This window comes from Bradyrhizobium sp. AZCC 1719 (assembly GCF_036924525.1).
Lineage (GTDB): Bacteria > Pseudomonadota > Alphaproteobacteria > Rhizobiales > Xanthobacteraceae > Bradyrhizobium.
In genome coordinates, this window is record NZ_JAZHRU010000001.1 from 5170949 (window position 1) to 5286291 (window position 115343).

The window sequence follows — 115343 nt, forward strand, 5'->3', positions numbered from 1 at the left end:
CAGTGCCTCCGCTCGCGAAGGAGAGGGTGGTGACCGGCGTCACATCGCCGAGCACGTGCTGCCAGGCGGCGGAGAGGCGCGGCGCCAGCGTCATTCCCCCGACCGCGACGCTGGTGGCGAGCCGCGCGCCAAGCGTCGCGAAGCCCGCCTCTTCGCGGTCGCACGCACCCGTGAGCGCCGCGACGCCGCCCTTCTCCGTGAAACCGCTTGTCCTCGCCTGCACCCAGGCAGCTCCTGCGAACGGCTCGAGCGCGACCGGGCCGAGCCCGAAACCGTAGCCGATCTCGCCAAACACCTGAGTGGTGCCGCCATGATAGGCGGCCGACGCGCGATCGACAAAGCCCGGAAACGCGATGGTGCGGGTGGTGTCGATCTGGTGGTACGAATAGGCCATGCCGGCGCGCGCGCTCCACGCGCCGGCGCTGCCCGCGCCGTAGAACGCCGCGTGGCCGCTCTCGACCGAGGCCGAGCTCGCGCGCGCGTCCACGCCGACCGCGGAGTCCGAATAGCCCGCCGCGAAGCCGAAGCGCCAGTCATCAACAGCGGCGTCGAGCCCCGCGACGGCGCCAGCGTGGCGGCGAGCGACCGTTGCCGCATTGCCATCGCCGTCAATGCGACCGCGCGCACCGAGTCCCTGCGCCCAGAAGGTCAGGCGGGACGAGTCCGTCTTCGGCTCCGGCACGGTCCCCGGAAGGGCCGCGCGCGCCGCCGTCCCGCCTACCGCGTTGTCGAAGGACGCCTGGCGCAGGCGGCCGAGCACCGCGTCGCGCAGATCGCGCGATTCGTCGACGAGCACGCCCGCCGTACTCGCATGCAACTCGCCCGAGAGTGCATCGAACGCCTGCCGCGCCTGCGCGGCTGTGCCGTAGAGCACCGTATTGAAGATGGGATTGCCGAAGCCCAGCGAATCGACGCCGGTGCCGGTGGCAATCTGGTTGCGCGTCCAGCCGACGCTCGCGAATGCCGTGCGTGCGAGGGTGAAGAATACGTGGTCGGCATTATAGGACACGGTCGGCGTTATGAAGGCGGACGAGGTGAGATTGGAAGTCACGCTGTCGAACGTGCCGGCGATGCCGCCAGTCGCCGTGAGAATCGTGTAGGTGGTGCCCGGCGCGTAGGTCCCGGGCGCTGCGACCACACGCAAGGCACCGCCGAGCTGCGCCGCGCCCGTGACATCGGTGCGATCGGCGCTCGTCGGCGCGATCTCGACCAGGTAGGTCGAGGCCGCCGACAGCACGAGATTGCCCTGCACCGTGATGGTGCCGATCGAGTTGCCGGGCGAGAGCGTGCCGGCGCCGATAGTCGTTGCGCCAAGACGACCAGTGCCCCCGACAAGACCGCCGCCATCCACCGTCAGTGGTGACGAGGCGATCGAGCCGTTCACGATGAGCGTGGCGCCGTTGACGGTCGTGGGACCCGTGTAGCTGTTGGCAGCCGTCAGGATGGTGGTGCCGGACAGCACATTGACGCTGCCGTTGCCGGTCATCGTCGACCCAAACACGTAGTTGGCGGCCGTATGATTGAAGTTGATCGTGCCAATGCCAGCGCCGAACGCGACGCTTGCCGTGTCGAGCGTGCCGGCGGCCGCCGCCGGACTGCCTGCCGCCGCGCCGATGTTCAGCGTGCCACGCGAGCCGGCCTGGCTTGCCACATGCACGGTGCCGGCGTGCACCGTCGCACCCGCCGCGACGGTGAGCGTACCGGTGCCGGAGAATCCGACATTGAGGTCTCCGGAATTGGTCCATGTCGAGCCGGCGCCCGTCACCGCCACGGTTCCTTGCGAGCCGATGGCCGATCCGATGATGGCGGACGCGCTGCTCACAGATCCACCGCTGTCGATGGCGAGCACGCCGGTGCCGCTGACGCCAATTGTGAGGGAGGCACTGGAGTTCAAGGCCGAGCCCGGACCCGTCACTGTCACCGTGCCTTGCGAGCCGGTGTCGTGAGCGACGTAGCCGTTCGCATTGCTCACCGTGCCGCCGTTCGAGACCGCGAGCGAACCCGTACCGGCGTTGCCGACGTAAAGGTCCAGGGAATTAACCCAGGCAGAGCCGGCGCCAGCGACCGTGGCCGTGCCCTGCGCGCCGGCAAACTCGCCGAGGATCCCATATGTGCTGCTGACCTTCCCCCCGCTTGCGACAGCGAGCAACCCGACGCCGAAGTAGCCGATCGAGAGCTGTGAGGAATTGGTCCAGGTGGTGCCAACGCCCGTCACCGTCACGCTCCCTTGCGAGCCGCTGGTCGACCCGACAATTGCGGAGGTGTTGCTCACGGCTCCGCCATTCTCAATGGCGAGTACCCCCGTGCCGCCGCCGCCGATCGTGAGGGAGGAGCTGTTGCTCCAGGCCGAGCCGGCGCCTGTCACCGTCATGGACCCCTGCGAACCGGCGACGAAACCGACGAGACCGATCGCGTTGCTCGCCCGGCCGCCGTCCGCGATAGTGAGCGCGCCCGTGCCGGCGTTGCCGACGAAGAGGTTTCCGCTGTTGGCCAAGGCGGAGCCCGCGCCGGTCACCGTCACCGTGCCGTGGGAGCCGGCGTCGTTGCCGACGATGCCGATTGCGCCGCTCACCCCGCCGCCGGCCGCGATGGTCAGCACGCCTGTGCCGGCATCGCCGATGACGAGATTTCCGCTGTTGGTCCAGGCCGAGCCGGCGCCGGTCACCGTCGCCGTGCCCTGAGAGAGAGCGCTGCGGCCGAGATAGCCGTCCGTATTGCTCACCGTTGCGCCATTCGCGATGGCGAGCGTGCCTGTGCCTGTGCCGGCATCCCCGACGAAGAGATTGCCGGAATTGGTCCAGGTAGATCCCGCGCCGGTCACCGTTGTGTTTCCGCGCGCGCTACCGAGGGCGCCGACATAGCCGTTCACGCTGCTCACCGTTGCGCCGTCCGCGATGGTGAGCGTGCCCGTGCCGGCGCTGGCGACGAAGAGATTTCCGGAATTGATCCAGGTGGAGCCGTTGCCGGTCACCGTCACCGTGCCAGAAGAGAAACCGCTGCGGCCGACATAGCCGTCCGTATTGCTCACCGTTCCGCCGTTCGCGATGGCAAGCGTGCCTGTGCTGACTTCCCCGACGGAGAGATTTCCGGAATTGGCCCACGTGGATCCCGCGCCGGTCACCGTTATGGTACCGCTTGCGCTATCGGAGTCTCCGACATAGCCGTTCACGCTGCTCACCGTTGCGCCGTCCGCGATGGTGAGCGTGCCCCTTCCGCCCCTGCCAGCGAAAAGATCTCCGCTGTTGGTCCAGGTGGAGCCGGCGCCGGTCACCGTCACCGTGCCCTCGGCGCCGGGAGCCGTGCCGAGATAGCCGTTCACGCTGCTCACCGTCCCACCGCCCTCGATGGTGAGCGTCCCTGTGCCGAAGAAGCCGACGTCCAGGGTCTGGGAATTGCTCCAGTTGGATCCGGGACCGGTCACCGTCACCGTGCCATTAGACAAGGGGTAGCCGATATGGCCATCGACACTGCTCAGCGTACCGCCTCCCGTAATGGTGAGCGCGCCCACGGCGGTGATGCCGACCGCAATGATTTCCGCGGCAGCACCGGGCGCATTCACCACTGGAGCATTGGGTGTAGTCGCGTCGATCCTTGCCGTTCCCCCGCCAGCGACCGGAACGCCGTTCGTCCAGTTGCTTGCGTCGAACCAATTGCTGGATGCGGCACCGGTCCAGGTGGATTGCGCCGCGGCCGGCAACGACGCCGCCGCGAGACAGACGCCGCCAAGGACGGCCGAGCACAACCAAGAGTTGCGCAACCAGGAGTGCAGGCGTGGCCATATCGACAACTGACCCGCCTCCCTCTCACGCCCGCCGCTCGATCCATGTCGCGAGCCGCGTCACATCGCTCCGAATGCACGCCGTACTTACCTCCAAAACAGCGCGGCATGTCAATCGAGGCAGGTACCACCAGAGGTGATAATTTCCCCGCATGTTGCGCCGCAATCACAGGCGTCCGGAAATTGAATCGTTATCCGACCTGAACAGAAACGTCGCGATCGAGAAGAAGCAGTCCGCATCAAGCGGAGGCGTCAGCGCCGCGTTGATAGTTCTTCAAGCTATCGTGAGAGCTCCGGAAACGCACCGTGGATATGATTGGCAAGTCGGCTAGCGCAGCGACGGCAAGGCAACAAATGCATATGTGAGGTGTCATATGTCTGCACCCTGCAAGTTCGAGCTAAGTATTCTGAATCACGATGAGAAAGCGCTCGTACAGACTTCCCATCACCCCGAAATTGGTGACGCAGATCGCGCGACACTTGAAAACCTGAAATCATCGCTCAGAAAACTCCGGGACAAGGAGCGTACGCTCGCCTTCCAGCGGCGTCGGATCAGCAAAGGCACCGCCCAGCCGCGGGGCCAAAGCGTTTCGGGGACTGCCGAGCATTCTCTCCATCGTAAGCAGGTTTTCGTGGCCGCCCTGAAGCGGGTGAACAAGGAGCTCGCACGCCTTCAAAAATTTGAGGCGAGGAGGGAGCTGGGAGAAGCGGCCCGGCGAGCGCTTTCTCTTCGTAGAGCACAGCAATTCTCCCGCCCGACAAACGAGCCAACTTCCCATGACGGCATGAAGCCGATTCCGAGTCGCCGACGAAGTATCAAGCTCCCGCGCTCAACAATTGGGCGGGTGTCACAGGCGAACAAGAGAGCCCAGGCCGCAAGAGATTCCCGCCGCTAACGGAGCTTATCCAATTCGGCTGCACGGCAAATGAATTTTTGCAATTACGCAATTACGGTGGCAGTTACGGTGCCAGTCACCGTAATTCCCGCTCCCGCCCAGCGCCGCTCTGATCTCGGCATCAATCTCGGCAAAATCATGCGCCGTCAGATGCGGCTTGATCTCGGCAAGGTTCGCTTGCGCGGCGGCGAGCCTGCCACGTTCCATCGTGGCCTTTTTCAGCGGTGCCGCTCTGGCGGATAGTCTGGTCATGTTGCTTCTCCACCGGATTACTGCGGATAGACCCGGCGACCATTTTCCTCTTCAGGTTAACCTCATTTCATTCCAAGCCATACTAGCGATTAGCCGGCGGTCCGGGGCCGGGTTTCTTACGCGGCTCCGGCGCGTTCGGATCGTTGCATTTGGCTCCTGTGGTCCATCGATTGAACGGTTGAAGGAAACCAGATGGAAAAGACCAAGGCCAACTCGCCCAAGTACAAGATACCTATTCGAACAGCACCGCAGGAAATCATTATGACCGGCGACGACTTCCGCGCGGCGATCGAAAAGATCGGCGTATCGCAGGAGGGTTTTGGTCGCTTGATCGGCGTGCGGGGCCGCACCGTACGAAGCTGGATTGCCGAGGAATTCCCCGTTCCCAAAGTGGTCGCGCTGTTCGCGCGCTTGATGCTCAAAACCAAAACCAATCCGGAGGACTTGCTATGAGTCCAAACCGACCTCTTGCTCTTGGCATGCAAATGAAGCGCTCCGCGCTTATCTGACGATCGCAACGCCAGCGCTTGCTGCGTTGTCGGAGAAGGCCCGGATCGCGGCGGCACGGTTTGTATTACGGTGCACACAAATTGCAACGGTGGCCGCGTCACAAACTGGGATGGCGGGCAAATCAATTCGGATTTTCAGAAATCGTGTCAAGCCCCGGAATCAAAAATATTCCGCTTTCGCCGTCGGGCAAATCACCGCTACAAACTCGCCCATCCACCCCGGCAAGAGGGGCGTATCGCGATCGTCACGGACGCGGGGTTGGATGCGGTGGACGCGGCAGCGTCGGGTGCGCAAGATGTTCGCAGGGCGGTTATCCGTGAGTGAACACAGCGCGCAGGACGTACGGCGCTTAAACGCCTCCGCCAGAATTTTGGCCGGCAAGCACTTGGCTGGTTGAAGTCTCTGGCAGAGGAAGCTGCGTACGGCAAAACCGTGTGGTCCTGGCACCCGTGGCTGGTGTTAAGCCGGCGGAGGTTCTTCGAAACCCGACCGGGTTCGATGAACCGCTAATCTGTCGGCGATGGAGGCAAGAGGAATTCGTCTCCAGGGAGAGCGCGGCATAAGCCGTCGAACCATCGCGCAGGGAATGCCGGGCTGCTCCGGCTGTACCTGTATGCTCGTGTGCGCATTTCCTAAGTGCATTTGCACACGAGACCGCGGGTGCAGCAAGCACCCGGCATTCCCTGCGCCCTCTCACTCTTTGGGGGCGAACGATTTGCAAAAGCTCGGGCGCATCGTGTCGCGAGAACGCTAACACATATTCGTCTGTCATCGCCCGGCTTGACCGGGCGACCCAGTATCCAGAGACAGCGATGATAGAACCGAGAGGCCGCAGCGTACTGGATCCCCGCCTTCGCGGGGATGACGATGGTGTTTTGTGTTGCTATCTCCGCGTCATTGCAGCGTCGTAAAACTACGCCGTCCGCGCAACCGACTTGCGCTTAGGTGGCCGGCTCGGCGCCGCGTCGGGACCTTGCCGATCCGTCAGCAACAGCGGCCTGATCTCCGTCGCCGGCTTCGGCGCGCTGAACAGGTAACCCTGCATTTCCGAACAGCCGAGTTCGCGCAACAAGTCGCGCTGCTGTTCGGTCTCGACGCCTTCGGCCGTCGTCGTCATATGGCGTTCGGCGGCGATGTTCACCACCGCCTCCACGATGCAGGACGAGCCTTCCGGCTCGGCGATATCGGTGATGAAGCAGCGGTCGATCTTGATCTTGTCGAACGGAAAACGCTGCAGATAGCTCAGCGAGGAGTAGCCGGTGCCGAAATCGTCGAGCGCGATGCGAACCCCGATGGCGCGGAGGTCGTGCAGGATGGCGAGCGCGGCCTCGTCATCTCTGATCAGCACGGCTTCGGTGATCTCGAGCTCCAGCCGGCTCGCCGCGAGGCCCGATGCGGCGAGCGCCGCCATCACCTTCAGCGCCAGCGTGCCGCTCCTGAATTGAATCGGCGAGACGTTGACCGCGAGCCTGACATTGCCGGGCCAGGTCGCGGCCTCCTTGCAGGCCGCGGTCAGCACCCATTCGCCGAGTTGGTTGATCAGGCCGGTGTCCTCTGCGAGCGGCACGAACTCGGCGGGCGAAATCATGCCGCGCTGCGGATGGCGCCAGCGCACCAGCGCCTCGCAGCCGGTGATCGCGTTGGTCTGCAGGCTCAGACATGGCTGGTAATAGACCTCGAAGCCGCCGTCGACGAGCGCCTGGCGCAGGTCCATTTCCAGGCTGCGGCGGGCGCGGACCTCGGCTTCCATGTCCGGTTCGAAGAAGCGATAGGTGCGGCGGCCGGCGGCCTTGGCGGCGTACATCGCCAGATCCGCGTTCTTCAGGATCTGGTCGATATCGGAGCCGTCTTGCGGCGCGAGCGCAATGCCGATGCTGGCGTCGGTGGTGACCTGATGGCCCAGGCATTGGTAGGGCGAGCGGATCGCCTCGAAGATGCGGCTGACGAGCTTCATCACGTCGTCGATATCATCGATCCCGGTCTGCACGATGGCGAACTCGTCGCCGCCGAGCCGGGCGACGAAATCGGATCTCCGCGTGCAGGCGGCGAGGCTGGCCGCGACCGATTTCAGGAGCTCGTCGCCGATCATGTGGCCCAGCGAATCGTTGACGCTCTTGAATTCGTCGATGTCGATATAGAGCACCGCCAGTGGCCGGTTCGGCGCGACGTAAGACAATTCGCGCTTGAGCCGTTCGTGGAACAGGGTGCGGTTCGGCAGGTCGGTCAACGCGTCGTAATGGGCGAGGTGGGTGATGCGCTCCTCGGCGCGCCGCCGCTCGGTGATGTCTTCGTGCGTTGCCAGCCATCCGCCGTCGGCGACCGGTTCGTTGACGACCTGGATCGAACGTCCGTCGGGTGTGGATATAACCATGGCGTTACGGTGCGCGATGTCGCGCAGCACCATCTCGACGTAGTGATCGATGTCGCCGACGAACGAGCCGGTCTCCTTGCGATGGGCGATCACCTCGCGGAAGCTGCAACCCGGCTTCACGACCTCGGCCGACAAGCCGTACATTTCGAGGTATCGCCTGTTGCAGATGATGAGCTGCTGCTTTGCATCGAACAGCAACAGGCCCTGCGTCATGTTGTTGACGGCGGTGTCGAGCCGCTGCTTTTCCAGCGTCAGCCGCTGCTTCGATGCGCGGTGCTGATAGGAAAGCTTGCGGACGACGAGAAACAGCAGAGCGGCGATCGCGAGCACGGAAAACCCGGTGACGGCGATCAGGATTCCGATCTGCTCGCGCCAGTCGGCCAACGCGGCCGATGTGGTGATCGAGGCGACCATTACGATCGGAAAATTGGAGAGCGCACGGGACGCGATCAGCCGGTCCTCGCCGTCGATCGGGCTGGTGAGGCGCGAGGTGCTGCGGGGCAGCTCGAAGACTTGCCGCTGCGCGGCCGGACCGGTCCTGAAGTTCTTGCCGACCAGCTCCGCCACATGTGGATAGCGGGCCAGCAGCGTGCCGTCGCTGTGGTGCATGGCGATGGAGGCGCCGGGGCCGAGGGCAACAGTTGCGAAGAACTTTTCGAAATGGACGGGTTCGATGCCCCGGCCGATGACGCCGAGCAATTCGCCTTTCGGCCCGGTGATCTTGCGCGCGATCACGGTGGTCCAGGCGCCGGTGATGCGGCTGTAGACCGGCTCGACCAGCATCTCCGGCGATTGCGGGCCGGACCTGAATGTTCTGAAGAAAGCGCGGTCCGCCGAGTTGACTGGCGGCGGCGGCCAGGCGGCCGACGCATTGATCAGATTGCCTTCGGCGTCGAAGATGTTGATGCCGCCGACATAGGACAGCGCGTCGATCTTGGATTTCAGGATGAGATGGATGTCATGGCCGGACATCCGGCGCTTGTAGTTTTCGAGCGTGGCGATCCCGCTGGAACGCATGAACGCGATCAGGTCCTTCTGAACGACCTGAAAATCTTCGAGCTGCTGGTCGAAATGGCGGGCGAGCAGCAGCACGGTGTTTTCCAGCTCGCGTTCGCTATTGCGCAGCGCGCGCTCGCGGAAATTGCCGGCCATGATGGTCGCGCCGATCGCGATGGTGGCGATCAAAAGCGTGCCGCCCAGGATCAACCAGCGGATCGGGCCGCCGCGAAAGGCGAACGCGATCCTCAACGAATTGGTGCCGGTTGAAACCATGGAACGCGATCGCGGCCGGGACATGAACTGCCGGAAGCGGCGTTCTCCCAAACCCGGCCCATAAATTCGATACCGCGCCGAGATGGAGTTGACGTTAGGAAGTCTGGTTAACGAATGGTTACCTCGGTGGCGAGTGTGGGCTGTGACAACCACAGGGGAGGGTCGGGTTCCGGCCATCCCCAGGCGTCCGGGTCATGACGACGATAATCGCTGCAAGGATGTTGGCGGCAACGCCGGCCAGAATCGGCAGCGTATAGTCGTGGGTGAGATCGAACGCGAAGCCGGCAGCGCTGGGACCGATCAGGGTACCGAAGGCGACGCTGGTGTAGAGAATGCCGATGATGCCGCTGACGTTGCGGCCGCCGAAATAATCCATCACGACGGCCGGAAGCACGGCGACCCAGGCGCCGTAAATCATGCCGTAGACGAATGCAAAAATGGCAAGCGGCCAGAATGTCGTTGAGATCGTCCAGATCGCCAACGCGATCGCCATGCCCGCGAAGAGCAGGAGCAGGGCGGATTGGCGGCCGATACGGTCGGCGACACCGCCGAGGAAAAACCGGCCGGCCGTGCTGCCGATGCCGATGATGCCGAGCAGCAGCACGGCGGATGTCGCCGGGACGCCGTGGTCCCCGGCATAGGGAACGAGATGCACGAACGGCACGAACAGGCCGAACGAGCAGATCAGGCACGCGGCGTATAGCGAGATGAAGCGTCGCGACCGGATCGCCTCGCGCATCGACGCACCTTCGGCCCGCGTCAACATGGCTCCCTGCTGGAGTGGATCGCCATCGGGATTGAGGCCCCGGTCGTGCGGATCGTTCTCGAGGAGGAGCGCCATCCCCCCGCCGACAATCGCGGCGAATGCGCCGAGCGCAAGATAGGCCCCGCGCCATCCGAGCATCTCGATCAGGAACGTTGCCTGCGCCGGCATCACCAGCGTGCCAACCCCGATCCCGCTCACGGCGAGACCAGAGGCAAAGCCCCGCCGCCGCACGAACCAGCGCTGCACCGCGCCGACCGCCGGGACATAGGCGCAGCCGACGCCAAGTCCGACGCCCAGCCCGTAGGCTGCATACACCTCGACCAGATTGCGCGCGGCACTTGCCGCGGCAAGCCCGAGGCCGATCAGCAGCATGCCCGCCAGCGCGAGACGGCGCGAGCCATAGCGGTCGGCGAGGGGACCGCTGACGATGCCGAGGCCGAAATAGAGAAAGCCGGCCAACGAAAATACCAGCGAGACCGAACCGCGCGAGGCGCCGAAATCACGCTGCAGCGAGTCGAGAAACGCGCTGAACGTATAGGCGCAGCCGAAGCCGACAAAGGTCACGACAAAAGCGGCAGCCACCACAAACCAACCATAGAAGATGCGGGAATTGGGCAACGCTGACTGGACACTCAATGTTGCCTCCATGGGCTCAGCGACGGATGGCGGCGATGCCAGGATGTGGCCCTCTGGAATGCTGCGCCAGCGCGTACCAGCGTGGCTTCTTCCAGATCGGCGGCCACAAGCTGAAACGCGATCGGCATTCCGGTTGCGGAAAAACCGCCGGGCAGCGTGATCGTGGGATGACCGGTCATGTTGAAGGGGCAGGTGTATTCCTGCAATCTGGCGATCAGGTCCGGCCGCTCGCCGAGCGTTCGTATCATGGCGAGCGTCAAGGGTGGGAATGGGTGAACCGGAATGAGCAGCAGATCGATTGTCTCGAACAGCGATGCGATCCGGCCGCGCAATTCCAACCGCCGCAGCAGGATTCTCTGATAGTCGCGAGCAGATAGCGCACGGCCCGCCTCGATGACGGCGGCGAGGATCGGACCATATTCATCTTTGCGTGCGGGGTAGGTTGCATCGTGTGCGACCGCTGCCTCCACCGCGCAATTCGGAACCCAGTCGGCGACGGCCTGCTTCACGTCGGGAAACCGCACATCGACGATGTCAGCGCCAAGCGCACGTAACGTCTTGATCGCCTCGCCCTGCACCTGTTGGGTCGTAACGTCTACGCCGTCGCTGCTCCACTTCGCGTCGAAGCCAATGCGAAGGCCTCTTACGTCCAGTTCCGCTGCAGCCAGATAGTTGGGCACAGGGTCGAGGACGGCTGTCGGATCGGCATGATCGCGTCCGGCGATGACGCCAAGCATTGCGCCGGCATCCGTCGCGCTCCGGGCAATGATCCCGACATGGTCCAATGTCGCTGCCAGTTCGAACACGCCGTGGCGGCTGACGCGTCCCCAGCTTGGCTTCAAGCCGGTAAGACCGTTGGCGGCGCATGGCCAGCGAATCGAACCGCCGGTATCGGATGCGATCGAGCCATAGCAGAGCCCCGCCGCAGTCGCGGCCGCCGAGCCACTTGATGAAATGCCCGGCCAATAGTCCGGATTCCACGGATTCTTCGGCGGCGTTACAGATGGATGGTGATCGGAATAAGCGCCTTCCGTGAGCTGGAGCTTCCCCAGCACGACCGCACCGGCTTCATTCAAGCGGTGCACCACAGTTGCGTTTTCATCCGGCAGGAAATCGCCGTGGACGAGGGTGCCGGCAGCGGTTGGAACATTCCTTGTCCAGAATAGATCCTTCACCGCAATCGGAACACCGTGCAGCGGTCCGCGATACCGGCCTGCTGCGATTTCGGCGTGCGCTGCTTCGGCTTGCGCCATCGCAGCATCGGCCATCACACGGACGTAGCTGCCGAGTTCGCCATCTAAAGCGGCGATGCGATCGAGTTGCGCGCGCGTTGCTTCCACCGGAGAAATTTTGCGGGCCCTGATGCATGCCGCAAGCTCCGTGAGTTCAAGGTAGTGCAGATCGTCGGTGCCAATATCCATTCTGTCTCCGTCAGTGATGCGGCGCCTGGAATCTTCTGGCGAAGGACCAATTGTCGCTCAACACCGCTATAAACGTTATACCGGTGTCTCTTGATGTCAACCGGTAAATATGCTTTACCGGTGTTGCAATGTCGAAATTGTCCAGACAGTTCAAGGTTCCCGACGAGTTGGCCAATCTCTACGATTTCGCCAATACGCTCGACGTCAGGCATTTCACGCATCATGGCGTGCAGCATCCGCAAGGTGATGAACTGGCAAACGCTAGGGAATTCGCAGTGTGGATGCGGCAACGTGGGCTGTTGCTCGTCGATGCGAGGGTTTCGCCGGCGATGCTCGCAACCGCGCTTGAACTCAGGAGCTTGATCCGCGACTATCTGCAGCGTGATCCGTCTGAACGAAGCAAAAACAGGGACTCGGTCCGCGCGCTGAACAAAGTGCTCAAACTGTTTCCGCTGCTCGCGACGGCAGGGGATGATGGCGGCATGGTGCTTAAGGCCGCGCGAGACGATGCGCTGGCGGGGCTCTCATCGGTCGTTGCGGAGCTCTATGACGGCTCCAGAAATGGAAAGCTTGATCGGCTGAAAATGTGCGCTTCCGACGAATGCCGCCGCGTGTTCTTCGATCGTTCGAAGCCCGCCACCCGGCGATGGTGCATGTCGTCATTGTGCGGGAATCGCATGAAGACGAGGAATTATCGCGAGCGCCAGCGCAACGCTGAATAGATCATCTTGCGCGGATGGCTTCGCAAAAACTGCACGAAGCGCATTCCGTACCGCAATGGTCACAGGTAGTGACAATTGCGGGGCCGTCGCCGGTTCAGCGCTCCGCGCGATAATGGCCGGACTTGCCGCCGCTCTTCTCGACGAGATGGATGGCTTCGATGCGAACGCCGCGCTCGACCGCCTTGATCATGTCGTAGATCGTCAGGCACGCGACCGACACCGCCGTCAGCGCTTCCATCTCGACGCCCGTCGGGCCGGTGACCTTGACGGTGGCGCGGACGATGCACCCCGGCAATTTTTTGTCAGGCGTGATGTCGAGCGTCACCTTGGACAGCGCCAGCGGATGGCACAGCGGGATCAATTCCGACGTGCGCTTTGCCGCCATAATGCCGGCGATGCGGGCCGTGCCCAGCACGTCGCCCTTCTTGGCATTGCCGGAGACAATCAGGTCGAGCGTCGCCTTGGCCATGACGACACGCCCCTCGGCGATGGCGGTGCGCTCGGTCGCTGCCTTCGCAGAGACGTCAACCATCCGCGCTTCGCCGGCGGCATCGATATGGGTGAGGGCGGCGCCGCCTTTGGAAGCCTTCCGCGCCATCTGCTAGCCGGTCCCGGTGGGGCGGGCCGTATCAGAACGCGCCAGCAATGCGCGCGTTGCCGCGGTCACATCGGCCTGCCGCATCAGGCTTTCGCCGACCAGGAAGGTCGACATGCCAACGCGCTCGAGGCGGGCGAGATCATCAGGCGTAAAGATACCGCTTTCGCCGACCATCAGGCGATCACGCGGGATCAGCGGCGCCAGCGCCTCGCTGGTCGCAAGCGTGGTCTCGAAGGTCCGTAAGTTACGGTTGTTGACGCCGATCATCGGCGAACGAAGCTTTAGCGCGCGGTCGAGCTCAGTGCGGTCGTGGATTTCGATCAGCACGTCGATGCCGAGCGCAATCGCCGCGTCCTCGATATCCCTCGCGGCGGCATCGTCGAGCGCAGCCATGATGATCAGGATGCAATCCGCGCCATAGGCGCGGGCTTCCACCACCTGATAGGTGTCGAACAGGAAGTCCTTGCGCAGCACCGGCAGATTGGCTGCGGCGCGCGCCGCCACCATGAAATCGAGATGGCCCTGGAACGAGGGTGCGTCCGTCAGTACCGATAGGCACGCCGCGCCGCCGGCCTCGTAAGCCTTGGCCAGCGCCGGCGGATCAAAATCGGCGCGGATCAGCCCCTTGGACGGCGAGGCCTTCTTCACCTCGGCGATCAGCGCGTAGTCGCCACGGGCGAGTTTTTCCCTGACAGCGCGGACGAAGCCGCGCGGTGGCTGGGCCGCTTTGGCGCGAGCCTCGACCTCGGCAAGCGGATGCGCGCGCTTGGCCGCAGCGATCTCTTCGCGCTTGTAGGCCTCGATCTTGCTCAGGATATCGGACATCTCTGGCACCCCTTTGGACTCAGCCGCGCGAAACCGCGATCAGGTGCTTCAGCCGTGCCGCCGCCGCGCCGCTATCGAGCGATTTCGCGCCGATCGCGACGCCTTCCTTCAGATCCCTGGCACGGCCGGCCACGATCAGCGCCGCCGCCGCGTTGAGGAGCGCGACGTCGCGATAGGGGCTGGGCTTGCCGTTGAGCACGCCTTGCAGCGCCAGCGCATTGGCGTCCGCATCACCACCCCTAAGCGCGTCGACATTGCAGCAGGTGAGGCCCGCCTCCTCCGGCGTCACCTCGAAGGTGGTGATCTTGCCGTTGTCGAGGCTGGCGACAAAGCTCGGGCCAGTGAGGGTGATTTCATCGAGCCCGTCGGAGCCGTGGACGACCCAGACGGATTCGGAGCCGAGGTTTTTCAAGACCTGCGCCAGTGGCTGCACCCAGTGCCTGGAGAACACGCCGACCATCTGGCGCTTGACGCCGGCCGGATTGGAGAGCGGCCCGAGCAGGTTGAAGATCGTGCGGGTGGCGAGCTCGACGCGGGTCGGGCCGACATTCTTCATCGCGGGGTGATGTGCGGGCGCGAACATGAAGCCGATGCCGGCCTCCTGCACACAGCGGCCGACCTGGTCGGGCGTGAGGTCGATCTTGACGCCGAGGGAGGCCAGCACGTCGGCAGCCCCCGAACGCGACGACAGCGCGCGGTTGCCATGCTTGGCGACGGGCACGCCGGCGCCTGCGACGATGAAGGCCGCGCAGGTCGAGACGTTGACCGAACCGGAGCCGTCGCCACCGGTGCCGACCACGTCGACCGCGTCCGCAGGCGCCTTGACCCGCAGCATCTTGCCGCGCATCGCCGCCACCGCGCCGGTGATCTCGTCGACGGTCTCGCCGCGAACCCTGAGCGCCATCAACAGCCCGCCCATCTGCGAGGGCGTGGCCTCGCCGGACATCATGGCATCGAAGGCGGAGGCTGCCTCGTCACGCGACAGTGTCGCGCCGGTGGCTACTTTTCCGATGATAGATTTGAGGTCGTCCATCGCTTGGCTTTCAAAATCGGCCCGGCTCTCATCCTTCGAGACGCGGCCAGGTGGCCGCTCCTCAGGATGAGGTGAGTTATTATGCTCAATTGTTCGCGCCCGTCACCTGCGCGAAGGCGGCCGCGTTGATGGAGGTGCCGATCTGGGATTCGATCTTGGTCACATATTGCGCGATCTGTTCGTCGGTCAGGCCGCGCTGCAACGTCTCCTTCAACTTCTTCAGCTCATCGGAGGCCATGTCGACCGGCGGCACCGTCACGTCGGTGACGCGCAACACGATCCACTCGCTGCCACCGGTGCCCGGCGTCTGCGTGACGCCGTCCTTGGGCGTCCGGAATGCGGCCGTGATGGCGGCGGAGGGCACGCCTGAAAGCGAGGCGTCGCGGCGGAAACCGGTCGCGGTCTCGACCTTCGCTCCGACTGCGGCCGCTTCGGCGGCGAGCGTGCCGCCTTGCTCGACCTTCTGCACCATCTCGGTTGCCTTCGCGCGCAACCTGCTCGAAATCTGGTCTTCGCGCCATTTTGCCTCGACCTGGCTGCGCACCTCGTCGAGCGGGCGGTCGCGCGATGGCGTAATGCCAAGCACGTCGTACCAGACATAGCCGCCGGCAAACTGGATCGGTTCGTTGTCGACGCCGATATCGCTGTTAAAGGCCTGCGAAACCACGTCGAGGCCGCGCGGAATATTCGCCACCGGCTGGCCGTCGGGCGTGCGGCCGGAGCGATCGACGGCCTCGATCGTGACAGCGGTGAGGCCGAGCTTCTGCGAAGCCTCGACCACATTGGCGCCGCCGCTGCGCTCATCTTCCATCTTGTTCTGGATTTCGTTGACCTTGGCGCGCGCGCGTTCGGTCGCGATTTCCTTCTTCACCTGCGCTGCGATGCTTTCATAGGTCGGCGTCACACCTGGCTCGATCTTGCCGACCTTGACCAGCGCCACGCCGAAGCGGCCCTGCAGTGGCTGGCTGACTTCGCCTGACTGCAGCGAGAACGCCGCATCCGCAATCGCCGGGTCGATGATCGCGTTCTTTGCGATCAGGCCGAGATCGACGTCGGCCAGATTGAGGTTGCGCTCCTTGGCGACGTCGTCGAACGACGTTCCCGACGTGATGCGGCTGCGCGCGGCCTGCGCTTCGCCTTCGTTCGGAAAAAACATCTGCGACACTTCGCGCTTTTCCGGCGTTCCGAGCTGGTCGCGGCGCTGCTCGAAGGCCTTCTTCGCATCCTCGTCGGAGACCTCGGTCCACTTGCCGATCTCTTCGGGGCTGATCACGACAAAGGACAGTTTGCGATACTCGGGCGCGCGGAACTGGGTTTTGTGATCCTCGAAATAGGCGGCCAGCGCCTCGGGCGACGGCGGATCGATCGTGCCGGCCTGCGCCGCGTCGAGCCTGACGAATTCCATCGAGCGCTGCTCGTTCTGGAAGCGGGCGAGCGCCTCGATCAGGACCTTCGGCGGCTCAGCCCCGGCCGAGACGGCGCCGACGATCTGGCGCCGCAGCCCGACCCGCCGGCGTTCCGCCAGATAACGTTGCTCGGTATAGCCGAACTGCCTGATCGTGGCCTGGAAGCGAGCGGGATCGAATTTGCCGCCCAATCCCGCAAAATTCGGATCGCTGTAGATCTGCCGCATGGCTTCGTCCTGCGACTGGGCAAGCCCCATGCGCCGGGCTTCCTCATCCAGCGCAGCTTCGGCGATGGTCTGTTGCAACACCTGCCGATCGAGCCCGAAGGCGCGGGCCTGTTCAGGGGTCAGCGGACGGCCGAAACTGCGGCCGAGCTGCTGCAGCTTTTCCGTGTAGATCTGGCGGAATTGCTCCGTCGAAATCTCGGTCTTGCCAATCGTGGCGAGCGACGACTGGCCAAATCCCTTGAAGATGTCGGCAATACCCCAAACTGCGAAACTGACAATCAAAACGCCCATCACGACGGCCATGACAACCTTGCCGAGCCAGTTTGATGAGGCTTTCCGAATTCCTCGAAGCATGGGTCCAACTTGTTTTTAAAGGAGAGGGGGAACCGGGTCGTGCCCAAGGGAATTCGATCCGGGACCGAATTCCGCAACAAGGCGTCACCGAGTTGAAAACGCATCATAAAGTGGCCGCGCCCCCCTCGCAACCTCACCCATGCGGGCTATTTGAAGCGGTTAATGGCCGCGGGGATCGCCCGACCGGTATCTGGAACTGGCGGCGTGGCTCTGCTAGCGCATCTGGAACGCTGATATTTGCGGGACAATCGACATGACCGATGCCATCCGGCCGCTGATCGCCGGCAACTGGAAAATGAACGGCCTGAAATCTTCCTTAGGTGAATTCGAAGCCATGATCGCCGGTGCCGGTGCGTTGGCCGGCAAGGCCGATCTGCTGGTCTGCCCTCCGGCCACCCTGATCGGCGGCTTTGCCGACAGGGCGCTCGGTTCAAAACTCACCGTCGGGGCGCAGGATTGCCATACCAAGGCATCGGGCGCCCATACCGGCGATCTCTCGGCGGAAATGCTGGCGGATGCCGGCGCCAGTGCCATCATCGTTGGGCATTCGGAGCGGCGCGCCGACCATGCCGAGACCGACGCATTGGTCCGGCAGAAGGCGGAAGCGGCTTGGCGGGCGGGCCTGGTGGCGATCGTTTGCATCGGCGAGACCCAGAAGCAACGCGATGCCGGCCAGACGCTGGATGTCTGCGGCGGGCAACTCGCCGGTTCGTTGCCGGACGGCGCGACGTCAGCCAATCTGGTGGTGGCCTATGAGCCGGTCTGGGCGATCGGCACCGGTCTGACGCCGACACCAAAAGATGTCGAACAAGTTCATCGCTTTATCCGCGATGTTCTCACCAGCCGATTTAAGACGGAAGGCAGCAAGATCCGGATTCTCTATGGCGGATCGGTCAAGCCCTCGAACGCGGCCGAACTGATGGCGGTTGCCGATGTAAATGGAGCACTGGTCGGCGGCGCCAGCCTGAAAGCTGTGGACTTTCTGGCGATTGCGGAGGCGTGCTAACTCAGGCGGGCGCGCCTTCCTGCAACCGCTTCCAGTAGATCAGCGTGCCCGTCAGCCCGCCATGGGGTTTGAACGCGTAGTCCGGAATCACGCCGGTTAGCTTGAATCCCATCCGCTCGTAGAGTCCTGCCGCGCCTTCGTCCTCGGCGGTGTCGAGCACCAACAACCAGCGCCCGCGCGCGATCGCCAGTCGCTCGGCCTCGCGTAGCAGCGCTGTGGCGACGCCGCGATGGCGGTGGCTGACGCGCGTCATCATCTTCGCGATCTCGGCGCGATGCGGCTGGTTCGGCGGAAGGTCGAGCAACAGCGTGACCGTCCCGATCAGCCCGTCCCCGTCAAAAGCGCCAAGGATGATCCGCTCGCCGCGACCAGCCGCGATGAGCGAGTTGGACCAGAACGCCTCGGCCGCCTTCTGTGACAGCGGATGCATGAAACTGACCGAGCCGCCGTTCGCCACGGTTTCGATCAGCAAATCACCGAGCATGGCGCAAATTTCGGGCGACGGGTTCAAGGCTTTGATCAGGATGTCCGACATCAGGATGAATTTCCGCAAGGTTCAGCTTCGAGGATTGGCGGCGCGCCGCGAGCGCGCCCGCTTGATCTCTGCAATCCGCTCGACATCCTCGACCTGCAGATGTCGCCCGCGTTCGAGAATTTCCAGCGTGTATTCTTCGTAGGTGAGGCCCAGCCGCTCGGCTTTCCGGATGCGGAACGCGACAATGCCGGGCGAGGGGTTGTGCCAGGCCGCGCGGTGCGCCGCCTTCCAGTAGAAGTAATTGCCGATGCCGCCGTCGCCCCATTCAGGCCGGTGCTCATCCTCGAGCGGCGGCCCGCCATTGTGGCCGGCCGGAATCGGGTCGTTGGTGCTTGCAGGCTGGGTCGCGGCGTTGTTGCAAGCGATCTCCAGCATCGGCGTCAGCTCCGGGCAAGGGCAACGACGTAAGTGCAGGGTGCGGTGGTCTCGTTGGCGAACGTCACTTCCGCCGGCGGACCGAATCCGAGGCAGTCGCCGGGTCCAAGTTCGTGGCGTTCGCCGCCATCGATGAGCACGAGGGAGCCCGACAACACCCAGAGGACCTGGCGGATGTGGGCGTAGGATGAGGCGGGCAGCGTTACGCGCTGCTTCGCCGGCATCTCGACCTTGATAATCTCAATGGGATGATCGGGCCGGTTGAACACCTGCCGGCGCAAATAGCCGGTCTCGGGATCGCGCCACACCGGCTGCTCGGCGGCGCGCGAAAGACGCCCGCCCTGGCCTTCGGCGCGCAGCATCAGGCCGGCGAGGGTGAGGTCGAAGGCGCTGGCGAGCCGAACCAGCACCACCGCGGTCGGGCTGACTTCGGCGCGTTCGATCTTGCTGATGGTGGCTTTTGATACCCCGGAGCGTTCGGCGAGATCCGCCAGCGACCAGCCACGGCTATCGCGTTCGAGTCGCAGGCGGTGGGCGAGCCGGGCGCTGAGATCGTCTACTAAAGTATCCATTCGTCTATTATAGGAGAAATTGTTGCGATCTCAAGTCCCGGATGCAAGCATCGGGCGGGAGGCGCGGGCAGCCTTGCCATGGCGGCTGCGGCAATTATCTCCACGGCGGCGGTTGGGGGTGACAATGCCCCGTCCGATCGTGTAACACCGCGCAACTTCAGGAAAACCCGCAAGCTCTTGGTGCAGCCGAAGCCCGGCGCTCTTCGCTTGTGACGGAAGGTTTTGAGATGCAGACCGTCATTATCGTCGTTCACCTCATGATCGTCGCCGTGCTGATCGGCGCCGTGCTGCTGCAGAAATCCGAAGGCGGCGGGCTCGGCATGGGCGGCGGCGCCGGCTTCATGTCGAGCCGCGGTACCGCCAATCTCCTGACGCGGACGACCGCCATTCTGGCGGGGCTTTTCTTCGTGACCAGCATGGCGCTGGCCTGGCTCGCCGGCGTCGACCGCAAGCCTGCTTCGATCCTCGGCACACCGACGACGCAGTCCCAACCGGGTGGCGCAACGCCGGTCGCTCCGCCGACCTCCGGCGGCGTGCTCGATACGCTTAAGAAGGTGGATGAGCAGCAGGGCCAGTCCGGCCCGCAGGCGCCGCGTTCGCAATAAAGCAGGGTGGCTATGCAGGGCGGCCCTCTACCGTCCTGCATCAGATATCCCCATTAATGCTCTGAAATCGCTTTAAAATTCACGTCACCCACAGCCCGGCAAAATGTTTGCCCGCGCATGCGATTCGTTTTGGAGAATCGGGGCAGTGGCCTTAAAGGTAGAATCCCATGGCGCGGTACATATTCATCACCGGCGGCGTGGTTTCTTCGCTCGGAAAGGGTCTGGCTTCGGCGGCACTCGGTGCCCTGCTGCAGGCTCGCGGGTACAAGGTCCGTCTCCGCAAACTCGACCCCTATCTCAACCTCGATCCCGGAACGATGTCGCCGTATCAGCACGGCGAAGTGTTCGTGACCGATGACGGCGCCGAGACCGATCTCGATCTCGGCCACTACGAGCGCTTTACCGGGCGTCCGGCCACCAAGGCCGACAACATCACCACCGGGCGCATCTACCAGGACATCATCACCAAGGAACGCCGCGGCGACTATCTCGGCGCCACCATCCAGGTCGTCCCGCACGTCACCAACGCGATCAAGGAATTCGTTCTCTCCGGCAACGACGAGTACGACTTCGTGCTGGTCGAGATCGGCGGCACCGTCGGCGACATCGAGGGCTTGCCGTTCTTCGAGGCGATCCGTCAGCTCAAGAACGAACTGCCGCGCGATCACGCCGTCTACATTCATTTGACGCTGCTGCCCTACATTCCGAGCGCCGGCGAGTTGAAGACAAAACCGACCCAGCACTCGGTGAAGGAGCTGCGTTCGATCGGTATCCAGCCGGATATCCTGCTCTGCCGTACCGACCGCGAAATCCCGAAGGAAGAGCGGCGCAAGCTCGGCCTGTTCTGCAACGTGCGCGAAAGCGCCGTCATCGAGGCGAGGGACGTCGACAACATCTATGCCGTCCCTGAGGCCTATCACGCCGCCGGCCTCGACGACGAGGTGCTGGCCGCGTTCGGCATCGCGCCAAAGATTCCGCCGGCGCTGCAAAGCTGGAACGTCATCAACGAGCGCGTGCGTAACCCGGAAGGCGCGGTGACCATTGCCATCGTTGGCAAGTACACCGGCATGAAGGACGCCTACAAATCGCTGACCGAGGCGCTCTCCCATGGCGGCATCGCCAACAAGGTGAAGGTCAATCTCGACTGGATCGAGAGCGAGGTGTTCGAGAACGAAGACCCAACGCCGTTCCTCGAACATGTCAACGGCATTTTGGTGCCCGGCGGCTTCGGCCAGCGCGGCGCCGAGGGCAAGATCCGCGCCGCACAGTTCGCGCGCGAGCGCGACGTGCCGTATTTCGGCATCTGCTTCGGCATGCAGATGGCCGTCATCGAAGCCGCCCGCAATCTCGTAGGCATCGAGGAAGCCAACTCCACCGAGTTCGGCCCGACCAAAGAGCCGCTGGTCGGCCTGATGACGGAATGGCTGCGTGGCAACGAGTTGGAGAAGCGCTCGCAGTCGGGCGATCTCGGCGGCACGATGCGGCTGGGCGCTTACCCCGCGACGCTCAAGCGCGGCAGCCGCGTCTCGGCCGTTTATGGCGGCGCCACCGAGATTTCCGAGCGCCACCGCCACCGCTACGAGGTCAACACGGCGTACAAAGACCGCCTCGAACAGCACGGCCTGCGTTTCTCAGGCCTATCGCCCGACGGCGTGCTGCCTGAAATCGTCGAATACGAGGACCATCCCTGGTTCATCGGCGTGCAATTCCATCCCGAACTGAAGTCACGGCCGTTTGAGCCGCATCCCCTGTTTGCGTCGTTCATTCAGGCGGCGGTGGTGCAGAGCCGGTTGGTGTAGACTCGCACCGGAATTGTAGGGTGGGCAAAGGGGCGAAGCGCCGTGCCCACCATTCTATCCAAATATGCGCCGTGAAATGGTGGGCACGCTTCGCTTTGCCCACCCTACACTTTGACGAACGCGTCAATTATTGCGACAAACCGCTCCCGTTACCTGCAAGAACAATAACCTTGGGAGCAAAGCCGATGATCATGGAAATGCGCGTCTATCGCTGTCTGCCCGGCCGCCTGCCGGCGCTGATGAAGCGCTTTGATACGCTGACGCTGAAGCTATGGGACAAGCACGGCATCAAGCAGGCCGGCTTCTACACCACGCTGATCGGCACCTCCAATCAGGAACTGACCTACTTCATCGCCTGGGAGTCGCTCGCCGAACGCGAGAAGAAATGGACGGCATTCCAGAGCGATCCGGATTGGATCGCGGGCCGCGCCAGAAGCGAGGAGGACGGCCAGATCATCGACAACATCGTCAGCCAGCTCTTGGTGCCGACGCCGTTCTCCGCGGTAAAATAGCCGCTCATGCAACCCTGATATTCAGGGGTTAAACGGGGTTGATCCTGAAGTCGCGGACCGGCATGGTCCGCGCCAGCAGAAGGAAAATCCCTTGAACGCCAAACTCGATGCAGCCCCGGTCGTTTCGGTCGGCCCGGTCAAATTCGGCAACGACCTGCCGATTTCGATCATTGCCGGTCCCTGCCAGCTTGAGAGCCGCACGCATGCGCTCGAAGTGGCTTCGGCGCTGAAGGAGATCGCAGGGCGTCTCGGAATTGGCCTTGTCTACAAGACCTCCTTCGATAAGGCCAACCGCACCAGCGGCTCGGCCGCGCGCGGCATTGGCCTGGCGCAGGCCTTGCCGATCTTCGCCGAGATACGATCTTCGGTCGGATTGCCAGTACTGACCGATGTGCACGAGGCCGCCCAATGCGCCGAGGTGGCGCAGGCAGTGGACGTGCTGCAGATACCGGCGTTCTTGTGCCGGCAGACCGACCTGCTGCTTGCGGCGGCCAAGACTGGCAAGGTCGTCAATGTCAAGAAGGGGCAGTTCCTCGCGCCGTGGGACATGGCCAATGTCGTCGGCAAAATCACCGGCGGCGGCAATCCAAATGTGCTGCTGACGGAACGCGGCGCCTCGTTTGGATACAACACGCTGGTCTCCGACATGCGTGCGCTGCCGATTATGGCGCAGACGACGGGTGCGCCCGTCATTTTCGACGCCACCCATTCGGTGCAGCAGCCGGGCGGGAAGGGCAGCTCGTCCGGCGGCCAGCGGGAATTCGTTCCGGTGCTGGCGCGCGCCGCGGTCGCCGTCGGCGTCGCCGGTGTGTTCATCGAGACCCATCCCGATCCGGACCGCGCGCCGTCGGACGGACCCAATATGGTGCCGCTGCGCGAGTTCGAAGCCTTGGTGAAGACGCTGATGGGTTTTGACACGCTGGCCAAGAACGCCTCGTCGTGACCGCCGCCAGCGGCATGCCGCCGGCGCTCAACATCATTGCGCTCGCGACCTTTTCGGCAGCCCTGTCTGCCCGCGCGCTCGATCCGGTGTTGCCGCATGTGGCCGAGGATTTTTCGGTCAGCATCGCCACAGCCGCGAGTTTCGCCGCCGCCTTCGCCTTCACCTTTGCCATCATCCAGCCGGTGCTTGGCGCCTTTGCCGACATTTTCGGCAAGGCGAGGTTGATGATCGTCTGCCTGGCGTTGCTCGGCTTCGCCAACATTCTTGGCGCGATGGCGACCTCGTTCCCGCTGTTGTTTGCGAGCCGAATTCTGGCCGGCATCGGTTCGGGCGGCGTGTTTCCGATCGCGCTGGGGCTGACCAGCGATCTCGTTGGTGCCGAGAAGCGTCAGGTCGCGATCGGGCGTACGCTGGCTGGCGCCATGACCGGCAATCTTCTGGGCGCTACGGTGTCCGGCCTGATCGGCGATTTCCTCGGCTGGCGCGGCGTACTGGCTGTGCTCGGTGGGATCGTCGTGCTGGCCTCGATCGTGGTTGCGATCGGATTCCGCGGCGCGGCGCTGACACATCCGCCCCGGACCAGCCTGTCAGCCCTCAAACAGGGCTATCGCACGATTTTCACCAACCCGAACGCGCGCATCTGCTATTCGGCCGTCTTCATCGAAGGCTGCTGCGTGCTCGGCCTGTTTCCGTTCATTGCGTCGTTCCTGTTCGAGCTCGGACAAACCTCGCTGTCGATCGCGGGTGTCGTCATCGCGGGCTTTGCGGTCGGCGGCCTGTTCTACACCATGACCGTGTCGCGGCTTCTGCCGAAGATTGGTGTGAATGGAATGATGATCGGAGGAGCGACGCTGGTCGGTGTCCAGCTCATCGCGGTCGCGATGGGGCCGGAATGGAAGTTGCAAACGCTCAGCCTGATCTTCATGGGCTGGGGTTTCTACATGATCCACGGCAGTCTGCAGGTATTCGCCAGCGAATTGTCGGCGGAGGCGCGCGCGACCGCGCTGTCGTTGCACGCGTTCTTTTTCTTCATGGGGCAGACCGTCGGCCCGATCGCCTATGGCTTCGGCATCCAGCATGCCGGCAAGGTCCCGACCTTGCTCACCGCGGCGGCCGTGATGATCGCGCTGGGCTTTGTCTGCGCGCGGCTGTTGCGGCAGACCCGGCCGGCGGATGCGGCGGCTACGTAGCCGATCGCGCTGGGCGCGACAAAGGCGCGGAGCCGGGTCAGCGCCTGCACGTTGCGAGCGTGTTCAGCACTTGCCAAGTTCCCACATTGTGCCAAGATCGCGATGGTCGGCCGACCCGTGCCGTTGGTTCGTTGTGAAGGGAGGACTGCTGTGAGCGAGCCGCTTCACCCTAACGCGCCGCATCATCTGCCGTCCTTCATCACTGCACCGGGCGATACCGATGTGCTGATGGTTGTGGTCGGTATCATCCTCATTGCCGCCGTGCTGGCAGTCGGTAACATCTATCTGCGTCTGCACACGCTGCCGGAGCGAATGGCGCACAAGTCGCAGAAGCTCCAGTTCGAGATCGTGGCGGTCCTGGGTTTGCTGGCGCTTTTCACGCACATGCACCTGTTCTGGGTGGCGGGCTTGATCCTTGCGATGATCGACCTGCCGGATTTCAGCACGCCGCTGCGCAGGATTGCGGGATCGGTCGAGAAGATGGCTGGCGTTCCGCCCGAACAGAACCCGACCGAGCCGCCTATTGGAGACGCGACGCACGCTGCCGCGTCCGATGACGCCAAGGCCCGAATCGAGAAGGCCGCTGGCGCCAAGAGCGAGGTGCACAGCCATGCTTGAGCTGCTCCTCTGCTCGCTGCTGACCATCTTACCCGATTATCTCTATCGGCGTTACCGGCAGGGCAAACGCCTCGGTCACGAGATCACGCTCTATTCGGTGTGGTTCGAACTGCGATGGGGCATCATCTCCTGTCTGATGCTCACCGTCGCGTTGATTACGATGATCTTCTACTATCATCCGTCGACGAGTTCGGCGACGTTGTTCTACCGGACCGTTCCGATCGTTCCCGAAGTCACCGGCCGGGTGGCCGAGGTGAAGGTCGACGTCAGCGCGCCCGTCAAGAAGGGCGATGTGCTGTTCAGGCTCGACAGCGCCAAGCAGGAAGCGTCGCTGCAGACCGCGCGGCGCAAGATTGCCGAAGTGGATGCGGCGATGCTGTCGGCGCAGGCCGATATTCTTAAGGCGGAAGGCCAGCTTCAGGAAGCAAAGGGCGCGCTGCAGCAGGCAACAGACGAACTCGACACCAAACGCGAGTTGCAGAAGCGCAACCCCGGCATCGTGCCGCAACGCGACATCGAAAAGCTCGAGGTGGCCGCCGCGGGCCGGCAGGGCACGCTCGACGCCGCGACCGCTTCCAAACAATCCGCGATGACGCGGTTGAGCGCGCTTCTCCCGGCGGAGAAGGCAAGCGCGGAGGCGGCTCTAGCCGAAGCGCAGGTCGATCTCGACAGGACCGTTATTCGCGCCGGTGTCGATGGGCGGGTCGAGCAGTTCGCGCTCAGGCCGGGCGATATCGTCAATCCGATGATACGGTCGGCCGGCGTCCTGATTCCGGAGGGCGCGGGACGACGCGCGCTTCTGGCAGGGTTCGGACAAATCGAAGCGCAGGTCATGAAGGTCGGAATGGTGGCCGAGGCCACCTGCATTTCCAAGCCGTGGGCGATCATTCCGATGGTCGTGACCAACGTCCAGGACTACATCGCGGCAGGGCAGTTCAGGGGCGGCGAGCAATTGGTCGAAGCGCAGCAGGTCGTGCGCCCGGGCACGATCCTCGTCTACATGGAGCCGATCTTCCAGGGCGGGCTGGAGGGCGTGACGCCGGGCAGCAGTTGCGTTGCCAATGCCTATACCAGCAACCACGAGCGGATCGCCTCGGGCCAAGTCGGCGGCTTCAAGAGCTTTGCGCTGCACGTCGTCGATGCCACCGGTCTCGTGCACGCCATGCTGCTGCGCATTCAAGCGCTGATGTTGCCGGTCAAGACGCTGGTGCTGAGCGGCCACTGAGAGAGGCGGCCGACCTTTTGGTCGATCGCCGGGAGGATGCTGCCCTGCGCAGCCGCGTGCAGCGCGAACCATCGTCACCCCGTACGATGCTCGACTTCTATCCGGCTTCGGTCGCGGCACCACCGACTAGCTTGACGCAAGTGAAACATACGCAGCTGGTTGTCCGTTTAGCGCTACAATCCGAAAAGCCCTAAAATGTAAGAAAAACGGGACTCGCCCGCGGCCATATCTTTTGGACCGGCTGTATGCTTGGGAGTCTGTGATAAAGATTGCCGGTGGACCGCCGAAGCAAGTGCAGTCGTTGACTTTGTTTTATACTGGTACCAGCGATGATTGTCCGAGAACGTTTTCGCGGCCTTTTCCAGAAGTACTTGTTCGTGCTGTTCATGGCCGTCGCGATACCGCTCGCGATTAACGGTGTTGTCGAAGCCTGGTTCGGCTATCGCGACCAGCGAGCAAGGCTTGATCAGTTGCTTGGCGTTCAAGCAACGTCTGCCGCAGCCGAAATCCATGATTTCATCTACGGTATCACAAACCAGCTCGGCTGGTTGGTTCAGGTTCCCTGGAGCGACGAGCCCGACGAGCGGCGGCGGACCGAGGCGTTACGCTTGTTTCGGCAGGCGCCTGCGATCGTCAGTCTGGCACTCCTCGACAACAGGGGCCTGGAGCGCCTCTATGTTTCACGGATCGGGCTCAATCGAATTGAAAGCCGCACAGACCGATCCGCTGATCCCGCGGTAATTGGCGCCCGCTCGGGACAAGTCTGGTTTAGCGACGTAAGCTACCATCGAGGCTCCGAACCACACCTGACGGTTGCGGTTGCTGGTAATCGACCATCGGTCGGAGTAGTTATCGCTGAAGTCAATCTCAAGCTGATCTGGGATGTGATTTCAGCGATAAAGGTGGGAAAGACCGGCTTCGCGTTCGTTTTGGACCGACCGGGTCGGCTCATTGCTCATCCCGACATCAGCCTCGTCCTCCGTGGGGCAGAAGAAGCAACCTCCAAGCCGTTTCGCACCATACGCGACGCAATCGGGCCCGCGGGGACCGGCTTCGCGACAAGCCGAGATGTCCACGGCCATGAGGTTGCCGCCGTCGCGGCTCCCGTTGCGGGTCCCGATTGGACTGTAGTCGTCGAACAGCCGCTGGCTGAAGCCTACGCACCGATCTATGCCGTCTTGTGGCGAACCGTGGCGCTCCTCGCGGGGGGCACAATGCTGGCCGCGTTGCTTGCCTATGCACTGGCGCACCGGATGACCGAACCAATAAGGGTTCTCGAGGAAGGGACTGAGAAGATCGGGGCTGGGTCTTTCGGCCACCGCATTTCCATCGAGACCGGCGACGAGTTTCAGCGTCTGGCAAACAGCTTTAACAAGATGGCTGCCGAGTTGGCGCTGGGGCAGGAGCACCAGGAACGCATAGCGAAGCTCAAGCGATTTCTCGCACCGCAGGTGGCCGACCTCGTCGATCGAGCGGGCGACGACAGTGTATTGGACGGGCGCCGCGCAGAGGTCGTCGTTATATTTTGCGACTTGCGAGGCTTCACCGCATTTTCCGCAGCACTTGCACCCGAGGAAGTCATGAACGTGCTGTCGGAGTACTATGAGGTGCTTGGCAGAGCCATTACGCAATTTGAGGCGACACTCATCAGTTTCTCGGGAGACGGCCTTATGGTGCTCGTGAACGCTCCCGTGCCCGTTGAAGAACCGGCACTAAGGGCTGTCGATCTGGCCGTTGAGATGCAGAAGAGTGTGCAACGACTCATCGCCGGCTGGCGATCGCGAGGCTACCAGGTTGGGTTCGGGATTGGTCTTGCCAGTGGGGCAGCAACGGTTGGACGGATCGGATACGCGAACCGGTTCGATTACACCGCCATCGGCAGTGTGGTAAATCTAGCGGCCCGTCTATGCGCATCTGCCGCAGATCGGGAAATCCTGATAGACTCCGAACTCGCCGAATGTGTTAGGGGCAAGCGATTCCTGGTCGAACTTGGGGACCGCCAAATCAAGGGATTTGACGAGGCTATTCCGGTATTCGGAATTTCCTTCGATACACCCATAGCCGACGGCAAGCTGCGGCGGCCTGGCTGAATCCGTTCGCGACTAAGTCAGCGTCGCGGGATATGCTGGGATCAACGGCCGACGGACCGCCCATTGGGTGAATGGTATGAAGAGTGCCAACTTCAATGCAACAGCGTGGCGCAGATGCGTCAGTCGGCGAGACTTTCTCTCGTTGATGGCGGGCGCCGCCACGTGGACGACCTCGCTACACGCGCAAAAACTGGCGATGCCGGTCATCGGCTATCTTTGCGCGGAATCTCCGGAGCTGTTTGCCAGTCGACTCAAAGCTTTTCACCAAGGACTTGGCGAAGCCGGCTTTGTCGAAGGCCGTAATGTTACCATTCTCTATCAGTGGGCCGGAGGGCAATACACACAATTGCCTGCCTTGGCTGCCAACCTGGTCACCCGCAATGTCGACGTCGTCGTCGCGCCCGGCGGCGCGCAGGTTGCGCTCGCCGTGAAGGCTGCCGGTGCGAGCAATGCAATCGTCTTTGAGATGGGCGGCGACCCCGTTCAGTTAGGTGTCGTGGACAGCTTGCGGCGGCCGGGCGTCAATATCACGGGGGTTTCGAGCCTGAGCGTCGACGTGTCGCCGAAGCGGCTTGAGTTGATGCATGAACTACTGCCGACCGCAGCTAAATTGGCGGTGGTCGCCAACCCCACAAGTCCAACCGCCAATTCGCAATTGCAGAAGCTACGCTCGGCCGCCGAAACACTGGGAGTGCATCTACAGGTGTTGAACGCAACTACTGAAAAGGAGTTCGAGCCAATTTTCTCCACCGCAGCTCAGGAAGCGAGTGGCCTCGTCTTTACCTCGGACCCCTATTTCGCATTTCGCAGTAGAGAGCTGGCCGAGCTCGCGATGAAATATCGCGTGCCAGCAATTACCCAATCCCGGGACTTCCCTGCCGCAGGCGGCTTGATGAGCTATGGAGGAGACTTTGCGCAATCGCATCGGCGCGCGGGCATGTATGTCGGGCGCATCCTCAAAGGCGAGAAGCCTTCCGATCTTCCGGTCCAGCTTGTCACCAAGGTGGAGTTCATCATCAACGTTAAGGCCGCCAAGTTACTTGGACGAGAATTTTCACCTTCACTCGTCAGCGGCGCTGATGAGGTAATTGAGTAGGAGATCTTTTCGGCCGCTTTGCGAACTGCCGACGAGTTCTCGCAGTCGGATTAGAGGCCAAGCGTAATCTCGGCCCAGCGCATCACAGTGCTGCCATTGAGAAACTCGATCACGCTGGGTTCGATAGCTGTTGGCCGGTCGTGGCCGACCACAGCAGTCGCAGTGATCATGTCGCAGCGTTCCCTGAAAACGACCGAGATCGCCGTCTTGCCAAGCGGATTGCGAGCGTTGAGCGCGTATGCGCGGCTGCGTCCGTCCATCCACGCAATTTTGATTGGACGGCTGCCGCCGAGCGGGGAGGCGTCGCCGACGAGAACAAGATCTCCCATGCGATCCACGTCGTCGTCATCGGCTACCCCGGTCGTGCAATTGCAAAAGCCGATCTTGGCACGCAGATAAATGTTCACCTCGGCACCGCAATCCGCCACCTTACAGCGGAAGGCCTTTCCCTTCCCAAAGGGATCGCTGGGGAAGGGCCAAGCCATCTCGGTCCATACCGGCGCGGTCGCAGTCGCGGCCGCGTTCTGTGGCAGACCAGACCATGCCAGCATCGCCGTCAGCACAGTTCCCAGCGACACTGCTACAATGGCGACACGACCTACCGCCTTCATGGCACCACCGCTGGTTGGACTAGTTGCTGGCGAGATACTTCTTCGCCGCCGCGACGTCTGGCCGTTCCGTGTCGGCATTCGCCGTCAGCGCCACGAGTTGCTGATAGTTGTCTCGCGCCACAACCTTGTCACCGAGCGTATCGGCGGCCTTGGCGGCGCCAGCGTAGCCTTGGAGACGGTTCGGCTCCTTGGCCTTGGTGGCCTCGAAGGCCGCAAGCGCCTCCTTGGCCATGCCGCGATCGAGCAGCATGAAGCCGTAAAGCTCGCGCGCCGGCGCCAGCGGGCCTGGCGTGATCACATGCTTTTCGGTCTTGTCCTCGGCCTCGGCTGCAGCGCTCATGGCCTTGAGCGCTTCGTCGTATTTGCCCTCGGAGTGAAGCACCCAGGCAACAGCCACCTGATGCTGGATATCGACGATCCCCGACCAATAATTATCCTTGGCTTCGCGCAACTTGTCGCGCAATTCTGCGAGCTTTTGGACGTCGGCCCTCGCGGCCTCCGGCTTGCCAGAGCGCGCGGCGCCGAGCGCGCGGGCGAAGTGCGAGATGGCCATCGCGAAGTTCAAGCCGCTCGGCCTGACAGACAGTTGCGAGGCGGCGTCCCAGTCCCCGCGCTCGATCGCATAACGAGCTGGCGACGCCGCCAGCGCGTAGTCGGCCGCCGCGACCGTGGCCTTGAAGTCGGTCTCTCTTGCCATGTCGTTCATGACGGCGCGCGCCTGCTGATCTTGGGCAAGTTGAAGGTGGGCGTAAACCATATAGTCCTGCGCGTGCAGATAATTGCCGACCGACTTCTCGGCCTTGGCCGCCTTTACGGAGGCGACGTTGGAGGCGATCGATTCCTTCCAGTAGCCGACGCGGGTGTAGATGTGCGACGGCATGTGCTGGGCGTGCGGCGCTGCCGGCGCGATCTTGGCGTACCGGTTGGCGGCGTCGAGACCTTTTTGTGCGGTCGCCGGATAGTCGTAGAGATGGATCAGGTAGTGCGTTACGCCCGGATGCTGCGGCAGCCGCACGGACATTGGCTCAAGAATTGCGGCGCCCTTGGCCTGCTGGGCGTATGTCTTGTCGTTCAGGTCCGCCGACGTGTTGAGCGTGATGGCGTAGGCGATCTGAGCCTCGTCGTCATCAGGATATTTCGCTGCGACTTTAGCTTGCGCATCCCGCAAGGCGCGCATGCGCTGGACGTGGGGAATTTTGTCGTAGTCCGCGTACATCACCATAAGGGCATCGATGTAGTCGCGTTCGCGCTCGGTCTTGGCCCCGATTTCCTTGGCCTTCGTGATAGCGGCAAGGCCGGGCGCGAGATTCGGCCGCGGGATTGCGGCATGCGGGTTGTCCATCAGCGTGAGCGCAATGCCCCAATATCCCATGGCACATGTGGGGTCAGCCTTGATGACCTCCTCAAAGATCTCTTTGGCGTTGGCATACCAATAGGAGTGCTGATAGCGCATCGCACGATCGAAGCGACGCTGCGCCACCTCGTTGCAAGAGGTTTCAAAATGCACTTGACCGAGCTGCTGATCCGCATCGTCTTGCGCAAGCAGCGGCTGGGATGCCGATAGGCTAAGAGCTGCGACGGTAACCCCGAGGAGGGACTTCCGCATGGCCTTCCTCCCTTTGACGCATCTGGAAAAAGAATAGATGCACTATACACTTTCGTGCCTAGGCTTGAACGGATATGTGGATCATGGCAGCGCAATTGACCTTTCGGCCCTTGAGCTCAAACGTTCTCGGAGGTCCGCTGCGTTCCACCTTCTGAGCGCCTAGCCGCGCCCGCGATAGGGCGCGACGCCCTGATCGGGCACCCACACGTCCTTGGGCATCTTGCCCGTCTGCCAGAACACGTCGATCGGGATGCCGCCGCGCGGATACCAGTAGCCGCCGATGCGTAAGAATTTCGGCTTGATCTCGGCGGCGATCCGCTTGCCGATCATAACCGTGCAGTCCTCGTGGAAGGCGCCGTGATTGCGAAAGCTCGCGACATAGAGTTTTAGCGATTTGGATTCCAGCAGCCATTGCCCCGGCACGTAGTCGATCACGAGATGCGCGAAATCCGGCTGGCCAGTCACGGGGCAAATCGAGGTGAATTCCGGTGCGGTGAAGCGAACCAGATAATTGGTGCCTGCTTGCGGATTGGGCACGCGGTCGAGTTGCGCCTTTTCCGGGCTATCAGGCCATTCCACGGCGCGGCCGAGCTGCAATGATTTGGGCAATGATTTCTGTACTGATTTCTTGGCCATCGTGATCGTCCTTTGCGATGGCTGACATGAACGCTGCGGGGGTAATCGTCAACCGCTAGCGTGAGGCTGGGTCGCCAAGAAACCGCACCAGCGCCTGTCGTTCCGCGGCGTCCTCGATTCCGCGCATCGACATCCATAATCCTGGAAACATACCCTCCGGATCAGCAAGGAAGGTCTCGAGGCGTTGTGGGTCCCAGCGCAGCCCGTCGTCGCGCGCTTTGCGCAGCACAGGGGAGTAATCGAAATCAGCGTTACCCGCCACGCCGCGTCCGATCACGCCTGACAGGTTGGGGCCGGGCATGCCACGCTCCGCGGGATCGAGGCTATGGCAGGCGCGGCAGGGCGTGAATGCCCGCGCGCCGTCTTCCGCCGCATTGGCGGGAGCGGGCAGAAGAAGGGATAACAGCGACAGGACGACGAAGAGCCTCACGCGGCCGTCTGTATCACGACCAGCCGGCCATTGCCGGATTCAGCGCCCCAGGTCTCGCCGGGCCGGCCGTCGAGCTGGCGCACATTCGCACCCGATTTGTCGCTCGGGAACGCGTTGAATTTTTCGGTTACGGGATCAAAGCGCACGATGGCGTTTGCTCCGAAATCGGTGAGCCAGACTTTGTCCTTGTCGTCGACATAGACGGCATACGCCCGCGGATTGCTCCCGGGCAACTTCCAGGCCTTCCAGGAGCCGTCGGCGGGATCGTGCACCGACACTTGGCCGCTGTTCCATTCGCTGACCCAGATCCGGCTCTTGGAGTCCGACCACACCCGCCGCGCGCCCTGCTTTGGCGTTGACGGTTCGACGATGGTCGCCTGGCCGCTCGCCAGATCGATCTTTGCAATGTGATTGCCGGCGAGCGAGGCGTACCAGATCTCGCCCTTCGGGGTGACCGTGATCCCGTAAGGACCGACGCCGCGCGGCGCCTTGAACACGGTCATTTCGCCCGATTTCGGATCGAGCCGGCCATAGATGCCGGACTGGCCGGTGAACCAGTAGATGCCACTCTTGTCGAACACACCGGTGTTGAGGTTGGCGTAGGCCTCCTTTTCGGGCAGGCGGAACAGCGTCACCTTGTGGTCGCCGGGGTCGACGCGCGCTATCGCGTTCTGTCCGCCCTCGGTCACCCACGGCGCGCCGTCGGGGCCGATCACGACGCCGTGCGGCGATGCGCCCTTGCCGAGATTGATCAATTTGAACGCGCCGTCCCGTGGGTCTAATCGCCCCAGCGTTCCATTGCGCTGACCGGTGAACCAGATCGCGCCATCGCGCGCGGGCGTGACATCGTGCAGGCCGACGCCGCCATCGATCGGATAATATTTGACCCGGAACGGGCCTTCCTGCGCGGCGGCCGCGCGCAGCAGGGTGGGGGCGGCGAAAATTCCAGCAGTCGTGTTTTTAAGAAACTGGCGGCGGTTCATTGCGTTACCCCGGCTTGTGAACGTGAAGGTTTGGACGCCGATATCAACCCTGGAGCAGTTTATCCTGACCAGGCGGTGCCGTCCGGAAAAGGCCATTCCTCAAGCGTTCACATTTGCTTGCTCCCCGTGTAAGACCGCCCCCGAAACCGGACCACCCATTCCCAGGAAAGTTTAAGACATGACTGCCATCGTCGACATCATTGGCCGTGAAATTCTCGATAGCCGTGGCAACCCCACCGTTGAAGTCGATGTGGTGCTGGAAGACGGCTCGATCGGCCGCGCGGCTGTTCCCTCCGGCGCGTCCACCGGCGCCCATGAGGCGGTCGAACTGCGGGACGGCGACAAGCAGCGCTATCTCGGCAAGGGCGTGCAGAAGGCGGTGGAAGCCGTCAACGGCGAGATCTTCGAGGCACTCAGCGATCAGGCGGTCGAGGACCAGGTCCACATCGACCAGATCATGATCGATCTCGACGGCACGCCGAACAAGAGCCGGCTCGGGGCCAACGCCATCCTCGGCGTTTCGCTGGCCTGCGCCAAGGCGGCGGCCGAATCCTTCGACATGCCGCTCTATCGTTACGTCGGCGGCACCTCGGCGCGGACGCTGCCGGTGCCGATGATGAACATCATCAACGGCGGCGTGCATGCCGACAACCCGATCGACTTCCAGGAATTCATGATCCTTCCCGTGGGCGCCGCGAGCTTCGCCGAGGCGCTGCGCTGCGGCTCGGAAATCTTCCACACGCTGCGCAGCGAACTGAAGAAGGCCGGCCACAACACCAATGTCGGCGACGAGGGCGGCTTTGCGCCGAACCTGCCGTCGGCGGACGCAGCCCTCGAATTCGTGGTGAGCGCGATCGGCAAGGCCGGCTACAAGGCGGGCAGCGACGTCATGCTCGGCCTCGACTGCGCCGCCACCGAGTTCTTCAAGGACGGCAATTACGTCTACGGCGGCGAGAACAAGACCCGCTCGCGTTCCGAGCAGGCAAAATATCTCGCCGATCTCGTCTCTCGTTATCCGATCGTCACGATCGAGGACGGCATGTCAGAGGATGACATGGACGGCTGGAAGGAATTGACCGACCTGATCGGCAAGAAGTGCCAGCTCGTCGGCGACGACCTGTTCGTCACCAACGTCACCCGCCTTGCCGACGGCATCAAGAACGGCCGCGCCAATTCGATCCTGATCAAGGTCAACCAGATCGGCACACTGACGGAGACGCTCGCCGCCGTTGAGCTGGCGCACAAATGCGGCTACACGTCCGTGATGTCGCACCGTTCCGGCGAGACCGAAGATTCCACCATCGCCGATCTCGCGGTCGCCACCAATTGCGGCCAGATCAAAACCGGATCATTGGCCCGCTCCGACCGCACCGCCAAGTACAACCAGCTTCTGCGCATCGAGCAGCAACTCGGCAATCAGGCGAAATATGCCGGCAAATCGGCGCTGAAGGCCTTGGCGTAACGCATCGGCGCAACCAGATAGGACGGACACCAGGGGGAGGATGGCGATGAGCGACGGCAAGAGCGGGCTTCAACTGCGTTCGCTGCTCAAGAAGAGCGGCGAACTCGAATTGTCGCTGGTCGATGTCCCGACGCCCGAGCCGGCCGACGACGAAGTCGTGGTCCGTGTCGAGGCGACCCCGATCAATCCGTCCGACCTTGGGCTGCTGATCGGTCCCGCCGACATGTCGACGGCGAAGGAGTCCGGCACCAAGGATGCGCCCATGGTCACGGCGAAGATGCCGGAAGCCGCGATGCGGATGATGGCGGCGCGGCTCGACCAGTCGCTCCCCGTCGGCAATGAAGGTGCCGGCGTGGTGATCAGGACCGGATCTTCGGACGCCGCGAAAGCGCTGATGGGCAAGGCGGTCTCGATGATCGGCGGCGCGATGTACACGCAGTATCGCACCATCAAGGTCAGGGACGTCATGGAGCTGCCGTCAGGCACAACGCCGGCCGACGGTGCATCATGGTTCGTCAATCCCTTGACCGCGCTCGGGATGACCGAAACGATGCGGCGCGAGAACCACAAGGCGCTGGTGCACACCGCGGCCGCCTCCAATCTCGGGCAGATGCTCAACAAGATCTGCATCAAGGACGGCATCGGCCTCGTCAATATCGTCCGCAGCAAGGAGCAGGCCGACATCCTGCACAAGATCGGCGCCAAATATGTCGTCGATTCCACCGCAGACACGTTCATGGACGATCTGACCAATGCCCTGGTGGAAACCGGCGCCACCATTGCGTTCGACGCCATCGGCGGCGGCAAGCTGGCGAGCCAGATCCTTACCTGCATGGAAATCGCGGCCAACAAGACCGCCAAGGAATACAGCCGCTACGGCTCGAACGTGTACAAGCAGGTCTATATCTACGGCAGCCTCGACAATCGTCCGACCGAGCTCAGCCGTACCTTCGGCCTGACCTGGGGCGTCGGCGGCTGGCTCTTGACGCCGTTCCTGCAGAAGATCGGCCCCGCCGAAATCGGCCGGCTGCGCCAGCGTGTCGCGTCCGAGCTCAAGACCACCTTTGCCAGCCACTACACGCAGGAAGTGTCGCTGCAGGAGACGCTGCAGCTTTCCAACATCGCCGTCTACAACAAGCGCTCCACCGGCGAGAAATTCCTGATCAATCCGAACAAGGGGTGAGCGCGCGCTTCTATCGCCGCGAACAGGCTGCCTTTCAGGCGGCCTGTTTTGCATGCCGAGGCAGCCGTAAAGATAAGTTAATGCACTTGCATCTTTCTGCTGATCTGGCGTAAGGGAGCGCTGGCGCTTTTGCTTCAAAAGGGAAATCCAATGGCCACCCATACCATCGTCACGATCGTCGGCTCTCTCCGCAAGGAGAGCTTTTCGCTCAAGGTCGCCAATGCGCTCGCCAAACTGGCGCCGGCTTCGCTCAAGCTCGACGTGACCACGCTGCATGAAATTTCCTTCTTCAACCAGGATCTGGAAGCTGCACCGCCGGCTGACTGGCTGGCGTTTCGCGAAAAGCTGCAGAAATCGAACGGCGTGCTGTTCGTGACGCCCGAATATAACCGCTCGATCCCAGGCGTCCTGAAGAACGCGATCGACGTCGGGTCGCGCCCCTATGGCAAGAGCTCGTTCCTCGGCAAGCCGACCGGCATCGTCAGCAACTCGCCCGGCGCGCTCGGCGGCGTCAACGCCGCCAAGCATTTGCAGAACATCCTGCCGGGTATTTCCGGTCCGATCCTCGGCCAGCCCGAAATCTACCTCAACGGCATCGGCGACGCTTTTAACGAAAAGGGCGAGCTCGTGAAGGAAGCGGTGCAGAAGGTGCTGCAGCAATACATCAACGCGTTTGCGGCTTTCATCGAGAAGCAGAACGGGTAAACGGCTTCTCCCCCGTAGTCGCGAGGAGCATGCTCTCACCCCGTCATTGCCTGCGACAAACGCGAAGCGTTTGCGCAAGGGAGCGCAAGCGACGAAGCAATCCATCTGTCCCCACGCGCGGAGAGATGGATTGCTTCGCGGAGCCTGTCATCCGGCGGCGCTTTGCGCCGACCGGGTGGCTCGCAATGACGGGAGGGCCAGTCAGGCCGCGTTCTTAGCATTCCATTAACCCAGCCGTCGCATCTTGACGGCATGGTCTCCCGTACCCGATTGAAATCCATCCTGACCGGGCTCGCCCTCTATACGGTGGCGGCGATGATGGTCGGCTATTTCGGCGTCAACGCTTACACCGGCAAATACGGTTTGAATGCGCGCCAGGAGCTCGATCAGGAAATCATTGCCCTGACTTCGGAATTGGCGCGGCTGAAGCGGGAGCGGGCAGAGGGCGAGCAGCGGGTATCGCTGCTGCGGTCCGACCGGGTCGATCCCGACATGCTGGATGAGCGCGCGCGCTTCCAGCTCGACTACGCCAATCCGCGCGATCTGGTCCGGACCATCAAGTCGAACTGATTTTCAAACCTGCGTCACGAACACGGCCGTCATGGGGGCGATGCTGGCGTGACCGGTCCGCAAATTTCAAAAAATCGCGAAATCAATTTCGAAAATGTCGCAGCCCACATTGCACTGCGGTATAGCAATATTTTCTCCAGCGCACGCAATCCTTTCACGGCGGTTTGAGTTGGGATAGAGAGGGCTGATCCGTCTCTCTTTCACCCGGAATTGCCATGGCTGCACCCAAGAAAAGCGTCACGAAAGAATCAGGGCAGGAGAAGGCAAACGGGTCCCCACCGGAATTCACCAAGGCGCAGGAACTGGCCGCGCTGCGGGACATGCTCCTGATCCGCCGCTTCGAGGAAAAGGCCGGCCAGCTCTACGGCATGGGTGCGATCGGCGGCTTCTGCCATCTCTATATCGGCCAGGAAGCTGTGGTGGTCGGAATGCAGATGGCCCTGAAGAAGGGCGATCAGGTCATAACCGGATACCGTGACCACGGCCACATGCTGGCCTGCGGGATGGACGCCAACGGCGTCATGGCCGAACTCACCGGCCGCCGCGGCGGCTACTCCAAGGGCAAAGGCGGCTCCATGCACATGTTCAGCATGGAGAAGAATTTCTACGGCGGCCACGGTATCGTCGGCGCCCAGGTTTCGCTCGGGACCGGCCTTGCTTTCGCCAATCGCTATCGCGGCAATGATTTCGTCAGCGTCGCCTATTTCGGCGACGGCGCGTCCAATCAGGGCCAGGTCTACGAGAGCTTTAATATGGCGGAGCTGTGGAAGCTCCCGGTGATCTATGTGATCGAGAATAACCGCTACGCCATGGGCACATCGGTGACGCGCTCCTCGGCCCTGACCGATTTTTCCAAGCGCGGCGCCTCCTTCAACATTCCGGGCCAGCAGATCGACGGCATGGATGTACGCGCCGTGAAGGCCGCCGGGGACGAGGCGGTGGCCTGGTGCCGCGCCGGCAAGGGGCCGTTCATCCTGGAAATGCAGACCTACCGCTACCGCGGCCACTCGATGTCCGACCCGGCCAAATACCGGACCCGCGAAGAGGTCGAGAAGATCCGCACCGACCAGGACCCGATCGAGCAGGTGCGCAATCGCCTGCTGGCCGCCAAGGTCAGCGAGCAGGAGCTGAAGGCGATCGACGCCGAGGTCCGCGAGATCGTCAACGCATCCGCCGATTTCGCCCAGCGCGATCCCGAGCCCGATCCGTCCGAGCTCTGGACCGACGTCTACAGGTAATTCAACGCATAGTTCGTAAAACGTGGGACCTGGTTTGCTGCTCTCGCGACCTGCAGATCAAACGAGCGCAGAACCAACTGATGAGTTATTTTCGGGAGCCGATATGCCCATTCAAGTGCTGATGCCTGCGCTGTCGCCCACCATGGAGAAGGGCAATCTTGCGAAGTGGCTGAAGAAGGAAGGCGAGACGATCAAGTCGGGCGATGTCATCGCCGAGATCGAGACCGACAAGGCGACGATGGAAGTCGAGGCGACCGATGAGGGCACGCTCGGCAAGATATTGATCCCGGAAGGCACCGCCGACGTCGCCGTCAACACGCCGATCGCGACCATTCTGGCCGACGGCGAGAGCGCGGCCGACCTCGGCAAGGCGAGCGCGCCGGCGCAAGCGGCGAAGGCCGCGGAATCCGCGCCCCCCTCCGAAGCCAAAGCGGAGGCGCCGCAGCCCAAGGCCGAGAAGGCACCTGCCGCGCCGCCGGCCGCGGTCGCCGAGCCCGATCCGGAAGTCCCCGCCGGCACCGAGATGATCACCCAGACCATTCGCGAGGCACTGCGCGATGCGATGGCGGAAGAGATGCGGCGCGACCCCGACGTGTTCATCATGGGCGAAGAGGTCGCGGAATATCAGGGCGCCTACAAGGTGACCCAGGGGCTCTTGCAGGAATTCGGCGCGCGGCGCGTGATCGATACCCCGATCACCGAGCATGGCTTTGCCGGCGTCGGCGTTGGTGCTGCGATGTCGGGGCTGAAGCCGGTCGTCGAATTCATGACGTTCAATTTCGCCATGCAGGCGATCGACCAGATCATCAACTCCGCGGCCAAGACGCTGTACATGTCGGGCGGCCAGATGGGCTGCTCGATCGTCTTCCGCGGCCCGAACGGCGCCGCCGCCCGCGTCGCCGCCCAGCACAGCCAGGATTACTCGGCCTGGTACTCGCAAATTCCCGGGCTAAAGGTGATCGCGCCGTTCTCGGCGGCCGACTACAAGGGGCTGCTCAAGGCCGCGATCCGCGATGCCAACCCCGTCATCTTCCTCGAAAACGAAGTCCTGTACGGCCACACCGGCGAAGTGCCAAAGCTCGACGACTACGTGATCCCGATCGGCAAGGCGCGTATCGTTCGCTCGGGCAAGGATGTCACGCTGATCTCGTGGTCGAATGGCATGACCTACGCGCTGAAGGCGGCCGACGAGCTCGCGAAGGGAGGCATCGAGGCCGAGGTGATCGACCTGCGCACGCTGCGCCCGATGGACACCGAGACGATCGTCAACTCGGTAAAGAAGACCGGCCGCGCGGTGACGGTGGAAGAGGGCTGGCAGCAGTCCGGCGTCGGCGCAGAGATCGCCGCCCGCATCATGGAGCACGCCTTCGATTATCTCGATGCGCCGGTCGCGCGCGTATCCGGCAAGGACGTGCCGATGCCTTATGCCGCGAACCTCGAAAAGCTCGCATTGCCTTCCGTGGCCGAGGTGGTCGCGGCCGCCAAAGCCGTTTCTTATCGGTAAGCCCATGGCCGGTCCTAACGAACAACCGCTGCCGCCGGACGTGATCGGCCGCGAGGACGCCGTTGAAGTCCTGCGCGCCTTCGTCGTCGATGGTGGGCTCTCGATCGCGTTCCAGCGCGCCTTCGAGGAGCCTGACATGTGGGGCCTCTTGCTGGTCGATATCGCCCGCCACGCCGCCCGCGCCTATGCGCGCGAGAGCGGCTACACCGAGGACGAGGCGCTCGCGCGCATCGTCGAGATGTTCGAAGCCGAAATCAACCGGCCGACCGACATGGGCTCTACCACGCCCCGGTCGCAACAGGGTCACTGACGATGCCGATCAACATTTTGATGCCCGCACTGTCGCCCACGATGGAAAAGGGCAACCTTGCCAAGTGGCTCAAGAAAGAGGGCGACAAGGTCAAGTCCGGCGACGTGATCGCCGAGATCGAGACCGACAAGGCGACGATGGAAGTCGAGGCGGTCGACGAGGGCACGATTGCCAGGATTCTGGTGCCGGAGGGTACGCAGGACGTCCCCGTCAACGACGTGATCGCGGTGTTGGCCGGCGACGACGAGGATGTGAAGACGGCAGGCGCCGCGCCCGCGCCGAAGCCTGCTGAAGCGCCCAAGGAGGCACCCAAAGAAGCGTCCAAGGAAGCGCCGAAGCCTGCTGCCGCGGCACCGGCGCCAGCTCCCGCGCCTCAGGCGGCGGCTGCCAAGGGTAACGGCCAGGCCCGCATCTTCTCGTCGCCGCTCGCGCGCCGTCTGGCCAAGGATGCGGGTATTGATCTTTCGCGCATCAACGGCTCGGGCCCGCATGGCCGTGTTGTTGCGCGCGACGTCGAGGATGCGAAATCCGGCAAGGGCCTGAAAGCCCCGGCCGCAGCACCCGCGGCGGGCCCGAGCATCGCGCCGTCGATGTCCGACAAGCAGATTTTGGCGCTGTTCGAGGAGGGCTCCTACGAGATCGTGCCGCATGACGGCATGCGCCGCACCATCGCGCAACGGCTCACCGCCTCGGTGCAGACCGTGCCGGTGTTCTACCTGACGATGGACTGCGACATCGGCAAGCTGCTGGTCGCGCGCGAGGAAATCAACGCCGCAGCTCCCAAGGACAAGGAGAAGAAGCCGCTCTACAAGCTCTCGGTCAACGACTTCGTCATCAAGGCGATGGCGGTCGCGCTGCAGAAGATTCCGAACTGCAACGTGAGCTGGACCGAAGGCGGCATGCTCAAGCACAAGCATTCCGACATCGGCGTGGCCGTGGCCATGCCCGGCGGCCTGATCACGCCGATCATCCGCAAAGCCGAGACCAAGACACTCTCCACGATTTCGTCCGAAATGAAAGACTTTGCCACGCGCGCGCGGGCGCGCAAGCTGAAGCCGGAAGAATACCAGGGCGGCACCACGGCGGTATCCAACCTCGGCATGTACGGCATCAACCACTTCACTGCCGTGATCAATCCGCCGCACGCGACGATCCTTGCGGTCGGTACCAGCGAGGAGCGTCCCGTGGTGCGCGCCGGCAAGATCGAGATCGCGCAGATGATGAGCGTGACGCTGTCCTGTGATCACCGGGCGATCGACGGCGCGCTCGGCGCCGAGCTGATCGGCGCCTTCAAGCAGTTGATCGAGAACCCCGTCATGATGATGGTGTGAGGCGAGGGTAGCCGTACCGTCATTGCGAGCGCAGCGAAGCAATCCATCTCATCGGCGACAAGGTGGATTGCTTCGTCGCAAGGGCTCCTCGCAATGACGGAGAACTGTGATGGTCGCACGACGATAACGAGCACATAGCCATGGCCGACAATTCCTTCGACGTCATCATCATCGGCTCCGGCCCCGGCGGCTACGTCACCGCGATCCGCTCGGCCCAGCTCGGATTCAAGACCGCGATCATCGAAAAATCCTATCTCGGCGGCATCTGCCTGAACTGGGGCTGCATCCCGACCAAGGCGCTGTTACGCTCGGCCGAGATCTTTCACTACATGCAGCACGCCAAGGATTACGGCCTTTCCGCGGAGAAAATATCGTTCGATCCGAAGGCGGTGGTGCAACGCTCGCGCGGCGTCTCGAAGCGGCTGAACGACGGCGTCGGCTTCCTGATGAAGAAGAACAAGGTGACGGTGATCTGGGGTGACGCCTCGATCGACGCCCCGGGTAAGGTCACAGTGAAGAAATCCGCCGTCGAAGCGCCGAAGGGCGCGCTGGGCGAGGGGGCCTATCAGGCCAAGCACATCATCCTCGCCACCGGCGCGCGGCCGCGCGTGCTGCCGGGGCTCGAGCCCGACAAGAAACTGGTCTGGACCTATTTCGAGGCGATGGTGCCGGAGCGCATGCCGAAATCGCTGCTGGTGGTCGGTTCCGGCGCGATCGGCATCGAGTTCGCTTCCTTCTTCCACACCATGGGCGCCGACGTCACCGTGGTAGAGGTGCTGCCGCAGATCCTCCCGGTCGAGGACGCGGAAATCGCTGGCCTCGCGCGAAAACGGTTCGAGAAGCAGGGCATCAAGATTCTCTCAAACACCAAAGTCACGAAGCTCGAGAAGAAGGCCGACAGCGTGGTCGCCACCATCGACGACGGCAAGAAGCCGCAGACCGTCGAGTTCGAGCGGGTGATCTCGGCGGTCGGCGTGGTCGGCAATGTCGAAGGTCTCGGCCTCGAAAAACTCGGCGTCAAGACCGACCGCGGTGTCGTCGTGATCGACGGCTACGGCAAGACCAATGTCCCCGGCATCTACGCCATCGGCGACGTCGCAGGTCCCCCGATGCTCGCCCACAAGGCCGAGCACGAAGGCGTGGTCTGCATCGAGGCCATCAAGGGCCTGCACCCGCACGCGATGGACAAGAACCTCATTCCCGGCTGCACCTATTGCCACCCGCAGATTGCCTCCGTCGGTCTGACCGAGGCCAAGGCCAAAGAAAACGGCCGCGAGATCCGCGTCGGCCGCTTCCCCTTCGTCGGCAACGGCAAGGCGATCGCGCTCGGCGAGGACCAGGGCCTCGTCAAGGTGATCTTCGACAAGAAGACGGGGCAACTGCTCGGCGCCCATATGATCGGCGCGGAGGTGACCGAGTTGATCCAGGGTTACGTGGTCGCCATGAATCTGGAGACCACGGAAGAGGAATTGATGCACACCATATTCCCGCATCCGACGCTGTCCGAGATGATGAAGGAGGCCGTGCTGGATGCCTACGGCCGCGTACTGAATATCTGATGCCGCCGTCATTGCGAGCGAAGCGAAGCAATCCATCTATCCGCTTGCGGCGCTATGGATTGCTTCGTCGCAAGAGCTCCTCGCAATGACGGACAACGAGATCGCTCAATAAGAAAGAAACGAAGCGTGAAAGACAACGACAATCTGACCATTGAACGCCCGACGTTTGTGACCCATCTCGAATGCGCGATGGAAGGCGATCGGTACGAGGCCGACCAGATCCACAACCTCTCCAAGGCCGGCAAGCCGCTACTGGTGCGCTACGACCTCGCTGGCGTGAAGAAGGCGCTGACCAAGGAAGCCCTCGCGCAGCGCCCAGCCGACATGTGGCGCTATCGCGAGTTGCTGCCGGTGCGTAAGGTCACGGACATCGTCAGCCTCGGCGAAGTGACGACGCCGCTGATCCGGCTGCCGAAGCTTGCGAAAAAACTCGGCGGTGGCGAGATCATCGTGAAGGACGAGGGCCGTTTGCCGACCGGCTCGTTCAAGGCTAGAGGCCTGGTCATGGCGGTGTCGATGGGCAAGGCGCTCGGCATCAAGCACATGGCGATGCCGACCAACGGCAATGCGGGCGCGGCGCTCGCGGCCTACGCGACCTCCTGCGGCATCAAGACCACGATCTTCTGCCCGGCCGACACGCCGGAGGTGAACGTCAGCGAGATCGAGCTGCAGGGCGCCACCGTCTATCGCGTCAACGGTCTGATCGACGATTGCGGCAAGATCGTCGGCGAGGGGAAGGCAAAAGCCGGCTGGTTCGATACCTCGACGCTGAAGGAGCCTTACCGGATCGAAGGCAAGAAGACGATGGGCCTCGAGCTCGCCGAACAGCTCGGCTGGGAGATGCCCGACGTGATCTTCTATCCGACCGGTGGCGGCACCGGCCTGATCGGGATGTGGAAGGCGTTCGCCGAACTGGAAGCCATCGGCTTCATCGGCGCGAAGCGGCCACGGATGGTGGCGGTACAGGCGTCCGGCTGCGCGCCGATGGTGCGCGCCTTCGAGAACGGCACCGAGCATGCTCCGCGGTGGGAGGATGCCCATACCATTGCCTCCGGCATCCGCGTGCCGCAGGCGGTCGGAGATTTTCTGATCCTGCGCGCGGTCCGCGAGAGCAAGGGATTTGCGATCGCGGTCCCGGACGAGAAGATTTCCGCTGCGCTCAACGAAGTGGCGCGCGAGGAGGGCCTGCTGTTGTGTCCGGAAGGGGCGGCGACGTATGCTGCCTATCAGCAAAGCCTTGCCGACGGCCGCGTGACGAAGAACGATCGCGTCATGCTGTTCAATTGCGCGACAGGGCTTAAATATCCGCTGCCGCCGGTCACGCGCACGCTCGATCGCCACCAGCCGATCGACTACGCCAAGCTGTAGCGGCCGTCATTGCGAGCGCAGCGAATCCATCTCGCTCCGACGGAAGTATGGATTGCTTCATCGCTTCGCTCCTCGCAATGACGGAGTGGGCAATAGGGAGGTAGTTATGCGAAGGTTGGTTCTTGCGGTACTTGCAACGCTCGCTCTCGTCAGTCCCGCCGCAGCGCAGAGCTTTCCCTCGCGTCCCCTCACCATCATCGTGCCGTTCTCCGCCGGCGGTCCGTCGGATGCGATGGCGCGGATTCTCGCCGAGCGCATGAAGGTTACGCTCGGCGAGCAGGTGCTGGTCGAGAACGTGACGGGAGCGGCCGGTACGGTCGGCGTCGGCCGGGCGGTGCGTTCGCCGCCTGACGGCTACACGATCAGCTTCGGCCATCTCGGCACCCACGTCGCCAATGGCGCGATCTACAAGCTCGGCTACGACCTCACAACCGACCTTGAACCGGTCGCGCTGCTGCCGAGCAATCCGATGATCATCGTCAGCAAGAAGGCGGTGCCCGCAACCTCACTGAAGGAATTTGTGGCGTGGCTGAAGACGCAGCCGACGCCGGCGACCGCGGGCACGGCAGGCGCTGGCTCCGGCAGCCATATCGCCGGGGTCTATTTCGAGAACGTCACCGGCATCAAGCTGCAATATGTGCCCTATCGCGGCACCGGCCCCGCGATGAACGATCTCGTTGCCGGCCAGATCGACATGATCGTCGACCAGACCTCGAACTCGATCGGGCAGGTTCGTGCCGGCAACATCCGCGCCTATGCCATTACCGATAGCAAGCGCGTGGAATCCGCGTCCGACATCCCGACCGTGGATGAGGCGGGGCTGCCTGGATTTCACATGACGCTGTGGTCCGGCCTCTGGGTTCCAAAGGGCACGCCGAAGGACGTGATCGCAAAGCTGAATGCGGCGGCGGTGGAGGCGCTGAACGACCCGGCGGTGCGCAAGCAGCTTGAAAACCTCGGCCTGCAAATGCCGCCCAAGGACAAGCTCACGCCCGAAGCGCTCGGCGCCTGGCAAAAGGCCGAGATCGCAAAATGGTGGCCGATGATCAAGGCCGCCAACGTCAAGGTGGATTAGCTCCGGGCAGGGAACCTACGGGGAGTGCGGACGTTTAACGCTCTTATACGGAGCGTACGATGGCTGAAAACGACAACCGGTCCAAGGGCACAATCGGACTCATCCTCGGCGGAGTCATCGCATTGGCTGCTGCGGCATTCATTCTCACCGGCGGTGAATTGGGCGGGACTAAAGAGGTGACCAGCGATGCTGACCTTCCGCCGGTCGCGCCCGGAAAGAAATAGTGCGAAAATGCGTTGGTAAGTGTGCTGATTTGTCCGATTTCTTCGGAGTGCAGCGGCAGGGCCGTCCTCTATACTGATCGGATCCATTTCGGCTGAGCACCGTCATCGTTTTGATCCTGATCAATGGCATGTTTTGACCGAGCTTGCCGTTGTCGCTCTCGCTGTGCCCGATTACAGGCGCTCGTTGATCGAGACGTCGTCGGCTTGCGCCGCGCTGGCCCGCGGTTTCTTCGGAGTTCCCGGCTGGGCACTACGATGCTTCGTCGCGAGTGTCCAAATGCCGCATCATTAATCGCCGGTAGCGGGCTATTTTTGTCGGTGCCGGCCATGAGCGACGAACCTCCAAGCACACATTCCCTGAAATCGACGAGCAGCGAAACCTGCCTCGCGGCATCAATACTTGCGCGAGTCTTGCGAGGGTCGGCACATCACATAGAGAGGGTCCGCGTCGAACGGACGGGAACGGTCGACGCCCACGGGAGGTGACTATGCCCACGGACGATGGCAGCTTGGTCAACATACTTGGAATCCTCTCGATCATCGTACTCGTCGTTGCTAATGGCTTCTTCGTTGCGTCCGAATTTTCCCTCGTTGCGATACGCCGAAGCCGGGTAGGCCAGTTGGTCGCCGGCGGCCGCATGAATGCTCGGGCGCTGCAACGGGCCATTGCTCGGCTCGACTACAATCTTGCGGCGTGCCAGCTTGGCATCACGATTTCGTCGCTGGCGCTGGGCTGGATCGGCGAGCCGGCCCTGGCGCACCTGATCGAGCCACTATTGGTTGGGCCTCTTGGATCCGGCTCGACGTTCGGCGCTCACGCGATTGCCATCGCGATTGCATTCGTCATCCTTACGATGCTTCACATCGTGCTTGGCGAACTTGCGCCCAAGAGCCTCGCGCTGCAGCGGACAGAGATAACCGCGCTCCTGATCGTGCGACCGCTCGTGCTGTTCGGATTCCTGTTCAAGCCAGCCATCGTGTGCTTGAACGGGCTGGGCAACAGCGTTCTCCGCTTGGCCGGATTGAGGCCGGCGAGCGAACAGGAAACAATCCACTCCCCTGCGGAAATAAAGCTCCTGGTAGCCGAAACCGAGGAAGCAGGCTTGCTCGCGCGCGCGCAGCGCAATGTCGTCGAGCGGATCATCAACATCACCAGTCGCGAGGTGAGCGACATCATGACCCCGCGGACGGATATCGATTGGACTGATGCTAACGACAGCCGGGACGAAGTCCTGCGCGCCGTGCGAGAGTGCCGGCACGAGCACGTCGTCGTGAGCCGTGGTAGCCTTGATGAGATCGTCGGCGTCATACGCAAGCAAGATCTGCTTGATCAGGCTCTCGATGGCGAACCACTCGATCCCCTAGCCGCAATTCAGCAGCCTTTGGTTCTCCCCGAATCGACTCCCGTGCTTCACGCTATCGAGAGGTTCAAGGCGCAGCCCGCTCGCGTCGGCGTGATCGTCGACGAATATGGAACGCTTCAGGGCATCGTGACGCGGACCGACCTCCTTGAGGCAATTGCGGGCGATCTGCCCGATGTCGGTGAGGACTCTGAGGTGGTGGAGCAACAGGACGGCACATTCATCTTAGATGGCAAAGTGGCAGCGGACGAAGTTCTGATTCGCCTCAATATCGGTCGCAGGCCGGAAGGCGACTTTCACACGCTTGCAGGATTTGCGATTGCTTTACTCGGCAGAATACCCGCCATTGGCGACCAGTTCGCTTGGGAGGGATGGCGATTCCGGATCGTTGATATGGACGGTCGGCGGATTAGCAAGATTCTTGCATCAAGAGACTGAACGATCCTGCTGTACGCAAACAGCTTGAAAATCTCGGCCTGCAGGTGCCGCCCAAGGACAAGCTCATGCCGGAAGCACTCGGCGCCTGGCAAAAGGCCGAGATCGCAAAATGGTGGCCGATGATCAAGGCCGCCAACGTCGAGGTGGATTAGGATATGTACTCGTTAACTCGGTAGGGAGACGCATCGAGGTTGGTGATCGGACACTTTGCGTCCTGTTCCTTCTCCTTGAGTCGACATTTATGCCGGTTCAAGTCGACTGGCCAACACCTTGTCAATCCGCCTGCCGTCCAGATCGGCGACCTCAAATCGCCATCCCTCATCTTCAATTCTATCACCCACGTTGGGAATCTTGCCAAACTCCTGAAGCAGAAAGCCGGCAAACGTCTGATAGGGCCGCGATGCAGGAAGGGTAATCCCGAGCAAATGTGCAGCCTCAACCGCCGACATCCAACCGGAGATTAAATACGATCCGTCGTCACGCCTTACGGCAGCAGGCTCGGCCGGCCCGTCTTTGGTATTGAAGGAGCCGACAATCGCTTCGAGGATGTCAGCGCTGGTCACGACACCTTGGAAAACGCCATATTCGTCATGCACCAGTCCCACGTGAACAGGTGCACCGCGCAAGAGCGTAACCACATCTCGAGCATCGAGCGCTTCCGGCATTATGGGTGCTTCGCGAACCAGATCTCGGACTTTGGGGATATTGCCCGCCAGGTACACGTCAAGCAAATCTTTTGCACTCACGATGCCTACCGCGCCTTCGTGATTGCCATCAAAGACGACGAGATGGGAGTGTTCGCTCTCCAAGAGGTCAGCGAAAATTTGGTCGTTACTATCTTCCAAGTTGATAGAGTCTACTTCGTGACGTGGGGTCATTACCGCCCCTACGGCCAGATCGCCGAGCCGCATCACCCCGGCGATCCATTCCTTCTCGCCCGGTTCTAGCACTCCGGCATTTTCTGCCTCGGCGACAAGCGTTCGAATTTCATCCTCGCTGACTCTGTCGTCTGCTTGTTCTCGATGACCCAGCAGCCAAAGCAGGCTCTTGCCGGACCGATTAAGGAGCCACACCAGCGGATGCGAAACCTTGGCCAGCAACATCATCGCAGGCGCAACCTTGGCTGCCACAGCCTCGGGATCGCGAAGCGCAATCTGCTTCGGAACAAGCTCGCCGACAATCAGTGACGCATAGGTGATGACGGCCACGACAACGCCAACGCCGACCGGCTCTGCGATGCCGGGCGACAGGCCGGCCTCCATCAGCCAGTATCCAAGACGCAACCCTAACGTCGCGCCTGAGAAAGCGCCGGACAACACGCCAATCAGCGTAATGCCGATTTGAACCGTCGACAGAAATTTGCCGGGATCAGACGCCAGCGCAAGGGCGCGGCGGGCCCCTTTGACACGCTTCTGGACGAGGCCGGCCAGCCTCGACGGACGCGACGATACAATGGCCAACTCCGACATTGCGAGTAGGCCGTTGAGAACAATCAGGATCGCGACGATCCCGAGGTCTAGGTATAACACGATTTAGCCTTCTTCCCGGCCGAGCAGCCGCACCGGTACCGCATCATCGCCGCAGCACATATGTAGTGCCTTGTCACAGACTCACAATGGAACCGATGCCCGGAGCCCGGGTATGAGGGACAATCAAGCTCTCGGCTTGATCAGCTTTCGAACGTTCGCCGTTATCGCTGCAGTAATCATTCTGATGATTGCCGCCCTTGCATGGGAGAACATCGCGCATGTTCCCAGTAATCCCGGACCGAGCGGAATACCGGGATCGACGGTGTGAGATCAGACCCCGTCGGCCGCCGAGGATCTCTCAGGGACGACCACCGGGAAGTCGCTGACCGGATCATATGGCGTTGATCTTGGCACGCTGGATGGTGTTAGGCACCGCTAGCGACTACGCAGTTGCCAGATGCGATCCGGGTTTGCCCTCATAACTCAGGTGATCGACCTGAACGCCATCGCCCCTCAGCCTCATATCTTCGAGGGTGAGGGCTGTAATCAACTTGGTCTCAAGCTTTGGTACCCAGCATTCCGCGATCGATTTTCGGCCCGTCAGGCTCATGCATTCGCAATCGCACTCCAGGCTCGCTCTTCGTTCCGCATATCGCTGCGCTCATGCGGGCTGCTTGCTGTGACGCCGACGCAGTCCAGCGCCCGGCTCCGATTTAATCGGCGCCGGACGCTGCAGAACAAGGGCCGGGAGGAGGCGGTGGTCCTTGTCCTTGATCGCTGCTTAGGCGTAGGTAGCCACGTTTGCCATCGCCGTCATTTCATTGTGGTGGCCGCCGTCGGTGCCGCCACCGGCCAGCACGCCATCGTCTTCGATATCGAAGTGCGCGCCGCCGAGTTCGCCAACCTTCTCGTAGGCGCCATACACGGTTTGGGTAACGGCGATATCGCTCTGCTTCACCAGGTTGCCGTAGACGGTGATGGTGCCGAGCAGATCCTCGTCATGCGCGCCGGCATTGCCCTGCTGGCTGATGACGGTGATCACGCTGTAGTCGTTCCTGCCGTCGCCGTTGCTGTCCTTGTGCTCGATCGACTTGACCTCGGCGGTGTGCGCCGAGATTTCGATTTTGTCGCCCTGGGCGCGGTTGAAGTCCCGGATCACGTCATTGCCGAAGCCGTCGACCCAGTGATCATGCGTGGCGCCGTTCTCGCCGGTGACGCCGACCCAGTCGATGGTGCCGTCGTCGTTGACATGCTTGGCGACGATCTCGTCCTTGGCGTTCACCATGCCTTCGAAGCGGAAGGTGTCGCCGCCGGCGCCGCCGGTGAGGGTGTCGTTGACTGCCTTGAACGCCGCGGTTTCTTCCGCGAAGATCTGGGTCGTGCCGTCCTGGGCCGCGACCATCTCACCGGCGTCCGACCGGCTGAGCAACGTGTCGTTGCCGGTCCCGCCATTCATCCGGTCGGCACCGAAGCCGCCGACGAGAAGGTCGGCGCCGGAGCCGCCCGAGAGATTGTCGTTGCCCGAGCCGCCCCACACCTTGTCGTCGCCGGAGCCGGCGTTGAGCGTGTCGTTACCGGCCATGCCGGCGACCGAGTCCGCCTTGGCACCGGAGTACAAGACGTTGTTGCCCGTCGTGCCGTTCAGATGATCATGGTCGGCGCTGCCGCCCGTAAACCGGGCTAAAAAATCATCGAGACGGCCGTCGTCGAAGAACCTGTTCAGATTGAAGCGTGCCATTAGTCGAACCTCTTACTCAGAGGCCTCACGGACTAGAAACGACCACGGACTTTGGGAAAGCCTCGCGTGATGCGCGCGGGAAGGACGTGAGGCAGGATCCCTCACCCGCATCGAAGAAGAAACAGCAAAACGGGCCCGTGGCTGGACGTGTGCGCGGCGGATTTGCGCTGCGCAAGGGCAATATGGTGACGCGAAAGGCGCTCGTGCGCCGATCCTTTGGCACACGCCTCAATTCCAGCCAGCGATCAAAACATCTGCGACAAGTTGCGTACCGCGTTGTTCTCTCTCGCATATGAACGACAAGCGCCGACGATGCGCATGTCGCGGGCCGCATCATTGCGTGACGAAAACTGGCGCAAAGAGTGCCGGCCGCACAAAAATGACGCGATCCCTTTCGAACGCCAGGCATGGCACAGGATTGCAATTTTCGGCGTGCGCAATAGCGCAACCGGCGATAGGCGCCGTGGATATCGCGCAAGCTGCCTTGTCCGATTCGCGGCGAGGCCGGAGGCGGTCTGGACGCGTCGGCTATTCTCGCGTTGGACTTCTATTCGTCGTCGCCCTCAGGTTGTGACCGGTTGGAGCCTGGTTCCCTCGGACAAGGCCCTTCGACGGGTTCCGCAGACTTGATAAGCCAAAATAATGGTTGCCGCCGGGCCACGATTGTTGCGAGACTGCAACAACAAGGGAACATTTGGTTAACCGGCGCGCCCGCCTCTTGCTTGCGCCGCTATTTGGCCACACCCCTCCATGAAACCATTTCTTTCATAGCTGATTGGCCACAGCGGGCAAAGGCGACGGGAAATTGCTCCCGAGACCGACCAGGAGATGGCTGGGAGAACAGGTTCCGCTGATGGACGCCAAGACCGACATCAACAAGACCGACATCAAGAAGAGGTTACCGAGCCGTCACGTGACGGAGGGGCCGGAGCGTGCCCCTCATCGGTCCTACCTCTACGCGATGGGGCTGACCACCCAGCAGATCCACCAGCCCTTCGTCGGCGTCGCGTCCTGCTGGAATGAAGCCGCACCCTGCAATATCTCGCTGATGCGCCAGGCGCAGGCGGTCAAGAAGGGCGTTGCGGCTGCCGGCGGCACCCCGCGCGAATTCTGCACCATCACCGTGACCGATGGCATCGCCATGGGCCATGACGGCATGCGCTCGTCGCTGCCATCCAGGGAGTGCATCGCCGACTCGGTCGAACTGACCGTCCGCGGCCATGCTTATGACGCCCTCGTCGGGCTCGCCGGCTGCGACAAGTCGTTGCCGGGCATGATGATGGCGATGGTCCGGCTCAACGTGCCCTCGATCTTCATCTATGGCGGCTCGATTCTGCCGGGCAATTTCCGTGGCCAGCAGGTCACCGTGCAGGACATGTTCGAGGCGGTAGGCCGACACTCGGTCGGTGATATGTCGGATGCCGATCTCGATGAAATCGAGCGGGTGGCTTGCCCCTCGGCCGGGGCGTGCGGCGCACAATTCACCGCCAACACCATGGCGACCGTGTCAGAGGCGATTGGCCTGGCGTTGCCCTATTCGGCCGGCGCGCCGGCGCCTTACGAGATTCGCGACGCGTTTAGCGCCGCCGCCGGCGAGAAGATTCTGGAGCTGATCGCAGCCAACATCCGCCCGCGCGACATCGTCACCCGCCGCTCGCTGGAAAACGCCGCCGCCGTCGTTGCGGCCTCCGGCGGGTCGACCAATGCCGCGCTGCACCTGCCGGCGATCGCGCATGAATGCGGGATAAAATTTGACTTATTCGACGTCGCCGAAATCTTCAAAAAGACTCCTTATGTCGCGGATTTGAAGCCAGGGGGCCGTTATGTTGCCAAAGACATGTTCGAGGTTGGCGGCATTCCGCTTCTGATGAAGACGCTGCTCGACAATGGCCACCTGCACGGAGATTGCATTACCGTCACGGGCCGTACGATCGCCGAAAACCTCAAGAGCGTGAAATGGAATCCGCACCAGGATGTGGTGCGGTCCGCCGACAACCCGATCACCGTCACGGGAGGCGTTGTCGGGTTGAAGGGTAATCTCGCGCCGGAGGGTGCGATCGTGAAGGTCGCGGGCATGTCGAAGTTGAAATTTACTGGTCCTGCCCGTTGCTTCGACCGCGAGGAAGACGCCTTCGAGTCGGTTCAGAAAAAGACCTACAAAGAGGGCGAGGTCATCGTGATCCGCTACGAGGGGCCGCGCGGCGGTCCCGGCATGCGGGAGATGCTCTCGACCACCGCGGCGCTGACCGGGCAGGGGATGGGCGGCAAGGTCGCCCTGATCACCGACGGCCGGTTCTCTGGCGCCACCCGCGGCTTCTGCATCGGCCATGTCGGACCGGAGGCGGCGGTGGGCGGCCCGATCGCCCTGTTGCAGAATGGTGACATTATCGAGATCGACGCCGAGGCCGGAACCCTTAACGTAAAATTGACCGACGCCGAACTCGCCGAACGTAAAACCAAATGGCTGCCTCGACAGACTAACCATACGTCGGGTGCGCTGTGGAAATATGCCCAACAGGTTGGGCCGGCGGTGGATGGGGCTGTGACCCATCCTGGCGGTGCGCACGAGAAACAGTGTTATGCGGACATCTAGGCGTATCATTCTTGCGTTGATGTTGGGGGCCACACCCGTGGCTGCTCCCGGATTCGCATTTGATGGCGCACCGGTGAAGCCGGACGCCACGCTCCCCATGATGAACCAGCCCGCTGCCGCGCAGGCCGTCACGGCGCAGGCGCTGAAGAAGGCTGCGCCCGCGGCTACCGCGGCGGCGACGGCGGTTAACGCACCCTCGCTGACTTCGCTGCAATACGCCGCCGAGGGTGGCCATCCCGTCGCGCAGTGGAAGCTGGGGCGGATGTATGCCGATGGTAATGGCGTCGTTCAGGACGATCTGCGCGCCTTTGAATATTTCAGCCGCATCGCCAACGCGCATGCGGAGGACAGCCCGTCGGCACCGCAGGCGACGATCGTCGCCAACGCCTTCGTGGCGCTGGGGCGCTACTACCTCAACGGTATCCCGAACTCCAAGATCAAGCCCGACACCGAGCGCGCGCGGGAGATGTTCTCCTATGCTGCGTCTTATTTCGGCAATGCCGACGCGCAATACGATCTGGCGCGGCTCTACCTGAAGACGCCGGACGCCTCTCGGGATGATTTCCGCTACGGCGCGCGCTGGCTTGGTCTGGCTGCCCAGAAGGGCCAGCATCAGGCGCAGGCGATGCTCGGCCAGATGCTGTTCAACGGCGACCGGCTGCCGCGGCAGGCCGCCCGCGGATTGATGTGGCTGACGCTGGCGCGCGATAACGCCGCGCCCGACGAGACCTGGATCCGCGAAAGCTACAACCGCGCGTTCGCCAAGGCCTCCGACGACGACCGCGCCACGGCCCTGCAGATGCTCGAGCACTGGGTGCAGGGCAAGCGGGACTGACGCCGCGCTGCCGTAGGGTGGGCAAAGGCGCGTTAGCGCCGTGCCCACCGTCTTTCCGCACAACGAATTGGAATGGTGGGCACGCTTCGCTTTGCCCACCCTACGATTCTGTCGCTCAAGCCTTCTCCAGATCGAAATCCGCCCAGACCGGCACGTGGTCGGACGGCTTCTCCCAGGCGCGGACGTAGCTGTCGACGCCGACATCGATCAGGCGGTCGCTGGCCTGCGGCGACAGCAGGAGGTGGTCGATTCGAAGGCCCCAGTTCTTCTGCCAGGCGCCCGCCTGGTAGTCCCAGAAGGTGTAGAGGCCCGGTTCGTCGGTCACCGCGCGCAGCGCATCGGTCAGGCCGAGGCCAAGCAGGGACTGGAAGGCCTCGCGGGTTTGCGGCCGGAACAGCGCGTCGTTGCCCCAGGCGGCGGGGTTATAGACGTCGGCAGCAGCCGGAATGACGTTGAAGTCGCCTGCGAGGACCAGCGGTTCTTCTGCCTTAAGCCGCTCTTTCGAGTACTCAAGAAGCCGTGACATCCATTTGAGTTTATAGGGATATTTGTCCGTTTCCGGCGGGTTTCCGTTGGGCAGATAGAGGCACGCTATCCGCATCACGCCGGTCTTCAGCGTTACCACGCCTTCGAGGAATCTGGCATGGGCGTCCTCGTCGTCGCCGGCCAGGCCCGATTTGGTCTCGTCGAACGGCAGCTTCGACAGCAGGGCGACACCGTTGAAGGTCTTCTGGCCGTGGGTGACGACGTTATAGCCGAGCGACTCGAGCTCCAGCCGCGGGAACGCGCCGTCAACGCACTTGGTTTCCTGCAGACAGACGACGTCCGGCGAGCAGTCTTTTAGCCACGTCATGAGATGCTCGAGCCGCTGCCGGATCGAATTGACGTTCCAGGTTGCAACACGCATGAATTCTGTCCGGATCGTAACTACACAATTTCCGCTGCAGTGGCATACCATGTGCAGCCGGGCTGTGATAACCGTTTAAGGAATAACGGGCTGCGATAACCGTTTAAGGAATAAGGCGCAAACATCGCCGTCAAGGGGCAGGAGTAAACCGTCCCGTCCGTTGTGACCGGCGAGCGTGAAAATTATGAAAAAGCGTACCTTGATACTTGTTACCGGCGCCATCGCCATTGCTACCGCGGCCGGCTTCATTACCCGCTCCTCATGGATGGGCGGCAGCAGCAACGCTCAAGCCCCGCAGCGGCCGCGGACGGTTTCGGTCGAAATGGCAAAGGCGGAGCGCAAATCCGTCCCGGTCGATGTCGACGCCAATGGGACGGTGACGCCGATCTCCAGCGTGGCGCTGAAATCGCGGCTGGAAACCACCATCATCGCGGTGCATTTCGAGGATGGCGCCAAGGTCAACCAGGGCGACTTGCTGTTCACGCTCGATAGCCGCCAGATCGACGCCCAGATCGAACAGGCCGAGGGCGTACTCGCCAGGGACCAGGCGCAGCTCGAGGGCGCGCAGCGTGACCTTCGCCGCTTCAACGATCTGGTCGCCAAGGGCGCGACCACGCAGGTCAACGTCGATAACGCCAGGACACAGTCCGATATCCTGACCGGTACCATCAAGGCCAATCAGGCTGCACTGGACAACCTGAAGGTCCAGAAAAGCTATACCATGATCCACGCGCCTATCTCGGGCAGGATCAGCGCGGCCAACGTGAAGGCCGGCAATTTCGTGCGCCCCGCCGATGCCACCCCGCTTGCGGTCATCAACCAGATGGCGCCGGTCTATGTGACATTTGCGGTACCACAGCGCGTGCTGGTCGATTTGCGGGAGTCGATGGCGAAAGGGATCTCCACCGTCACTGCGATGATCCCGGGCCATAAGCGTTCAGAGACCGGCAAGATCGCGATGGTCGAGAACACCGTGGACGCGACCACCGGCATGGTCACCGTGCGCGGCATTATGGCCAACGAGAATGAGACGTTGTGGCCGGGCACGCTGGTCGCCACCAAGCTCGTCATCCGCAACGAAGACGCAATCGTGGTGCCGACGGTCGCCGTGCAGCGCAGCCAGAGCGGCAATTTCGTCTTCGTGGTCAAGGACGGGGTCGCCAAGGTCCAGCCGGTCACGGTCGACCGCACCTCGCAGGGCATCTCGGTGATTTCGGAGGGGCTCGCCGGCGACGAGAACGTGGTGGTCGACGGGCAATTGCTGCTGTCTGACGGAACGCGGGTCGAGCCGCGGGCTAAAAAGGCCGGGGCGTAGCCGATGACCTTGTCCGAACTCTGCATCCGCCGGCCGGTCATGACGACGCTGATCACGGCGTCGATCATCGCGTTCGGGATCTTCGGCTTTCGCCTGTTGCCGGTCTCGGCGCTGCCGCGGGTCGATTTCCCGACCATCGCCGTGACCGCAACCCTGCCGGGCGCGAGCGCGGACACCATGGCGTCCTCCGTTGCGGGCGTCATCGAGCGCCAGCTCTCGACGATCGCCGGCATCTCGTCGATGTCGTCGAACTCGTCGCAGGGCACCAGCACCATCACCATCCAGTTCGACCTCAACCGCAACATTGATGCCGCCGCGCTGGACGTGCAGACCGCGCTGACCATCGCGCAGCGCCGGTTGCCGCGTGAGATGATCATCCCGCCGAGTTTCCGCAAAGTGAATCCGGCCGATTTCCCGGTGCTGTTCGTGGTGCTCGGGTCGTCGACGCTGCCGCTGTCGGCGGTCAACGAGTACGGCGAGATCACCATCGGCCAAACCCTGTCGCAGATACCCGGCGTCGCCCAGGTCAGCGTCTACGGCGCGCAGAAATTCGCCATTCGCGTCCAGGCCGACCCGGAAGCCGCCGCTGCGCGCGGGCTGTCGCTCGAGGACATTCGCAATGCGGTTTCGGCCGCCAATTCCTCGACCCCGGTCGGCACGCTGAATGGACCGAAGCAGGACGTGGCGCTGCAGGCCTCGGGCCAGATGGATAAGGCGATGGACTATCGCCAGATCGTGGTGGCCTGGCGCAACGGCTCCCCGGTCAAGCTCGACGAGGTGGCGCGGATCTACGACAGCGTCGAGAACGAGCGGATCGCGAGCTGGCTGAACGGCGACCGTTCCATTGTGCTCGGCATCCAGAAGCAGCCGGACGCCAACACGGTGGCGGTGGTCGATTCCATCCTGGCCAAACTGCCGGTGCTGCGGGCGCAGATCCCGCCATCGGTCTCGATCAACGTGCTGATGGACCGCTCGGTCTCGATCCGCCAGGCGGTGGCCGACGTCGAGGAAACGCTTTTGATCGCGATCGGGCTGGTGATCCTGGTGATCTTCCTGTTCCTGCGCTCGGCGTCCGCGACCTTCATTCCGGCGCTGGCGGTGCCGATTTCGCTGTTCGGCACCTGCGCGGTGATGTACGCGCTCGACTACTCCATCAACAACATGACGCTCTTGGCGCTGACGCTCTCGGTCGGTTTCGTGGTCGACGACGCCATCGTCATGCTGGAAAACATCGTCCGCCACATCGAGCACGGCATGCGGCCGTTCGAGGCGGCGCTGAAGGGCGCCCGCGAGATCGGCTTTACCATCATTTCGATCACCTTTTCGCTGATCGCGGTGTTCATTCCGGTGCTCCTGATGGGTGGCATCGTCGGCCGCGTATTCCGCGAATTTGCGGTGACGGTATCGGTCGCGATCATCGTGTCCGGATTCGTCTCGCTGACACTGACGCCGATGCTATGCGCGCGCGTGCTGCGGGCGCATGACGCGACCAAGCGGCCGAACATCGTGCTCCGCATCTTCGAGAGGATGTTCGAATCCTGGCTGCGCGCCTATGAATGGACGCTCGATTGGGTGCTGGCCCGCAAATTCCTGATGCTGATGGTGACGCTGGCGACGCTGGGCGGCACCGTCTACCTCTACATGATCGTGCCGAAGGGCTTCTTCCCGCAGGAGGACACTGGCTTCCTGATCGGCGTGACCGAAGCCGCCACCGATACTTCCTTCGATGCGATGAAGGAGCGGCAGCAGGCGCTGGTGGACGTGCTGAAATCTGATCCGGCGATCGACTACATCAACTCCACCGTCGGCTCGGGCGGCCCCAATCCGACGGCGAATTATGGACGCCTGTTCATCGCCCTGAAGCCGAAAAAGGAGCGCGACAACCTCAACACGATCATCGGGCGGCTGCGAGCCAATGCGCGGCAGGTTCCGGGCATGCAGGCGTTCTTCCAGCCGATCCAGAACCTCAACATCGGCGGCCGGATTTCGAAGAGCCAGTATCAATACGTAATGCAGAGCGGCGACACCGACTCGCTGTACCGGCTGGCGCCGGAGATGCGCGAGAAGATCGAGAAGCTGCCCGGCCTGCTCGACGTCACCACCGACCTCTACATCAAGAACCCGCAGATGACGGTCGATATCGACCGCGAAAAGGCGGCCGTCTACGGCGTCACCGTCGACCAGGTACGCAATCAGCTCTACAACGCCTATGGCTCGCGCCAAATCGGCACCATCTACATGCCGTCGAACGACTACCAAATCATCCTGGAGGTGCAGCCGCAGTTCCGCGTCGATCCGTCCGATCTCTCCAAGCTCTACATGAAGACCCAGAACAACCAGACCATCCCGCTGTCGGCGGTGGCAAAACTGGTTCCGACCGTCGGTCCGCTGCAGATCAACCACCAGGCGCAGCAGCCGGCGGTGACGATCTCCTTCAACCTCGCGCCGGGCTATTCGCTAGGCTACGCGGTCGACGAGATCACCAAGCTGGAGCAGGCTTCGAATCTTCCGGCGACGATCGCTACCGGATTCTCCGGCACCGCGCAGGTGTTCCAGGATTCGCTGCGCGGGCAGGGCGTCCTGATCCTCGCCGCCGTGTTCGCCGCCTTCGTCATCCTCGGCATTCTCTACGAGAGCTTCATCCATCCGATCACCATCATCTCCGGCCTACCGTCGGCCGGTATCGGCGCGATCCTGACCCTGATGATGTTCGGGATGGAAATGTCCGTGATTGCGATGATCGGCATCGTGATGCTGGTCGGCATCGTCAAGAAGAACGCCATCATGATGGTCGACTTCGCCCTGGAGCGTCGCCGCGTGGGCTTAAGCGCCGAGCACGCGATCCGGGAAGCGGCGCTGTTGCGTTTCCGTCCGATTATGATGACGACGTTCGCCGCGATCTTCGGCACGCTGCCGATCGCGCTCGGTGCAGGTGCAGGCGCCGAGTTGCGGCAGCCGCTCGGCATCGCCGTGGTCGGCGGTCTCTGCCTGTCGCAACTGCTGACGCTCTACATCACGCCGGTCGTCTACATCTATCTCGACCGCATTGACCGTCGCCTGCGGCGCAAGCTCGAACCGCAACTGCAGGAAGCGGGCGAGGGCGAGCGGCCGCACGTGGTCGCCGCCGAATGACGACGTTAGTGCGGGCATCGCGACTCATCGCCTTGCTGATCGCGCTCGCATGGATGGCGGGCACGATCGATCGCGCCAACGCCGACGAGCCGATCGAAATCTTCGACGCCCATCTGCACTACAATTGGGAGCCAAAGCCTCATTTTGGCGTCGACGAGGTGCTGGCGCTGTTTAAAAAACACCGCGTCACCGGCATCCTCGCGACCAGCCGTCCGAACACCGGCACGCATGCGCTCATGGATGCCAAGCCGCAGGGCCTTTGGATCGTGCCGTTCATCCGGCCCTATCGGGTGCGCGCCGACATTCAGACCTGGTTCGGCGACCCCTTCATCTTCGATCTCGTGCAGGACGAGTTCAAACGCGGCTACTACCGCGGCATCGGCGAATTCCACATCTCGGGCAAGGCGGCCGATACCGATTGGGTGAAGAAGACCGTCGATTTCGCGGTCGAGCACGACCTCTATCTGCACGCCCATGCTGATGACGTGGCCGTCGAAATCCTGATGCGCCACAATCCGCGCGCCCGCATCCTCTGGGCCCATACCGGTTTTGGGCTTTCGACCGACCGCGTCGCGGAGATGCTGTCGAAATATCCAAAATTGTGGGGCGAACTGTCCTATCGCAGCGGCATCGTTGGCGGCGGCGGAAAACTGACGGACGAATGGCGCGCCCTGTTCGAGCGCTATCCTGATCGATTCCTGCTAGGCTCCGACACCTGGATCAATCAGCGCTGGGAAAGCTACGGCGAGATCATCGCGGAGTACCGTGCCTGGCTTGCGCAGCTACCGCCAAAGGTCGCAGCGCAGATTGCCCATGGCAATGCGCGGGCACTGTTCGGCGGCGAGCGGTGAGGGACGTCTAAATCCGCAAACTCGCAGGCTGCAGCCAAAAAGGTTCGCATCCGGCGATGTCGTCGAAGCGAAATTCCGAGGTCTGACGGCCGACGGGCGCGGCGGTTCCTACTGTGAAGGCGGATTTCATCGTCGAAAAGCGCTGAACCTTTCTTCCCTCGCTAAGACCCATAGTTGTGTCCGAGCCTGCATGCTGGACAATCCCGGGGAACGTCAGCCGCTGGCGAGGCACGGCAAGCATTCCACATCTCAGTTCCAGCAAAACGCAAGGAGGAGCACATGCGCAACTCTCTCGCCGTTTTCCTTTCTGGCGTGGCTCTGGCCATTGCGGCGTCGACCGCTCAAGCCGGAGAGCAGGTACTCGAATTCAAGCTCGTCACCAAGCCGATCGACTACAAAATAACAGAGGCAGCAAACATCGAAGGCCAGACGATCGCGTCCGGCAAACTGTTCGGCGTCGCGGTCTTCAAGGACGGCCGCATGGGCGTGAAAGAGTTCGTCAATTCCGCAGACTTGCTCAAGGGCACGGGAACCTTCTACGGCTACAGCACCTACACGTTCGAGGAGGGCTCGATCACGGCGCGTTACACCGGCGCGGTCAAAGACGGCCGGTCAAGCGGCGAATATACGATCCTCTCGGGCACGGGTGCCTATGCAAACGCTACGGGCACGGGCACCATCGAAAGCGCGCCGAACCCGTTCAAGGGCGTCAACCTCTTGAACATAAAGCTGGTCGTCAGAACGCCCGGTACGTAAGAGGTCTTACACACAGACGCGCCTCCGCCACTCTCGTGCCGTGAGGCGCGGCTTTGCTCATGCGCCGCAGTTCACGCTGCGCAACGCCACGCTGTTCGGCGGCGAGCGCTGAAGCTTTTTCAGGCGCTTTCTCAATCCGCGTATTGATTGGCGGCGCGGATAATCGGCGCCCAGCGATCGACCTCGCTGACCAACTTTGCCTTCAGCGCTTCCGGCGTCGCTTCACTTTGCGGGACAGGTTCCGTGTTGATGTCGTTGAAGCGCTTCACCAAATCGGGATCGCGCAGCGCCTCCTGCAGCGTCTTGGACAGTTTTTGAACGATCTCGTCGGGCGTGCCCTTCGGCGCGTAGATGCCGTGCCAGGCGCCGACTTCGAAGCCCTTCAACCCGGCCTCATCCGCGCTCGGAAGATCGGGCATCGACGCCAGCCGTGTCTTCGTCGTGATGGCGTAGGCCTTGACCAGCTTCGACGCTATCGGGCTCGTGGTGTTGGTGGTCTGGTCGCAGGAGAGGTCGATCTGCTTGGCGATCAGGTCGTTCATGACGGGCGCATTGCCCTTGTAGGGCACCGTCAGGATCTGCTTGCCGACCGCCGTCATGAACAGCATGCCGCAGAGGTGCGACGCGGCGCCTAAGCCCGCATTGCCAAAGGTCATCTTGTCGCCGTTGGCCTTGATGTAGGTAACGAGTTCGGCGAGCGTGTTCGGCGGCAGATCGGGGCGCCCGATGATCGTCATCGGCGCATTGGTGACGAGGCCGATCGGCGCGAACGCCGTCTTGGTGTCGTAAGGCAGCTTGCGATACAGCGTGGCGGCGGTGGAGATGCCGATATGGTGGATCAGGAGGGTGTAGCCGTCCGGATCCGCGCGTGAGGCGCGCGTGGCCGCGATGGTGCCGCCGGCTCCCGTGGCGTTTTCGATGACGATGGTCTGGCCAAGCAGTTTTGACATCGACTGCGCCGTCACCCGCGCGACGGTGTCGGTGGCGCCGCCGGCGGCGAAAGGCACCAGCAAAGTGATGGGTCGGCTCGGATAGTTCTGTGCGAAGGCCGCAGAGCTGACGATGGCGAACGCCAGCGCGATGACGGCTGTCTTCTTCATTTGCATTTGCGCCTCCCTGAATTCTTGTTCTGATTTATCTCGCGGGCTTTTTTCCTCGCGACCGGACCGTCACGCCAGTGACGGACCGTCACACGTTGGAGCTATGGATCGCCTCCACAACAGCCGCGGTGACATCCTTGGTCGTCGCTGTGCCGCCGACATCGGGCGTCGTGATGCCGGCGCCAGTGACCTTCTCCACGGCGCGCATCAGCCGTGCCGAGGCTTCGGCCTCGCCGAGATGATCGAGCATCTGCGATGCCGTCCAGAAACTCGCGACCGGGTTGGCGATGCCCTTGCCGGTGATGTCGAACGCCGAGCCATGGATCGGTTCGAACATCGAGGGAAAGCGCCGCTCCGGATCGATGTTCGCCGTCGGCGCCACACCGAGGCTGCCGGCGAGCGCGCCGGCGAGATCGGACAGGATATCGGCGTGAAGGTTGGTGGCGACGATGGTGTCGAGGCTCTGCGGCTTCAGCGTCATCCGCACCGTCATCGCATCGACCAGCATCTTGTCCCAGGTGACGTCGGGAAACTCTTTCGAGACCTGCTCGGCGATCTCGTCCCACATCACCATGCCATGCCGCTGCGCATTCGATTTTGTCACCACCGTGAGCAGCTTGCGAGGCCGCGACTGCGCCAGCTTGAATGCGTAGCGCATGATGCGCTGGACCCCGACCCGGGTGAACACAGCCACTTCAGTGCCGACTTCCTCCGGCAGGCCGCGATGCACCCGTCCGCCGCAGCCGGCATATTCGCCTTCGGAGTTTTCGCGCACGATCACCCAGTCGAGGTCACCCACCTCGGCATGGCGAAGCGGCGAGGTGATGCCGGGCAGGATCCGGGTCGGCCGGACATTGGCGTATTGGTCAAAGCCCTGGCAGATCGGCAGGCGCAGGCCCCACAGCGTGATGTGATCGGGCACGTCGGGCGCGCCGACCGCGCCGAAATAGATCGCGTCGAATTTTTTCAGCGTGGCGAGGCCGTCGGCGGGCATCATCACGCCGTGCTTGCGGTAATAGGCCGAGCCCCAATCGAATGTTTCGACGTTGAATTTCACATCGCCGAGCCGCCTCGCGAGGTTTTCGAGCGCAGTGACGCCAGCGGCGATGACTTCCGGACCGATCCCGTCGGCCGGAATGGCGGCGATTGAATATTCACGCATCGAAATCTCCGTAGTTCGTAGACTGCAGCTTGCGGCTTGGGCAAAGGTCAGGCAATTGCCTCGCGTTTATACAAAAAATTGATATAATGCGAGGCGGAGGGCCGATGGATCTGCATCACTTGCGTTGCTTCGTGGCTGCCGCCGAGGAACTGCATTTTGGCCGGGCAGCGCAGCGGCTCGACATGCTGCCGTCGGCGCTCGGCCGTTTCATCCGGTTGCTTGAAGAGGATCTCGGCACCCGGTTGATGACGCGCACGACGCGGAGCGTCGCGCTGACCGACGATGGCGCGGTGCTGCTCAAGGACGCGCGTGCCTTGTTGGCGCAGGCCGATGCGCTCGCCGGCAAGTTCCGTACGCGCGGCCGCAAGCGCGCGGCGATCATTCGCGTCGGCGCCATCGACAGTGCCGCTGCGGGGCTGTTGCCAAAACTGCTTCATGACTTCCGGCAGCGCCGGCCCGACGTCAGCGTGCAACTGGTCGAGGACAAGACGGTCCGCCTGCTGCCGCGCCTGTTGTCCGGCCGGCTCGATCTTGCCTTGGTGCGCCCGCCGGAGCGGCCCGACAAGCGGCTGGAGTTTGCCTTCCTGCTGCACGAGACCGCCGTCGTTGCGGTCGCCGACCGGCATCCGCTGGCGTCGCGCAAGCGCGTGACCATCGCCGATCTCGAAAACGAACCGTTGATCGTACCCGAACGCCGCTCGCGTCCGCACAGCCACGATCTCACCATGAAACTGTTCGCCGAAGCGGGGTTTGAGGCGCGCGTCGCCCAGATCGCCGACGAGAAGCAGACCATCGTCAACCTGGTCTCCACTGGTCTCGGCCTCGCCATCGTCCCGCGCTGGACATCGCGCATGGCGACGCGCGGCGTCCGCTTCATCCGCCTTGCCGCCTCCGACATGAACAAGCTGCCGCTTGCCGCCGCCTGGACCCGCGGCACGCGTGATCCGGTCAGGGACGACGTTCTGGAAATGCTGAAAGCCGATTTGCCGCGCTACGCGCGCGAGGCGTAGCCGCTCCCGTCATCGTCCGCGAAGGCGGACGATCCAGTATTCCAGAGGCCGGAGTGATTGAACCGATAAGCCGCGGCGTACTAGATACCCCGCCTTCGCGGGGTATGACGGTTAACGTGATGAGACGCCTTCGCGTCTCTTCTCAAACCGAAAAGCTGGTCCCGCAGCCGCACGATGCCGTGGCATTCGGGTTGACCACACGGAACGACGCGCCGATCAGGTCGTCGACGAAATCGACTTCGGAGCCGGCGAGGAACGGCACCGAGGCCGGATCGACCAGCACCACCGCGCCCTCGCGCGCGATCACCAGGTCGTCCTCGGCCTTGGCGCGGTCGACGTCGAACTTGTACTGGAAGCCGGAGCAACCGCCGCCCTCGACGGAAATGCGCAGCATGGCGCCATCGCCTTCGCTCTTGAGGATTTCGCCGATGCGGCGGGCGGCCCGCTCGCTGACGGTGATGGCAGTGGTCATGGCATGGTCTCCGGCCGCGTCATACCCAATTCATTTGGTATGGTGCGTCAGACATAGTTAAGTGCGCAATCTCGCGGAATCAAATGGATAAGGACTAAAAAACCGTGTCGGTCGGAATGGCTGCCCCCCGCGCGCTTTATGGCTGCGACCCTGACCGGAGCCGCGGGCGGCTGTTTTCGGAGCCGCCGAGCCGTACCCGCAGCCCGTTCCGGCGCGATTGCGACCGGGTGATCCATTCCACCGCGTTCCGGCGGCTGAAGCACAAGACACAAGTTTTCGTGTTCCACGAGGGGGACCACTACCGCACCCGGTTGACCCATTCGCTGGAGGTGGCGCAGATCGCCCGCGCGCTGGCCCGCCAGCTCGGCCTCGACGAGGATCTCACCGAAACGCTGGCGCTGGCCCATGACCTCGGCCATCCCCCGTTCGGCCATGCCGGCGAGCGGGCACTCGACAAATGCCTCAAGGATCACGGCGGCTTCGACCACAACGCGCAGGCGCTGCGGGTCGTGACCTCGTTGGAGCATCGCTATCCCGAGTTCGACGGGCTGAACCTGACCTGGGAGTCGCTGGAGGGCATCGTCAAGCACAACGGCCCGCTGACCGAGCGGGACGGGGCCCCCGCCGGGCCTTACCGCGACGGCGGCATTGCAGTCGGCATCTCCGATTTCAATCAAAAATTCGATCTGGAGCTGTGGAGCTACGCCTCGCTGGAGGCGCAGGCCGCAGCGTTTGCCGACGACATAGCCTATGATGCCCACGACATCGACGACGGCCTGCGCGCCGGCCTGTTTGCCGTCGACGACCTCAAGGTGATGCCGCTCACCGAAGCGATCATCGCCGAAATCGACCGACACTATCCCAATCTTGACGACGCCAGGCGCGGCGCGGAACTGGTACGCGAATTGATTTCCTACATGATCGTGGCGGTCATGTCGGAGGCGGGCAGGCGCTTGACAGAAGCGAAACCGCAATCGGCTTATGACGTCCGCCACCATCACCAGTCGCTGATCGCCTTTCCGCCTGACGTCGCCGAGGAGGAGGCCGCCATCAAGGCGTTCCTGAAGCAGCACATGTATCGCCACCACCGGGTGATGCGGGTGATGGGCGAGGCGGAAGGCATCCTGTTCGACCTGTTCGCACGCTACCAGAATTCGCCGGGGGACCTGCCGGCCGAATGGGTGGAGGGTACCGAGCGCGTAACGGACGGCGAACGGGCGCGCCGAATTGGCAATTTCATCGCCGGGATGACCGACCGCTACGCCCTGATGGAGCACCAACGGCTTTTTGACTCGACCCCGGATTTGCGTTAGGCGGCGGCCATGTCCGATCAGCCAGCCACACAACATCTGTTCGCCGACGCGCTGGCCCGCGTGCAGGCGATCTGCGCCGCGCTCGCAGTCGAGGGCCAATGGCCCGCCGGCACCGATTTCTCCCGCGTCGTGGTCGAACCGCCGCGCGATGCGAGCCATGGCGACATGGCGACCAACGCCGCGATGGTGCTGGCCAAGGACGCCAAGGCAAAGCCGCGCGAACTCGCCGACAAGATCGCGGAAAAATTGCGCGCCGACGATCTGGTTGCCGCCGTCGAGGTCGCCGGGCCCGGCTTCATCAATCTCACCTTGAAGCCGCAAGTCTGGGCCGACGAATTGCGCACCGTGCTGCGCGAGGGCGCATCCTACGGCAAAAGCGCAGTCGGCGCGGGCGCCAAGGTCAATGTCGAATATGTCTCCGCCAACCCGACCGGGCCGATGCATGTCGGCCATTGCCGCGGCGCGGTGTTCGGCGACGCGCTGTGCGGCTTGCTGGATTTTGCGGGCTATGACGTCACGCGCGAATATTACATCAATGACGCCGGCGCGCAGGTCGACGTGCTCGCGCGCTCGGCATACCTGCGCTATCTGGAAGCACTTGGCGAAATCATCGGCGAAATCCCGGAAGGGCTCTATCCTGGCGACTATCTCGTGCCGGTCGGGCAGGCGCTCGCAGCCGAGCACGGAGACAAGCTGAAGGCGATGGCTGAAGCAGCCTGGCTGCCGATCGTGCGCGCCAAGGCCATCGCCATGATGATGGACATGATCAAGGGCGATCTCGCTGCGCTCAACATCAAGCATGACGTGTTCTTCTCGGAGCGGTCGCTGATCGAGACCGGCAACAACAGGGTCACCGAGACCATCGACTTCCTGCGCGCCAAGGGCGACATCTACGAAGGGCGGCTACCGCCGCCGAAGGGTAAGCCGGTCGAGGATTACGAGGACCGGATCCAGACGCTGTTCCGCGCCACCGCCTATGGCGACGACGTCGATCGTCCGCTGATCAAGTCGGATGGCTCTTACACCTACTTCGCTTCCGACATCGCCTATCACAAGAACAAGGTCGATCGCGGCTTCCTCGACATGATCGACGTGTTCGGCGCCGACCATGGCGGCTACATCAAGCGCATGCAGGCGGCGGTGAAGGGCGTCAGCGACGGCAAGGCCGCGCTCGACGTCAAGGTGGTGCAGCTCGTTCGCCTGCTGCGTGCCGGCGAGCCGGTGCGGATGTCGAAACGCTCCGGCGATTTCGTCACGCTGCGCGAAGTGGTCGACGAGGTCGGCTCCGATGCGGTGCGCTTCATGATGCTGTTCCGCAAGAACGACGCCGTGCTCGATTTCGACCTCGCCAAAGTGCTCGAGCAATCGAAGGACAATCCGGTCTTCTACGTCCAATACGGGCACGCCCGCGGCCACTCAATTTTCAAGAATGCCCGCGAGGTAGTTCCAGACCTCCCCGAGGATGACGCGGCCCGGACGGCCTATTTGGGGGATTCCCCGGTGGGCCTGCTGACCGATCCGGCCGAATTGGACCTTTTGAAGCGGCTGGCGCTCTATCCCCGGATAATCGAGGCGGCGGCGGTCGCACATGAACCGCACCGAATCGCTTTTTATCTATATGATTTGGCCAGTGAATTTCATGCGTTGTGGACGAAGGGGCGGGATTTGCCCTATTTACGCTTCATTATAACTAATGATGCAGAGATCACGAGGGCGCGACTGGCTATGGTCCAGGGCGTCGTCTCGGTTCTGGCATCGGGCTTAGCCGTTCTCGGCGTCCACGCTCCGACCGAGATGCGGTAGGCAGGGGCGAAGGCCCTTCACGAATGGGGGTTCGTGAGGGTATCTGGCAGGGGCCACGCTCGTCATGGTTTGTTTGACATGGCGGGTTGGCGCTGTCCCGTAGGGGATGCATCATCACGATGGCTGATCGATATCAGGACCGACATTTTCCCTCCGCCGACCAAGATCGCGGCGAGAGCGATCCGCTTGCCGAACTCGCAAGGCTGATCGGACAGAACGACCCGTACGGGGCTGCCGCCAAACCGGCACCGCGTCCGCTGCAGTCGCGGGCGAATGTGCGCCCACAGCAGTATGATCCACCGGAAGATCTCGATGCGCCTCCGGCCCCGCCGGCATGGATGCAGCGCGCGCGCCAAGAAACGCGGCAGGAAACGCGACAGGAAACCCCGCCGCCACCACTTCCATCGCCTTTGCCGCAGGATCAGGCTTACGACGACGAGCCGGACTACCAGCCGGCGCCGGTGCATCCCTTGCACCGCTACGCGGCCCAACATCAGGCGCCCGCGCAGGACTCGCAGGACTATTACGAGGCTCCGCAGCAAGATGCCGACGAGCCGCAGCAGGACCCGTCGCGCTACGACGAAGCGCTGTATGGACGGCTCGAAAATGGCGAGCACGACTATCAGCGCGATCCGGCCTATCCGGACGATCCCTATGCGTACCAGGGCGAATACGAGGAGGAGGAGCCCGCGCCGAAGAAGCGCTCGAGCGGCCTGATGACGGTCGCTGCGGTGCTGGCGTTGGCTGTGGTCGGGACGGGCGCTGCCTTTGCCTATCGCACTTACATCGGTTCGCCCCGCTCGGGCGAGCCGCCGATCATCAGGGCCGACAACAGCCCGACCAAGGTAATGCCGGCACCGTCCGACGTGGGCGCCGCCAAGGCCCCAGACCGCATGCTGCCGGGCGACGGCGGCGAGAAGCTGGTGTCGCGCGAAGAGACGCCGGTCGACGTCAATGCAAGGTCCGGCGCGCCGCGCGTGGTGTTTCCGCCGCTGAATCCGAATAGCAATCCGCCGCCGGTCGCGAGCGTTTCGCCGTCCGGCCCGCCGCCCCAGACGGGCGTGAACGGTACGATGCCGAACAACGAGCCGCGCAGGATCAGGACGCTCGCCGTCAAGGGCGACCCCGCCGACAATGGCGGCATTCCGGCTGGTGCCAGCGCGCCGCCACCGAGGCCAACACCGACGACCCGCAGCGCTGCGGCCTCGCCGCCGGCTCCTGCTGGCCAGCCGCCGGCGCGTAACCCCGCGTCGGCGAACGCCAGCGCCAACACGCCGATGTCGATCGCGCCGCAGGGTGGGGCTGATCCGGCGGCGCCACCGACCAGGATGGCGGCAACCAATCCGACACAGCCGGCTGCCCCGGCCGGCGGTGGTTACCTCGTCCAGGTCTCCTCGCAGAAGAACGAGGCCGACGCGCAGGCCTCCTACCGGGCACTGCAGAGCAAGTTCCCGAGCGTGCTGGGACCGCACTCGTCGTTGGTGAAACGCGTCGATCTCGGCGAAAAGGGCGTCTATTACCGCGCGTTCGCCGGCCCGTTCGGCTCGTCCGAAGAGGCAGCACAGGTCTGCAGCAGCCTGAAATCTGCCGGCGGACAGTGCTTCGTCCAAAGGAATTAACGGCGGTTTCCTTGACCGCGGGGCCATGAGGGGCCTAATCGGCCCCCATGACAAGCCGCGCATTCATCACGGGCGTATCGGGACTGGAGCTGAGCGCCGCGGAGCGCGAATTCATCCGTGGCGAGCGGCCATGGGGTCTCATCCTGTTCAAACGCAACGTCGAGACGCCGGATCAAGTATCTGCGCTTGTTGATGAATTCCGGAATCTTGTAGGCGAGGCGGATGCGCCGGTCCTGATCGATCAGGAAGGCGGGCGGGTGGCCAGGCTCGGGCCGCCGCATTGGCCGGTCTATCCGCCCGGCGCCACCTTCGGTGCGCTCTACGACATCGAGCCGGTGCTGGGCCTGCAGGCCGCGCGCTTGAGCTCGCGCCTGATCGCGGTCGACCTGATAGACCTCGGCATCACCGTCGACTGCCTGCCGCTGGCGGACGTGCCGGTGGCCGGCGCTGACGCCGTGATCGGCAACCGCGCCTATGGAACCGAGCCGGGCAAGGTCGCAGCGATTGCCCGGGCCGTCACCGGGGGGCTGGAGCAGGGCGGCGTGCTGCCCGTACTGAAGCATATTCCCGGCCATGGCCGGGCAAATGCGGATAGCCATTTCCGGCTCCCGACTGTTGATACAGCGCGGGAAGAGCTGGAACGGACCGATTTCGCCGCCTTTCAACCGCTGGCGGACCTGCCTATGGCCATGACCGCGCATGTTGTGTTTAGCGCGTTAGACCCCGTCCAACCGGCGACGACTTCTGCGACAATCATCCGGCAGGTGATTCGCGGCGTAATTGGGTTCCAGGGTTTGTTGATGAGTGATGACGTGTCGATGAATGCGTTGGCGGGATCGATCTCGGATCGGACCCGCGCCATCGTCAAAGCCGGCTGCGACATGGTCCTGCATTGCAACGGCAAGCTCGACGAGATGCGGGATGTGGCGCGCGAGACGCCGGAACTGGCGGGCGAGGCCTTGAGCCGCGCCACACGGGCGCTGGCCTCGCGAAAACAGCCTGAGCCGTTCGACCGGCAGGCGGCGCGGGCTGAACTTGAAGCGTTGATGGATCGGGTAGGAACGGCATGACGGCTGAGATTCTATCGTTTGAAACCGGACGGCCCGCCGAAATCACCGAGGGCGAGCCGGCGCTGGTCGTCGACGTCGAGGGCTATGAGGGCCCGCTCGACCTGCTGCTCACGCTGGCGCGACAGCAGAAGGTCGATCTCGCCAAGATTTCGATCCTGGCGCTGGCGGACCAGTATCTGACCTTCATCGAGGCGGCGCGAAAGATCCGCCTCGAACTCGCCGCCGATTACCTCGTGATGGCCGCCTGGCTGGCGTTCCTGAAGTCGCGGCTATTGCTGCCCGAACCGGCCACGCCCGACGGGCCGAGCGCCGAGGAAATGGCGACAGCGCTGGCCAACCGGCTGCGCCGGCTCGAAGCCATCCGCGAAGCCGCCAACCGGTTGATGAACCGGCCGCAGTTCCAGCGCGATATTTTTCCGCGCGGCAATCCGGAAACGATCGCCGAAATCAAGCATCCCAAATTCACGGCGACGCTGTTCGACCTGCTGACCGCCTATGCCACGCAGCGCCAGCAGCGCGTGCTGGCGACGGTGCATTTGGCCAAGCGCACGGTGTGGTCGCTGGCCGAAGCGCGCGCCTCACTGGAGCGGCTGGTCGGCATGGCCGAGTCCGAGGAGTGGAACTGTCTCGACGATTACCTGCTCAACTACGTGGTTGATCCCTCGCAGCGGGCGACGGTGTTCGCCTCGAGCTTTGCCGCGGCACTCGAACTGGTGCGCGAAGGCGAGATGGAATTGAACCAGAAAGAGGCGTTCGCGCCGCTCTATTTTCGTAAGCGTCCGCCGCAGGCCGCAATGCCTGCACCGGATATGACGGTCGAGTAAGTGGAAGGAGACCTAGCCATGGCAAGCCTGGCGGAAAAACGCATGGAAGATGCCGAGGATCATCCCATCGACCAACATACCGATCAGGCCGCGCGGCCCGAGGAATTGCGGCTGCTCGAAGCGTTGCTGTTTGCCTCCGCGGAGCCGATCGACCAGGCGACACTTGCCAAGCGCATGCCCGACGGCGTCGACGTCAAGGCAGCGCTGGCGCAGTTGCAGGCGGAGTATGCGCCGCGCGGCGTCAATCTGGTGCGCGTCGCCAACAAATGGACATTCCGCACTGCGGGCGATCTGTCGTGGCTGATGACGCGCGAAAGCACAGAGACGCGGCGGCTGTCGCGGGCGGCGATCGAGGTGCTCGCGATCATTGCCTATCACCAGCCCGTGACGCGCGCCGAGATCGAGGAGATCCGCGGCGTGATCACGTCAAAGGGAACGCTGGATGTGCTGCTCGAAACCGGCTGGATTCGGCCCCGCGGCCGCCGCAAGACGCCGGGGCGACCGCTCACGTTCGGCACAACGGAAGCGTTCCTTTCGCAGTTCAGCCTGGAGGCGCTGAGCGACCTGCCCGGCCTGGAAGAGCTGAAGGGTACGGGGCTCCTGGATTCGCGGCTGCCTTCTGGCTTCAGCGTTCCGACGCCGTCGGATGACGTGGCGCTGCGCGAGGACGAGGATCCGCTGGACGCTGGCGACAACCTGGAACTGCTGCTGGCGCCGGCCGCCGAGCCTGAAGGCGGCAGCGAAAGCTAGTTCCGATGGCTCCGCCGATTATCCACTCAGGCGGGGTTAATAATAGCCATAATACGTAGCCGCGACAGCGATTTGCCGCGGCAGGGGTCCTTGTTTTTGACACCCCGCGGGCCTACCTTCCGCGAAAGCTTGGCCGGAAGCCGGCCGTCTCTTTTGGAGGGTTGCAGGATGGGTTCGCTTAGCATTTGGCACTGGATCGTCGTGATCGCAGTGGTCCTGCTGTTGTTCGGCCGCGGCAAGATTTCTGACCTGATGGGCGATGTCGCAAATGGCATCAAGGCCTTCAAGAAGGGCATGCAGGACGATGAGAAGGCGCCCGAAAAGCCCGCCGAACCGGTGAAGACCATCGATCACAATGCGACGCCGGCGCCGACAGCGCGGACGGATGTCGGCAGCAAGGCTGTCTGAACCAACCAGACATCTTGAACCAGGCACCCGGGAAAGACGCCGGTTGAGAAAAGACGCGGGCGGCTCCAAATCTTTGCTAAAGGGATTGGGGCGCGGACGTCTCGCGTGAGCGGAAGAATTCATGTTCGACATCGGGTGGAGTGAATTGGTCGTCATCGCGGTCGTCGCGCTGATCGCCATCGGCCCGAAAGAGCTTCCCGGTGTGCTGCGCATGGTCGGGCAATGGATGGGCAAGGCGCGCAAGATGGCCGCCGAATTCCAGGGCCAGTTCCAGGAAGCCATGCGCGAGGCGGAAATGGCCGACCTCAAGAAGAGCTTTGACGAGGTCAAGGACGTGGCTACGGGCCTTTCGCCGGCCAACGTCATGACTTCGCTGCAAAAAGACGTCAACGACGCCCTGCAGATTGGGGATATCGACAAGCCTGCCGACAAGCCGGTGGATGCGCAAGTTGCCTCCGCGACCGGCGAGCCAGTCACGCCGACTACCCCAGCCCTGCCCACACCAGAAACCTTCGTCGAGGCCGAGGCGCATGTGGCGGCCTCCGAGCCGCTGGCGATCACGCGTGAAGTTCAGGCCGCGCCGCAGGATATCGCGCCGGCGGCGCCCGACATTCTCAAGGACGCCAAAGCGTCATGACCATCGAAGACATCGAGGCCAGCAAGGCGCCGTTGATGGACCATTTGATCGAGCTGCGCTCGCGGCTGATCAAGGCGCTGCTCGGCTTTGGCATTGCGTTCATCTTCTGCTTCTTCTTCGCCAAGCAGATCTACAACGTGCTGGTCTGGCCGTTCGTCTGGGTGGCGGGCGCCGAGAATTCGAAATTCATCTACACCGCGCTCTTGGAATATTTCCTCACGCAATTGAAGCTCGCGCTGTTCGGCGCCGCCTTCATCTCGTTCCCGATCGTGGCGACGCAGATTTATAAATTCGTGGCGCCCGGCCTCTACAAGCACGAGCGCGGCGCGTTCCTGCCGTACCTGATCGCAACTCCGTTCTTCTTCGTGCTCGGCTCGCTCCTGGTCTATTTCGTGGTGCTGCCGATGCTGGTGCGGTTCTCGCTCGGTATGCAGCAGATGGGCGGCGACGAGAGTGCGCAGATTCAGTTGCTGCCCAAGGTCGGCGAATATCTGTCGCTGATGATGTCATTGATCTTCGCCTTTGGCGTCGCGTTCCAGTTGCCGGTGATCCTGACGCTGCTGGGCCGGATCGGCATCGTCACCTCCCAGATGCTGCGCGAGAAGCGGCGCTATTTCATCGTGATCGCCTTCGTGATTGCGGCCGTGCTGACGCCGCCCGACGTCATCAGCCAGGCCTCGCTCGCGATTCCCTTGATGGCGCTTTACGAGGGCGCGATCGTCGCGGTCCGCATGGTGGAAAAGAAGGCCGCCGCCGCACGGGCCGCATCCGGCACGCCACCCGCCAGCCCGCCGCCAGAGGCTAATCCGGCCGAGTAGGGTTCTATCGTACTCCGCAATCGGCTGTCATTCCCCGCGAAAGCGGGGAATCCAGTACGCCGCGGCATCTCGATTCTATCGCTACTGCTCTGGAATACTGGATCACCCGCTTTCGCGGGTGATGACGGGTGTGGTACGGGGATGCGCAGCGGCAAACGTTCGATGGCGCCGTAGGCGTGCCATTGGACGCAGCGACCCAGGACCAGATACTCATGCACGACATCAAATCGATCCGCGACAACCCGCAAGCCTTTGACGCCGGACTGAAGCGCCGGGGGCTGGCGCCGTTGTCGGCCTCGCTGCTGGCGATCGACGAGAAGCGCCGGGCGGCGATCCTGGCGTCCGAGCAGGCGCAGGCGCGGCGCAATGCGGCTTCGAAGGAAATCGGTGAGGCGAAGAAGGCCAAGGATGACGCGCGCGCCAACAAGCTGATGGCCGAAGTCGCCGAGCTCAAGACCACGATGCCGGAGCTCGAGCTTGCTGCGAAGACGGCGGACGAGGAACTGGCGAAAGAACTCGCTGCGATTCCGAACCTGCCGCTCGACGACGTGCCCGAAGGCGCAGACGAGCATGGCAATGTGCAGCGCCATGTCTTCGGAAAAATCCGCAACTACCCCTTCACGCCGAAGCCGCATGACGATCTCGGCGGCGCGCTCGGCTACATGGATTTCGAGGCCGCGGCGAAGCTCTCCGGCGCGCGCTTCGTGGTGCTGAAGAAGGGCTTGGCGCGGCTGGAGCGCGCGATCGGGCAGTTCATGCTCGATCTGCACACCAACGAACACGGCTACACCGAAGTCAATCCGCCGCTCTTGGTGCGCAACGACGTGATGTTCGGCACTGGCCAATTGCCGAAATTTGAGGACGACCAGTTCTGGGCGATCAAGGGCGAATTGCTTGCGGCTCCCGACGAGCGATTGAAGACCGAACGTCTGGGTCTCATTCCGACCGCGGAAGTTTCGCTGACCAATCTCGTTCGCGAGTCCATTGTCGACGAGAAAGAGCTGCCGATGCGGCTGACCGCGCTGACGCCGTGCTTCCGCGCCGAAGCGGGCGCCGCCGGGCGCGATACCCGCGGCATGATCCGGCAGCATCAATTTACAAAAGTCGAACTGGTCTCGATCGCGACGCCCGAGACCAGCCGTGACGAGCACGAGCGCATGCTGTCCTGCGCCGAGGAAGTGCTGCGCCGGCTCGACCTGCATTACCGCGTGATGACGCTGTGCTCCGGTGACATGGGCTTCTCCGCGCAGAAGACCTACGACATCGAGGTCTGGATGCCAGGACAATCTTCAAGTCAGGGCGATGGCGGCGCCTTCAGGGAAATCTCGAGTTGCTCGGTCTGCGGCGATTTTCAGGCGCGGCGCATGGATGCGCGCTCCCGCGGGCCCGACGGCAAGCCGCGTTTCGTGCACACACTGAACGGATCCGGCACGGCGGTCGGTCGCGCGCTGATTGCAGTCATGGAAACCTATCAGCAGGAAGACGGCTCCATCGCGGTGCCTGCGGTGCTGCAGCCCTATATGGGCGGGCTCAAAACCATCGAGCGGGACAAATAGCGCAAGGCAAAAATGGCATTGCATCGCGACATCCTTTGGATCGGGAGGCAATGGGCTGTCACCGGCCACGGGATGCAATTGATCGACCAGCGGCTGATGGGCGCCTTCGATATCGAGGTGGCCCGCTTGTGGGACGGCGATCTGATCGAACGCATGCATGCCAAGGAGTGGCTCAACGTCGCCGATTTCAACAAGGGGCTGGCGGTTGCGCGGACGCGGCACAAGCAGCCGGAGGCGGGATCGGCGCCGGTAGCTGCGGCGCTTCCCGCGAGCGAGCCCGTCGCGGCACCTTCGCCCAAGCCGGCGGACGCGAGCCCGTCCTCTCTGCCCGTCGAATCGGCGCAAACTGCATCGCCAGACCTGCAGATGAAAATCGATGGCGGCGCCAGATTTGCCCGCCCCTGGCGTGTCTGGATGAAGAAAACATGAGGAAATCGGCCGGTTTGCCTCAGCCGTGATAGCCGGATAAGACGACGCCCAAGGGCAACAACCCGCCTCGACCTGAACCTGAAGGCATTTTGACGGATGCGAATTCTCTGCACCAACGACGACGGCATCCATGCGCCGGGTCTGAAGATCGTCGAGGAGATCGCCCGTGCGCTGTCCGACGATGTCTGGATCGTGGCGCCGGAGCTCGATCAGTCCGGCGTCTCGCATTCACTGTCGCTGAACGACCCCTTGCGCTTACGCGAAATCGGCCCGCGCCATTTCGCGGTGCGGGGCACGCCGACGGATTGCGTGATCATGGGCTCGCGCCACATCCTCGGCGAGAAGATGCCCGATCTCGTGCTGTCCGGCGTCAACAAGGGCCGCAACGTCGCCGAGGACGTCGTCTATTCCGGCACGATCGCGGGCGCGCTCGAGGGCACGATTCTGGGAATCCCGTCGTTTGCGCTGAGCCAGGAATTTTCCATCGAGACCCGTCACGCGCCATTGTGGGATACCGCGCTGAAATTCGGCCCCGGCATCCTGCGCAAGGTGATCGATGCCGGCGTGCCGAAAAATACCGTCATCAACGTCAACTTTCCCGCCTGCACGCCCGATCAGGTCAAGGGCGTCCGGGTGACGCGGCAGGGCAAACGCAACCTCGGCTTCCTGAAAATCGACAAGCGCCACGATGGCCGCGGCAATCCGTATTACTGGATCGGTTTCGAACGCGCCGCGACGATGGATACACCGGCCGATGGCACCGACCTCGCAGCGTTGGCAGCGCGCTACGTCTCGGTCACACCGCTGCGGCTGGATCGTACCGATGAAGCGTTCTCGGAAGAGCTGACGGCGACGTTGAAGTAGTCGTCCAGCGGCAAAACTCGTCGTACCCGCGAATGCGGGTATCCAGTATGCCGCGGCTTCTCGATTCTTTCACAGGTCTCTGGGATACTGGATCATCCGCTTTCGCGGATGATGACGGTTGGATGTGCGGATGGACGCCCTAAACCGGCGCGCTCTTCAACGTAGAGGCGATCACCTGGGCCAGCGTTTCCAGTTGGAATGGCTTCTGCAGCGCGGGGCGGTCGCGATATTCCTGCGGCAGGCCGGAGGAGCCGTAGCCGGTCGCAAAGATGAACGGACGGTTGCGCGCTGTTATCAGTTCAGCCACCGGCGTGATCACCTTGCCGTTGACGTTGACGTCGAGAATGGCGAGATCGAATTCGGTGGATTGCACCAGCTTGACCGCTTCACCGATTTCGCCGGCCTCGGCGGCTACGCTGTGGCCCAGCTCTTCCAGCATGTCAGCGACCATCATGCGGATCATGACCTCGTCTTCAACGAGGAAAACTGAACAGCCCGCCGGCCGTGTCGCTACCATGATGGATTCCTTGCCCTTCCGAGTGTCGAGGTTCGCAAAAAACGGACCCGGGTGCAATGTCGGTATGGGCGGGTAGGCGGTGTGTAAAGACTCTTCGCGAAGGATTCTCCCGGGCCCCTAACGTCGGGACGCGGTCCCAGTTCCGGACTAGGAACCACAATCTTAAGGAAAATCATTCCTTAAGTGCGCGGACGCTATATTACATCTCGGCGAGGCCGAAGCATTGGATTGGCGGCAGGCTCCCGCCACGAGACCGCTATGTCCCAAGAACCGCTCGAAAAGATGATGTTTCAGCTCACTCTGCGGCGGCGGGGGATCAGCGACCAGGCGGTGCTGCGGACCATGGAAGAGGTGCCCCGCGAGCATTTCGTGGCGGCTGGCGATCGCGGCCATGCCTATCGTGACAGCGCGCTCGGCATCGCCTGCGGGCAGACCATCAGCCAGCCCTTCGTGGTCGCCTACATGACCGAGCAGCTACAACTGCAGAAGCACCACAAGGTACTCGAGATCGGCACTGGCTCCGGCTACCAGGCCGCGGTGCTGTCGCGGCTATGCGCGCATGTCCTGACCATCGAGCGCTACCGGACGCTGGCGGACACTGCGCGCGACCGGCTCGAAGCGCTGGGCTATTTCAATATCGAAGTGATGTTGGGTGACGGCTTCCAGATTCCGACCGGCGCCGGCGACTTCGACCGCATCATCGTGACGGCTGCGATGGAGCAAATCCCCGAAAAGCTGCTGGAGCGGCTGCTGCCGGGCGGCATCCTGATCGCGCCGGTCGGGCCCCATCATGGCAGCCAGACGCTGGTCAGGGTGACCAGGACGGATAGCGGTTTTGAGCGCAAGGAATTGGTCGATGTCCGCTTCGTCCCGGCCCTGCCGGGAATTGCGCGCGAACTGTAGAATCCCGGATTGGCGGTTCCCGCCAACATCTTATTCCAAGGGTTAAGCGGTTATTTACTCGGGACGTGTTTACTCAAAACAGTATTTTGTTGCGTACGAGTGAGTAACCATGTCCCGTGTCGCCGAGTTGCTTCGCTCGCGTCGGGTGCCGCAGGCCGCGGTGCTGGCGCTGATGTCGGTCGGCTTTGCCGGCTGCAGCGCCGATATGCAGACGCGCTTTTCCGATAGCTCGTTCTCCAATCCCTTTGCCTCTCAGCCCGAAGCGACCGGCTCGGTGCGCGGCCCCGCTGCCGAACGCCGCGAGCTGCCGCAATATGCCCGGCCGCAGGCCTCGACCCCGCAATATCAGTCCCAAGACCTGCCGCCGCCCGCCGTTGCTGCGCCGCAGGCCTATCCCCCCAGCTCGGGCGGGGTGTCCGGAGGAGGGCGCGGGGTTTCGTCCTATGCGCCGCCATCCCGTCCGCCCATCGAGACCACCGCCACGGTGCCGCCGCGCTCGGTGGCCGCCGCGCGCCCATCCGCGCCGGGCGGCACTACGATCATCGTCGGCACCAGCGACACGCTCGACATTCTGGCCAAGCGCTACAACGTTTCAGCCGCTGCGATCCTGCAGGCCAATGGCTACAAGGGCCCGCGCGTGCTGTCGCCCGGCCAGCAACTGATCATTCCGCGCCAGACGGCGACGGCAGCGCCCGCGCCGGCACTCGCACCTGCTGCCAGCAAGCCGGTTGCCGCGGCGGCAGCGCCGACCGTCCATGTCGTCAATCGCGGCGATACGCTGATGAGCATCGCCCGGCGCAATCAGGTTTCGGTCAGCGAACTCGCCAAGGCCAACAATCTCGATCAGTCCGCCAAGCTCAGCCTCGGCATGAAGCTGACCGTGCCCGGTTCGAAATCCGCGGCCGCAGCGCCGGCGGCCCAGCCTGTTGCCGCAGCTCCCGCCCAGCCGGTCGCAGCAGTTGCTGCACCGGCCACCAAGGTTGCCTCGGCCGGTGGTCCGCCGCAGAGTGCGCGGCTGGCACAGGCGACCACCAACGTCACCGAGGAGAAGCCCGTCGTCGAGCAAGCCTCGGTCAAGCCCAGCGAAGCCACCGGCGCGCTGCCGACCTTCCGCTGGCCGGTGCGCGGCAAGGTGATCACGAGCTATGGCGCCAAGACCAACGGCAAGTCGAATGACGGCATCAACCTGGCGGTGCCGGAAGGAACGCCGGTGAAAGCCGCGGAAGATGGCGTGGTCGCCTATTCCGGCAACGAGCTCAAGGGTTACGGCAATCTGGTTCTGGTGCGGCACTCCAACGGTTACGTCACCGCATATGCCCATGCGAGTGAACTGCTGGTGAAGCGCGGCGATACGATCAAGCGCGGCCAGATCATTGCCAAATCGGGTCAATCGGGCGAGGTGGGGTCGCCGCAGCTCCACTTCGAGATCCGCAAGGGATCTTCACCGGTTGACCCGCTTCAATTCCTGAACGGGGCGTGAGGTCTTCGTGTCCCGGACGCGGTGCAGCGGAACGCTGCGCCGCAGAGCCGGGACCCATCGCAGAGCGTGCCGTGAAGTTGGACCCCGGTTCTGCAGCGCACCGCCATAGCGCGTCGAAGACGCGCGTAAACGCGCTGATGGCGCTGCGCAGCGCCCGAGGAACGCAGTCCTTCACGCCTTCCCGGCCAGCCTCACGCCGAGCCTTCCTGCCAATTCCTGCGTGAACTGCCAGGCCACGCGGCCCGAGCGGGAGCCGCGGGTGGTCGACCATTCCAGCGCCTCGCGCTCCAGCTCTTCGTCGGCAATCTTGATGCCGAAATGGCCGCAATAGCCGCGGACCATCGCCAGATATTCGTCCTGGCTACAGCGGTGAAAGCCGAGCCACAGACCAAACCGGTCCGACAGTGACACCTTCTCCTCGACGGCTTCGCCAGGATTGATCGCGGTCGAGCGTTCGTTCTCGATCATCTCGCGCGCCAGGAGATGCCGCCGGTTCGAGGTGGCGTAGAGGATGACGTTGTCGGGGCGTCCCTCGATGCCGCCCTCCAGCACCGCCTTCAGAGATTTGTAGGAGGCGTCGTTGCCGTCGAAGGAGAGGTCGTCGCAGAACACGATGAAGCGGAAATCGGAGCTGCGTAGGAGATCCATCAGGCCGGGCAGGCTCTCGATGTCCTCGCGGTGAATCTCGATCAGCTTCAGCCGGTCGGCCGGCTTGCGGTCGATGTTGATGCTGGCATGAGTTGCCTTCACCAGCGACGACTTGCCCATGCCGCGCGCGCCCCACAGCAGTGCATTGTTGGCGGGCAGGCCGTCGGCAAAACGCTCGGTATTTTCGATCAGGATGTCGCGCATCCGGTCGATGCCCTTGAGCAGGCCGAGGTCGACGCGGCTGACGCGCGGTACCGGCGAAAGGCGCCCTTCCGGATGCCAGACAAAGGCATCGGCCGAGCCGAACGCCTCGGGGCCTCCCGCCGCCGGAGAGGCCGCGGAAAGATGGCCGGCGATCGCCTCCAGCGCGATGGCGATCCGCTCGGCGGCGGCGCCGTTAAGCGTGTTTGCCGGACCTTTTGTCGCGGTTTTCCCATGCCCTCGCGAGGCGGCCTTGGGGGCGGCGCGGGACGCTGTTTGCGCCGCAGTTTTGGCCGCAGTTTTCTTGGCTTTTTTCGACATTTCCCGAGTTCCTGACGGCGCAGCCTTAACGGGCCTTGGAAGCTCTCGCAAGCGGCCTAAATGAGGGGGCGGCCAACGTTGCAATTGGGCCCGCCGCCGCTATAGTCCGCGCAAATTTACCCGGACCGGCGACATGCCCAGGATGCTGTGCCCAGGCATGGCCGGTTCTTTTCCGTCTCACGAGGATTGTTCGAATGCTGATTACCCCTGCGTACGCCCAGGCTGCAGCCGGTGGCGATGCCAACAGCATGTTGATGTCGCTGCTGCCGTTCGCACTGATCTTCGTGATCATGTACTTCCTGATTCTGCGACCGCAGCAGAAGAAGATCAAGGATCACCAGGAACTGGTCAAAAACATCCGCCGCGGCGACACCGTTGTCACCTCGGGCGGCCTGGTCGGCAAGGTGACCAAGGTGGTGGACGACGACCAGATCGAGTTCGAAATTTCGGACGGCGTCCGCGTGCGGCAGATGCGGCAGATGATTTCGGGCGTCCGCGCCAAGGGCGAACCGGCCAAGGAAAAGAGTGAGGCCAAGGACGAGTCGTCCGCGAGCTGAGTTTTGCGCGCCGCTCGTCGCGGCGCATTTTCCTGGATGTGACGGGTCTACTCGATGCTGTATTTCTCGCGGTGGAAGGCGCTGGCGATCATTCTGACCGCGCTGATCGTCTGCCTGTTCGCGGTTCCGAACTTTTTTTCCCAGGAGCGGGTGAAGACCTGGCCGGTGTGGGCGCAGCGTCACATCGTGCTCGGTCTCGATCTGCAGGGCGGTTCGTACCTGCTGCTTGAAGTCGACGCCAATTACGTGAAGAAGCAGAGACTCGACCAGGTCCGCGACGACGCTCGGCGGGTGCTGCGCGACGCCAAGATAAACTACACCGGTCTAAACGTTCGCAATGATGCCGTCGAGATCCGCATCACGAAGGACACTGACCTGCCTACGGCGCTGTCCAAGCTGCGCGAGTTGTCGCAGCCGCTCGGGGGGCTGCTCGGATCCAGCGGCCAGCGCAGCCTCGAAGTGGCCGATGCCGGCGGCGGGCTGCTGCGGCTTACGGTGCCGCAGGCCGCGATCACCGATCTTCTCCGCCGGACCATCGAGCAATCGATTCAGATCGTGGAGCGGCGCGTCAACGAGCTCGGCACGGTCGAGCCGCTTATCCAACGTCAGGGCACCGACCGAATTCTGGTGCAAGTACCCGGCCTGCAGGACCCGACGCGCCTGAAGGAACTGCTGGGCAAGACCGCCAAGATGGAATTCCGCATGGTCGATACGACTGTGTCGCCAGACCAGGGTCGCGTGCCTCCGGAATCAGAAGTGCTGATGAGCGCATCGTCGCCAAAAACCCCTTACGTCATCAAGCGACAGGTGCTGGTGTCGGGCGGCGATCTCACCGACGCGCAGCCCGGATTTGACCAGCGCACCAACGAGCCGATCGTAAGCTTCCGCTTCAACACGTCAGGTGCACGCAAATTCGCCCAGGCGACCACGGAAAATGTCGGCTTGCCGTTTGCGATCGTGCTCGACAACGAGGTGATCTCGGCACCTGTGATTCGTGAGCCGATCACCGGTGGTTCCGGCCAGATTTCCGGCAGCTTCACCGTGCAGGCCGCCAACGATTTGGCGGTTCTGTTGCGTGCAGGCGCGTTGCCGGCGCCGCTCACTGTCGTTGAAGAGCGTACGGTGGGCCCGGGCCTCGGCCAGGACTCGATCGAGAAGGGTAAACTGGCGGCCTATATCGGCTCCATCATGGTCATCGCGTTCATGCTGGTGACCTATCGGCTGTTCGGCGTGTTCGCCAATATCGCGGTCGCCATCAATGTTGTGATGATCTTCGGCATCCTGTCGCTGCTCAACGCCACCCTGACACTGCCCGGCATTGCCGGTGTCGTGTTGACAGTCGGTATTGCGGTCGACTCCAACGTTCTGATTTATGAGCGCATCCGCGAGGAATTGCGCGGCGGGCGCAACGCGATTTCGGCGATCGACGCGGGATTCCGACGCGCATTGGCGACAATTCTGGACTCCAACATCACTACCTTCATCGCCGCTGCGGTGCTGTTCTACATCGGCACCGGCCCGGTTCGCGGCTTCGCCGTCACGCTCGGCATCGGCATTATCACCACGGTCTTTACAGCGTTTACGCTCACCAGCCTGATCGTTGCCGGCTGGGTATGGTGGAAGCGGCCGAAGACTGTGCCGATCTAGGAACCCCACCGTGACTCAATACGTTCTCATTGCGCTGGGCGTTCTGGTCGTCGTACTGACCATCGTCGCCATCTTCGATCTGTTGCCGCCGCTGCGCATCGTCCCTGACGATACGCACTTCGATTTCACGCGCTTTCGCCGCATCAGCTTTCCCATTTCGGCCGCGCTTTCGATTCTCGCGATCGTGCTGTTCTTCACCCACGGGCTGAATTTCGGCATCGACTTCCGTGGCGGTACGCTCCTTGAAGTGCAGAACAAGTCTGGTCCCGCCGACATCGGCGCGATGCGTGCGACTTTGAGCGCGCTCGGGCTCGGCGAGGTCCAGTTGCAGCAATTCGGCGGTCCGGCCGATGTGCTGATCCGCGTGGCCGAGCAACCGGGCGGCGACGCCGCGCAGCAGGCTGCCGTGCAGAAGGTTCGCGGCGCGCTCGGCGATAGCGTCGAATACCGCCGCGTCGAAGTGGTGGGACCGCGCGTTTCCGGCGAACTGCTGGCTTATGGCATGCTTGGCCTGATGCTCGCGATTGTCGGCATCCTGATCTATCTCTGGTTCCGGTTCGAGTGGCAGTTCGCGCTCGGCGCCATGATCGCCAACGTCCACGATATCGTGCTGACGATCGGCTTCATGTCGATCTCGCAGGTCGATTTCGACCTCACCAGTATCGCAGCGCTATTGACGATCCTCGGCTACTCCCTGAACGACACCGTCGTGATCTATGACCGCATCCGGGAAATGCTGCGGCGCTACAAGAAAATGCCGATGCCGCAGCTTTTGAACGAATCCATCAATTCGACACTGTCGCGCTCGATCATCACCCACGTCACGGTGACGCTGGCGTTGCTGGCGCTGTTGTTGTTCGGAGGTCACGCGATCCACAGCTTTACGGCCGTCATGGTGTTCGGCGCGCTGCTGGTCGGCACCTATACCTCGATCTTCATTGCCGCGCCGATCCTGATCTATCTCGGCGTTGGTGAGCACCGCGAGGCGCCGGATACACCTGCGAAGAAACCGGATACGCCGGCAAAGAAATAGTCATGGCAACATCCTCGGACGCTCCGCATCTTCCGAGGCCGGCACCGATCGAAGCCTACGGCAAGGGCGGCTTCGCTTTCGCCGACATGTCGCATCGCGGCTCGCTGCTGTGCCTGCCTGACGGCATCTGGGCCTGGCCAGTGACGAAGCCTACCGAGATCGATCAATATTCGCTGGACCGCGTGTTCAAGGCGGCCAATTCCATCGATACGCTGATCGTCGGCACCGGCGCCGAAATCTGGCTGCCCCCGCGCGGGCTGCGCGAGGCGCTGCGTGCGGTCAGGGTGGTGCTGGACCCGATGCAGACGGGGCCGGCGATCCGCACCTACAACATCATGCTGGGCGAACGGCGGCGCGTCGCAGCGGCGCTGATCGCCGTGCCATGAGCGCCGCGGTGACGTCAAAAGACTCCGCTGCGTTCTGCGCCGATCTGGTGCGCACGCACGATTTTGTCCGCTATGCCTCGACGCTGTTCCTGCCTCAGGTCCAGCGCCGCGCACTGCTGTCGATCTATGCCTTCAACGTCGAGATTTTTCGCGTGCGCGAGCAGGTCAGTCAGCCGTTGCCGGGCGAAATCCGGCTGCAATGGTGGACCGACATGCTGGAAGGCGCCGGCCACGGCGGCGTCGAGGGCAATCCGGTCGCAGCCGAACTCCTGCAGACGATCGGCGAATTCCGCCTGCCGATCGAGCCGCTGTCGCGGCTGATCGAGGAGCATCAGTTCGATCTCTACAACGATCCGATGCCGTCGATGGCGGCGCTGGAAGGCTATGTCACCGACACCTCGTCGGCGCTGTTCTCGCTGGCTGCGTGGACTGCGGCACAGCCGTCGGTGGCCATCGACCATCTCTCCCGCCATGCGGGTCTCGCCCAGGGCATGGCGCAGGTGATCGCAGCGCTGCCGCTCGATGCCGCACGGCGGCAGTTGTTCGTGCCACTGCAACTGCTGCAGCAACATGGCAGCGGGATGGAGCAGGTCTTTTCGGGCAAGCAGACGCCGCAGGCGCGTGCCGCGATCGATCAGTTGATCGGGGAAGCCCGAAACCATCTCGGGACGGCGTTCGAACTGCTCGCGCATGTGCCGCCGCAGGTGCGACTGGTATTCCTGCCGCTGGCGCTGGTCCGCCGCGATCTGAAGAGAATGTCGCGAGCCGACGCCGATCCGTTCGTGCCGCATGCAACGTCACGACTCCGGACGCTGTGGACGCTCTGGCGCGCCTCGCGCTCGCGGGAGTTTGGCGGGTAAGAGGGCGTTCCTGGCGTTCCCCGGACGCTGCGCAGCGCGTCGCACTTGCGACGTGGTGCGCTGCTGATCCGGGGTCCATCATTGCCGCCAAAGTGGGTCCCGGTTCTGCGATGCAGCGCGAAGTGCGCTGCATCGCGCCCGGGACACGAGCAATCAGTTCGATTGCGAATTCAACTCGCTACTCTCAAAATTGAACCGATCGCGCAGATTCTTGCGGCTCTCCAGAATGTCCTTCAGGAACGCGCGGTCGGTATCGCTCGTGATCAGCGGCTCGATTAGGTCGACCTGATTCATCGCGACGAGCTGCAGGATCTCGGTGCGCGGCTTGCCGGCGGCGTCGCGCGGCAAGGCGTGCACCACCTGGATATGCTCCGGCGGCCTGATGCCCTTGGCTGATGCGAGCTCGCTGCGCAATTGCTTTTCCAGCGCGACCTCGTCGGCCTCGACGAAGGCATACAGCCCGACACCGGTACGGCGGTCGGCGAACGCTACGATGGCGGTATCGCGCACCTCAGGATTTTTCCTGATCAGGGCGTTCAGCACCGGCGCGTCGTTGACCAGCCGGCGGCCGCCGCCTTCGCGATCGGTGAAGTTGAACAGGCCGCGGGTGATGGCCTGATAGACCTTCTTGCCGGTCTTGAGCCAGATGCTGGCGACAAAGGATTTGCGTGCCAGGATCTTGCGCTCCATCGGCGTCAGCGCCGCCGGCGCATAGCTGCGCTTGTGCTTCAGCATATGCCGCAGATCCTCGTAGGCCGCGATCCGGAATAATCGGCTGCGGGACTTGAAGCACGCCGCGAGTTGAAAATCGGTGAGGTAGGCGCGGCCATCGCGGCCGACCAGCCAGTTCTGCTCCTTGGCGAGATCGTTGTGGCAGATGCCGGCGCGGTGCAGCTTGCGCAGGGCGAGTTTGGCGGAACGGAAATAGGCGAGGTCGCCATGGGGCTTTGCCAGATGCAGCGCGACGCCGTCGATGAAGCCGCGCACCAGTGCCTGCCGACCGGCCCATAGCAGTCTCGGGCCGACGTCGAGATCGCGCGCCAGTGCCAGCGCGCGGCGCTCGCGGACGAACAGATGTCGGGCGAGCGGATAGGACCATAGCGGCACCTGGTCGAGCCGGCGCAGCACGGCATCGACCTCGCCGCTATCCTCGCGAAACCGGCCGCGTTCGACGGTGGAAAACACGTCACGCTTGAGCAGCACGCCTTCAATCCATCGCGCCGACAGCGTAGCGGCGTCATCCTTCGGCAAGCCCATGGGATTATGCCGCCGCCGCTACGCGCAGATGATCAGCGATCCAGCGATCGAGATCGGTCAGCGCACGGGCACTGAGCGCCTGCTTCTTGGCTACCGTCTTCTCATTGCCGCGCAGCCTGCTGCCATCGGCCTTCTTGGTCGGCACGTTGGCAAGCGGGGGAAACAGGCCGAAATTGATGTTCATCGGCTGGAACGAGCGTGTTCCGGCCTCGATCGTTTCGATGTGGCCGCCGGTGATATGGCCGAGCAGCGAGCCCAGCGCCGTGGTCGCAGGCGGCGGTTCGAGCGACTGTCCTCGCGCATTGGCCGCAGCGTAGAGACCTGCGATCAGGCCGATGCTGGCGGATTCCACATAGCCCTCGCAGCCGGTCATCTGTCCGGCAAAGCGCAGGCGTGGCTGCGCGCGCAGCCGCAATTGCCCATCCAGGAGCTTTGGCGAGTTCAGGAAGGTGTTGCGATGCAGGCCGCCGAGCCGCGCGAATTCGGCGTTCTCGAGCCCCGGAATGGTGCGGAACACGCGCTGCTGCGCGCCGTAGTTCAGCTTGGTCTGGAAGCCGACCATGTTGTAGAGCGTGCCGAGCTTGTTGTCCTGCCGTAGTTGCACGATGGCATAGGGTTTGACTGTCGGGTTGTGCGGGTTGGTCAATCCGACCGGCTTCATCGGTCCGTGCCGCAGCGTCTCATGGCCGCGCTCGGCCATCACCTCGACCGGCAGGCAGCCGTCGAAATAGGGTGTATTGGTTTCCCAGTCCTTGAAATCCACCTTCTCGCCAGCGAGCAATGCCGCGACGAAGGCGTCGTATTGCTCCTTCGTCATCGGGCAGTTGATGTAATCGGCGCCGGTGCCGCCGGGCCCGACCTTATCGTAGCGCGACTGAAACCACGCTACCGACATGTCGATGGAGTCCTTGTGCACGATCGGCGCGATCGCATCGAAGAATGCCAGCGCGTTCTCGTCGGTGAGTTCGCGAATGGCCTCCGCCAGCGACGCGGAGGTGAGGGGGCCGGTCGCGACGATCACGTTGCCCCATTCGGCCGGTGGTAGGCCGGCAATTTCGGTGCGGTCGATCTCGATCAGGGGGTGATCGTGCAGGGCTTTGGTGACGGCGGCGGAAAACCCGTCGCGGTCGACCGCCAGCGCCCCGCCCGCGGGCACCTGGTTGGCGTCGGCGGAGCGCATGATCAGCGAGCGAAGCCGGCGCATCTCGGCGTGCAGCAGGCCCACGGCGTTGTTGGCGGCATCGTCCGAGCGGAACGAGTTGGAGCAGACGAGTTCGGCCAAGCCCTCGGTGCGGTGCGCCTCGGTCATTCGCGAGGGGCGCATCTCATGCAGGACCACGCGAACGCCCGCATTGGCGATCTGCCAGGCTGCTTCCGAGCCGGCGAGGCCGCCGCCAATCACATGGACGGTGTCAGTTTGGGGAGTGTTGGAAATCATGCGCGCAGGGTTAGCGCGTTTTCGCGCCTGGCGCACCTACGAAGCGCTTCCAAGCGAAGCCTGGTCCGGTGCAAACGACAACGCCCGCAGCGGGGCGGGCGTTATCCGTTCATCCAGGCGGCTGAGCAATGATCAGCCGTTATAGTTTCCGGCGGCAACGCGCGGAATGTCCGAACGATCAAGGCCGATATCGGCCAGTTCCCGATCGCTGAGCTGGGACAGTTCGCTGACATTGCGCTGATAATCCCGGAAAGCCTGGATCATGCGGATGAGCGAGAGCAACATGGTAGTCTCCTTGCAGTTACGATTCAGCGCTTGGAGGACGGCTTCATCGTTGAAATGAATATAGCTCGGTTTTTTGCAGTGCAGAACTTCTTATGTTGCGATGCAGCTAATCCTAGAATGCATAGCGACGGTAACGGCCGCTTAACGAGTCGACGTGGTGGCGGATTAGCCGGCGGAAGCGCGGTGGGCGTGCGCCGAACATGTAAAGTAATGCCGTAGAATTGCGGGTTTTTCGTAATCGTCAGATTAATCCTTAGCTGGCGGCCAAGGAGGTTGGAAACCAGTTTGAGGGCTTTCAAGGGCCGGCAAAACGCGCCGCAAATAGCGAGGCCTCTAAAATTTCCTTATGCGCGAATCGCATGCCGATTGAGTAATAAAATGAATATATATTCACTATTACGGTGGGCAGATATAATAGGGTCGCCGCAAATGGCAGCTTTGGTGAATAGGCCGACCCGCAAGGGCGGTTCTCTGAGTTCGTGTTAGGGCGCCCGCGAAAGCTGTGTCGCGAAATAGCCGATGGTCTTTGCGTAGACCTCGCTCTTATTCCACTCCTTGATCGCAGCGAAATTGGCGCCGCCAGGTTCCCAGTCCTTGCCGCGCTGCCAGCCATGGTTGGCGAGGAAATTGGCGGTCGAGGCGAGCACGTCGGGCGGGCTGCGCAGGAGGTCGCGGCGGCCGTTGCCGTCGAAGTCGACCGCGAACTTGATGTAGGACGACGGCATGAACTGGGTCTGGCCGATTTCGCCGGCCCAGGCGCCGCGCATTTCCTGCGGCGCGATATCGCCGCGTTCAACGATGCGTAGTGCGTCCATCAACTCGGCCTTGAACATGTCGGTGCGGCGGCAATCATAAGCCAGCGTCGCCAGCGAGCGCAGCGTCGGGAATTTTCCGATGTTTACGCCGTAATCGGTTTCCAGGCCCCAGATCGCCACCAGCACTTCGCCGGGCACGCCATACGCTTGTTCGATGCGCCCGAGCACCGAGCCGTATTGCTTGAGCATGTTGGAGCCACGCGTCAGCCGGGGCGGGACCATGCGGCCGGAGAATTCCTCAAAACTCTGGCTGAAGACCTTTTGCGATTGGTCGCGGGCCAGCACGCTCTTGTCGAGCGTGACGCCGGTCAAGCCAGCCTGGATGGCGGACGCCGATATTCCCTTGGAGGCCGCTTCCTTTTTGAAGTCTTCCAGCCATGTTTCGAACGGGCCCGTGCCGCAGGGCGCCGCGAGCGCGGCCGCCGAGGTCAGTAACAGCGCGCCCAAGGTCAGGGCGCGCAGGGAAAGGCGAGAGATCATCGTGCCGTTCGCTCCACGATCGATGCGTCTTCGGATTAGTGTCGACGCCACGCCGAATGTTCGAAGCAAGGTCGGCCAAAACAAGGCTTATGTAGGTGCGCGGAATGCTATTCCGTTGAACGTGCTCAATTCATCGTTAGTGAGAGGTGAACAATCAAACCGCCGGTCGGGTTCGACTGGCGGTTTGATTGATCAGGTTCCGTGCAGGCCTATAGGTTATCCCTGCGCCGCCAGGGGAACAGATTGGCCGGGAAATCGGCAGCAGGCTTGCGTTCGCGGTGCGCGCGGGGCGGGAGCGGCTGCGGGTTGAGTTCCGGCTCGATCGTCTCCCGATAGAGATGCCAGGTCGCGTGCCCGAGCAGCGGGATGACGACGGCAAGGCCGAGGAAGAACGGCAACGTTCCCGCGACCAGCAGCACAGCGACGATCAAGCCCCAGACAGCCATCGGTACCGGATTGTGCGCGACCGCGCGCAGCGAGGTCACCATCGCATCGGCAGCGCCGGCATGACGGTCCAGCATCAGCGGGAACGAGACCACGCTGATGCAGAGCGCGACGAGGGCAAACAGGAAGCCGACGCCGCAGCCAACCACGATTAGCCACCAGCCTTGTGGTGTCGTCAGCACGCGCGTCGCGAAATCGGAAAAGCCGGTCGCTCCCTCATAGCCGAACGCCGCGATGTAGATCGCCTGCGCGGTCGCCACCCAGGTCACGAAAAGTGCCAGCAGCAGCACGCCGAGTCCGAGCATCGCGCCGAACGACGGCGAGCGTACTACCTCGAGCGCATCCCAAGCGGTCGCCGGTTCACGGCGTTCGCGACGGCGGCTCATCTCGTAGAGGCCGAGCGCCGCGAATGGGCCAATCAGGGCGAAGCCGGCGGCCAGCGGAAACAACAGCGGTATGACAGAATAGCCGAGAACGGCGCGTGCCAGCACCAATCCGAGAACGGGAGATCACGCACAGGAGGATGGCGTGGCTTGGTACCGCCTTGAAATCTTCCCAGCCGCGTCGCAGCGCACGGCCAAGTTCGGCGAAGCCGATGGTTCGGATGACTGGCGCGGCAGCGGTATCCGGTGCGCGCTGCGCCATCGATGTGGCATTGCCGTGATAGGTGGCCATGGTCGCTGTCTCCCTCGCGGTCGCATTGTGCGCCAATCGAAAGACGCACAAGCGCCGTTTCATAAAACGATCACGATCAGGCCAGACGCGAAGACAGAAGTGGAACTGGCCGTGTCGCGAACTGTCGAGATAGGATACTTCCAAACAGCAACAAACGCACTCACGCATAGGTGAATGTTTCATTGGCAAGCTTCCCTTGGGTGGCTAGACTTGCGACCGATCCCGGCGTGGTGCTGCCGGTCAAACAGTGCCGCCAAAGACTCACCCCATCCTCAAGTCATTGGGAGCAAAACGATGAGCATTTTCGGAAAAATCATGAGCGCGATCTTCGGCACCAAGGCAGACGCTGCGCCGGCTGGCGGCGGCGCGGCCGCGGGGGCCGAGTCATCCAGTGCGGCCGCTGCACCGGCCGCTGCGACCGTCGACGTCGCGCCGATCCTCGATCAGGCGGTGAAGGCCAAGGGTGAAAAGCTGGAGTGGCGTACCTCGATCGTCGATCTGATGAAGGCGCTCGACATCGATTCCAGTTTCGCCGCGCGCAAGGAGCTCGCGAAAGAACTCGGCTACACCGGGGACAGCAACGATTCCGCCAGCATGAACATCTGGCTGCACAAGCAGGTCATGGCCAAGCTGGCCGCCAATGGTGGCAAGCTGCCGCCTGATATCAAGCACTGACGCTTCGCTCGGTCCTGACATGCGAAGGTCCGCGCCGACGCGGGCCTTCTTTTTTGGTGCGATTGCAACGCAGCAACGCGCAAACGGTATCTACTTAGCGGAGAAAACGCTGTAGATGCAGGCGAAAAGAAGACTCATAAAACAAGGAGGATGCCAATGAGCAATGTTGATCGCAGGACCATTCTGGCCACGGGCGCGCTGGCGCTGGCGGGTACAGCGGCGCAAGGGGGCACGGCCGCAGCGCAGGCCGGTCCGAAATCGATTTTTCCGGTTGGCACGACGACCATACCCATCGTCGGCGAGACCGATGTTTTTCCGGTGCGGCGGATCTATTGCATTGGGCGTAACTATGCCGCGCATGCCCGCGAAATGGGCTCGGATCCTAATCGCGAGCCGCCGTTCTTCTTTCAAAAGCCGACCGACGCGATCCAGAATGTCGCCATCGGTACGGTTGGCGACCATCCGTATCCGTTGCTGACCAAGAACTATCATTACGAGGTCGAGCTGGTGGCGGCGCTGAAATCGGGCGGCACCAAGATCCCCCTGGAGCAGGCGCTCGATCATGTCTACGGCTATGCGTTAGGCCTCGACATGACGCGGCGCGATCTGCAGCGGGCAATGGGCGACGAGAAGAAGCCATGGGAAATCGGCAAGAGTTTTGATCGCTCCGCGGTGCTCGGGCCGATTCATCCAGCCACGAAGATCGGCCATTTTACCAAGGGCGCGATCTCGCTGGCGGTGAATGGTACCGTCAAGCAAAACTCCGATCTGCGGAATATGATCTGGAACGTGGCGGAGCAAATCGCCAAGCTTTCGGAAGCTTTCGAACTCAAGGCGGGTGACATCATCTATTCGGGCACGCCGGAAAATGTCGGTCCCGTCGTGAAGGGCGACGTTATCCTGTGCAAGCTCGAGGGCCTGCCGGATATGTCGATCCGGATTACGTGAGAGTGCCACCTATCGCCGTCGCCCCTGCGTTTCGCAGGGACGACGGTGGTTTGCGAAGCTGCGTTGGCTCACCCCGTCAGATCGGCGAATTCCGGATTTCTGCGCAGATAATCCACGACAAAGCCGCAGCCGGCGATGACCTTGCGTCCATCGGCGCGGATCAGTTCGAGCGCGCCTCTGATCAGCTTGGAAGCGACGCCGCGGCCGCGCAGGGCGCGTGGCGTTTCGGTATGGGTGATGATGACCGCCGCCGGCGTGACGCGATAATTCGCAAATGCCACGGCGCCATCGATATCGAGTTCGAAGCGGTTTTGAGCCTTGTTGTCGCGGACGGCGGCCATGCAACGATTCCCGGATGATTCGCCGTTTGATTTAGAGACATGAACCCGCCGATGCAAACCGGCGACGAACGGACAACTGCCTTGCTGATATGCTGTCTTGAGCCTTGACCCCTGCATTGCTGGGCACCGCGGCGATATCGTCGCAACCGACCACCTCAACGAGCGTGCTGGCGCAAGCGCGAGAGCGCGCAGCGGCTCGGTGCAGCGCAATAAGAACGCGCACACGCATGGGAACTTTGCCGGCGAGGCCTTGCAACCGTGGGTGAGGTTCCTACGTCTTTGGGATGACATACGCTGCTGAGGCGGCCGGGTCTGGGTTCGATATCGGAAATGTTGTGATCGCGGCCGCCGACGTATGCCTCTTTTCAAGGGGAGGTCTACAATGTCGGGCTTTGGTTTCATCAGCAAGCATCGCACGTGGGAAGATTGGTTCGGCATGCTGCTTGGCGTGCTGATCGTGGTATCGCCGTGGTTTCCGTTCTCCAGCCACGACGTGATGGACGCCGAACGTAGCACCATGATCCTCAATACGTTCGTGATCGGTATGCTGGTCTTCGGTCTGGCCCAGCTCGAATATGTCGCACTGCAGCGCTGGGAGGAGGTAGGCGAGATCGCGCTCGGCCTCTGGCTGGCCGCTTCGCCCTTCATCTTCGGCTATGCCGGTGACGACATGCTTCGGGCCTGGCACGTCGCCCTCGGTGGGATCGTCGTCCTGCTGGGCGCGCTTCAGCTCTGGCAGGACTGGCGCTTGAGCGAGCAGGAACTGGCCAACCATCCGCAGTAAATTCTGGAGAGCCCGTCGGCTCCACACATGGCTGGCGGGCTCTCGATTCAATTCTAATACTTGAATGAGACGATAAGCGGGGCGCGGACGGCACCCTTGATGTCGGTCGATCTTCCATTGGCCGACGAAAATCATTTGCGCGAGCTTGTGGACGCGAACGCGTGGCTGGATCATGGTAACGTCGGCCCGCTGGCGGGGAGACTATCATGGCCGGTAAGCCGCGACGGCGGATTTGAGCTCACAGCGGCCTTTCTGCTATCGTTGCCATGAGATGTTCTGTTTTCCGAAGCGTGATGGTTGATTCCCTGTGACTGAAACGGTGACCATTCCTATTCCGCGCGGCGGTCTCGCGCGGATGTCGCGCCGGGTGATGAATCTGGCGCATATGCTGACCCAGAATGCCCGCCGTCATGGCGACCGCATTGGCTTCATTTGGGGTGACAAATCCTGGACCTGGCGGGAGATCGATGGTGCCGTGTCGGCTCTGGCCGCAGGCCTCGCCGCGCGCGGTATCGCCAAGGGCGACCGCATTCTCGTCCATTCCAAAAATTGCGACGAGATGTTCTGGTCGATGTTCGCGGCGTTTCGGCTCGGCGCAGTTTGGGTGCCGACCAATTTCCGCCTGATGCCGGACGAGGTCGCCTATCTCGCCAGCGCCTCCGGTGCGAAGGCCTTTTTGTGCCATGGCGATTTCCCCGATCACGCTACCGCGGCAGCCAATCCGGCGCTCGAATTCATCTGGCGGATCGGCGAGGGCGCCCTCGGCGAGAAGACGGTCAGTGACGTGATCGCCGAGCATGCCGGCGCCAAGACAGAGAATGCGGCGGTCGACTACGACGATCCCTGCTGGTTCTTCTTTACTTCCGGCACGACCGGGCGTTCCAAGGCTGCGGTTCTTACCCATGGGCAGATGGCCTTTGTGGTGACAAATCATCTCGCCGATTTGATGCCGGGCACGACGGAGACGGATGCCTCGCTGGTGGTCGCGCCGCTGTCGCACGGCGCCGGCGTCCACCAGCTCGTACAGGCGGCGCGCGGTGTACCGACTATTCTGCTGCCGTCGGAAAAATTCGACATCGCCGAGGCGTTCCGGCTGATTGAGGCCCATCGCGTCAGCAACATTTTTACCGTGCCGACCATTTTGAAGATGATGGTCGAGCATCCGGCGGTCGACAAATATGATCATTCCTCGCTGCGCTTCGTGATCTATGCCGGCGCGCCGATGTATCGCGAGGACCAGAAGGCCGCGCTGAACAAACTCGGCAAGGTGCTCGTGCAGTATTTCGGCCTCGGCGAGGTCACCGGCAACATCACGGTGATGCCGGCCAGTCTGCACGACACGGAGGACGGCCCGCAGGCCCGCATCGGCACCTGCGGTTTCGAGCGCACCGGCATGCAGGTGTCGATCCAGGGCGACGACGGGCGCGAGCTCAAGCCGTTCGAGACCGGCGAGATCTGCGTGATCGGCCCCGCCGTGTTCGCCGGCTATTACGACAACCCCGAGGCCAACGCGAAGGCGTTTCGCGACGGCTGGTTTCGCACCGGCGATCTCGGCCACATGGACGAGGAGGGATTCGTCTACATCACCGGCCGCGCCTCGGACATGTACATCTCCGGCGGCTCCAACATCTATCCGCGCGAGGTCGAGGAGAAGATTCTCACCCATCCCGCGATCGGCGAGGTGGCGGTGCTCGGCGTGCCCGACCCGTTCTGGGGCGAGGTAGGGGTCGCCGTCTGCGTCGCGCGCGAGGGCGCTACTGCCGTGAGCGAAGCGGAGCTTGCCGCATTCCTGGCGCCCAAGGTGCCACGCTACAAAATGCCGAAGCGCTTCTTCTTCTGGGAGGCGCTGCCGAAATCCGGCTATGGCAAGATTCCGAAGCGGCTGGTTCGCGATGAGCTGGAGGCGAGGGGACTGCTTGAGCTTGTTGCCAAAACGGGTAGCTGAGCCGATGCGCAGCATCGCGCAGCCCGGGCCGCCCGCGCCCGAGCGTATCCAATGGGTCGAGGCGCAGGGGCGGGCATTCTCGTTCACGCTTGCCGCCGGCCTGCCGCTGCTCGAGGCTACGCGCCGCGGCTTTGCCGAAGCCGGATTTTCCGGCGGTGTGTTGAGCATGCGGGGAGGGGCACTCGGGCCGTTTGCCTATGTGATGCCGGCGCTGTCGAAGACCGGCGCCAATGCCGCGTTCTACAGCGACACGTTCCGGCCCGCCGGCATCACGCGGCTGAAGCTCGGCGCGATGACGCTCGGCGAGCGCGACAGCGCGCCGTTCTTCCATTGCCACGGGCTGTGGACCGAGACCGACGGCCATCTGCACGGCGGCCACATTCTCCCCGAGGAAAGCATCGTCGCCGAATCGTTCGCGGTGGAAGCATTCGGCATCGACGGCGCGATGTTTGTGGCCGAGCCCGATCCCGAGACCAATTTCAAATTGTTCGGGCCGGTGGCATGCGCCGGTACGGATGTCAAAGCCGATAGTCGCGCCTTCGCGCTGCGGCTGCGGCCGAATCAGGATTTCGCTGCAGCGCTGGAGATCTTCTGCCGGCAGCACGGAATCCTGCGCGCGCGGATTCACGGCGGCGTCGGCTCCACCATCGGCGCGCATTTCACGGATGGCCGAACCGTGGTGCCGTTTGCGACCGAGCTTGCGATCAAGGCCGGCATGATCGCGCCCGGCGCCGACGGCATACTGCAGGCTGAGCTCGATGTCGCGCTGGTCGATTATCTCGGCGGCATCGCCGAGGGACGGCTGATGCGCGGCGACAATCCGGTGCTGATGACGATGGAGCTGGTGCTGGAGGTGCTGTGAGCTCGTTATGACTGCCGTAGGGTGGGCAAAGGCACGCAGTGCCGTGCCCACCATCCAGCGTCATCACGATCTGCCGATGGTGGGCACGCTTGCGCTTTGCCCACCCTACAGTTCTGGTCTTCACCGGAAGTGATAGTTCACGCCGACCTTGATGGTGTGGAAGTCGAAGTTGCCGGAATCCAGCGGGAGACCGCCGATATTGTAGGTCTCGCTGCCGAGGCTAGTGTACATGTATTCGCCCTTGGCCGACCAGTTCGGAGCAAACATGTATTCGAGGCCGCCGCCGATGGTGAAGCCCGTGTGCGTGTGGCTGTCGGAAAACGTCTCGGGAAAGCCAACCGCCGAGAGCGTGGCCTTGTTGTTGGCCCAGGCAAAACCGCCCTTGGCATAGAGCAGCGCCGCATCGATCGCGAAGCCGGCACGGCCCGTCACGCTGCCGAATGAATTGATCTTGGTTTCCAGCGTGGCCACGAGGCCGGCGCCGTCATCCTCGGTGACGCTGTCCTTGATGCTGGCGCCGGCGGCGTCGACTTCGACACCGAAGACGAACTGGCTGCCGGGGGCCTGCCAGTTGTAGCCGATCGTGCCGCCGCCGAAGCCGCCGCTGCCCGCATCGGTCTCCCAACCATAGCCACCCATTGCGCCGATGTAGAAGCCGGACCAGTTATACGCCGCAACCACCGCCGCCGGGGGAGCCGCCTTGGCGTAGGGCCGCGCCCGCAGGTCGGCGGCCGAGGCCGCGGTCGCGACCGAAAGAGCCGCACCAGCTAAAAGTAGTCGTTTCATATTTTGTCCCCTGAAGTTGAACACTCGTATAACCCCCTGCAGGCCCCATAACGGACCGATTGCACCGGCATGGTGACGTATCGTTTTCGGAAAGCGGGCGCGAACGCGCCCCCAAAGAGCCGTCTGCAAGCAACGTTCGTGCGGATGTGAGAACGTCGTTCGCAGGTTAACCATACGTCATGTATGCCGGCAAAAATTGGACCGAAGCGCGTTCGCTCATTGGCGCGGACAGGTTGCTATTTCGACAGCAGTGCGGCGACGTGTGGCGTAAAACACGTTCGCGATCTGCGAGAGAGAGAGACGCGCGCCTTGTAGGATGGTGGGCAGGCAGGCCTCGCGTCAGCGCCGCTTTCGAACGTGAACGTTGATGTCGAGATCGATCTCGTTGACGCAGGTCTGCGTCGTGCGATGCGAGCGGCCCTCGTGCCAGCGGCCCGGGCGCGTGCGCGCATCTCTGACATTCGCGAGCTTCAGGCAGCGCCATTGCGGCAGCGGGCCACTGCTTTCGCCGGCAAACTGCCAGGCCAGCACGACTTCTTCACCGCTCTTGTTGGTGCCGATGATGTGCGGGCATAGTTCGCGGACGCGGCCGTCATAGACGCAGACGACCTGCTGCTCGCCGAGGATGGCGTTGCGGAAGAGGGTGTAGGCAGCGCTCGGCATCGGCAGGGTACCATCTAGGATTGTGCGGCATTGTCTGTATAACCGTTACGAATGACTTTGTTCCGCGGGGCTGCGAACCATGGCTTACAAACGCAATCGTGCGATCAATCTGCCGGCGCCGTACCTCAAGCGCATCTGGCTGGAGCCGGCGCGGATCACCAACCGCGAGGCCTATCCGTTCTGCCTGCCGCTGCTGCGCGATGATTTCGAGCTGAGCTTTGATAAGGCGATCACGATCATCGTCGGCGAGAATGGCACCGGCAAATCCACCTTGCTCGAGGGCATCGCCGTGCTCGCCGGCTATGACGAAGCCGGCGGCGGCAAGGGGTACATGACGGTCGACCACTCATGGGCGTTGGAAAAAATGGGGGGGCAATTGTCCAACGCGTTGCGGGCGAGTTGGCTACCCAAAATCACCAATGGCTGGTTTTTCCGCGCCGAAAGCTTTTTCTCGGTTGCCCGCTACTTAGACGAGATGGCCCAGAAATATCCAATGGGAGGAGGTCCTCCGCCTGACTTCCTGTCCCATTCCCACGGCGAGGGCTTCTTGCGCTTCTTCGAGGAGCGCTGCCAGCGGCAAGGCATCTTCATTTTCGACGAACCAGAATCCGCGCTGTCGCCCGCGCGCCAGATCGAGTTTTTGAAGCTGATGCGACGGATGGAGAATATCGGGCATTGCCAGATCATCATGGCCACGCATTCGCCGATGCTGATGGCCTATCCGAATGCGACCCTGTTGCGACTGACGAAGTACGGGCTGGAGCCGGTGATGCTGAAGGACACCGACCACTACAAGGTCCTGCGCGAGTTTTGCGACGATCCGGACGGATTCGTGCAGGCCGCGATCGAGGAGTGAAGGTTTGTAGGGTGGGTAGAGCGCAAGCGAAACCCACCATGTTGCATCGTACGACGACTTTGATGGGTATCGCTTCCGCCTACGCTCGTTGAGCTTCGGCGGACAAGTCGCTCCACCCATCCAGTACGTACCGCAGATTTTGTCGCAGGCTGGATCATCTACTCCGGGCTCGTTTGTGCTATTATATCGACCGAACAAGGGAAAACAGGGAGGACGCCATGCCTCATACCCTGGTGCCCAGTGATCGCGTCGAGCGCGTAAACGTCTACGGACGCGACGGCACAAAACTCGGCTCGATCGAGCGGCTGATGCTCGACAAGGTGAGCGGAACGGTTGCCTACGCCGTCATCAAAACCGGCGGGCTGCTCGGCAGCCACCATCATTGTCCGATCCGGTGGGACGCGCTCCGATTTGATCCCGCGCGTCAGGTCTACCAATCCGACGTAACACTGGAAGATCTGCGCGCGGGCCCGTCCGAGCTCGATGACGACGCCTTCGACTGGGGCGACCGCTCGCGACCGCATCCGCATTATTGGGGGGTGTAGGGCGGCACGTCGTCAAACACGGCATTCTAGCTTTGGAGGAGACAGAATACGGTCCCGCCGCGGGAGATACGGTCCCGCCGCGGGAGCTGCTTGCGCACGGTCAAGGTGATGGTATCGCTTCCGCCCTTGCCCGTCGGTAGCAACGGACAAGTCGCTCCACCGATCCTAGGCGACTGGACTGACAAGGCCCGTTTCTGCTGCTATAGTTGAGGCAAAGAGTAACCCGATGTCAGACCTTTTGACCAGAATTACCATCGATCCCGAGCGGATGCATGGCCGTCCCTGCGTTCGAAATTTGCGCATCACTGTCGCGGATATCCTGGGTCTGCTCGCGGCCGGACAGTCGCGCGCGTCGATCCTTGAGGATTACCCCTACCTCGAGAGCGCCGATATCGATGCGGTCCTGGCATTCGCGGCTCGCCAGGCGGATCATCCCATCATTGCGGCGGAATAGGCTTGCTGTTTCTGATCGACGCCCAGTTGCCAGCCGCGCTCGCCGTAGCGTTCCGTCAGGCGGGCTGCGAAGCGTCGCATGTCGTCGATCTCGGTCTGGCCACGGCAACCGACGGCCAGATTTGGGAAGAGGCCGTAGCTCGCTCCGCCATTCTGGTTACCAAGGATCGAGACTTCGCACTTCTGCGGGCTGCAAGGGACGATGGCCCGGTAATTCTGTGGATTCGAGTCGGCAATATCGACAATCGAACATTAATTGCTCGGCTGTTGCGGTCATTGCCGCAGATTCAATCCGCAATCAAACGTAGGGAAGCAATTATCGAGTTTGTGGGGAAGTGAGGGATGTTGGCCGAATGCTAAGGATAGCGCATTGAGCGCCTGCCAAGGCGACGGGTTTCGCTGCGCTGAACCCTTACGCGGGTGAAAATTTCGGCCGTTCGATTTTAGCCGATCTCATAAGTTCTCGTATGAGATCTTCGGGAAGATCCTTCGGAAAATGTTCCTTGTCGTATGATGCGTCCGGTCGCCTTGCTGCGACGCCCGTCTTGAGTTCGGAAGGAAAGGCATCTTCTTGAAAATCATATAGGGGTTGATTGTATCCATAGATTTCAATGATCGTCTCGGCGCCTTCGGGCGGAGGCCCAATCTCAAGTGCTCTCGTACCCATCCACAGGGTCGAAATGAAGTCAAATATAGATCGCTTTTTCTCGTCAGAGGTGGGTTTAGCGACCGCAAGATATTCCAGATAAACAGAAGCAACGTGTTCCCAGTGTGCTACCTCGCTAGAAGGATGAGAGTCGCGTTTGAAACTGTCCATCCAGAAGGCCATGGAATGCGGATACACGTCCCAAAGGGCAGAGCGGATTAGGCGTATCCGACTTATCAACTCCGGTGAAAGCACCTCGTGTTGAATCGGGCCCAGCTTGAGTTCTGATACGGTCTTTTCGACTGTGGTTGCCGCGTCAATCGCCTGATAGTGCGCAACACGTCGCAGGATTCTAGTAAACAGATCGGGGCGTACCGCTTTGATTATCTTGACCGCGATTTGTAACGGCGTCGATTGATCGGAGCGGACTGCTAGCTTGTCGGCAAGCGGCGGACTAAACCGAAGAAGCTGTTCATGAATGATATTATGCCAGACAGGAAGTATAACTTTTGCGCCAGTCAGTTCTCGCGCGGTCAACCCGCGCAGCTCATATTCCGGCCACCTCTTGGCGATGAAATCAGGAGACAGAACAACAACGCCGAAATCGGAATTTGCGAGACCTTTGTCGATACTTCTGCTCAAGCTATCGCCCAAGCTGAGAGTATGCTCATCATACCAAACCCGCAAACCGAAACGTTCCAGTGCCAAAGCCAACGGCCTGACGAACGCATCTTTGTCCTCTGATGCGTGAGAAATGAAAAGGTCCCAAGCCTCAACGGGAATTGCTGACATGATTCTTCCCTAGGAGCCTTACTCCGCCGCCTCGCTCGCGCCCGCACTCTTCCGCGGCTTGCCTTCCGCCTTCTTCAGCACCGGTGCCAGAAACTTGCCCGTATAGCTCCGCGGCGCCTTCACAATATCCTCCGGCGGGCCCCAAGCGACGATTTCGCCGCCGCCGTCGCCGCCTTCGGGGCCGAGGTCGATGACCCAATCGGCGGTCTTGATGACTTCGAGATTGTGCTCGATGACGACCACCGTGTTGCCCTGCGCGACCAGCTCGTGGAGCACTTCCAGAAGCTTTGCGACGTCGTGAAAGTGCAGCCCTGTGGTCGGCTCGTCCAGGATGTAGAGCGTGCGCCCGGTGGCGCGCTTTGAGAGCTCTTTGGCGAGCTTGACGCGCTGGGCTTCGCCGCCGGACAAGGTCGTCGCCTGCTGGCCGACGTGGATATAGTCGAGGCCGACGCGGTGCAGCGTCTTGAACGTCTCGCGCACGCGCGGCACCGCCTTGAAGAATTCGGCGGCTTCCTCCACCGTCATGTCGAGCACATCCGAGATCGACTTGCCCTTGAACAGGACCTCTAACGTCTCGCGGTTGTAGCGCTTGCCCTTGCAGGTGTCGCAGGTGACGTAGACGTCGGGCAAAAAGTGCATCTCGATCTTGATGACGCCGTCGCCCTGGCAGGCCTCGCAGCGGCCGCCCTTGACGTTGAAGGAGAAGCGGCCGGGCTCGTAGCCGCGCGCCTTGGCTTCGGGCAGGCCGGCAAACCATTCGCGGATCGGGGTGAAGGCGCCGGTATAGGTCGCAGGGTTGGAGCGCGGGGTGCGGCCGATCGGCGACTGATCGATATCGATGATCTTGTCGATATGCTCCAGCCCCTCGATGCGGTCATGGGGGGCGGCGCCTTCGCTGGCGTTGTTGAGTTTGCGCGCGATGGCACGGTAGAGCGTGTCGATCAGCAGCGTCGACTTGCCGCCGCCGGAAACGCCGGTGACGCAGGTGAATAGTCCCAGCGGAATTTCCGCCGAGACGTTTTTCAGATTGTTGCCGCGGGCGTTGACGACCTTGATGGTGCGGCGATGGTTCGGCGGCCGGCGCTCGGGGATCGGCACCGACAATTCGCCGGTGAGATATTTGCCAGTCAGCGATTTCGGATTCCGCATGATGTCGGCGGGCGTGCCCTGCGCCACGATATGGCCACCATGCATGCCGGCACCGGGGCCGATGTCGAGCACGTAGTCCGCCAGACGTATCGCGTCCTCGTCATGCTCGACCACGATCACGGTATTGCCGAGGTCGCGCAGCCGCTTCAGCGTCTCCAGCAGGCGCGCATTGTCGCGCTGGTGCAGGCCGATCGAGGGCTCGTCCAACACATAGAGCACGCCAGTCAGCCCCGAGCCGATCTGCGAAGCGAGGCGGATGCGCTGGCTTTCGCCGCCGGAGAGCGTGCCGGAAGAGCGCGAGAGCGTGAGGTAATTCAGGCCGACGTCGAGCAGGAAGGACAGCCGCTCGCGGATCTCCTTCAGCACGCGCGCGGCAATCTCATTCTGCTGGTCGTTGAGCGCCTTCGGTACGCTTTCAAACCATTCGCCGGCGCGCTTCACCGACATTTCCGAGATCTCGCCGATATGCTTGCCGCCGATCTTGACGCAGAGCGCCTCCGGCTTGAGCCGATGGCCCTTGCAGGCCTCGCAGGGGATATCGGAGAAATACTTTGCCAGCTCCTCGCGCGCCCATTCGCTCTCGGTCTCGCGGTAGCGGCGCTCGAGGTTGGTGATGACGCCCTCGAACGGCTTTTTGGTATCGTAGGAGCGGACGCCATCCTCGTAGGAGAATTTTATCTCGTCGTCGCCGGAGCCGTGCAGCAGGGCTCCTTGCGTCTTCTTCGGCAGGTCCTTCCACTTGGTGTCGAGCGTGAACTTGTAGAACTTTCCGAGCGCGGTCAGCGTCTGGATGTAATAGGGCGAGGACGACTTGGCCCAGGGTGCAATCGCACCCTTGCGCAAGGTCAATTCCTTGTCGGGAATGACGAGGTCCTCGTCGATGTGCTGCTCGATGCCGAGGCCGCCGCAGGCGGGGCAGGCGCCATAGGGATTGTTGAATGAGAACAACCGCGGCTCGATTTCGGGAATCGTGAATCCGGAGACCGGGCAGGCGAATTTCTCCGAGAACAGAATCCGTTCCGGCCCGCTCTTGTCGTGAATCTTTGCGGTTTTCTTCTTGTCCTCGGCCGCAGGCGCGCCTGCCGGCGCGTCAGCATATTCGATCACCGCAAGCCCCTCGGCGAGCTTCAACGCGGTCTCAAAGCTTTCGGCGAGCCGCTGGCCGAGATCGGAACGGACCACGATGCGATCGACCACGACGTCGATGTCGTGCGGGAATTTCTTGTCGAGCGTCGGCGCCTCCGACAGCTCATAGAAAGTGCCGTCAATCTTGACGCGCTGAAAGCCCTTCTTGAGCCATTCGGCGAGCTCTTTCTTGTACTCGCCCTTGCGGCCGCGCACGACCGGCGCCAGCAGATAGAGCCGGGTGCCCTCCGGCAGCGCCAGCACGCGATCGACCATCTGCGAGACGACCTGGCTTTCAATCGGCAGCCCTGTGGCGGGCGAGTAGGGCACGCCGACACGCGCCCACAGCAAGCGCATGTAGTCGTAGATCTCGGTAACGGTGCCGACCGTGGAGCGCGGATTCTTCGACGTCGTCTTCTGCTCGATCGAGATCGCAGGAGACAGGCCGTCGATCTGATCGACATCCGGCTTCTGCATCATCTCCAGGAATTGGCGCGCGTAAGCGGAGAGCGATTCGACGTAGCGGCGCTGGCCCTCGGCATAGATGGTATCGAAGGCGAGCGAGGATTTGCCGGAGCCGGAGAGGCCGGTGAACACGACGAGCTTGTCGCGGGGAATCTCGAGATCGACATTCTTGAGATTGTGCTCGCGCGCACCGCGGATGGTAATCGCACGCGATGCGGAGCCGGCGTTCTGTTGGCGCTTCGCCCTTAGCACTTCATCCATATCGGCATTTCCAGGCGCGAGGCGCGCGCCACGTTGGGCGCGCATTGCCGGCCAAGGGCCGCCAGGCGCCGTTGATTGAAAGTCGGAACATAGGAAGAACGGGAGGGAATTTCCAGTGCCGCGCGCGAATCATCAACGGATTGTTTGCGCTCGTAGCGTTTTCAAGCGAAGTGGGACCGGTTCGCCTGAAGAACACGCATCGAAATTCGAAGAGCAGTTGTAATGGCAGCAGGTGGCAGTGCCGCACATTAAAAAAGGCCGGCGCAAGGCCGGCCTTTTCTCAATCTTGGGAACTCAGGTGACGCGGAGATCAGTACCCGCCGAACTTGTAGTTGATGCGAGCGGTGATGACATCAACGTCCTGACGGATGCGGGTCTGGGCCACCAGTGTGCCAGCCGGGAAAACGACGCCGTTGCTCACGAAGTTATAGGTCTTGTCCTGCATGAACATGTGATTGTATTCGATGCCGGCCGACCAGTTCGGGGCGAAGCCATATTCCAGGCCAACGCCGACGACACCACCCCAACGGGTGTCATCGACGCTGTTGGCGAGCGAGACACCAGTGCCGGTCGTAAGCAAACGGTAGCGATCGGAGGTCACGGCGGCGCCGCCCTTGAGGTAGAACAGGACGTTGTTCGCTGCGTAGCCGACCTGACCGGTGAACAACCCGAAGGCGTCGACACGAGTGTCGTTGGTGAACGCCGGAAGAAGCGGGATCGCATTGCTGCCATGGAAGTCAGCCCAGTTGCCCTGCGCTTCCACGCCGAACACCCACGAAGCGGCCTGCCAGCGGTAGCCGATCTGACCACCGACGGTGCCGCCGGTTGCGTCATGGCTGCCCATCGGAGCGACGCCGAGGCTGGTCTCGTCCCAACGCTGTCGGCTCGATCCCCAGCCGCCGTTAACGCCGGCGTAGAAGCCGCTCCAGTTGTACACCGCAACCGCCATCGGCGGAGCCTTGGTGTAGGGCCTGGCAGCGAGATCGGCGGCCATCGCGGGCGCCATACCAAGCGCGATCAGGCCAGTGGTGGTCAGCAGAATCTTTTTCACTTTCTTTTTCCTTTCGCGGCTCCAACGCAACTTTCCTCAGCCGTCAATTTGAGGTTGCCTGGCGATATAGCGCGAAGTTCCCGAAAAATGCTGTCGCCGGAATACCACATGTGGGTCAAAATCGTGGGCGGCACAACCGCAGCGGGCGGCAACTGTACCGAGCTACAACCAAAACTAAAGGGCCGGCGCGGGGCCGGCCTTTTCAGCGTCGGGTCGAAAACGTCCACGATCAGTACCTGGCGATCACCGGGCCGCCGACCTTACAGCTGATGCGCGCGGTGATTATGTCGACGTCCTGATCGTATCAGCAGCCAAACAAAAAGGCCGGCGTGAAGCCGGCCTTTCCGTAGTTCCGCGCTGGCGTTGCGATCAGTACCTCGCGATGACCGGGCCACCCCAACGATAGTTGACGCGAACGGTCACGAGATCGACATCCTGGCTGATGCGGTCGGTGCCGAAGAGGACGCCGGCCGGTGTGACGAAGTCGTGGGTGCGGTCCTGCATGAACAGGTGATTGTACTCAACGCCGGCCGACCAGTTGGGAGCGAAGCCGAATTCGATGCCCGCGCCGACGCTGGCGCCCCAACGGGTGTCATCCCCGGTGGCGGCAACTAGGACGCCGGTGGGAACATCAAACTGGCGGAAACGATCCGCCGTAACGGCCGCACCACCTTTGACATAGAACAGAACGTTGTTGGCGGCGTAGCCGATCTGGCCTGTGATCAGGCCGAACGCATCGATGCGCGATTCGTTGCGGAGCGTCGGATCGATCAGGCTCACATTGCTGCCCCGGAAGTCGGCCCAGTTGCCCTGGCCTTCAAGACCGAACACCCAGGTGCCGGCCTGCCAGCGATAACCGATCTGACCGCCGGCGGTGGCGCCGTCTGCGTCATGGCAACCCTCGTCCGCGATGAACGCGCCGCCCACCGTCACGAGGTCCCAGCACTTCTGGCTCGTACCCCAGCCGCCGTTGGCGCCGATGTAGAAGCCGCTCCAGTCGTACACAGCGGCGATCGGGGCTGGCGGCGCCTTGGTGTAAGGACGCGCAGCGAGGTCGGCCGCCGCCGCGGGTGCAGCGAACGCAATGAGAGCAACTGTAGCTAACAGATACTTCTTCATGATCTTTCCCCAGTTTTGTCCGCTTCCCGCTAGGCCTGAAGCGTTGTTGTGACGCGAGCGCCCGCGCCGCTGGAGAATGGTATAGCGCGACTCGCGCGGAAATGGCGTGTCCCGGATGCAACAGCCGCCAACCAAGTTTATGGAACGAAGCTTATGATTTATCTGGTATAATTGGAACCGAGACGGGAACTTTCGGGTTCCATTTCGTCTCTTTCGGTTCCCCCGTGAGTTCCCGGGGTTCGCCCATAGATTGCAAGGCCGCAGCCGGGCAGACGTGAGCTGTTTGCGGAACAAAGCTGGAACGCACGCGTAGGCGATGCTATATGTGGATAACCGGCGACTTGCCGAGGGATCGCCAAGTCAGCGGGGCCTGTCGGTGTATAGGGTCCGGATGTCCTGGAGCGGACGCGGAAACGGACAAGCGACAGGTCAAGAATTGAAGATGGCCGGCACGAAAGCGGGCCGGACCAGTGATTTTTGCCGGCGATATCGAGTGGAGAGCGGCGATGGCGGGAAGCGTGAACAAAGTGATTCTGGTCGGCAACCTCGGCAAGGATCCTGAAATCCGGCGGACACAGGACGGGCGGCCGATCGCCAATCTGAGCATCGCGACATCGGAGACCTGGCGCGACAAAGGCACCGGCGAGCGCAAGGAAAAGACCGAGTGGCACCGCGTGGTGATCTTCAACGAGGGGCTCTGCAAGGTCGCCGAACAATATCTGAAGAAGGGCGCCAAGGTTTACATCGAGGGCCAGTTGCAGACCCGCAAATGGACCGACCAGAGCGGCGTCGACAAATACTCGACCGAGGTCGTGCTGCAGGGCTTTAACTCGAACCTGACCATGCTCGACGGCCGCAGCGGCGGCGGGGGCGGCAGCTTCGGCTCCGATGATTCCGGTGATTTCGGCTCGAGCGGTCCGGCTAGCTCCGCGCCGCGGCGGGCAGTCGCGGCGGGCAGCCGCAACAGTGATATGGACGACGACATCCCGTTCTAGGGCCTTACTCCGTTCGAGAGCAGGGTCTTCGCTAGCAAGAAATTCGCTTGCGGGAACGGACGTTGACGCCTGCTTTACGGCTGATGTGCCGCCGCAGGAATCCGCCGGCTGAAAACCTGTCTACAGGAGCGTCACGATCCGAGTGCCCGGTCGGCTCGCTCAGCCGCTATGTTGTTAATCTTCACATGAGGTAATTCGCTTAAGCTGCTCCAGCCTTGAACGCCAACCGGATCTGGAGCGCCCACCATGAGCCTCGCACCGCTGCTAGAGGCGCCCGGGACGATCCCGTTGCATGCCTTCGCAGCCATGGCGGCGTTTGCGCTTGGCATCGTGCAATTCGCAGCACCGAAGGGAACCCTGCCGCACCGGACCATCGGCTGGATCTGGGTCGTGCTGATGGCTGCGGTCGCGATCAGCTCGCTCTGGATCCATGAGATCCGGATGTTCGGGCCGTTCAGCCCGATCCATCTGCTGTCGATCTTTGTGCCGATCATGCTGGCACTCGCGGTCCTGCATGCCCGCCGGCACAATGTCAGCGGTCACCGCAAAGCGATGGTGTCGATCTTCTTTGGAGCGCTCGTCGTCGCCGGCTTGTTCACCTTCCTGCCGGGACGGATCATGCATGCGGTGGTTTTTGGCCGTTAGGCCGACCGTGGGAACATCGTTTTTAACACTGCCTTCCGGCCCTGAAATGGCGGTTCCGGCAGGGTTCGGGAGAGCTGTCTCCGATCCCGGTAAGTCCATGAAAAAACGAGCGGAAAAACAGCTTCCTCCCGACAGCTTCGGGGTGGTTATCGGACCCTCGATGCGCTATATGATTCTTAGCTGAGAACTGACTGGATTCCCCTTTGTCCGACAACGAAGACGACAAGCCCGGCGAGCCGCCGGAGCACTCCGACATTCGCCCCGTTTCCATTCTCGACGAGATGAAACGCTCCTACCTCGATTACGCCATGAGCGTGATCGTGGCGCGGGCGCTGCCGGACGCGCGCGACGGGCTCAAGCCCGTGCATCGCCGCATTCTGTATTCGATGTACGAGCAGGGGCACACGCCCGACAAGAAGTACGTCAAGTCAGCGCGCGTCGTCGGTGACGTGATCGGTAAGTATCATCCGCACGGCGACCAGTCGATTTACGACGCGATGGTCCGGATGGCGCAGGATTTTTCCATGCGCGTGCCGCTGATCGACGGCCAGGGCAATTTCGGCTCGGTCGATGGCGATCCGCCCGCGGCTTATCGATATACCGAAGCCCGTCTGACCCGGTCGGCGCTAGAAGTTCTCGGCGATATCGACAAGGATACTGTCGATTTCCAGCCGAACTACGACAATTCCGAGAAGGAGCCGTCGGTACTGCCGGCGAGGTTCCCGAACCTGCTGGTCAACGGCGCCGGCGGCATCGCCGTCGGCATGGCAACCAACATCCCGCCGCACAATCTCGGCGAAGTCGTCGACGCCTGCGTGGCGTTGATCGACAATCCTGCGCTCAGCATCGACGATCTCATCAACATCATTCCCGGCCCGGATTTCCCAACCGGTGGCATTATCCTCGGACGCCAGGGCATCCGTTCGGCCTACCACCTCGGCCGCGGGTCAATCGTGATGCGCGGCAAGGTGACGATCGACACCATCCGCAAGGATCGCGAAGCGATCATCATCACTGAAATTCCCTATCAGATAAACAAGGCCACCATGGTCGAGCGCATCGCCGAACTGGTGCGCGAAAAGAAGATCGAAGGTGTCGCGGACCTGCGCGATGAATCCGACCGCGATGGCTTCCGTGTCGTCGTCGAGTTGAAGCGCGAGGCGATGGCCGATGTCGTGCTGAATCAGCTCTATCGCTTCACGCCGCTGCAATCGAACTTCCCGGCAAATATGCTGGCGCTGGATAACGGCCGTCCGCAGACGATGAACCTAAGGGATCTGCTGACGCTGTTCATCGCGTTCCGCGAGCAGGTCGTCACCCGTCGCACCAAGTTCCTGCTCAACAAGGCGCGCGATCGCGCCCATATCCTGGTCGGTCTTGCAATTGCGGTTGCGAATATCGACGAGATCATTCGCGTGATCAGAACCTCGCCCGATCCGAACACAGCGCGGGATACGCTGATGTCGCGCGACTGGCCGGCCAAGGATGTCGAGGCGATGATCACGCTGATCGACGACCCCCGTCACCGGATGGCGCCGGACGGCACTGCGCGGCTGTCGCTGGAGCAGGCCAAGGCCATTCTCGAGTTGCGCCTGCAGCGCCTGACCGCGCTCGGCCGCGAGGAGATTTCCGAAGAGCTCGACAAGCTTGCGGTGGAAATTGCCGACTATCTCGAAATTTTGCGCTCGCGTGCGCGCGTGCAGGCGATCATCAAGGACGAACTTGCCGCGGTGAAAGACGAATTCGCCACCCCGCGGAAAACCGTAATCGTCGAGCAGGAAGGCGAGGTCGAGGACGAGGACCTGATCCAGCGCGAGGACATGGTGGTCACGGTGTCGCACGCCGGCTATGTCAAGCGCGTGCCGCTCTCGACCTATCGGGCGCAGCGGCGCGGCGGCAAGGGCCGTGCGGGCATGCAGACCCGCGACGAGGACTTTGTGAGCCGCCTGTTCGTGGCCTCGACCCATACGCCGGTGCTGTTCTTCTCCTCGCGCGGCCAGGTTTACAAGGAAAAGGTCTGGCGGCTGCCGATGGCGGCCCCCAACGCGCGTGGCAAGGCGATGATCAACATCCTGCCGCTGGAGCAGGGCGAGCGCATCACCACCATCATGCCGCTGCCGGAGGACGAATCCTCCTGGGCCAATCTCGACGTGATGTTCGCTACCACCGGGGGCACGGTCCGCCGCAACAAGCTGTCCGATTTCGTCGATGTCCGCCGCTCCGGCATCATCGCCATGAAGCTCGGAGAGGGTGAAGCGATCGTCGACGTGCAGATCTGCACGGAGCATGACGACGTGCTGCTGACCGCGGCCGGCGGGCAGTGCATCCGCTTCCCCGTCACCGATGTGCGCGTCTTCACGGGGCGCACCTCGATGGGCGTGCGCGGCATTGCGCTGGCGGAGGGCGACAAACTGATCTCGCTGGCAATCCTGCGCCATGTCGAGACCACCTCGGACGAACGGTCGGCCTATCTGAAGATGCGCCGCGCGGTCGCCGGCGAAACCGCGGTTGAAGAGCCTGTTGATGCCGAGGGCGAGGAGACGTCGGGTTCGCTCCAGCTCTCGCAGGAGCGCTACGCCGAAATGTCGGCGCAGGAGCAGGTGGTGCTGACGGTCTCCGTCAACGGCTACGGCAAGCGCACCTCGTCCTACGAGTACCGCACCACCGGCCGCGGCGGCAAAGGCATCGTCGCGATGAGCGTCAACAACCGCAACGGCAAGCTGGTGGCCTCATTCCCGGTGGAGCACAGCGACCAGATCATGCTGGTCACCGACAAGGGCCAGCTCATCCGCTGCCCGGTCGAGGACATCCGCATCGCCGGCCGCTCGACGCAAGGCGTCATCGTGTTCGATACGGCGGAGGACGAGCACGTGGTGTCGGTCGAGCATATCTCGGAAGACGAGAACGGCGTGAACGGGAACGGCGGCTAGCGCCGTCCACCGTCATTCCGGGGCATAGCTAATGCGATGAGCCCGGAATCCATCCCGCCATTTACGTTGCGGCGCGATGGATTCCGGGCCTGCGTGCTGCGCACGCATCCCGGAATGACGAGCTGCGTAGTCCGGATGAGCTGGACGCTCGCGCCGGCGCGCCCGTCATGGCTCCCGCTCACGGTAAACCAGCCATTAACTATAGATTGCTACACATTTGCTGTGTCCGGGTGGTGACCGTCCGGCCAAACGGGAGCGAATATCATGCCCGTCGAGATGCTGACGTATGCCGATCTGGGCGAACGGCTCAAGATTTCCCCAGAGGCTGCGCGCGCTCTGGTGAAGCGACACCGTTGGCCGCGCTCCCGCTCCAACGACGGCAAGACGCTTGTCCAGGTCGATCTCAGCGAATTCAGCCATTCCCCAATACCCCGTCAGCCGCAAACGCAGGCCGGTCACCAGGTGGTCACCGCCTTAAAGCAACGAATTGAGACTTTGCAGACTGAGCTGGCAGAGATGAAGGTGATTGCCAGCGGCCACCGGGCCGACTTTGAGAGAGAATGCGAACGCACCAACAAGCTCTTAGCCGAATTGCTTAAAGTCAGCACGGAAAGCGTGGGAGCCCGGGAGAGGGCAGCTCTGCTCGAAGGCAAGTTATCGATGCTGACGCAACCCTGGCGACGCCGGCTGGTCGATGCTTTCACCCTTGCCCTGCCGCAGGTCGCCTCCAACCCCCGCGAGAGCGCCGGCCCCGTAGCCCAGTCACAGAATTGAACCGGCCTGCCAACGTGCCGCTGCTTTGCCGCGACCGGCACAAACTGCAGATCACGCCGGACATTTCCGGAGCGTTGCCGATCTAGGTTCAACCTCGGCGCCAGTTGACATTACAGGAGCGTCACTGGAGCGCATCAAGCAGCGCCTTGGCGTCCCGCAGATCAGGTGTGTCGAAACCTTCCGTGAACCAGCCATAGACCGGCGCGAGAAGATCACTGGCCTGCCGCTGCTTGCCCTGATCACGCCAGTGCCGGGCCAAGCTTGTGGTGGCGCGCAGCTCCAGCGCCTTCGCGCTCTGGCGACCGGCCACGTCAAGCGCTCGCCGAAAGTACGCTTCCGCTTCGGTCCTGTCGCCACCTGGCCTCGCCACCGTCAGCTCTCCAATCAAGCGATAAATTTCCGCCTCCCATCGGCGCTCGCCGGTCTCCTCGACAGCGGCCGCAGCTTCGGCCAGCGCAGTCAATCCTGGCTCAATTTCTCCGGACCACGCCAAAGCTTCAGCCAGCAGCGCAAGATAATAAGGTCGACGGATGCGCACGCCGGTCGGCTGGAGGGCCGCGAGACCGTCGCGAACCTCCGCGATCCCTTCCACCGGCTGCCCGCGTACCGTGATCGCCCAACCCCGCAAGATGCTTCCAGCCGCCGCCAAGTGCGGTGCGATGCCATGCTCGGCGCACACCGCGATCGCAGCTTCCGCTTGCTCCAGGGCCGGTTCCGCTTCCCGCCGATGCTGGTAGATCATCCCCGCGAACACCAGGGCGAGAACAAGGCTAAAGGGATGCGATAGCTCCCGAGCCATGCTCACAGCTTCACGCGCAGCGGCAAGTGCCTGCTCGGGGAAGCCAAGCGGCCAGAGCGTGGCTGCCGCGGTGTATCGGTTGCAGATAGCCGCGTCGTGGCTGCCATAAAGGAACTTATGGGCGCGGTACGCGTCCGGCAGATAGAGCGCCAGCCCCGCCTCGAGATGCGCCCTGCACGCGGGCAGATCCGGGAGATTGAGAAGGGTTGTCCATGCGGCATGATGCGCCTGCAGGAGGAGCGCCGGATCTGCGCTCTCTCGGGCGAGTGCGAACAGCTCGTCCAGCAGATCGCGAGCCGTCTTGAACTCGCAGCGTTGCTGGTAAACGAGCCACAACCCCCAGCTCACGGTAAAGAGCTGCGCCACATCGCCGGCTTGCCGGCATAGGTCACGGGCACGCAGGTAGACTTGCTCCACCTCCGGTGCCGACCAGCTCTTGGTGCCGATCAGCACCGGCGCTAGCACGAGCTGCAGGTCGAGTTCGCGGCGGGCGCGTTCCGCAGGCTCGGCGACCCGATCGACGAGCATCAGCCCCTTGCGGAGATGCGCGATCGCCTCCGCGTGTGCCGAGCGCTCGGCAGCGCGCTGGCCAGCCTTGCGCCAGTAGGCCACAGCATTTTCCGTGAGGTCAGCCTCGGTAAAGTGGTGCGCAAGCACCTCCGGCTGGGTAGCCGCGATGTCCGGAAAGTTATCCTCGAGGGCCCGTGCGATGCGCGCGTGCAGCGGTTGCCGCTTGCCGCGCAGCAGTGTGCCGTAGGCGGTGTCCTGAACGAGGGCGTGCTTGAAGCTGTAGACCGATGAGCCACGACGAAAAATCAACTGTGACGCGGCGAGCTGGTCGAGGGCCGACTGCAAAGGCGCGTCCGGCAGTGGCGACACGGTCCGTATCAGATCGTCGGAGAATTCCCGGCCAATGGCGGCGCCGGTCTGGGCGATTTCTTTGGCTTCCGGACTGAGACGGTCGAGACGGGCCAGGAGCGAGGCGTGCAGGGTAGCCGGGACAGCGAGTGCACTTGGCGAGGTTCGCGAAAGCACGGCCTTGGCATCCCCTTCACCGGCTCCCGTTTCGAGCACCGCCTTGGTCAGTTCCTCCACGAACAGCGGCACGCCGTCCGTGCGGTCGACGATCTCGTGGACGATCGCGCGGGGCAGCACCTTCTCGCCGACTACCCGCTCCACGAGGGTTGCGGTGTCGCGGCGGTTCAAGCGACCGAGCGTCAGCATCGTGACGTGCGGCTGGCCGATCCACGGCGGCGGGAACTCCGGTCGGAAGGTGAGAAGCAACAGCACCGGCAGTTGCTGCACGCGATCGACCGTCACCTGGAGCAGTTCAAGCGAGGTCGGGTCGATCCAGTGCACGTCTTCGAAGACCATCAGCACGGGATTGCGCCGAGACAGGTCCTCCACGTGCCGGACCACCGCCTGAAGCGTGCGCTCCTTCTTCGCCTGCGGACTGAGCGCAACTGGACCATAGCGGTCGGAGGGCAACGACAGCAGTTCCGCCAACAGCGGCACGTCCTCGGTGGCGGTCGCTGCGCCCGCCAACAGCGCCTCGAGTTTGTCTAGCTTGACCGTCGGCGGATCGTCCCGGGTAAACCGGGCCGCCCGCTCCAGTTGCCTGATGACGGGGTACAGCGCGCTGCCCTGGTAGTGCGGCGAGCAGAAGCAGCGCCGGCGCGCGTACGGCTCGGCTTGAAGCTTCTCCTGGAGGGCCGCCACGAGCCGCGATTTCCCGACCCCGGGCTCGGCTGAGAGCAGCACCACCTGGCCCTCCCCAGAGGTCACGCGCTGCCACCGGCGCAGCAGCAGTTCGATCTCCTCCTCGCGACCGACCAGCGGGGTCAGACCGGCCGAATGAAAAGCTTCAAACCGGCTCTCGACGGCGCTCGACCGCAACACCTGATAGGCTTGGACCGGCTGCGGGAAGCCCTTCATCGCGACCGTGCCGAGGTCGCGATACTCGAAAAGATCGCCCAGTAGGTGGCGCGTCGTGGGGCCGACGACAATGGTGTTCGGCTCGCCAAGAGCTTGCAGGCGCGCCGCGAGGTTGGGCGTCTCGCCGACCACGACGCGTTCCTGTGCTTCGCCCGAGCCGATGAGGTCGCCGACCACGACAAGCCCTGTGCCGA

At 62.8% G+C, this 115343-nt stretch carries 101 protein-coding genes and 3 pseudogenes (2 of these 104 running past the window's edge); 66 read left to right on the forward strand and 38 right to left on the reverse strand.

All coding sequences use genetic code 11. The annotated features are described in order from the left end of the window. Both V1292_RS24285 and V1292_RS24290 read right to left on the reverse strand, forming a co-directional pair. Positions 1-3787: the 5' portion of an autotransporter outer membrane beta-barrel domain-containing protein gene (locus V1292_RS24285; protein WP_334375158.1), read on the reverse strand. 167 nt of this gene lie to the left of the window's left edge; only the first 3787 of its 3954 coding nucleotides appear in the window; its start codon is at positions 3785-3787; its stop codon lies beyond the left edge, outside the window. Positions 3788-4680: 893 nt separating this feature from the next. Further along, positions 4681-4926, reverse strand: a complete 246-nt coding sequence (locus V1292_RS24290) for a hypothetical protein (RefSeq protein WP_334375159.1) — start codon at positions 4924-4926, stop codon at positions 4681-4683. A 192-nt stretch (positions 4927-5118) separates the two neighbouring features. Between V1292_RS24290 and V1292_RS24295 the strand changes: the two genes are divergently transcribed. After that, positions 5119-5379: a helix-turn-helix domain-containing protein gene (locus tag V1292_RS24295; RefSeq protein ID WP_334375160.1), complete on the forward strand. Its 261-nt coding sequence runs from the start codon at positions 5119-5121 to the stop codon at positions 5377-5379. Positions 5380-6349: 970 nt separating this feature from the next. Here the strand turns inward: V1292_RS24295 and V1292_RS24300 are convergent. From V1292_RS24300 to V1292_RS24310, 3 genes are all read right to left on the reverse strand, one after another. Then, positions 6350-9079, reverse strand: a complete 2730-nt coding sequence (locus V1292_RS24300) for a bifunctional diguanylate cyclase/phosphodiesterase (RefSeq protein ID WP_334375161.1) — start codon at positions 9077-9079, stop codon at positions 6350-6352. A gap of 118 nt (positions 9080-9197) precedes the next feature. After that, the gene (locus tag V1292_RS24305) at positions 9198-10481 is read right to left on the reverse strand and encodes an MFS transporter (protein WP_334375162.1); all 1284 of its coding nucleotides are present in this window, start codon (positions 10479-10481) and stop codon (positions 9198-9200) included. Continuing rightward, positions 10478-11902 (reverse strand): amidase, encoded by a 1425-nt coding sequence (locus V1292_RS24310; RefSeq protein ID WP_334375164.1) that lies wholly within the window; start codon positions 11900-11902, stop codon positions 10478-10480. The genes V1292_RS24305 and V1292_RS24310 overlap by 4 nt, the downstream gene beginning before the upstream one ends. Before the next feature lie 128 nt (positions 11903-12030). On the opposite strand from V1292_RS24310, the gene V1292_RS24315 reads away from it, so the two are divergent. Further along, positions 12031-12624, forward strand: coding sequence for a CGNR zinc finger domain-containing protein (locus V1292_RS24315; protein WP_334375165.1), 594 nt, complete (start codon positions 12031-12033; stop codon positions 12622-12624). A gap of 94 nt (positions 12625-12718) precedes the next feature. On the opposite strand, the gene moaC is transcribed toward V1292_RS24315, so the two are convergent. From moaC to V1292_RS24335, 4 genes are all read right to left on the reverse strand, one after another. Beyond that, on the reverse strand, positions 12719-13222 hold the full coding sequence (gene moaC / locus V1292_RS24320) for a cyclic pyranopterin monophosphate synthase MoaC (protein WP_334375166.1): 504 nt from the start codon (positions 13220-13222) through the stop codon (positions 12719-12721). Positions 13223-13225: 3 nt separating this feature from the next. Next, on the reverse strand, positions 13226-14047 hold the full coding sequence (trpC, locus tag V1292_RS24325) for an indole-3-glycerol phosphate synthase TrpC (protein ID WP_334375167.1): 822 nt from the start codon (positions 14045-14047) through the stop codon (positions 13226-13228). 19 nt (positions 14048-14066) lie between these two features. Beyond that, the gene (trpD, locus tag V1292_RS24330; protein ID WP_334375168.1) at positions 14067-15080 is read right to left on the reverse strand and encodes an anthranilate phosphoribosyltransferase; all 1014 of its coding nucleotides are present in this window, start codon (positions 15078-15080) and stop codon (positions 14067-14069) included. Between the two features lie 85 nt (positions 15081-15165). Next, a complete protein-coding gene (locus V1292_RS24335) occupies positions 15166-17067 on the reverse strand; it encodes a peptidylprolyl isomerase (RefSeq protein ID WP_334375169.1) in 1902 nt (633 codons plus the stop codon). 253 nt (positions 17068-17320) lie between these two features. Here V1292_RS24335 and tpiA point away from each other — a divergent pair, with 253 nt between their 5' ends. Then, on the forward strand, positions 17321-18073 hold the full coding sequence (tpiA, locus tag V1292_RS24340) for a triose-phosphate isomerase (protein ID WP_334375171.1): 753 nt from the start codon (positions 17321-17323) through the stop codon (positions 18071-18073). Between the two features lies 1 nt (position 18074). On the opposite strand, the gene V1292_RS24345 is transcribed toward tpiA, so the two are convergent. Genes V1292_RS24345 through V1292_RS24355 form a run of 3 tightly spaced genes read right to left on the reverse strand, consistent with a single transcriptional unit; the run spans position 18075 to position 19555 of the window. Beyond that, positions 18075-18608 carry a GNAT family N-acetyltransferase gene (locus V1292_RS24345; protein ID WP_334377150.1) on the reverse strand — a complete coding sequence of 178 codons (534 nt, stop codon included), beginning with the start codon at positions 18606-18608 and terminating at the stop codon, positions 18075-18077. A 21-nt stretch (positions 18609-18629) separates the two neighbouring features. Continuing rightward, on the reverse strand, positions 18630-18983 hold the full coding sequence (locus V1292_RS24350; protein ID WP_334375172.1) for a hypothetical protein: 354 nt from the start codon (positions 18981-18983) through the stop codon (positions 18630-18632). A gap of 5 nt (positions 18984-18988) precedes the next feature. Next, entirely contained in the window at positions 18989-19555 is a 567-nt protein-coding gene (locus tag V1292_RS24355) for a helix-turn-helix domain-containing protein (protein WP_334375173.1), read from the reverse strand. 227 nt (positions 19556-19782) lie between these two features. Between V1292_RS24355 and secG the strand changes: the two genes are divergently transcribed. The 9 genes from secG (at position 19783) to V1292_RS24400 (ending at position 29633) form a co-directional block, all read left to right on the forward strand. After that, positions 19783-20160 (forward strand): preprotein translocase subunit SecG, encoded by a 378-nt coding sequence (gene secG / locus V1292_RS24360; protein WP_334375174.1) that lies wholly within the window; start codon positions 19783-19785, stop codon positions 20158-20160. 167 nt (positions 20161-20327) lie between these two features. After that, positions 20328-21959, forward strand: coding sequence for a CTP synthase (locus V1292_RS24365; RefSeq protein WP_334375175.1), 1632 nt, complete (start codon positions 20328-20330; stop codon positions 21957-21959). 185 nt (positions 21960-22144) lie between these two features. Continuing rightward, positions 22145-22471 carry an NIPSNAP family protein gene (locus V1292_RS24370; RefSeq protein WP_334375176.1) on the forward strand — a complete coding sequence of 109 codons (327 nt, stop codon included), beginning with the start codon at positions 22145-22147 and terminating at the stop codon, positions 22469-22471. Between the two features lie 91 nt (positions 22472-22562). Next, positions 22563-23414 (forward strand): 3-deoxy-8-phosphooctulonate synthase, encoded by an 852-nt coding sequence (gene kdsA, locus V1292_RS24375; protein ID WP_334375177.1) that lies wholly within the window; start codon positions 22563-22565, stop codon positions 23412-23414. Between the two features lie 14 nt (positions 23415-23428). Then, entirely contained in the window at positions 23429-24604 is a 1176-nt protein-coding gene (locus tag V1292_RS24380; RefSeq protein WP_334377151.1) for an MFS transporter, read from the forward strand. Positions 24605-24754: 150 nt separating this feature from the next. Next, complete coding sequence (locus V1292_RS24385) at positions 24755-25222, forward strand: hypothetical protein (RefSeq protein WP_334375178.1); 468 nt, start codon at positions 24755-24757, stop codon at positions 25220-25222. After that, positions 25215-26447 carry an HlyD family secretion protein gene (locus tag V1292_RS24390; protein WP_334375179.1) on the forward strand — a complete coding sequence of 411 codons (1233 nt, stop codon included), beginning with the start codon at positions 25215-25217 and terminating at the stop codon, positions 26445-26447. The genes V1292_RS24385 and V1292_RS24390 overlap by 8 nt, the downstream gene beginning before the upstream one ends. Positions 26448-26776: 329 nt before the next feature. Next, positions 26777-28537 (forward strand): adenylate/guanylate cyclase domain-containing protein, encoded by a 1761-nt coding sequence (locus V1292_RS24395; protein ID WP_334375180.1) that lies wholly within the window; start codon positions 26777-26779, stop codon positions 28535-28537. Between the two features lie 145 nt (positions 28538-28682). Further along, positions 28683-29633, forward strand: coding sequence for an ABC transporter substrate-binding protein (locus V1292_RS24400; RefSeq protein WP_334377152.1), 951 nt, complete (start codon positions 28683-28685; stop codon positions 29631-29633). Positions 29634-29683: 50 nt separating this feature from the next. Here V1292_RS24400 and V1292_RS24405 read toward each other — a convergent pair whose 3' ends face one another. From V1292_RS24405 to V1292_RS24425, 5 genes are all read right to left on the reverse strand, one after another. Next, positions 29684-30244, reverse strand: coding sequence for a hypothetical protein (locus V1292_RS24405; RefSeq protein WP_334375181.1), 561 nt, complete (start codon positions 30242-30244; stop codon positions 29684-29686). Positions 30245-30263: 19 nt separating this feature from the next. Then, the gene (locus V1292_RS24410; protein ID WP_334375182.1) at positions 30264-31850 is read right to left on the reverse strand and encodes a tetratricopeptide repeat protein; all 1587 of its coding nucleotides are present in this window, start codon (positions 31848-31850) and stop codon (positions 30264-30266) included. Between the two features lie 159 nt (positions 31851-32009). Then, positions 32010-32486: a preQ(1) synthase gene (gene queF / locus V1292_RS24415; RefSeq protein WP_334375183.1), complete on the reverse strand. Its 477-nt coding sequence runs from the start codon at positions 32484-32486 to the stop codon at positions 32010-32012. A gap of 55 nt (positions 32487-32541) precedes the next feature. Beyond that, positions 32542-32916 (reverse strand): c-type cytochrome, encoded by a 375-nt coding sequence (locus V1292_RS24420; protein WP_334375184.1) that lies wholly within the window; start codon positions 32914-32916, stop codon positions 32542-32544. After that, the gene (locus tag V1292_RS24425) at positions 32913-33899 is read right to left on the reverse strand and encodes a Vgb family protein (RefSeq protein ID WP_334375185.1); all 987 of its coding nucleotides are present in this window, start codon (positions 33897-33899) and stop codon (positions 32913-32915) included. The genes V1292_RS24420 and V1292_RS24425 overlap by 4 nt, the downstream gene beginning before the upstream one ends. Positions 33900-34077: 178 nt before the next feature. Between V1292_RS24425 and eno the strand changes: the two genes are divergently transcribed. The 14 genes and pseudogenes from eno to V1292_RS24495 all read left to right on the forward strand — a co-directional run. Then, positions 34078-35361 carry a phosphopyruvate hydratase gene (gene eno, locus V1292_RS24430; protein WP_334375186.1) on the forward strand — a complete coding sequence of 428 codons (1284 nt, stop codon included), beginning with the start codon at positions 34078-34080 and terminating at the stop codon, positions 35359-35361. Between the two features lie 46 nt (positions 35362-35407). Beyond that, positions 35408-36544, forward strand: a complete 1137-nt coding sequence (locus tag V1292_RS24435) for a zinc-binding dehydrogenase (protein WP_334375187.1) — start codon at positions 35408-35410, stop codon at positions 36542-36544. Positions 36545-36694: 150 nt separating this feature from the next. Then, positions 36695-37249 (forward strand): NADPH-dependent FMN reductase, encoded by a 555-nt coding sequence (locus V1292_RS24440; RefSeq protein WP_334375188.1) that lies wholly within the window; start codon positions 36695-36697, stop codon positions 37247-37249. A gap of 252 nt (positions 37250-37501) precedes the next feature. Continuing rightward, complete coding sequence (locus V1292_RS24445) at positions 37502-37819, forward strand: FtsB family cell division protein (RefSeq protein WP_334375189.1); 318 nt, start codon at positions 37502-37504, stop codon at positions 37817-37819. Positions 37820-38034: 215 nt separating this feature from the next. Beyond that, positions 38035-39057 carry a pyruvate dehydrogenase (acetyl-transferring) E1 component subunit alpha gene (pdhA, locus tag V1292_RS24450; RefSeq protein WP_334375190.1) on the forward strand — a complete coding sequence of 341 codons (1023 nt, stop codon included), beginning with the start codon at positions 38035-38037 and terminating at the stop codon, positions 39055-39057. A gap of 103 nt (positions 39058-39160) precedes the next feature. Then, positions 39161-40561 carry a pyruvate dehydrogenase complex E1 component subunit beta gene (locus tag V1292_RS24455; protein ID WP_334375191.1) on the forward strand — a complete coding sequence of 467 codons (1401 nt, stop codon included), beginning with the start codon at positions 39161-39163 and terminating at the stop codon, positions 40559-40561. A gap of 4 nt (positions 40562-40565) precedes the next feature. Beyond that, on the forward strand, positions 40566-40871 hold the full coding sequence (locus V1292_RS24460) for a DUF5076 domain-containing protein (protein WP_028345892.1): 306 nt from the start codon (positions 40566-40568) through the stop codon (positions 40869-40871). A gap of 2 nt (positions 40872-40873) precedes the next feature. Then, positions 40874-42202, forward strand: coding sequence for a pyruvate dehydrogenase complex dihydrolipoamide acetyltransferase (locus tag V1292_RS24465; RefSeq protein WP_334375192.1), 1329 nt, complete (start codon positions 40874-40876; stop codon positions 42200-42202). A gap of 140 nt (positions 42203-42342) precedes the next feature. After that, positions 42343-43761, forward strand: a complete 1419-nt coding sequence (lpdA, locus tag V1292_RS24470) for a dihydrolipoyl dehydrogenase (protein ID WP_334375193.1) — start codon at positions 42343-42345, stop codon at positions 43759-43761. A gap of 126 nt (positions 43762-43887) precedes the next feature. Further along, entirely contained in the window at positions 43888-45129 is a 1242-nt protein-coding gene (locus V1292_RS24475; RefSeq protein ID WP_065747242.1) for a threonine synthase, read from the forward strand. A 106-nt stretch (positions 45130-45235) separates the two neighbouring features. After that, on the forward strand, positions 45236-46204 hold the full coding sequence (locus V1292_RS24480; RefSeq protein WP_334375194.1) for a tripartite tricarboxylate transporter substrate binding protein BugD: 969 nt from the start codon (positions 45236-45238) through the stop codon (positions 46202-46204). A 59-nt stretch (positions 46205-46263) separates the two neighbouring features. Continuing rightward, entirely contained in the window at positions 46264-46428 is a 165-nt protein-coding gene (locus tag V1292_RS24485) for a hypothetical protein (RefSeq protein WP_334375195.1), read from the forward strand. Between the two features lie 488 nt (positions 46429-46916). Beyond that, on the forward strand, positions 46917-48227 hold the full coding sequence (locus V1292_RS24490) for a hemolysin family protein (RefSeq protein WP_334375196.1): 1311 nt from the start codon (positions 46917-46919) through the stop codon (positions 48225-48227). Further along, positions 48221-48379, forward strand: a pseudogene (locus V1292_RS24495) (tripartite tricarboxylate transporter substrate binding protein BugD); the annotation flags it as partial. The gene V1292_RS24490 and the pseudogene V1292_RS24495, both read left to right, overlap by 7 nt. A gap of 87 nt (positions 48380-48466) precedes the next feature. On the opposite strand, the gene V1292_RS24500 reads toward V1292_RS24495, so the two are convergent. Both V1292_RS24500 and V1292_RS24505 read right to left on the reverse strand, forming a co-directional pair. Beyond that, positions 48467-49756 (reverse strand): hemolysin family protein, encoded by a 1290-nt coding sequence (locus V1292_RS24500; protein ID WP_334375198.1) that lies wholly within the window; start codon positions 49754-49756, stop codon positions 48467-48469. Between the two features lie 721 nt (positions 49757-50477). Continuing rightward, the gene (locus V1292_RS24505; RefSeq protein ID WP_334375200.1) at positions 50478-51434 is read right to left on the reverse strand and encodes a calcium-binding protein; all 957 of its coding nucleotides are present in this window, start codon (positions 51432-51434) and stop codon (positions 50478-50480) included. Positions 51435-52287: 853 nt separating this feature from the next. On the opposite strand from V1292_RS24505, the gene ilvD reads away from it, so the two are divergent. Both ilvD and V1292_RS24515 read left to right on the forward strand, forming a co-directional pair. Continuing rightward, positions 52288-54027: a dihydroxy-acid dehydratase gene (gene ilvD / locus V1292_RS24510; RefSeq protein ID WP_334375201.1), complete on the forward strand. Its 1740-nt coding sequence runs from the start codon at positions 52288-52290 to the stop codon at positions 54025-54027. Beyond that, complete coding sequence (locus V1292_RS24515; protein ID WP_334375202.1) at positions 54014-54862, forward strand: tetratricopeptide repeat protein; 849 nt, start codon at positions 54014-54016, stop codon at positions 54860-54862. The genes ilvD and V1292_RS24515 overlap by 14 nt, the downstream gene beginning before the upstream one ends. A gap of 115 nt (positions 54863-54977) precedes the next feature. Here the strand turns inward: V1292_RS24515 and xth are convergent, their stop codons facing one another. Then, on the reverse strand, positions 54978-55769 hold the full coding sequence (gene xth, locus V1292_RS24520; protein ID WP_334375203.1) for an exodeoxyribonuclease III: 792 nt from the start codon (positions 55767-55769) through the stop codon (positions 54978-54980). Positions 55770-55953: 184 nt separating this feature from the next. On the opposite strand from xth, the gene V1292_RS24525 reads away from it, so the two are divergent. The 4 genes from V1292_RS24525 to V1292_RS24540 all read left to right on the forward strand — a co-directional run bounded on the left by V1292_RS24525 (position 55954) and on the right by V1292_RS24540 (position 61823). Next, positions 55954-57084 carry an efflux RND transporter periplasmic adaptor subunit gene (locus V1292_RS24525; protein WP_334375204.1) on the forward strand — a complete coding sequence of 377 codons (1131 nt, stop codon included), beginning with the start codon at positions 55954-55956 and terminating at the stop codon, positions 57082-57084. 3 nt (positions 57085-57087) lie between these two features. Beyond that, positions 57088-60216 (forward strand): efflux RND transporter permease subunit, encoded by a 3129-nt coding sequence (locus V1292_RS24530; RefSeq protein ID WP_334375205.1) that lies wholly within the window; start codon positions 57088-57090, stop codon positions 60214-60216. Further along, positions 60213-61067: an amidohydrolase family protein gene (locus tag V1292_RS24535; RefSeq protein ID WP_334375206.1), complete on the forward strand. Its 855-nt coding sequence runs from the start codon at positions 60213-60215 to the stop codon at positions 61065-61067. Before V1292_RS24530 ends, V1292_RS24535 begins: the two co-directional genes overlap by 4 nt. 279 nt (positions 61068-61346) lie before the next feature. After that, on the forward strand, positions 61347-61823 hold the full coding sequence (locus tag V1292_RS24540) for a hypothetical protein (RefSeq protein WP_334375207.1): 477 nt from the start codon (positions 61347-61349) through the stop codon (positions 61821-61823). A 131-nt stretch (positions 61824-61954) separates the two neighbouring features. On the opposite strand, the gene V1292_RS24545 is transcribed toward V1292_RS24540, so the two are convergent. Both V1292_RS24545 and V1292_RS24550 read right to left on the reverse strand, forming a co-directional pair. Next, positions 61955-62923 (reverse strand): tripartite tricarboxylate transporter substrate binding protein BugD, encoded by a 969-nt coding sequence (locus tag V1292_RS24545; protein ID WP_334375208.1) that lies wholly within the window; start codon positions 62921-62923, stop codon positions 61955-61957. Between the two features lie 88 nt (positions 62924-63011). After that, on the reverse strand, positions 63012-64085 hold the full coding sequence (locus V1292_RS24550) for a tartrate dehydrogenase (protein ID WP_334375209.1): 1074 nt from the start codon (positions 64083-64085) through the stop codon (positions 63012-63014). 104 nt (positions 64086-64189) lie between these two features. Here V1292_RS24550 and V1292_RS24555 point away from each other — a divergent pair, with 104 nt between their 5' ends. After that, positions 64190-65095 carry a LysR family transcriptional regulator gene (locus tag V1292_RS24555; protein ID WP_334375210.1) on the forward strand — a complete coding sequence of 302 codons (906 nt, stop codon included), beginning with the start codon at positions 64190-64192 and terminating at the stop codon, positions 65093-65095. A gap of 142 nt (positions 65096-65237) precedes the next feature. Here the strand turns inward: V1292_RS24555 and erpA are convergent, their stop codons facing one another. Beyond that, positions 65238-65567 (reverse strand): iron-sulfur cluster insertion protein ErpA, encoded by a 330-nt coding sequence (gene erpA, locus V1292_RS24560; RefSeq protein WP_057843108.1) that lies wholly within the window; start codon positions 65565-65567, stop codon positions 65238-65240. 104 nt (positions 65568-65671) lie between these two features. On the opposite strand from erpA, the gene V1292_RS24565 reads away from it, so the two are divergent. The 12 genes from V1292_RS24565 to surE all read left to right on the forward strand — a co-directional run bounded on the left by V1292_RS24565 (position 65672) and on the right by surE (position 77658). Further along, positions 65672-66880, forward strand: a complete 1209-nt coding sequence (locus V1292_RS24565; protein ID WP_334375212.1) for a deoxyguanosinetriphosphate triphosphohydrolase — start codon at positions 65672-65674, stop codon at positions 66878-66880. 9 nt (positions 66881-66889) lie between these two features. Next, positions 66890-68683, forward strand: coding sequence for an arginine--tRNA ligase (argS, locus tag V1292_RS24570; RefSeq protein ID WP_334375213.1), 1794 nt, complete (start codon positions 66890-66892; stop codon positions 68681-68683). A gap of 119 nt (positions 68684-68802) precedes the next feature. Beyond that, a complete protein-coding gene (locus V1292_RS24575; protein WP_334375214.1) occupies positions 68803-70302 on the forward strand; it encodes an SPOR domain-containing protein in 1500 nt (499 codons plus the stop codon). 47 nt (positions 70303-70349) lie between these two features. After that, on the forward strand, positions 70350-71372 hold the full coding sequence (gene nagZ, locus V1292_RS24580; protein ID WP_334375215.1) for a beta-N-acetylhexosaminidase: 1023 nt from the start codon (positions 70350-70352) through the stop codon (positions 71370-71372). After that, complete coding sequence (locus V1292_RS24585) at positions 71369-72196, forward strand: segregation and condensation protein A (RefSeq protein WP_334375216.1); 828 nt, start codon at positions 71369-71371, stop codon at positions 72194-72196. The genes nagZ and V1292_RS24585 overlap by 4 nt, the downstream gene beginning before the upstream one ends. Positions 72197-72214: 18 nt before the next feature. Continuing rightward, complete coding sequence (scpB, locus tag V1292_RS24590) at positions 72215-72946, forward strand: SMC-Scp complex subunit ScpB (RefSeq protein WP_334375217.1); 732 nt, start codon at positions 72215-72217, stop codon at positions 72944-72946. A gap of 168 nt (positions 72947-73114) precedes the next feature. Further along, the gene (locus V1292_RS24595; RefSeq protein WP_028345916.1) at positions 73115-73354 is read left to right on the forward strand and encodes a twin-arginine translocase TatA/TatE family subunit; all 240 of its coding nucleotides are present in this window, start codon (positions 73115-73117) and stop codon (positions 73352-73354) included. A gap of 121 nt (positions 73355-73475) precedes the next feature. Then, a complete protein-coding gene (tatB, locus tag V1292_RS24600) occupies positions 73476-73991 on the forward strand; it encodes a Sec-independent protein translocase protein TatB (RefSeq protein ID WP_028345917.1) in 516 nt (171 codons plus the stop codon). Then, positions 73988-74809, forward strand: coding sequence for a twin-arginine translocase subunit TatC (gene tatC, locus V1292_RS24605; protein ID WP_334375218.1), 822 nt, complete (start codon positions 73988-73990; stop codon positions 74807-74809). Before tatB ends, tatC begins: the two co-directional genes overlap by 4 nt. 212 nt (positions 74810-75021) lie before the next feature. Further along, on the forward strand, positions 75022-76365 hold the full coding sequence (serS, locus tag V1292_RS24610; RefSeq protein WP_334375219.1) for a serine--tRNA ligase: 1344 nt from the start codon (positions 75022-75024) through the stop codon (positions 76363-76365). A gap of 12 nt (positions 76366-76377) precedes the next feature. Next, positions 76378-76794, forward strand: a complete 417-nt coding sequence (locus V1292_RS24615) for a hypothetical protein (protein ID WP_334375220.1) — start codon at positions 76378-76380, stop codon at positions 76792-76794. 96 nt (positions 76795-76890) lie between these two features. Then, entirely contained in the window at positions 76891-77658 is a 768-nt protein-coding gene (surE, locus tag V1292_RS24620; protein WP_334375221.1) for a 5'/3'-nucleotidase SurE, read from the forward strand. Positions 77659-77797: 139 nt separating this feature from the next. Here surE and V1292_RS24625 read toward each other — a convergent pair whose 3' ends face one another. Then, on the reverse strand, positions 77798-78175 hold the full coding sequence (locus V1292_RS24625; protein WP_082637436.1) for a response regulator: 378 nt from the start codon (positions 78173-78175) through the stop codon (positions 77798-77800). A 258-nt stretch (positions 78176-78433) separates the two neighbouring features. Between V1292_RS24625 and V1292_RS24630 the strand changes: the two genes are divergently transcribed. Both V1292_RS24630 and V1292_RS24635 read left to right on the forward strand, forming a co-directional pair. Next, positions 78434-79078: a protein-L-isoaspartate(D-aspartate) O-methyltransferase gene (locus tag V1292_RS24630; protein ID WP_334375222.1), complete on the forward strand. Its 645-nt coding sequence runs from the start codon at positions 78434-78436 to the stop codon at positions 79076-79078. A gap of 109 nt (positions 79079-79187) precedes the next feature. Beyond that, positions 79188-80558 (forward strand): LysM peptidoglycan-binding domain-containing M23 family metallopeptidase, encoded by a 1371-nt coding sequence (locus V1292_RS24635; protein WP_334375223.1) that lies wholly within the window; start codon positions 79188-79190, stop codon positions 80556-80558. Positions 80559-80729: 171 nt separating this feature from the next. On the opposite strand, the gene V1292_RS24640 is transcribed toward V1292_RS24635, so the two are convergent. Beyond that, the gene (locus V1292_RS24640) at positions 80730-81728 is read right to left on the reverse strand and encodes an ATP-binding protein (RefSeq protein WP_334375224.1); all 999 of its coding nucleotides are present in this window, start codon (positions 81726-81728) and stop codon (positions 80730-80732) included. A gap of 194 nt (positions 81729-81922) precedes the next feature. Between V1292_RS24640 and yajC the strand changes: the two genes are divergently transcribed. Genes yajC through V1292_RS24665 form a run of 5 tightly spaced genes read left to right on the forward strand, consistent with a single transcriptional unit; the run spans position 81923 to position 86211 of the window. Next, positions 81923-82285 (forward strand): preprotein translocase subunit YajC, encoded by a 363-nt coding sequence (gene yajC / locus V1292_RS24645; protein ID WP_057833652.1) that lies wholly within the window; start codon positions 81923-81925, stop codon positions 82283-82285. Between the two features lie 54 nt (positions 82286-82339). After that, complete coding sequence (gene secD, locus V1292_RS24650) at positions 82340-83932, forward strand: protein translocase subunit SecD (protein ID WP_334375225.1); 1593 nt, start codon at positions 82340-82342, stop codon at positions 83930-83932. A 10-nt stretch (positions 83933-83942) separates the two neighbouring features. Further along, the gene (gene secF / locus V1292_RS24655; RefSeq protein ID WP_334375226.1) at positions 83943-84965 is read left to right on the forward strand and encodes a protein translocase subunit SecF; all 1023 of its coding nucleotides are present in this window, start codon (positions 83943-83945) and stop codon (positions 84963-84965) included. Positions 84966-84967: 2 nt separating this feature from the next. Then, positions 84968-85351 carry an Mth938-like domain-containing protein gene (locus V1292_RS24660; RefSeq protein WP_334375227.1) on the forward strand — a complete coding sequence of 128 codons (384 nt, stop codon included), beginning with the start codon at positions 84968-84970 and terminating at the stop codon, positions 85349-85351. Further along, on the forward strand, positions 85348-86211 hold the full coding sequence (locus V1292_RS24665) for a phytoene/squalene synthase family protein (protein WP_334375229.1): 864 nt from the start codon (positions 85348-85350) through the stop codon (positions 86209-86211). Before V1292_RS24660 ends, V1292_RS24665 begins: the two co-directional genes overlap by 4 nt. A 153-nt stretch (positions 86212-86364) precedes the next feature. On the opposite strand, the gene V1292_RS24670 is transcribed toward V1292_RS24665, so the two are convergent. The 5 genes and pseudogenes from V1292_RS24670 to V1292_RS24690 all read right to left on the reverse strand — a co-directional run bounded on the left by V1292_RS24670 (position 86365) and on the right by V1292_RS24690 (position 91605). Further along, complete coding sequence (locus V1292_RS24670) at positions 86365-87468, reverse strand: serine/threonine protein kinase (RefSeq protein WP_334375230.1); 1104 nt, start codon at positions 87466-87468, stop codon at positions 86365-86367. Between the two features lie 4 nt (positions 87469-87472). Beyond that, positions 87473-88906, reverse strand: coding sequence for a methylenetetrahydrofolate--tRNA-(uracil(54)-C(5))-methyltransferase (FADH(2)-oxidizing) TrmFO (gene trmFO / locus V1292_RS24675; RefSeq protein ID WP_334375231.1), 1434 nt, complete (start codon positions 88904-88906; stop codon positions 87473-87475). 132 nt (positions 88907-89038) lie between these two features. After that, positions 89039-89191, reverse strand: a complete 153-nt coding sequence (locus V1292_RS24680; RefSeq protein ID WP_074278622.1) for a DUF1127 domain-containing protein — start codon at positions 89189-89191, stop codon at positions 89039-89041. A gap of 482 nt (positions 89192-89673) precedes the next feature. Further along, positions 89674-90486: a lytic murein transglycosylase gene (locus V1292_RS24685; protein ID WP_334375232.1), complete on the reverse strand. Its 813-nt coding sequence runs from the start codon at positions 90484-90486 to the stop codon at positions 89674-89676. A gap of 209 nt (positions 90487-90695) precedes the next feature. Continuing rightward, a pseudogene (locus tag V1292_RS24690) lies at positions 90696-91605 on the reverse strand (DUF2189 domain-containing protein). 294 nt (positions 91606-91899) lie between these two features. Here V1292_RS24690 and V1292_RS24695 point away from each other — a divergent pair. Next, complete coding sequence (locus tag V1292_RS24695; protein WP_334375233.1) at positions 91900-92280, forward strand: DUF3597 domain-containing protein; 381 nt, start codon at positions 91900-91902, stop codon at positions 92278-92280. A gap of 156 nt (positions 92281-92436) precedes the next feature. Further along, positions 92437-93228, forward strand: coding sequence for a fumarylacetoacetate hydrolase family protein (locus V1292_RS24700; protein WP_334375234.1), 792 nt, complete (start codon positions 92437-92439; stop codon positions 93226-93228). A gap of 68 nt (positions 93229-93296) precedes the next feature. On the opposite strand, the gene V1292_RS24705 is transcribed toward V1292_RS24700, so the two are convergent. Beyond that, entirely contained in the window at positions 93297-93569 is a 273-nt protein-coding gene (locus V1292_RS24705; protein ID WP_334375235.1) for a GNAT family N-acetyltransferase, read from the reverse strand. A gap of 382 nt (positions 93570-93951) precedes the next feature. Here V1292_RS24705 and V1292_RS24710 point away from each other — a divergent pair, with 382 nt between their 5' ends. The 3 genes from V1292_RS24710 to V1292_RS24720 all read left to right on the forward strand — a co-directional run bounded on the left by V1292_RS24710 (position 93952) and on the right by V1292_RS24720 (position 97160). Then, the gene (locus V1292_RS24710) at positions 93952-94353 is read left to right on the forward strand and encodes an SPW repeat protein (RefSeq protein WP_334375237.1); all 402 of its coding nucleotides are present in this window, start codon (positions 93952-93954) and stop codon (positions 94351-94353) included. Between the two features lie 307 nt (positions 94354-94660). Then, positions 94661-96298, forward strand: coding sequence for an acyl-CoA synthetase (locus tag V1292_RS24715; protein ID WP_442895561.1), 1638 nt, complete (start codon positions 94661-94663; stop codon positions 96296-96298). 4 nt (positions 96299-96302) lie between these two features. Continuing rightward, positions 96303-97160: a PCC domain-containing protein gene (locus V1292_RS24720; RefSeq protein ID WP_334375239.1), complete on the forward strand. Its 858-nt coding sequence runs from the start codon at positions 96303-96305 to the stop codon at positions 97158-97160. A gap of 120 nt (positions 97161-97280) precedes the next feature. Here V1292_RS24720 and V1292_RS24725 read toward each other — a convergent pair whose 3' ends face one another. Together V1292_RS24725 and V1292_RS24730 are read right to left on the reverse strand one after the other, a co-directional pair. Continuing rightward, positions 97281-97946, reverse strand: coding sequence for an outer membrane protein (locus tag V1292_RS24725; RefSeq protein ID WP_334375240.1), 666 nt, complete (start codon positions 97944-97946; stop codon positions 97281-97283). Positions 97947-98285: 339 nt separating this feature from the next. Then, complete coding sequence (locus V1292_RS24730; RefSeq protein ID WP_028345942.1) at positions 98286-98609, reverse strand: hypothetical protein; 324 nt, start codon at positions 98607-98609, stop codon at positions 98286-98288. Between the two features lie 190 nt (positions 98610-98799). Between V1292_RS24730 and V1292_RS33935 the strand changes: the two are divergent. From V1292_RS33935 to V1292_RS24750, 5 genes and pseudogenes are all read left to right on the forward strand, one after another. Further along, positions 98800-98901: pseudogene (locus V1292_RS33935) on the forward strand (AAA family ATPase); the annotation flags it as partial. A gap of 72 nt (positions 98902-98973) precedes the next feature. After that, the gene (locus V1292_RS33940) at positions 98974-99465 is read left to right on the forward strand and encodes an AAA family ATPase (protein ID WP_442895629.1); all 492 of its coding nucleotides are present in this window, start codon (positions 98974-98976) and stop codon (positions 99463-99465) included. Between the two features lie 218 nt (positions 99466-99683). Further along, positions 99684-100010, forward strand: coding sequence for a PRC-barrel domain-containing protein (locus V1292_RS24740; RefSeq protein ID WP_334375242.1), 327 nt, complete (start codon positions 99684-99686; stop codon positions 100008-100010). Positions 100011-100236: 226 nt separating this feature from the next. Continuing rightward, positions 100237-100464 carry a DUF433 domain-containing protein gene (locus tag V1292_RS24745; RefSeq protein ID WP_334375243.1) on the forward strand — a complete coding sequence of 76 codons (228 nt, stop codon included), beginning with the start codon at positions 100237-100239 and terminating at the stop codon, positions 100462-100464. Positions 100465-100466: 2 nt separating this feature from the next. Continuing rightward, on the forward strand, positions 100467-100802 hold the full coding sequence (locus tag V1292_RS24750) for a DUF5615 family PIN-like protein (protein WP_334375244.1): 336 nt from the start codon (positions 100467-100469) through the stop codon (positions 100800-100802). A gap of 73 nt (positions 100803-100875) precedes the next feature. Here V1292_RS24750 and V1292_RS24755 read toward each other — a convergent pair whose 3' ends face one another. The 4 genes from V1292_RS24755 to V1292_RS24770 all read right to left on the reverse strand — a co-directional run bounded on the left by V1292_RS24755 (position 100876) and on the right by V1292_RS24770 (position 107071). Continuing rightward, positions 100876-101901 (reverse strand): toll/interleukin-1 receptor domain-containing protein, encoded by a 1026-nt coding sequence (locus V1292_RS24755; protein ID WP_334375245.1) that lies wholly within the window; start codon positions 101899-101901, stop codon positions 100876-100878. An 18-nt stretch (positions 101902-101919) separates the two neighbouring features. Then, positions 101920-104901, reverse strand: coding sequence for an excinuclease ABC subunit UvrA (uvrA, locus tag V1292_RS24760; protein ID WP_334375246.1), 2982 nt, complete (start codon positions 104899-104901; stop codon positions 101920-101922). 310 nt (positions 104902-105211) lie between these two features. Beyond that, the gene (locus V1292_RS24765; protein WP_334375247.1) at positions 105212-105952 is read right to left on the reverse strand and encodes an outer membrane protein; all 741 of its coding nucleotides are present in this window, start codon (positions 105950-105952) and stop codon (positions 105212-105214) included. Between the two features lie 369 nt (positions 105953-106321). Beyond that, positions 106322-107071, reverse strand: a complete 750-nt coding sequence (locus V1292_RS24770; RefSeq protein ID WP_334375248.1) for an outer membrane protein — start codon at positions 107069-107071, stop codon at positions 106322-106324. Between the two features lie 506 nt (positions 107072-107577). Here V1292_RS24770 and V1292_RS24775 point away from each other — a divergent pair. From V1292_RS24775 to V1292_RS24790, 4 genes are all read left to right on the forward strand, one after another. Then, a complete protein-coding gene (locus tag V1292_RS24775) occupies positions 107578-108066 on the forward strand; it encodes a single-stranded DNA-binding protein (protein WP_057841921.1) in 489 nt (162 codons plus the stop codon). A 246-nt stretch (positions 108067-108312) separates the two neighbouring features. Further along, positions 108313-108711: a DUF2306 domain-containing protein gene (locus V1292_RS24780; RefSeq protein ID WP_334375249.1), complete on the forward strand. Its 399-nt coding sequence runs from the start codon at positions 108313-108315 to the stop codon at positions 108709-108711. A gap of 203 nt (positions 108712-108914) precedes the next feature. Continuing rightward, positions 108915-111641 carry a DNA gyrase subunit A gene (gene gyrA, locus V1292_RS24785; RefSeq protein ID WP_334375250.1) on the forward strand — a complete coding sequence of 909 codons (2727 nt, stop codon included), beginning with the start codon at positions 108915-108917 and terminating at the stop codon, positions 111639-111641. Between the two features lie 264 nt (positions 111642-111905). Further along, a complete protein-coding gene (locus tag V1292_RS24790) occupies positions 111906-112415 on the forward strand; it encodes a hypothetical protein (RefSeq protein ID WP_051379188.1) in 510 nt (169 codons plus the stop codon). Positions 112416-112536: 121 nt separating this feature from the next. Here V1292_RS24790 and V1292_RS24795 read toward each other — a convergent pair whose 3' ends face one another. Further along, positions 112537-115343: the 3' portion of an adenylate/guanylate cyclase domain-containing protein gene (locus tag V1292_RS24795; RefSeq protein ID WP_334375251.1), read on the reverse strand. 541 nt of this gene lie beyond the right edge of the window; only the last 2807 of its 3348 coding nucleotides appear in the window; its start codon lies off the right edge, out of view — the gene reads right to left on this strand; it ends in the stop codon at positions 112537-112539.

What these genes read in the sequence shown, in the direction of transcription:
- V1292_RS24400 (WP_334377152.1), top strand. Translation starts at nt 28,683, where the DNA reads ATGGCGGGCGCCGCCACGTGGACGACCTCGCTACACGCGCAAAAACTG.
- V1292_RS24525 (WP_334375204.1), top strand. Translation starts at nt 55,954, where the DNA reads ATGAAAAAGCGTACCTTGATACTTGTTACCGGCGCCATCGCCATTGCT.
- V1292_RS24315 (WP_334375165.1), top strand. Translation starts at nt 12,031, where the DNA reads ATGTCGAAATTGTCCAGACAGTTCAAGGTTCCCGACGAGTTGGCCAAT.
- V1292_RS24585 (WP_334375216.1), top strand. Translation starts at nt 71,369, where the DNA reads ATGACGGCTGAGATTCTATCGTTTGAAACCGGACGGCCCGCCGAAATC.
- V1292_RS24355 (WP_334375173.1), bottom strand. Translation starts at nt 19,555, where the DNA reads ATGGATACTTTAGTAGACGATCTCAGCGCCCGGCTCGCCCACCGCCTG.
- uvrA (WP_334375246.1), bottom strand. Translation starts at nt 104,901, where the DNA reads ATGGATGAAGTGCTAAGGGCGAAGCGCCAACAGAACGCCGGCTCCGCA.
- V1292_RS24550 (WP_334375209.1), bottom strand. Translation starts at nt 64,085, where the DNA reads ATGCGTGAATATTCAATCGCCGCCATTCCGGCCGACGGGATCGGTCCG.
- V1292_RS24740 (WP_334375242.1), top strand. Translation starts at nt 99,684, where the DNA reads ATGCCTCATACCCTGGTGCCCAGTGATCGCGTCGAGCGCGTAAACGTC.
- surE (WP_334375221.1), top strand. Translation starts at nt 76,891, where the DNA reads ATGCGAATTCTCTGCACCAACGACGACGGCATCCATGCGCCGGGTCTG.
- V1292_RS24455 (WP_334375191.1), top strand. Translation starts at nt 39,161, where the DNA reads ATGCCCATTCAAGTGCTGATGCCTGCGCTGTCGCCCACCATGGAGAAG.
- V1292_RS24390 (WP_334375179.1), top strand. Translation starts at nt 25,215, where the DNA reads ATGCTTGAGCTGCTCCTCTGCTCGCTGCTGACCATCTTACCCGATTAT.
- V1292_RS24680 (WP_074278622.1), bottom strand. Translation starts at nt 89,191, where the DNA reads ATGTTGCTCTCGCTCATCCGCATGATCCAGGCTTTCCGGGATTATCAG.
- V1292_RS24440 (WP_334375188.1), top strand. Translation starts at nt 36,695, where the DNA reads ATGGCCACCCATACCATCGTCACGATCGTCGGCTCTCTCCGCAAGGAG.
- V1292_RS24720 (WP_334375239.1), top strand. Translation starts at nt 96,303, where the DNA reads ATGCGCAGCATCGCGCAGCCCGGGCCGCCCGCGCCCGAGCGTATCCAA.
- queF (WP_334375183.1), bottom strand. Translation starts at nt 32,486, where the DNA reads ATGGCCAAGAAATCAGTACAGAAATCATTGCCCAAATCATTGCAGCTC.
- V1292_RS24705 (WP_334375235.1), bottom strand. Translation starts at nt 93,569, where the DNA reads ATGGCCGCCGTCCGCGACAACAAGGCTCAAAACCGCTTCGAACTCGAT.
- V1292_RS24770 (WP_334375248.1), bottom strand. Translation starts at nt 107,071, where the DNA reads ATGAAGAAGTATCTGTTAGCTACAGTTGCTCTCATTGCGTTCGCTGCA.
- V1292_RS24435 (WP_334375187.1), top strand. Translation starts at nt 35,408, where the DNA reads ATGAGCGACGGCAAGAGCGGGCTTCAACTGCGTTCGCTGCTCAAGAAG.
- V1292_RS24395 (WP_334375180.1), top strand. Translation starts at nt 26,777, where the DNA reads ATGATTGTCCGAGAACGTTTTCGCGGCCTTTTCCAGAAGTACTTGTTC.
- V1292_RS24490 (WP_334375196.1), top strand. Translation starts at nt 46,917, where the DNA reads ATGCCCACGGACGATGGCAGCTTGGTCAACATACTTGGAATCCTCTCG.
- V1292_RS24625 (WP_082637436.1), bottom strand. Translation starts at nt 78,175, where the DNA reads ATGGTAGCGACACGGCCGGCGGGCTGTTCAGTTTTCCTCGTTGAAGAC.
- xth (WP_334375203.1), bottom strand. Translation starts at nt 55,769, where the DNA reads ATGCGTGTTGCAACCTGGAACGTCAATTCGATCCGGCAGCGGCTCGAG.
- trpC (WP_334375167.1), bottom strand. Translation starts at nt 14,047, where the DNA reads ATGTCCGATATCCTGAGCAAGATCGAGGCCTACAAGCGCGAAGAGATC.
- erpA (WP_057843108.1), bottom strand. Translation starts at nt 65,567, where the DNA reads ATGACCACTGCCATCACCGTCAGCGAGCGGGCCGCCCGCCGCATCGGC.
- V1292_RS24775 (WP_057841921.1), top strand. Translation starts at nt 107,578, where the DNA reads ATGGCGGGAAGCGTGAACAAAGTGATTCTGGTCGGCAACCTCGGCAAG.
- V1292_RS24370 (WP_334375176.1), top strand. Translation starts at nt 22,145, where the DNA reads ATGATCATGGAAATGCGCGTCTATCGCTGTCTGCCCGGCCGCCTGCCG.
- V1292_RS24530 (WP_334375205.1), top strand. Translation starts at nt 57,088, where the DNA reads ATGACCTTGTCCGAACTCTGCATCCGCCGGCCGGTCATGACGACGCTG.
- argS (WP_334375213.1), top strand. Translation starts at nt 66,890, where the DNA reads ATGTCCGATCAGCCAGCCACACAACATCTGTTCGCCGACGCGCTGGCC.
- V1292_RS24725 (WP_334375240.1), bottom strand. Translation starts at nt 97,946, where the DNA reads ATGAAACGACTACTTTTAGCTGGTGCGGCTCTTTCGGTCGCGACCGCG.
- serS (WP_334375219.1), top strand. Translation starts at nt 75,022, where the DNA reads ATGCACGACATCAAATCGATCCGCGACAACCCGCAAGCCTTTGACGCC.
- V1292_RS24380 (WP_334377151.1), top strand. Translation starts at nt 23,429, where the DNA reads ATGCCGCCGGCGCTCAACATCATTGCGCTCGCGACCTTTTCGGCAGCC.
- tatB (WP_028345917.1), top strand. Translation starts at nt 73,476, where the DNA reads ATGTTCGACATCGGGTGGAGTGAATTGGTCGTCATCGCGGTCGTCGCG.
- V1292_RS24335 (WP_334375169.1), bottom strand. Translation starts at nt 17,067, where the DNA reads ATGCTTCGAGGAATTCGGAAAGCCTCATCAAACTGGCTCGGCAAGGTT.
- V1292_RS24505 (WP_334375200.1), bottom strand. Translation starts at nt 51,434, where the DNA reads ATGGCACGCTTCAATCTGAACAGGTTCTTCGACGACGGCCGTCTCGAT.
- V1292_RS24345 (WP_334377150.1), bottom strand. Translation starts at nt 18,608, where the DNA reads ATGTCGGACATCCTGATCAAAGCCTTGAACCCGTCGCCCGAAATTTGC.
- V1292_RS24790 (WP_051379188.1), top strand. Translation starts at nt 111,906, where the DNA reads ATGCCCGTCGAGATGCTGACGTATGCCGATCTGGGCGAACGGCTCAAG.
- V1292_RS24555 (WP_334375210.1), top strand. Translation starts at nt 64,190, where the DNA reads ATGGATCTGCATCACTTGCGTTGCTTCGTGGCTGCCGCCGAGGAACTG.
- V1292_RS24700 (WP_334375234.1), top strand. Translation starts at nt 92,437, where the DNA reads ATGAGCAATGTTGATCGCAGGACCATTCTGGCCACGGGCGCGCTGGCG.
- V1292_RS24485 (WP_334375195.1), top strand. Translation starts at nt 46,264, where the DNA reads ATGGCTGAAAACGACAACCGGTCCAAGGGCACAATCGGACTCATCCTC.
- scpB (WP_334375217.1), top strand. Translation starts at nt 72,215, where the DNA reads ATGGCAAGCCTGGCGGAAAAACGCATGGAAGATGCCGAGGATCATCCC.
- eno (WP_334375186.1), top strand. Translation starts at nt 34,078, where the DNA reads ATGACTGCCATCGTCGACATCATTGGCCGTGAAATTCTCGATAGCCGT.
- V1292_RS24300 (WP_334375161.1), bottom strand. Translation starts at nt 9,079, where the DNA reads ATGGTTTCAACCGGCACCAATTCGTTGAGGATCGCGTTCGCCTTTCGC.
- V1292_RS24425 (WP_334375185.1), bottom strand. Translation starts at nt 33,899, where the DNA reads ATGAACCGCCGCCAGTTTCTTAAAAACACGACTGCTGGAATTTTCGCC.
- V1292_RS24635 (WP_334375223.1), top strand. Translation starts at nt 79,188, where the DNA reads ATGTCCCGTGTCGCCGAGTTGCTTCGCTCGCGTCGGGTGCCGCAGGCC.
- V1292_RS24745 (WP_334375243.1), top strand. Translation starts at nt 100,237, where the DNA reads ATGTCAGACCTTTTGACCAGAATTACCATCGATCCCGAGCGGATGCAT.
- V1292_RS24295 (WP_334375160.1), top strand. Translation starts at nt 5,119, where the DNA reads ATGGAAAAGACCAAGGCCAACTCGCCCAAGTACAAGATACCTATTCGA.
- nagZ (WP_334375215.1), top strand. Translation starts at nt 70,350, where the DNA reads ATGACAAGCCGCGCATTCATCACGGGCGTATCGGGACTGGAGCTGAGC.
- pdhA (WP_334375190.1), top strand. Translation starts at nt 38,035, where the DNA reads ATGGCTGCACCCAAGAAAAGCGTCACGAAAGAATCAGGGCAGGAGAAG.
- V1292_RS24615 (WP_334375220.1), top strand. Translation starts at nt 76,378, where the DNA reads ATGGCATTGCATCGCGACATCCTTTGGATCGGGAGGCAATGGGCTGTC.
- V1292_RS24755 (WP_334375245.1), bottom strand. Translation starts at nt 101,901, where the DNA reads ATGTCAGCAATTCCCGTTGAGGCTTGGGACCTTTTCATTTCTCACGCA.
- yajC (WP_057833652.1), top strand. Translation starts at nt 81,923, where the DNA reads ATGCTGATTACCCCTGCGTACGCCCAGGCTGCAGCCGGTGGCGATGCC.
- secG (WP_334375174.1), top strand. Translation starts at nt 19,783, where the DNA reads ATGCAGACCGTCATTATCGTCGTTCACCTCATGATCGTCGCCGTGCTG.
- V1292_RS24350 (WP_334375172.1), bottom strand. Translation starts at nt 18,983, where the DNA reads ATGCTGGAGATCGCTTGCAACAACGCCGCGACCCAGCCTGCAAGCACC.
- V1292_RS24595 (WP_028345916.1), top strand. Translation starts at nt 73,115, where the DNA reads ATGGGTTCGCTTAGCATTTGGCACTGGATCGTCGTGATCGCAGTGGTC.
- V1292_RS24660 (WP_334375227.1), top strand. Translation starts at nt 84,968, where the DNA reads ATGGCAACATCCTCGGACGCTCCGCATCTTCCGAGGCCGGCACCGATC.
- V1292_RS24640 (WP_334375224.1), bottom strand. Translation starts at nt 81,728, where the DNA reads ATGTCGAAAAAAGCCAAGAAAACTGCGGCCAAAACTGCGGCGCAAACA.
- V1292_RS24460 (WP_028345892.1), top strand. Translation starts at nt 40,566, where the DNA reads ATGGCCGGTCCTAACGAACAACCGCTGCCGCCGGACGTGATCGGCCGC.
- V1292_RS24290 (WP_334375159.1), bottom strand. Translation starts at nt 4,926, where the DNA reads ATGACCAGACTATCCGCCAGAGCGGCACCGCTGAAAAAGGCCACGATG.
- V1292_RS24545 (WP_334375208.1), bottom strand. Translation starts at nt 62,923, where the DNA reads ATGAAGAAGACAGCCGTCATCGCGCTGGCGTTCGCCATCGTCAGCTCT.
- V1292_RS24710 (WP_334375237.1), top strand. Translation starts at nt 93,952, where the DNA reads ATGTCGGGCTTTGGTTTCATCAGCAAGCATCGCACGTGGGAAGATTGG.
- V1292_RS24465 (WP_334375192.1), top strand. Translation starts at nt 40,874, where the DNA reads ATGCCGATCAACATTTTGATGCCCGCACTGTCGCCCACGATGGAAAAG.
- V1292_RS24405 (WP_334375181.1), bottom strand. Translation starts at nt 30,244, where the DNA reads ATGAAGGCGGTAGGTCGTGTCGCCATTGTAGCAGTGTCGCTGGGAACT.
- lpdA (WP_334375193.1), top strand. Translation starts at nt 42,343, where the DNA reads ATGGCCGACAATTCCTTCGACGTCATCATCATCGGCTCCGGCCCCGGC.
- V1292_RS24630 (WP_334375222.1), top strand. Translation starts at nt 78,434, where the DNA reads ATGTCCCAAGAACCGCTCGAAAAGATGATGTTTCAGCTCACTCTGCGG.
- V1292_RS24695 (WP_334375233.1), top strand. Translation starts at nt 91,900, where the DNA reads ATGAGCATTTTCGGAAAAATCATGAGCGCGATCTTCGGCACCAAGGCA.
- V1292_RS24670 (WP_334375230.1), bottom strand. Translation starts at nt 87,468, where the DNA reads ATGGGCTTGCCGAAGGATGACGCCGCTACGCTGTCGGCGCGATGGATT.
- V1292_RS24515 (WP_334375202.1), top strand. Translation starts at nt 54,014, where the DNA reads ATGCGGACATCTAGGCGTATCATTCTTGCGTTGATGTTGGGGGCCACA.
- V1292_RS24410 (WP_334375182.1), bottom strand. Translation starts at nt 31,850, where the DNA reads ATGCGGAAGTCCCTCCTCGGGGTTACCGTCGCAGCTCTTAGCCTATCG.
- moaC (WP_334375166.1), bottom strand. Translation starts at nt 13,222, where the DNA reads ATGGCGCGGAAGGCTTCCAAAGGCGGCGCCGCCCTCACCCATATCGAT.
- tatC (WP_334375218.1), top strand. Translation starts at nt 73,988, where the DNA reads ATGACCATCGAAGACATCGAGGCCAGCAAGGCGCCGTTGATGGACCAT.
- V1292_RS24445 (WP_334375189.1), top strand. Translation starts at nt 37,502, where the DNA reads ATGGTCTCCCGTACCCGATTGAAATCCATCCTGACCGGGCTCGCCCTC.
- V1292_RS33940 (WP_442895629.1), top strand. Translation starts at nt 98,974, where the DNA reads ATGGGGGGGCAATTGTCCAACGCGTTGCGGGCGAGTTGGCTACCCAAA.
- V1292_RS24665 (WP_334375229.1), top strand. Translation starts at nt 85,348, where the DNA reads ATGAGCGCCGCGGTGACGTCAAAAGACTCCGCTGCGTTCTGCGCCGAT.
- V1292_RS24685 (WP_334375232.1), bottom strand. Translation starts at nt 90,486, where the DNA reads ATGATCTCTCGCCTTTCCCTGCGCGCCCTGACCTTGGGCGCGCTGTTA.
- ilvD (WP_334375201.1), top strand. Translation starts at nt 52,288, where the DNA reads ATGGACGCCAAGACCGACATCAACAAGACCGACATCAAGAAGAGGTTA.
- trpD (WP_334375168.1), bottom strand. Translation starts at nt 15,080, where the DNA reads ATGGACGACCTCAAATCTATCATCGGAAAAGTAGCCACCGGCGCGACA.
- V1292_RS24780 (WP_334375249.1), top strand. Translation starts at nt 108,313, where the DNA reads ATGAGCCTCGCACCGCTGCTAGAGGCGCCCGGGACGATCCCGTTGCAT.
- V1292_RS24540 (WP_334375207.1), top strand. Translation starts at nt 61,347, where the DNA reads ATGCGCAACTCTCTCGCCGTTTTCCTTTCTGGCGTGGCTCTGGCCATT.
- secD (WP_334375225.1), top strand. Translation starts at nt 82,340, where the DNA reads ATGCTGTATTTCTCGCGGTGGAAGGCGCTGGCGATCATTCTGACCGCG.
- tpiA (WP_334375171.1), top strand. Translation starts at nt 17,321, where the DNA reads ATGACCGATGCCATCCGGCCGCTGATCGCCGGCAACTGGAAAATGAAC.
- V1292_RS24365 (WP_334375175.1), top strand. Translation starts at nt 20,328, where the DNA reads ATGGCGCGGTACATATTCATCACCGGCGGCGTGGTTTCTTCGCTCGGA.
- trmFO (WP_334375231.1), bottom strand. Translation starts at nt 88,906, where the DNA reads ATGATTTCCAACACTCCCCAAACTGACACCGTCCATGTGATTGGCGGC.
- V1292_RS24535 (WP_334375206.1), top strand. Translation starts at nt 60,213, where the DNA reads ATGACGACGTTAGTGCGGGCATCGCGACTCATCGCCTTGCTGATCGCG.
- V1292_RS24730 (WP_028345942.1), bottom strand. Translation starts at nt 98,609, where the DNA reads ATGCCGAGCGCTGCCTACACCCTCTTCCGCAACGCCATCCTCGGCGAG.
- V1292_RS24310 (WP_334375164.1), bottom strand. Translation starts at nt 11,902, where the DNA reads ATGGATATTGGCACCGACGATCTGCACTACCTTGAACTCACGGAGCTT.
- V1292_RS24480 (WP_334375194.1), top strand. Translation starts at nt 45,236, where the DNA reads ATGCGAAGGTTGGTTCTTGCGGTACTTGCAACGCTCGCTCTCGTCAGT.
- V1292_RS24575 (WP_334375214.1), top strand. Translation starts at nt 68,803, where the DNA reads ATGGCTGATCGATATCAGGACCGACATTTTCCCTCCGCCGACCAAGAT.